Source organism: Blastococcus haudaquaticus, from assembly GCF_900230285.1.
Taxonomy (GTDB): domain Bacteria; phylum Actinomycetota; class Actinomycetes; order Mycobacteriales; family Geodermatophilaceae; genus Blastococcus_B; species Blastococcus_B haudaquaticus.
The window spans coordinates 399,429-514,771 of record NZ_OCNK01000001.1; the positions used below are offsets into that span (position 1 = coordinate 399,429).

General features: G+C 72.7%; 105 protein-coding genes (2 of these 105 cut by a window edge). 44 read left to right on the forward strand and 61 right to left on the reverse strand.

All coding sequences use genetic code 11. The features are described 5' to 3' along the window. The 4 genes from CRP30_RS01910 to CRP30_RS01925 form a co-directional block, all read right to left on the reverse strand. Positions 1-1,136, reverse strand: partial view of an acyltransferase family protein gene (locus tag CRP30_RS01910; protein WP_097182274.1) — the 5' portion only. It extends 55 nt beyond the left edge of the window; only the first 1,136 of its 1,191 coding nucleotides appear in the window; the start codon lies at positions 1,134-1,136; the stop codon falls past the left edge of the window. Positions 1,137-1,318: 182 nt separating this feature from the next. After that, on the reverse strand, positions 1,319-2,473 hold the full coding sequence (locus tag CRP30_RS01915) for an acyl-CoA dehydrogenase family protein (protein ID WP_097182275.1): 1,155 nt from the start codon (positions 2,471-2,473) through the stop codon (positions 1,319-1,321). Continuing rightward, on the reverse strand, positions 2,466-3,014 hold the full coding sequence (purE, locus tag CRP30_RS01920) for a 5-(carboxyamino)imidazole ribonucleotide mutase (protein ID WP_439647015.1): 549 nt from the start codon (positions 3,012-3,014) through the stop codon (positions 2,466-2,468). Before purE ends, CRP30_RS01915 begins: the two co-directional genes overlap by 8 nt. Then, positions 3,011-4,273, reverse strand: coding sequence for a 5-(carboxyamino)imidazole ribonucleotide synthase (locus CRP30_RS01925; RefSeq protein ID WP_097182276.1), 1,263 nt, complete (start codon positions 4,271-4,273; stop codon positions 3,011-3,013). Before CRP30_RS01925 ends, purE begins: the two co-directional genes overlap by 4 nt. Before the next feature lie 80 nt (positions 4,274-4,353). Here CRP30_RS01925 and CRP30_RS01930 point away from each other — a divergent pair, with 80 nt between their 5' ends. Genes CRP30_RS01930 through CRP30_RS01940 form a run of 3 tightly spaced genes read left to right on the forward strand, consistent with a single transcriptional unit; the run spans position 4,354 to position 7,001 of the window. Next, on the forward strand, positions 4,354-4,887 hold the full coding sequence (locus tag CRP30_RS01930; RefSeq protein WP_097182277.1) for a GtrA family protein: 534 nt from the start codon (positions 4,354-4,356) through the stop codon (positions 4,885-4,887). A 16-nt stretch (positions 4,888-4,903) separates the two neighbouring features. Continuing rightward, positions 4,904-5,650: a class I SAM-dependent methyltransferase gene (locus CRP30_RS01935; protein ID WP_097182278.1), complete on the forward strand. Its 747-nt coding sequence runs from the start codon at positions 4,904-4,906 to the stop codon at positions 5,648-5,650. Position 5,651: 1 nt separating this feature from the next. Beyond that, positions 5,652-7,001, forward strand: a complete 1,350-nt coding sequence (locus CRP30_RS01940) for a glycosyltransferase family 2 protein (protein WP_097182279.1) — start codon at positions 5,652-5,654, stop codon at positions 6,999-7,001. Positions 7,002-7,046: 45 nt separating this feature from the next. Here CRP30_RS01940 and CRP30_RS01945 read toward each other — a convergent pair whose 3' ends face one another. From CRP30_RS01945 to CRP30_RS01960, 4 genes are all read right to left on the reverse strand, one after another. Then, complete coding sequence (locus CRP30_RS01945) at positions 7,047-10,007, reverse strand: AAA family ATPase (protein WP_097182280.1); 2,961 nt, start codon at positions 10,005-10,007, stop codon at positions 7,047-7,049. Beyond that, positions 10,004-11,152 carry an exonuclease SbcCD subunit D gene (locus CRP30_RS01950; RefSeq protein WP_097182281.1) on the reverse strand — a complete coding sequence of 383 codons (1,149 nt, stop codon included), beginning with the start codon at positions 11,150-11,152 and terminating at the stop codon, positions 10,004-10,006. Before CRP30_RS01950 ends, CRP30_RS01945 begins: the two co-directional genes overlap by 4 nt. 157 nt (positions 11,153-11,309) lie before the next feature. Further along, positions 11,310-11,861 (reverse strand): PH domain-containing protein, encoded by a 552-nt coding sequence (locus CRP30_RS01955; RefSeq protein WP_097183068.1) that lies wholly within the window; start codon positions 11,859-11,861, stop codon positions 11,310-11,312. 74 nt (positions 11,862-11,935) lie between these two features. Beyond that, entirely contained in the window at positions 11,936-12,778 is an 843-nt protein-coding gene (locus CRP30_RS01960; RefSeq protein WP_097182282.1) for a biotin--[acetyl-CoA-carboxylase] ligase, read from the reverse strand. 71 nt (positions 12,779-12,849) lie between these two features. Between CRP30_RS01960 and CRP30_RS01965 the strand changes: the two genes are divergently transcribed. The 6 genes from CRP30_RS01965 (at position 12,850) to CRP30_RS01990 (ending at position 19,417) form a co-directional block, all read left to right on the forward strand. Then, the gene (locus tag CRP30_RS01965) at positions 12,850-14,478 is read left to right on the forward strand and encodes an acyl-CoA carboxylase subunit beta (RefSeq protein WP_097182283.1); all 1,629 of its coding nucleotides are present in this window, start codon (positions 12,850-12,852) and stop codon (positions 14,476-14,478) included. Then, a complete protein-coding gene (locus CRP30_RS01970; protein WP_097182284.1) occupies positions 14,475-14,693 on the forward strand; it encodes an acyl-CoA carboxylase epsilon subunit in 219 nt (72 codons plus the stop codon). Before CRP30_RS01965 ends, CRP30_RS01970 begins: the two co-directional genes overlap by 4 nt. Beyond that, the gene (locus tag CRP30_RS01975; RefSeq protein WP_097182285.1) at positions 14,690-15,298 is read left to right on the forward strand and encodes a Maf family protein; all 609 of its coding nucleotides are present in this window, start codon (positions 14,690-14,692) and stop codon (positions 15,296-15,298) included. The genes CRP30_RS01970 and CRP30_RS01975 overlap by 4 nt, the downstream gene beginning before the upstream one ends. 85 nt (positions 15,299-15,383) lie before the next feature. After that, on the forward strand, positions 15,384-17,072 hold the full coding sequence (locus CRP30_RS01980; RefSeq protein WP_143278386.1) for a hypothetical protein: 1,689 nt from the start codon (positions 15,384-15,386) through the stop codon (positions 17,070-17,072). Next, the gene (locus CRP30_RS01985) at positions 17,069-17,569 is read left to right on the forward strand and encodes a hypothetical protein (protein WP_097182287.1); all 501 of its coding nucleotides are present in this window, start codon (positions 17,069-17,071) and stop codon (positions 17,567-17,569) included. Before CRP30_RS01980 ends, CRP30_RS01985 begins: the two co-directional genes overlap by 4 nt. Before the next feature lie 90 nt (positions 17,570-17,659). Beyond that, entirely contained in the window at positions 17,660-19,417 is a 1,758-nt protein-coding gene (locus CRP30_RS01990; protein ID WP_200814498.1) for an acetyl/propionyl/methylcrotonyl-CoA carboxylase subunit alpha, read from the forward strand. A 45-nt stretch (positions 19,418-19,462) separates the two neighbouring features. On the opposite strand, the gene CRP30_RS01995 is transcribed toward CRP30_RS01990, so the two are convergent. The 4 genes from CRP30_RS01995 to CRP30_RS02015 all read right to left on the reverse strand — a co-directional run bounded on the left by CRP30_RS01995 (position 19,463) and on the right by CRP30_RS02015 (position 27,093). After that, the gene (locus CRP30_RS01995; protein WP_097182289.1) at positions 19,463-22,390 is read right to left on the reverse strand and encodes a reprolysin-like metallopeptidase; all 2,928 of its coding nucleotides are present in this window, start codon (positions 22,388-22,390) and stop codon (positions 19,463-19,465) included. Between the two features lie 369 nt (positions 22,391-22,759). Beyond that, positions 22,760-23,710, reverse strand: coding sequence for an SGNH/GDSL hydrolase family protein (locus tag CRP30_RS02005; RefSeq protein WP_097182291.1), 951 nt, complete (start codon positions 23,708-23,710; stop codon positions 22,760-22,762). A gap of 169 nt (positions 23,711-23,879) precedes the next feature. Further along, positions 23,880-25,568, reverse strand: coding sequence for a reprolysin-like metallopeptidase (locus tag CRP30_RS02010; RefSeq protein WP_097182292.1), 1,689 nt, complete (start codon positions 25,566-25,568; stop codon positions 23,880-23,882). Between the two features lie 118 nt (positions 25,569-25,686). After that, entirely contained in the window at positions 25,687-27,093 is a 1,407-nt protein-coding gene (locus CRP30_RS02015) for an NAD(P)H-quinone dehydrogenase (RefSeq protein ID WP_097182293.1), read from the reverse strand. A 139-nt stretch (positions 27,094-27,232) separates the two neighbouring features. Between CRP30_RS02015 and CRP30_RS02020 the strand changes: the two genes are divergently transcribed. The 6 genes from CRP30_RS02020 (at position 27,233) to CRP30_RS02045 (ending at position 33,627) form a co-directional block, all read left to right on the forward strand. Continuing rightward, positions 27,233-27,703: a gamma-glutamylcyclotransferase family protein gene (locus tag CRP30_RS02020; RefSeq protein WP_097182294.1), complete on the forward strand. Its 471-nt coding sequence runs from the start codon at positions 27,233-27,235 to the stop codon at positions 27,701-27,703. Positions 27,704-27,765: 62 nt separating this feature from the next. Then, positions 27,766-29,031, forward strand: a complete 1,266-nt coding sequence (locus CRP30_RS02025; RefSeq protein ID WP_200814499.1) for a nucleotide sugar dehydrogenase — start codon at positions 27,766-27,768, stop codon at positions 29,029-29,031. Positions 29,032-29,076: 45 nt separating this feature from the next. Next, the gene (locus tag CRP30_RS02030) at positions 29,077-30,102 is read left to right on the forward strand and encodes an NAD-dependent epimerase/dehydratase family protein (protein ID WP_097182295.1); all 1,026 of its coding nucleotides are present in this window, start codon (positions 29,077-29,079) and stop codon (positions 30,100-30,102) included. Beyond that, positions 30,102-30,803, forward strand: a complete 702-nt coding sequence (locus CRP30_RS02035; RefSeq protein WP_200814500.1) for a class I SAM-dependent methyltransferase — start codon at positions 30,102-30,104, stop codon at positions 30,801-30,803. Before CRP30_RS02030 ends, CRP30_RS02035 begins: the two co-directional genes overlap by 1 nt. Continuing rightward, entirely contained in the window at positions 30,800-31,555 is a 756-nt protein-coding gene (locus tag CRP30_RS02040; protein WP_097182296.1) for a glycosyltransferase family 2 protein, read from the forward strand. Before CRP30_RS02035 ends, CRP30_RS02040 begins: the two co-directional genes overlap by 4 nt. Then, positions 31,552-33,627 carry a hypothetical protein gene (locus tag CRP30_RS02045; protein WP_097182297.1) on the forward strand — a complete coding sequence of 692 codons (2,076 nt, stop codon included), beginning with the start codon at positions 31,552-31,554 and terminating at the stop codon, positions 33,625-33,627. The genes CRP30_RS02040 and CRP30_RS02045 overlap by 4 nt, the downstream gene beginning before the upstream one ends. 52 nt (positions 33,628-33,679) lie before the next feature. On the opposite strand, the gene CRP30_RS02050 is transcribed toward CRP30_RS02045, so the two are convergent. From CRP30_RS02050 to CRP30_RS02095, 10 genes are all read right to left on the reverse strand, one after another. Further along, entirely contained in the window at positions 33,680-34,063 is a 384-nt protein-coding gene (locus tag CRP30_RS02050; protein WP_097182298.1) for a hypothetical protein, read from the reverse strand. Positions 34,064-34,069: 6 nt separating this feature from the next. After that, positions 34,070-34,804 carry a glycosyltransferase family 2 protein gene (locus CRP30_RS02055; RefSeq protein ID WP_159961485.1) on the reverse strand — a complete coding sequence of 245 codons (735 nt, stop codon included), beginning with the start codon at positions 34,802-34,804 and terminating at the stop codon, positions 34,070-34,072. Positions 34,805-34,808: 4 nt separating this feature from the next. Continuing rightward, on the reverse strand, positions 34,809-36,827 hold the full coding sequence (locus tag CRP30_RS02060) for a hypothetical protein (protein WP_097182300.1): 2,019 nt from the start codon (positions 36,825-36,827) through the stop codon (positions 34,809-34,811). Between the two features lie 16 nt (positions 36,828-36,843). Continuing rightward, positions 36,844-37,275: a GtrA family protein gene (locus CRP30_RS02065; protein ID WP_159961486.1), complete on the reverse strand. Its 432-nt coding sequence runs from the start codon at positions 37,273-37,275 to the stop codon at positions 36,844-36,846. Between the two features lie 338 nt (positions 37,276-37,613). Continuing rightward, on the reverse strand, positions 37,614-38,624 hold the full coding sequence (gene meaB, locus CRP30_RS02070) for a methylmalonyl Co-A mutase-associated GTPase MeaB (RefSeq protein WP_097182302.1): 1,011 nt from the start codon (positions 38,622-38,624) through the stop codon (positions 37,614-37,616). Between the two features lie 16 nt (positions 38,625-38,640). Beyond that, positions 38,641-40,848 (reverse strand): methylmalonyl-CoA mutase, encoded by a 2,208-nt coding sequence (gene scpA, locus CRP30_RS02075; RefSeq protein ID WP_097182303.1) that lies wholly within the window; start codon positions 40,846-40,848, stop codon positions 38,641-38,643. Beyond that, positions 40,845-42,815 carry a methylmalonyl-CoA mutase subunit beta gene (locus CRP30_RS02080; RefSeq protein ID WP_097182304.1) on the reverse strand — a complete coding sequence of 657 codons (1,971 nt, stop codon included), beginning with the start codon at positions 42,813-42,815 and terminating at the stop codon, positions 40,845-40,847. The genes scpA and CRP30_RS02080 overlap by 4 nt, the downstream gene beginning before the upstream one ends. Then, positions 42,812-44,098 (reverse strand): amidohydrolase, encoded by a 1,287-nt coding sequence (locus CRP30_RS02085; RefSeq protein ID WP_097182305.1) that lies wholly within the window; start codon positions 44,096-44,098, stop codon positions 42,812-42,814. The genes CRP30_RS02080 and CRP30_RS02085 overlap by 4 nt, the downstream gene beginning before the upstream one ends. Beyond that, on the reverse strand, positions 44,095-45,300 hold the full coding sequence (locus CRP30_RS02090; RefSeq protein ID WP_097182306.1) for a glutamate--cysteine ligase: 1,206 nt from the start codon (positions 45,298-45,300) through the stop codon (positions 44,095-44,097). Before CRP30_RS02090 ends, CRP30_RS02085 begins: the two co-directional genes overlap by 4 nt. A 91-nt stretch (positions 45,301-45,391) precedes the next feature. Further along, positions 45,392-46,891 carry a peptidase M16 family protein gene (locus CRP30_RS02095; protein WP_097182307.1) on the reverse strand — a complete coding sequence of 500 codons (1,500 nt, stop codon included), beginning with the start codon at positions 46,889-46,891 and terminating at the stop codon, positions 45,392-45,394. A gap of 108 nt (positions 46,892-46,999) precedes the next feature. On the opposite strand from CRP30_RS02095, the gene CRP30_RS02100 reads away from it, so the two are divergent. The 3 genes from CRP30_RS02100 to CRP30_RS02110 are packed head-to-tail and all read left to right on the forward strand — an operon-like array spanning position 47,000 to position 50,261. Then, complete coding sequence (locus tag CRP30_RS02100; RefSeq protein WP_097182308.1) at positions 47,000-47,824, forward strand: purine-nucleoside phosphorylase; 825 nt, start codon at positions 47,000-47,002, stop codon at positions 47,822-47,824. Further along, on the forward strand, positions 47,821-48,639 hold the full coding sequence (locus tag CRP30_RS02105; RefSeq protein WP_097182309.1) for an NAD-dependent epimerase/dehydratase family protein: 819 nt from the start codon (positions 47,821-47,823) through the stop codon (positions 48,637-48,639). Before CRP30_RS02100 ends, CRP30_RS02105 begins: the two co-directional genes overlap by 4 nt. Then, positions 48,636-50,261: a phospho-sugar mutase gene (locus CRP30_RS02110; protein ID WP_097182310.1), complete on the forward strand. Its 1,626-nt coding sequence runs from the start codon at positions 48,636-48,638 to the stop codon at positions 50,259-50,261. The genes CRP30_RS02105 and CRP30_RS02110 overlap by 4 nt, the downstream gene beginning before the upstream one ends. 400 nt (positions 50,262-50,661) lie before the next feature. Here CRP30_RS02110 and CRP30_RS02115 read toward each other — a convergent pair whose 3' ends face one another. Next, positions 50,662-50,991 carry a hypothetical protein gene (locus CRP30_RS02115; protein WP_143278387.1) on the reverse strand — a complete coding sequence of 110 codons (330 nt, stop codon included), beginning with the start codon at positions 50,989-50,991 and terminating at the stop codon, positions 50,662-50,664. Between the two features lie 365 nt (positions 50,992-51,356). Between CRP30_RS02115 and CRP30_RS02120 the strand changes: the two genes are divergently transcribed. Further along, complete coding sequence (locus CRP30_RS02120; RefSeq protein WP_097182312.1) at positions 51,357-51,920, forward strand: dihydrofolate reductase family protein; 564 nt, start codon at positions 51,357-51,359, stop codon at positions 51,918-51,920. Positions 51,921-51,926: 6 nt separating this feature from the next. Here the strand turns inward: CRP30_RS02120 and CRP30_RS02125 are convergent, their stop codons facing one another. Further along, positions 51,927-53,204: an ArgE/DapE family deacylase gene (locus tag CRP30_RS02125; RefSeq protein WP_097182313.1), complete on the reverse strand. Its 1,278-nt coding sequence runs from the start codon at positions 53,202-53,204 to the stop codon at positions 51,927-51,929. A 136-nt stretch (positions 53,205-53,340) separates the two neighbouring features. On the opposite strand from CRP30_RS02125, the gene CRP30_RS02130 reads away from it, so the two are divergent. Beyond that, positions 53,341-53,802 (forward strand): Lrp/AsnC family transcriptional regulator, encoded by a 462-nt coding sequence (locus CRP30_RS02130; RefSeq protein ID WP_097182314.1) that lies wholly within the window; start codon positions 53,341-53,343, stop codon positions 53,800-53,802. Positions 53,803-53,806: 4 nt separating this feature from the next. Here the strand turns inward: CRP30_RS02130 and CRP30_RS02135 are convergent, their stop codons facing one another. Both CRP30_RS02135 and upp read right to left on the reverse strand, forming a co-directional pair. Next, entirely contained in the window at positions 53,807-54,697 is an 891-nt protein-coding gene (locus CRP30_RS02135) for a Gfo/Idh/MocA family protein (RefSeq protein WP_097182315.1), read from the reverse strand. A gap of 2 nt (positions 54,698-54,699) precedes the next feature. Continuing rightward, complete coding sequence (gene upp, locus CRP30_RS02140; RefSeq protein ID WP_097182316.1) at positions 54,700-55,323, reverse strand: uracil phosphoribosyltransferase; 624 nt, start codon at positions 55,321-55,323, stop codon at positions 54,700-54,702. Positions 55,324-55,494: 171 nt separating this feature from the next. Between upp and deoC the strand changes: the two genes are divergently transcribed. From deoC to CRP30_RS02175, 7 genes are all read left to right on the forward strand, one after another. Continuing rightward, a complete protein-coding gene (deoC, locus tag CRP30_RS02145) occupies positions 55,495-56,490 on the forward strand; it encodes a deoxyribose-phosphate aldolase (RefSeq protein WP_200814501.1) in 996 nt (331 codons plus the stop codon). A gap of 5 nt (positions 56,491-56,495) precedes the next feature. Further along, on the forward strand, positions 56,496-57,941 hold the full coding sequence (locus tag CRP30_RS02150; protein WP_097182317.1) for an aldehyde dehydrogenase family protein: 1,446 nt from the start codon (positions 56,496-56,498) through the stop codon (positions 57,939-57,941). A 76-nt stretch (positions 57,942-58,017) separates the two neighbouring features. Further along, positions 58,018-58,884, forward strand: a complete 867-nt coding sequence (locus tag CRP30_RS02155) for an aldehyde dehydrogenase family protein (protein ID WP_097182318.1) — start codon at positions 58,018-58,020, stop codon at positions 58,882-58,884. A 59-nt stretch (positions 58,885-58,943) separates the two neighbouring features. Then, positions 58,944-59,612 (forward strand): GNAT family N-acetyltransferase, encoded by a 669-nt coding sequence (locus CRP30_RS02160; RefSeq protein ID WP_097182319.1) that lies wholly within the window; start codon positions 58,944-58,946, stop codon positions 59,610-59,612. Next, on the forward strand, positions 59,518-60,945 hold the full coding sequence (locus tag CRP30_RS02165; protein ID WP_097182320.1) for an APC family permease: 1,428 nt from the start codon (positions 59,518-59,520) through the stop codon (positions 60,943-60,945). The genes CRP30_RS02160 and CRP30_RS02165 overlap by 95 nt, the downstream gene beginning before the upstream one ends. 1 nt (position 60,946) lies before the next feature. Next, positions 60,947-61,426 carry a universal stress protein gene (locus CRP30_RS02170; protein ID WP_097182321.1) on the forward strand — a complete coding sequence of 160 codons (480 nt, stop codon included), beginning with the start codon at positions 60,947-60,949 and terminating at the stop codon, positions 61,424-61,426. A gap of 72 nt (positions 61,427-61,498) precedes the next feature. After that, the gene (locus CRP30_RS02175) at positions 61,499-62,833 is read left to right on the forward strand and encodes a SatS C-terminal domain-containing protein (RefSeq protein ID WP_097182322.1); all 1,335 of its coding nucleotides are present in this window, start codon (positions 61,499-61,501) and stop codon (positions 62,831-62,833) included. Between the two features lie 129 nt (positions 62,834-62,962). Here CRP30_RS02175 and CRP30_RS02180 read toward each other — a convergent pair whose 3' ends face one another. From CRP30_RS02180 to CRP30_RS02225, 10 genes are all read right to left on the reverse strand, one after another. Further along, positions 62,963-64,504, reverse strand: a complete 1,542-nt coding sequence (locus tag CRP30_RS02180; RefSeq protein ID WP_097182323.1) for a DEAD/DEAH box helicase — start codon at positions 64,502-64,504, stop codon at positions 62,963-62,965. Positions 64,505-64,759: 255 nt separating this feature from the next. Further along, a complete protein-coding gene (locus CRP30_RS02185) occupies positions 64,760-65,836 on the reverse strand; it encodes an adenosine deaminase (RefSeq protein WP_097183072.1) in 1,077 nt (358 codons plus the stop codon). Between the two features lie 14 nt (positions 65,837-65,850). Next, positions 65,851-66,678 (reverse strand): ABC transporter permease, encoded by an 828-nt coding sequence (locus CRP30_RS02190; RefSeq protein WP_097182324.1) that lies wholly within the window; start codon positions 66,676-66,678, stop codon positions 65,851-65,853. Beyond that, a complete protein-coding gene (locus CRP30_RS02195; RefSeq protein ID WP_235003118.1) occupies positions 66,675-67,568 on the reverse strand; it encodes an ABC transporter ATP-binding protein in 894 nt (297 codons plus the stop codon). Before CRP30_RS02195 ends, CRP30_RS02190 begins: the two co-directional genes overlap by 4 nt. A gap of 49 nt (positions 67,569-67,617) precedes the next feature. Beyond that, positions 67,618-68,889: a thymidine phosphorylase gene (locus CRP30_RS02200; protein ID WP_097182325.1), complete on the reverse strand. Its 1,272-nt coding sequence runs from the start codon at positions 68,887-68,889 to the stop codon at positions 67,618-67,620. Continuing rightward, positions 68,889-69,305 carry a cytidine deaminase gene (locus CRP30_RS02205; protein WP_097182326.1) on the reverse strand — a complete coding sequence of 139 codons (417 nt, stop codon included), beginning with the start codon at positions 69,303-69,305 and terminating at the stop codon, positions 68,889-68,891. Before CRP30_RS02205 ends, CRP30_RS02200 begins: the two co-directional genes overlap by 1 nt. Further along, a complete protein-coding gene (locus CRP30_RS02210) occupies positions 69,305-70,585 on the reverse strand; it encodes an ABC transporter permease (protein ID WP_097182327.1) in 1,281 nt (426 codons plus the stop codon). Before CRP30_RS02210 ends, CRP30_RS02205 begins: the two co-directional genes overlap by 1 nt. A gap of 2 nt (positions 70,586-70,587) precedes the next feature. Continuing rightward, complete coding sequence (locus CRP30_RS02215; protein WP_097182328.1) at positions 70,588-71,781, reverse strand: ABC transporter permease; 1,194 nt, start codon at positions 71,779-71,781, stop codon at positions 70,588-70,590. Next, positions 71,778-73,418 (reverse strand): ABC transporter ATP-binding protein, encoded by a 1,641-nt coding sequence (locus CRP30_RS02220; protein WP_097182329.1) that lies wholly within the window; start codon positions 73,416-73,418, stop codon positions 71,778-71,780. The genes CRP30_RS02215 and CRP30_RS02220 overlap by 4 nt, the downstream gene beginning before the upstream one ends. Before the next feature lie 263 nt (positions 73,419-73,681). Continuing rightward, positions 73,682-74,725, reverse strand: coding sequence for a BMP family lipoprotein (locus tag CRP30_RS02225; RefSeq protein ID WP_097182330.1), 1,044 nt, complete (start codon positions 74,723-74,725; stop codon positions 73,682-73,684). 265 nt (positions 74,726-74,990) lie between these two features. Here CRP30_RS02225 and CRP30_RS02230 point away from each other — a divergent pair, with 265 nt between their 5' ends. After that, the gene (locus CRP30_RS02230; RefSeq protein ID WP_097182331.1) at positions 74,991-76,292 is read left to right on the forward strand and encodes a D-alanyl-D-alanine carboxypeptidase family protein; all 1,302 of its coding nucleotides are present in this window, start codon (positions 74,991-74,993) and stop codon (positions 76,290-76,292) included. Here CRP30_RS02230 and CRP30_RS02235 read toward each other — a convergent pair. The 4 genes from CRP30_RS02235 to hisC form a co-directional block, all read right to left on the reverse strand. Beyond that, entirely contained in the window at positions 76,213-77,175 is a 963-nt protein-coding gene (locus tag CRP30_RS02235) for a YihY/virulence factor BrkB family protein (protein ID WP_097182332.1), read from the reverse strand. The two genes, CRP30_RS02230 and CRP30_RS02235, sit on opposite strands and share 80 nt — an antisense overlap. A gap of 80 nt (positions 77,176-77,255) precedes the next feature. After that, entirely contained in the window at positions 77,256-77,813 is a 558-nt protein-coding gene (locus tag CRP30_RS02240; protein ID WP_097182333.1) for a 2'-5' RNA ligase family protein, read from the reverse strand. Next, entirely contained in the window at positions 77,810-78,835 is a 1,026-nt protein-coding gene (trpS, locus tag CRP30_RS02245) for a tryptophan--tRNA ligase (protein ID WP_097182334.1), read from the reverse strand. Before trpS ends, CRP30_RS02240 begins: the two co-directional genes overlap by 4 nt. Before the next feature lie 50 nt (positions 78,836-78,885). Continuing rightward, positions 78,886-80,043, reverse strand: coding sequence for a histidinol-phosphate transaminase (gene hisC, locus CRP30_RS02250; protein ID WP_097182335.1), 1,158 nt, complete (start codon positions 80,041-80,043; stop codon positions 78,886-78,888). On the opposite strand from hisC, the gene galE reads away from it, so the two are divergent. Then, positions 80,042-80,995 carry a UDP-glucose 4-epimerase GalE gene (gene galE / locus CRP30_RS02255; RefSeq protein ID WP_097182336.1) on the forward strand — a complete coding sequence of 318 codons (954 nt, stop codon included), beginning with the start codon at positions 80,042-80,044 and terminating at the stop codon, positions 80,993-80,995. The two genes, hisC and galE, sit on opposite strands and share 2 nt — an antisense overlap. Here the strand turns inward: galE and CRP30_RS02260 are convergent. Next, on the reverse strand, positions 80,992-82,311 hold the full coding sequence (locus tag CRP30_RS02260; RefSeq protein WP_097182337.1) for a hemolysin family protein: 1,320 nt from the start codon (positions 82,309-82,311) through the stop codon (positions 80,992-80,994). The genes galE and CRP30_RS02260 overlap by 4 nt on opposite strands. 283 nt (positions 82,312-82,594) lie before the next feature. On the opposite strand from CRP30_RS02260, the gene CRP30_RS22910 reads away from it, so the two are divergent. Next, positions 82,595-83,485, forward strand: a complete 891-nt coding sequence (locus CRP30_RS22910; protein ID WP_235003120.1) for a CAP domain-containing protein — start codon at positions 82,595-82,597, stop codon at positions 83,483-83,485. An 80-nt stretch (positions 83,486-83,565) separates the two neighbouring features. On the opposite strand, the gene CRP30_RS02275 is transcribed toward CRP30_RS22910, so the two are convergent. The 5 genes from CRP30_RS02275 to CRP30_RS02295 all read right to left on the reverse strand — a co-directional run bounded on the left by CRP30_RS02275 (position 83,566) and on the right by CRP30_RS02295 (position 88,128). Next, positions 83,566-84,447 carry an endonuclease domain-containing protein gene (locus CRP30_RS02275; RefSeq protein WP_235003121.1) on the reverse strand — a complete coding sequence of 294 codons (882 nt, stop codon included), beginning with the start codon at positions 84,445-84,447 and terminating at the stop codon, positions 83,566-83,568. A gap of 198 nt (positions 84,448-84,645) precedes the next feature. Continuing rightward, entirely contained in the window at positions 84,646-85,860 is a 1,215-nt protein-coding gene (locus CRP30_RS02280; protein ID WP_097182340.1) for an NADP-dependent isocitrate dehydrogenase, read from the reverse strand. 85 nt (positions 85,861-85,945) lie between these two features. Further along, complete coding sequence (mdh, locus tag CRP30_RS02285) at positions 85,946-86,899, reverse strand: malate dehydrogenase (protein ID WP_097182341.1); 954 nt, start codon at positions 86,897-86,899, stop codon at positions 85,946-85,948. A gap of 51 nt (positions 86,900-86,950) precedes the next feature. Then, positions 86,951-87,256 (reverse strand): DUF3017 domain-containing protein, encoded by a 306-nt coding sequence (locus tag CRP30_RS02290; protein ID WP_097182342.1) that lies wholly within the window; start codon positions 87,254-87,256, stop codon positions 86,951-86,953. 2 nt (positions 87,257-87,258) lie between these two features. Beyond that, the gene (locus tag CRP30_RS02295; RefSeq protein WP_097183074.1) at positions 87,259-88,128 is read right to left on the reverse strand and encodes a bifunctional methylenetetrahydrofolate dehydrogenase/methenyltetrahydrofolate cyclohydrolase; all 870 of its coding nucleotides are present in this window, start codon (positions 88,126-88,128) and stop codon (positions 87,259-87,261) included. 98 nt (positions 88,129-88,226) lie between these two features. Between CRP30_RS02295 and CRP30_RS02300 the strand changes: the two genes are divergently transcribed. Next, positions 88,227-88,769, forward strand: a complete 543-nt coding sequence (locus CRP30_RS02300) for a hypothetical protein (protein ID WP_200814502.1) — start codon at positions 88,227-88,229, stop codon at positions 88,767-88,769. A gap of 131 nt (positions 88,770-88,900) precedes the next feature. On the opposite strand, the gene CRP30_RS02305 is transcribed toward CRP30_RS02300, so the two are convergent. From CRP30_RS02305 to sucC, 7 genes are all read right to left on the reverse strand, one after another. After that, positions 88,901-89,545, reverse strand: a complete 645-nt coding sequence (locus CRP30_RS02305; RefSeq protein WP_097182343.1) for a pentapeptide repeat-containing protein — start codon at positions 89,543-89,545, stop codon at positions 88,901-88,903. After that, a complete protein-coding gene (purH, locus tag CRP30_RS02310) occupies positions 89,545-91,095 on the reverse strand; it encodes a bifunctional phosphoribosylaminoimidazolecarboxamide formyltransferase/IMP cyclohydrolase (RefSeq protein WP_097182344.1) in 1,551 nt (516 codons plus the stop codon). Before purH ends, CRP30_RS02305 begins: the two co-directional genes overlap by 1 nt. Further along, on the reverse strand, positions 91,092-91,718 hold the full coding sequence (gene purN, locus CRP30_RS02315) for a phosphoribosylglycinamide formyltransferase (RefSeq protein WP_097183075.1): 627 nt from the start codon (positions 91,716-91,718) through the stop codon (positions 91,092-91,094). Before purN ends, purH begins: the two co-directional genes overlap by 4 nt. A 43-nt stretch (positions 91,719-91,761) precedes the next feature. Continuing rightward, positions 91,762-92,937: a cell division protein PerM gene (locus CRP30_RS02320; RefSeq protein ID WP_097182345.1), complete on the reverse strand. Its 1,176-nt coding sequence runs from the start codon at positions 92,935-92,937 to the stop codon at positions 91,762-91,764. Positions 92,938-93,021: 84 nt separating this feature from the next. After that, positions 93,022-94,092: a hypothetical protein gene (locus CRP30_RS22640; RefSeq protein ID WP_200814503.1), complete on the reverse strand. Its 1,071-nt coding sequence runs from the start codon at positions 94,090-94,092 to the stop codon at positions 93,022-93,024. 206 nt (positions 94,093-94,298) lie between these two features. Beyond that, complete coding sequence (gene sucD / locus CRP30_RS02330; protein WP_097182346.1) at positions 94,299-95,177, reverse strand: succinate--CoA ligase subunit alpha; 879 nt, start codon at positions 95,175-95,177, stop codon at positions 94,299-94,301. Between the two features lie 26 nt (positions 95,178-95,203). Then, positions 95,204-96,367, reverse strand: a complete 1,164-nt coding sequence (gene sucC / locus CRP30_RS02335) for an ADP-forming succinate--CoA ligase subunit beta (RefSeq protein ID WP_097182347.1) — start codon at positions 96,365-96,367, stop codon at positions 95,204-95,206. Positions 96,368-96,536: 169 nt separating this feature from the next. On the opposite strand from sucC, the gene CRP30_RS02340 reads away from it, so the two are divergent. Further along, complete coding sequence (locus tag CRP30_RS02340; RefSeq protein WP_159961488.1) at positions 96,537-98,420, forward strand: CocE/NonD family hydrolase; 1,884 nt, start codon at positions 96,537-96,539, stop codon at positions 98,418-98,420. A 15-nt stretch (positions 98,421-98,435) separates the two neighbouring features. Here the strand turns inward: CRP30_RS02340 and icmB are convergent, their stop codons facing one another. Both icmB and CRP30_RS02350 read right to left on the reverse strand, forming a co-directional pair. Then, positions 98,436-98,840: a coenzyme B12-dependent isobutyryl CoA mutase small subunit gene (icmB, locus tag CRP30_RS02345; protein ID WP_097182349.1), complete on the reverse strand. Its 405-nt coding sequence runs from the start codon at positions 98,838-98,840 to the stop codon at positions 98,436-98,438. An 85-nt stretch (positions 98,841-98,925) separates the two neighbouring features. After that, the gene (locus tag CRP30_RS02350; protein ID WP_235003122.1) at positions 98,926-99,969 is read right to left on the reverse strand and encodes a hypothetical protein; all 1,044 of its coding nucleotides are present in this window, start codon (positions 99,967-99,969) and stop codon (positions 98,926-98,928) included. 488 nt (positions 99,970-100,457) lie between these two features. Here CRP30_RS02350 and CRP30_RS02355 point away from each other — a divergent pair, with 488 nt between their 5' ends. The 3 genes from CRP30_RS02355 (at position 100,458) to CRP30_RS02365 (ending at position 102,824) form a co-directional block, all read left to right on the forward strand. Then, positions 100,458-101,126, forward strand: a complete 669-nt coding sequence (locus CRP30_RS02355) for an esterase/lipase family protein (protein ID WP_235003123.1) — start codon at positions 100,458-100,460, stop codon at positions 101,124-101,126. Positions 101,127-101,346: 220 nt separating this feature from the next. Beyond that, entirely contained in the window at positions 101,347-102,276 is a 930-nt protein-coding gene (locus CRP30_RS02360) for a M23 family metallopeptidase (protein ID WP_235003124.1), read from the forward strand. A gap of 74 nt (positions 102,277-102,350) precedes the next feature. Next, positions 102,351-102,824, forward strand: a complete 474-nt coding sequence (locus tag CRP30_RS02365; protein WP_097182352.1) for a DUF1203 domain-containing protein — start codon at positions 102,351-102,353, stop codon at positions 102,822-102,824. Here the strand turns inward: CRP30_RS02365 and pcrA are convergent. Beyond that, on the reverse strand, positions 102,814-105,132 hold the full coding sequence (gene pcrA, locus CRP30_RS02370) for a DNA helicase PcrA (RefSeq protein ID WP_235003125.1): 2,319 nt from the start codon (positions 105,130-105,132) through the stop codon (positions 102,814-102,816). The two genes, CRP30_RS02365 and pcrA, sit on opposite strands and share 11 nt — an antisense overlap. Before the next feature lie 270 nt (positions 105,133-105,402). Between pcrA and CRP30_RS02375 the strand changes: the two genes are divergently transcribed. Further along, positions 105,403-105,693, forward strand: coding sequence for a chorismate mutase (locus tag CRP30_RS02375; RefSeq protein WP_097182353.1), 291 nt, complete (start codon positions 105,403-105,405; stop codon positions 105,691-105,693). Positions 105,694-105,724: 31 nt separating this feature from the next. Here the strand turns inward: CRP30_RS02375 and CRP30_RS02380 are convergent, their stop codons facing one another. Next, positions 105,725-106,018, reverse strand: a complete 294-nt coding sequence (locus tag CRP30_RS02380) for a hypothetical protein (RefSeq protein WP_097182354.1) — start codon at positions 106,016-106,018, stop codon at positions 105,725-105,727. Positions 106,019-106,427: 409 nt separating this feature from the next. On the opposite strand from CRP30_RS02380, the gene CRP30_RS02385 reads away from it, so the two are divergent. From CRP30_RS02385 to CRP30_RS02400, 4 genes are read left to right on the forward strand one after another with little or no spacing between them, the layout of a single operon-like run. After that, positions 106,428-106,982 carry a carboxymuconolactone decarboxylase family protein gene (locus tag CRP30_RS02385; protein WP_097182355.1) on the forward strand — a complete coding sequence of 185 codons (555 nt, stop codon included), beginning with the start codon at positions 106,428-106,430 and terminating at the stop codon, positions 106,980-106,982. Beyond that, the gene (locus tag CRP30_RS02390; RefSeq protein ID WP_097182356.1) at positions 106,979-107,896 is read left to right on the forward strand and encodes an RNA polymerase sigma-70 factor; all 918 of its coding nucleotides are present in this window, start codon (positions 106,979-106,981) and stop codon (positions 107,894-107,896) included. Before CRP30_RS02385 ends, CRP30_RS02390 begins: the two co-directional genes overlap by 4 nt. A gap of 9 nt (positions 107,897-107,905) precedes the next feature. Further along, positions 107,906-108,637 carry a PIG-L deacetylase family protein gene (locus CRP30_RS02395; protein WP_097182357.1) on the forward strand — a complete coding sequence of 244 codons (732 nt, stop codon included), beginning with the start codon at positions 107,906-107,908 and terminating at the stop codon, positions 108,635-108,637. Between the two features lie 12 nt (positions 108,638-108,649). After that, positions 108,650-108,949 (forward strand): TfoX/Sxy family protein, encoded by a 300-nt coding sequence (locus CRP30_RS02400; RefSeq protein WP_097182358.1) that lies wholly within the window; start codon positions 108,650-108,652, stop codon positions 108,947-108,949. 18 nt (positions 108,950-108,967) lie between these two features. On the opposite strand, the gene CRP30_RS02405 is transcribed toward CRP30_RS02400, so the two are convergent. After that, complete coding sequence (locus CRP30_RS02405) at positions 108,968-109,627, reverse strand: response regulator (RefSeq protein ID WP_097182359.1); 660 nt, start codon at positions 109,625-109,627, stop codon at positions 108,968-108,970. Further along, entirely contained in the window at positions 109,624-110,829 is a 1,206-nt protein-coding gene (locus CRP30_RS02410) for an ATP-binding protein (RefSeq protein WP_235003126.1), read from the reverse strand. The genes CRP30_RS02405 and CRP30_RS02410 overlap by 4 nt, the downstream gene beginning before the upstream one ends. Positions 110,830-110,963: 134 nt before the next feature. Here CRP30_RS02410 and CRP30_RS02415 point away from each other — a divergent pair, with 134 nt between their 5' ends. The 3 genes from CRP30_RS02415 (at position 110,964) to CRP30_RS02425 (ending at position 113,090) form a co-directional block, all read left to right on the forward strand. Then, positions 110,964-111,911, forward strand: coding sequence for a PspC domain-containing protein (locus tag CRP30_RS02415; RefSeq protein WP_097182360.1), 948 nt, complete (start codon positions 110,964-110,966; stop codon positions 111,909-111,911). After that, entirely contained in the window at positions 111,904-112,209 is a 306-nt protein-coding gene (locus tag CRP30_RS02420) for a hypothetical protein (RefSeq protein WP_097182361.1), read from the forward strand. Before CRP30_RS02415 ends, CRP30_RS02420 begins: the two co-directional genes overlap by 8 nt. A gap of 119 nt (positions 112,210-112,328) precedes the next feature. Further along, on the forward strand, positions 112,329-113,090 hold the full coding sequence (locus tag CRP30_RS02425; RefSeq protein WP_097182362.1) for an META domain-containing protein: 762 nt from the start codon (positions 112,329-112,331) through the stop codon (positions 113,088-113,090). On the opposite strand, the gene CRP30_RS02430 is transcribed toward CRP30_RS02425, so the two are convergent. Beyond that, a complete protein-coding gene (locus tag CRP30_RS02430; protein ID WP_097182363.1) occupies positions 113,072-113,671 on the reverse strand; it encodes a dienelactone hydrolase family protein in 600 nt (199 codons plus the stop codon). The two genes, CRP30_RS02425 and CRP30_RS02430, sit on opposite strands and share 19 nt — an antisense overlap. A gap of 63 nt (positions 113,672-113,734) precedes the next feature. On the opposite strand from CRP30_RS02430, the gene CRP30_RS02435 reads away from it, so the two are divergent. Beyond that, the gene (locus CRP30_RS02435; protein WP_097182364.1) at positions 113,735-114,421 is read left to right on the forward strand and encodes a helix-turn-helix transcriptional regulator; all 687 of its coding nucleotides are present in this window, start codon (positions 113,735-113,737) and stop codon (positions 114,419-114,421) included. Positions 114,422-114,587: 166 nt separating this feature from the next. On the opposite strand, the gene CRP30_RS02440 is transcribed toward CRP30_RS02435, so the two are convergent. Beyond that, on the reverse strand, positions 114,588-115,343 hold the 3' portion of the coding sequence (locus tag CRP30_RS02440; RefSeq protein WP_143278388.1) for a P-loop ATPase, Sll1717 family. It continues 1,662 nt past the right edge of the window; only the last 756 of its 2,418 coding nucleotides appear in the window; its start codon lies off the right edge, out of view; the stop codon is at positions 114,588-114,590.

The window sequence follows — 115,343 nt, forward strand, 5'->3', positions numbered from 1 at the left end:
GCGCCACCGGCGAATGTGGCCGGGACGTCAGCCTGCGGGGCGACCGGCGGCGTGGCCGGCGCCATGGCCGGCGGCACCACCGGGGACCTGCGCCGCCCGGGTCGCGACACGAAGCGGCGGCCCAGCTCGATACCGGGCTGCTCCACCCACCGGTGCACGAGGTCGGCCATGACCGCGGAGCACAGCACCACGGCGACGGCGGAGAGGAGCCGCGGGGTGCCGAAGACGGGCACCAGGGTCGCGAGGGCCCAGCCGGCCACCTGCTGAACCAGGTACAGGGAGTAGGAACGCTCCCCCCACCACCGCATCACGCGCCCGCCGAAGACCCGGGTCAGGGCGGGCAGGGCGACCAACGAGGGCAGGATCAGGCCGACCATGACGCCGTAGCCCATGATCACCAGCGGCTCGCCGCCGGCCGCGCGCACGAGCGACGGGACCGCCAGGTGGTAGACGGCGAAGGCCGCCCAGCACAGGGCCGCGGGCAGCGGGCGGGCCAGCGCGGCGACGCCCGGGAAGGTCCGGCGGTCGTGCATGAGGACGGCGACGAGGCAGCCGACGGCGATGACCAGGTAGTGCACCGCGTAGTGCCCGACGACTCCCCAGAGGGCGGCGCCGACGAGGAAGATCGCGGCCAGGAGGCCGAGGCGGTGGCGGCGCACGGCCGGGATCCAGGGGAGGAAGGCCAGCAGGGGCCAGACCAGGTAGAACCGCTGCTCGATGGCGATGGTCCAGGTGTGGCCGTAGAAGATGTCGCCCAGGTGCAGGTCGCTGTTGAACGTCAGGTACCAGGGCAGCGTCTCGGCCACCTCGCGGGAGGCGAACTCGCCGCGGGCGACGAAGAGGGCCACCAGCAGCGCCAGGACGAACAGGTACGCGGGCCAGATGCGGAAGATGCGCCGGACGTAGAAGTTCCGCAGGCTGATCCGCCCGTTCCGCTCCTCCTCGCGCAGCGCCAGGGTGGTGATGATGAAGCCGGACAGCACGAAGAAGACGTGCACGCCGAGCCAGCCCGACGCCCAGGCGAACGACGGCCCGCCGAAGTGGAACATGACGACGGCGACCGCAGCGATGCCCCGCACCCCGTCGAGGGACGCGAACCGCCGCGCCTCCCGGAACTGGTCGTAGTCGAAGGGCAAGCCCGCACTCCCGCCGTCAGGGTTCACCGCGCGCGGCGACTCTCCGTGGTCGAACCGAACCGGTCCGTCGCGGTCACCCTAACGGCGGGTCGGCGGAAAGGCGTCCGGAGCGGGGCGCACCGACCTCCGGTCACCCTCCTGTCACACGAGCCCCACCGGATGGTCGGAGCCCGTGCCCACGGTCAGCGCAGCAGCGAGCGGGCGATCACCATGCGCTGCACCTGGTTGGTGCCCTCGTAGATCTGGGTGATCTTGGCGTCGCGCATCATCCGCTCGACCGGGAAGTCCTGGGTGTAGCCGGCGCCTCCGAAGAGCTGCACGGCGTCGGTGGTCACCTGCATCGCGACGTCGGAGGCGAAGGCCTTGGCCGAGGCGGACACCCGGGTGACGTCGGGCCGGCCGGCCTCACCGGCGGCGGCAGCGACGTACACGAGGTGCCGCGCCGCCTCGATCTTCATCTCCATGTCGGCGAGCATGAACTGCACGCCCTGGAAGCTGCCGATGCTCGTGCCGAACTGCTTGCGCTCCTTGACGTAGGCCACCGATGCGTCCAGGGCGCCCTGGGCGACGCCGACCGCTTGCGCCCCGATGGTGGGCCGGGTGAAGTCCAGGGTCCGCAGCGCGGTCTTGAAGCCGGTGCCGGGCGCGCCGATGATCCGGTCGGCCGGGATCGTGCAGTCGGTGAAGTACAGCTCGCAGGTGGGCGAGCCCTTGATGCCCATCTTGCGTTCCTTCGGGCCGACGGCGAAGCCCGGGTCGTCGCGGTGGACGGCGAAGGCGGAGATGCCGTTGGCCTTCTTCTCGGGGTCGGTGACCGCCATGACCGTGTACCACTCGGAGATGCCCGAGTTGGTGATCCACGCCTTGGTGCCGTTGAGGACCCAGGAGTCGCCGTCGAGACGGGCACGGGTCGTCATCGCGGCGGCGTCGGAGCCGGCCTCCCGCTCCGACAGGCCGTAGCTGATCATCGCGTCGCCGGCGGCGATCGGCGGCAGGACCAGCTGCTTCACGGCCTCCGAGGCCGACAGGATGATCGGCATCGAGCCCAGCTTGTTCACGGCCGGGATCAGCGAGGCGCTGACGTCGACCCGCGCGACCTCCTCGATCACGATGCAGGTCGCGATCGCGTCGGCACCCTCGCCGCCGTACTGCTCCGGGATGTGGGTGGCGTGGAAGCCGGCGGCCGTCAGTGCCTTCTGCGCCTCGACGGGGAAGCGGGAGTCCGCGTCCACCTCGGCGGCGAACGGCGCGATCTCCCGCTCGGCGATGTCGCGGACGGCCGCCCGGATCGCCTCGTGCTCCTCGGTCAGGGCGTAGAGCCCAGCGTTGTTACCCACCGGTAGATCGTAAGCCCGCGGACGCCTGGTCCGAAGCGAGACGCTCCTGCAAGGTGAGGTCCCGCGCCGCCACCTGGTCGGCCAGGTCCGCCTGGAAGCGCTCGACCGCCGTCCGCAGCGTGTCATCGGACGCCGCGAGCATGCGGACGGCGAGCAGGCCGGCGTTGCGCCCGCCGTCGATGCCCACCGTCGCGACCGGCACCCCGGCCGGCATCTGCACGATCGACAGCAGGCTGTCCATGCCGTCCAGCCGGCCCAGCGCCCGGGGGACGCCGATGACGGGCAGCGGCGTCGCGGCGGCGACCATGCCGGGCAGGTGGGCCGCTCCCCCGGCGCCGGCGATGATCACGCGGATGCCGCGCCCGGCCGCCGTCTCCGCGTAGTCGAGCATCCGGCGCGGGGTCCGGTGGGCCGAGACGACGTGCGCCTCGTACGGCACGCCGAACTCCTCCAGCGCCTGGGCCGCCGGCTCCATGACGGGCCAGTCGGAGTCGCTCCCCATGACGATGCCGACCACGGGGTCCCCACTCGGGCCGGTCACGTCTCTCCCCTGCGCTCGATGACTCGGTGCTCCTGATCGACGGCGTCGTGGTCGAAAGCGTCGTGGTCGAAGGCGAACGCCTCGTCGACGACGCCGTCCGCGAGGTAGCGGGCGGCGGCGACGGCCCGCGACCGGACCTCCGCGACGTCGTCGCCGAGAGCCGTGACATGGCCGAGCTTGCGGCCCCGCCGCTGTCCCTTGCCGTACCAGTGCAGCTTGACGCCGGGCCAGTGCGCCATGAAGTGGTGGATGCGCTCGTCGAGCGGCGGCCCGGACCAGCTCTCCTCGGCTGCGGCCCCGCCCAGCACGTTGGCCATCACGACCACGGGGGCGGTCATGGCCGTCTCGCCCAGGGGGTAGTCGAGGACGGCGCGCAGGTGCTGCTCGAACTGGCTGGTGCGCGCACCCTCGATGGTCCAGTGCCCGGAGTTGTGCGGCCGCATCGCGAGCTCGTTGACCAGCACGCCGTCAGCGGTCTCGAACAGCTCCACGGCGAGCATGCCGACGACACCCAGCCGGTCGGCGATCCGGATGGCCAGCTCCTGCGCCGCCGTGGCCCGGTGCTCGGCGAGGCCGGGGGCCGGGGCCACCACCTCGGCACAGACCCCGTCGCGCTGGACCGTCTCGACGACGGGCCACACCGCCACCTGGCCGAAGGGCGAGCGGGCCACCTGTGCGGAGAGCTCGCGGACCATCGCGACCCGCTCCTCGACCAGGAGGACGCCGTGGCGCTCGAGGAGGTCCGCCGCCTCGTCGGGCCCGCGGACGACGAACACGCCCTTGCCGTCGTACCCGCCCCGCGGGGTCTTGAGGACGACCGGCCAGCCGACCTCGTCGGCGAAGGCGGCCACGTCGTGCACGGTGCGCGCCTCGGCCCAGGCCGGCTGCGGCTCGCCGGCCGCGGCGAGCGCCCGCCGGAGCACCAGCTTGTCCTGTGCGTGGACCAGTGCCGCCGGCCCCGGGGCGACGCGGTGGCCGGCCGCCTCGAGCGCGCGCAGGTGCTCGGTCGGCACGTGCTCGTGGTCGAAGGTGAGCACCGTCGCGCCGTCGGCGAGGCGCTGGAGCGCGGCGAGATCGCGGTGGTCCCCCAGCTGCACGTCCGCGGCGACGAGGGCGGCGGACTCCGCCGGGTCGGTGGCCAGCACCCGCAGCGACTGGCCGAGCGCGATGGCTGCCTGGTGCGTCATCCGCGACAGCTGTCCCCCGCCCACCATCGCCACCACCGGCAGGGCGATCGGCGGGAGCGGCTGGTCGACCATGGCGCACCCAGGTTACGGGGCGGCCCCTCACCGGTCCGCGCCAGCCGGTGTCCGACCGGTGCACCTCGTAGGGTCGTGGTGTGTCCGCCCCCGCCCCACGGCCGCCCCTGCACACCCGAGGGCGCCTCCTCGTCAAGGAGCTCGGCGCCTTCGGGGTGGTCGGCGCCGTCAGCTTCCTGATCGACGTCGGCCTCTTCCACGTGTTCTACGCCAACGCCGGGCTGGGCGCGGTGACCGCGAAGCTGCTGGCGACGGCCGTGGCCATGACGGTCGCGTTCGCGGGCCACCGCTACTGGTCGTTCTCCCATCGCGCCCGCACGGGCCTGCGCGGTGAGTACCTCCGCTTCTCGGTGATCAACGGGGGCACCCTGCTGCTCGGGGTGCTGACGATCGCGGTGGTGCGGCACCCGCTGCAGCAGGAGAGCGCCCTGGTGCTCCAGGCGGCGAACATCGGTTCCATCGTCGTCGGCACGGTCATCCGCTACCTCGGCTACCGGGCGTGGGTCTTCCCGGCCGGGGACGACGTCCCGGCCGTCCCCCGGACGGGCGAACCTGTCAGCGCCGGCGGGGATCCGCCTGGCGTCCGCCCGGCGCCGCCTAGCATGACCAGCTGACGGCGAAGGGATATCCATGACCGGACACGGCCCGACTCCCGACCTCGGACGCCCGCTGGGCGACTCCGCGCTGCAGAGCCGCACGCTCGAGTCCGTCGCCTCCGCGGTGAACTACCACACGTGGCTGACCGATCTGGCCCGCCCGCACCTCGGGGACCACCCCGTCGAGATCGGGAGCGGGCTGGGCGACTACGCGTGCCGGTGGCTCGACGCCGGGCTGCCGGAGATCACCGTGACCGAGGCCGATCCCGACCGACTGGCGGTGCTGCGCTCGCGGTTCGCCGGCCGCGACGACGTGCACGTCCGGGCGATGAACGTGCTGGCCCCGCAGCCGGCCGCGCACTCGGCCCTGGTCGCCGCCAACGTGCTCGAGCACATCCCGGACGACGTCCGGGCCCTGCGCGCCGCGCACGAGGTGCTGCGGCCCGGGGGCTCGGTGGTGTTGATCGTCCCGGCGTTCCAGTTGGCGATGTCGCGGTTCGACAGGGAGGTTGGACACGTGCGCCGGTACACCAGGAAGAGTCTGCGGACGGCCTTGACGGCGGCCGGGCTGGTCGTCGACGAGGTCCGCTACATCGACGTCCCCGGCCTGTTCGCGTGGTTCGTGGGCATGCGCCTGCTGCGGATGCGCCCGGGTGACGGCGCCCTGCTGACGGTGTGGGACCGGATGGTCGTGCCCGCCACCCGCTGGGTGGAGGAGCGGGTCGGCGCTCCCTTCGGCAAGTCCGTGTTCGCGGTGGCCCATGTGCCGGAGGTGGCCTGAGATGACGCTGTCCGATCGACGACCGGAGATCGACCCGCAGGCGGCAGGTGCGTACCGGATCGAGGGCAACCGGGTCGCGGACCCTGAGCAACTCGAGCTGACCGTCGTCCTCCCCTGCCTGAACGAGGCCGAGACCCTCGAGGTCTGCGTCCGGAAGGCCCGCCGCTCGATGCAGCAGCTGGGCATCCGCGGGGAGGTCGTGGTCGCCGACAACGGCTCCACCGACGGGTCGCAGGCGATCGCCGAGGCGGCCGGAGCGCGCGTGGTCGCGGTGCCGCGGCGTGGCTACGGCGCCGCCATCCGAGGCGGGATCGAGGCCGCGCGCGGCCGCTACGTGCTCATGGCCGATGCCGACGACAGCTACGCCCTCGACGACCTCGAGCCCTTCATCCGTGAACTGCGCGCCGGCGCCCAGCTGGTCATGGGCAACCGCTTCCGGGGCGGGATCGCGCCCGGTGCCATGCCCTTCCTGCACCGCTACCTCGGCAACCCGGTGCTCTCCTGGGCCGGCCGGCACTTCTTCCGCGTCCCGATCGGCGACTTCCACTGCGGCATGCGCGCCTTCGACCGCGAGGCCATCCGCGCGCTGGGGATGCAGACCGACGGCATGGAGTTCGCCAGCGAGACGGTCGTCCGCAGTGCGCTCGCCGGGCTGCGGATCACGGAGGTGCCGACCACTCTCCGGCCCGACGGGCGCAGCCGCGCCCCGCACCTCCGGACGTGGGTCGACGGCTGGCGCCACCTGCGCTTCCTCCTGGCGTTCAGCCCGCGCTGGCTCTTCCTGTACCCGGCCGTGACGATGCTGGTCGGCGGCCTGCTGGGGCTCGCCCTGCTCTCGGCGGGGACCGTCGTGGTGGGCGGCGTCGCCTTCGGCATCCACACCATGCTCGCCTGCGCCACGCTGGTCGTCCTCGGCCTCCAGGTCGGTGGCCTTGCTCTGGTTTCCCGGGCCTACGCGTGGCGGCTGGGGCTGCTCCCCCGCAGTCCACGGCTGGAGAAGTGGTTGGAACGGGTCACTCTGGAGCGGGGTCTGGTCCTCGGGTTCGTCTCGGTGCTGCTGGGCATCGCGGCGTTCGTCGTGGCGCTGGCGACGTGGGGCTCGCAGGGGTTCGGGCAGCTGGATCCGGTCCAGACGATGCGGCTGCCCATCATCGGGATGGTCCTGGTGGTCGGCGGCACGCAGATCGCGGTCTCCGCCTTCGCCGTCAGCCTGACCGGCGTCGGGCAGGCTTCGTCGGACGTCGCGCCGCCGGCTCCCGGAAGGACCGTGGTCATGGAGGGCAACACGGTCGCGACGACGGAGGCCTTCGCCGCCGACGACGTCACCGGTCGGGCGACCGCCGCGCGCTGAGCAGCGCCGGCCCCGGCCGGACGGCTCCCTCGGGACGGCTGGGGGTCAGCCCGCGAGCCGCGATCCGTGGCGGCCCGCGATCACCTCGATCCGCGTCGGGATCCGGGTGCGCAGCTCCTCGAGGTGGCTGATGACTCCGACGGTCCGGCCTCCGCGCCGCAGCTCGTCCAGCACCGACATCACCGCGTCGAGCGCCTGCGCGTCGAGCGTGCCGAAGCCCTCGTCGACGAACAGGGTGTCGATCTGGACGCCGCCCGTCTCCGCGGTCACGACGTCGGCCAGGCCGAGCGCCAGCGCCAGGGAGGCCATGAAGCTCTCGCCGCCGGACAGGGTCTTGGTGGCCCGTCGGCAGCCGGTGTACTCGTCGAGCACGTCGAGGCCGAGGCCGCCGCGGGCACCGTGCCGGCCCTGCGCGTCGCTGTGCCGGAACGTGTAGCGCCCGCCGGACATGTCCTGCAGCCGCTCGCTGGCCGCCTCGGCCACCTGTTCCAGCCGGGCCGCCAGGACGAAGGACTGCAGCCGCATGCGAAGGACGTTCGCGCCGCGTCCGTTGACCAGGTCGGCGAGCTCGCTCACCTGGTCGAACGCCGACCGTCGTTCGTCCAGCTCGACCTGCAGCGCCGTCACGTCGCCCGCGAGGGACCGCAGCCCCCCGGCACTGCGACGGGCGCGGTCGAGCTCGGCCGCGGCGTCGTCCCGCAGGCGGGCTGCCTCCGCGCACCGCTCCCCCAGCACGTCCAGGTCCGGGCGCGGTCCCAGGTCGGCGAGGTCGGGGGCGGCCACGGCCGCCTGGGCCACCGAGAGGGCGCGGTCGTGCCCGTCGATGCGGCGGTCGAGAGCGGCCAGCCGGCCGGTGTCGAGCAGGGCCTCCGCGGCGGCCAGCACGTCGGCGAAGCCGGCCTCGACCACCCGTTGCCCGGCCGCCGTCCGCGCCACCTCCTCGGCGGTCCGCGCCCGGAGCTCGTCGGCCTCGGCGGCGACGACCGCCTCGCACCGCTCGGCCTCGGTGGTCAGCCGGGCGATCCGGGAGGGCAGATCGGCGTCGTCGCCCCGAGCGGCGGCCAGCTCGGCCGTCAGCTCGTCGCGCGCCGTAGCAGCGGCGGCGAGCTCGGCCGACCGGGCCTGCACCTCCTCGCGGTCGGCGGCCAGCGCCGCAGCGGCCGCGTCGCGCTCGGACACCAGCGAGGCCAGCCGGGCGCGCGCCGCCGGGAGTCCGGCGGCGGCGGCCTCGGCCTCGCGCACAGTCCCGGTCAGCTCCTCGACCAGTGCCGCCTGCTCGGCGATCGGCCGGTCGCCGGCGCGTGCCCGCAGGGCGGCCAGCTCGCGCTCCTGGCGCTCCACCACGTCGGCCGCCCGGGTTGCGGCGGTCTCGGCGACGTCGACGGCCGCGCGTGCCACCTGCTCGTCGGCCGCCGTGACGACCGGTCCGCCGGGCTCCGCGGGCCGCGGGTGCTCGGTGGCCCCGCAGACGGGGCAGTCGGCTCCGTCGGCCAGGCCGGCCGCCAGCTCCGCGGCCATGCCGTCCAGCCGCTGGGCGCGGAGGGTCACCCAGTGCTCGCGGGCGTCGACCCACGCCTCGCGCTGGCGGGCGGCGGCCCCTCGCGCGTCCACCACCGAGCGCTCCAGCCGCTCCGCGGACCGCGCCGCGGTCAGGGCCGACGTGGCCGCCGTCAGCCGGTCGTGCAGCCCCGGCAGGCGAGCGGCGGCGTCCTGGGCCGCGACGACGGCTGCCTCCTGCTCGCTGATCCGGGCGGGCCGGCCGGCCAGGGCCTCGGCGGCCTGCGCGCAGCGCGCGTGCAGCCGGGTGAGGTCGCCCTCGAGCCGCCGCACGCGCCGGGCGAGACCCGCCGCGCGCTCCACCTCCGGCAGCAGGGAACGCACCGCCGCCGCCTCGTCGCGCAGTTCGCGGGCGAGCAGGCCGTCGGCCTCCCTGCCCCGGGACACCGCGGCCCAGGCGGCACGGGCGGTTTTCAACGACTCGAGTGCCTGCTCGGCCTCGAGTGCACGCCGGCCGGCGGACTCCAGGACGTCGCGCAACGGCTCGGCCCGGCGGCCGGCGTCCCGCTGGGCCCGGAGCGGCGTCAGCGCGGGCTCCTCGGCGGTCAGTCGCTCCAGTTCCGCCCGCGCCCGGTCGCGGCGCACGTGCCGCTCGGCCAGCGCCCGGGCGGCGCTGATCTCGGCGTCGACCGCGGCGGTCCGCGCCTCGGCCTCCTCGGCCGCCCGGACGGCGGACGCCAGGCGGCTCTCCGCGGCGGCGCGCAACTGGGCCACCCAGCGGTCGATGCCGGTGCCGGGGCCCGCCCCGGCGAGCTCGGGCGCCAGCTCCTCGGGCACCTCGTCGTCGGCGACCTGGGCCAGCCGCGCGAGGAGGGCGCCCATCCGGTGCCGCACGGTGTCCAGCCGCTCGCGGGCCGCCGAGCGCTCACCGGCCAGCCAGTCCTCGACCTTCGCGAAGCGGCCGACGTCGAAGAGCGTGCGCAGCAGCCGTCCGCGGTCCTCCGGCTCCGCCCGCAGGAACCGCGCGAAGTCGCCCTGCGGCAGCAGGACGACCTGGCAGAACTGCTCCGCGGACAGCCCCAGCCGGATCCGGAGGTGCTCCGAGCCCTCGTCGATGCGGGTGCTGACCGGAGCCCACTCCCCGCCGGTCCAGCGCTGCACCGTGAGCTTGGCCTGCTCCGTCGTCCAGCCCGTGCCGCGCTTCTTGGGGCGCTGCTGCTCGGGCCGCCGGATGACGCGCAGCCGCTCCCCGGCCAGAGTCACCTCGCAGGAGACCTCCGTGCGGGTCGCCGCATCGGCGTGGTCGCTGCGCAGCCGCTTCTCCTCGCCGCGCGCCCCGGGCACGGTGCCGTACAGCGCGTAGACCACGGCGTCCAGCAGCGTCGTCTTGCCCGCGCCGGTCGGCCCCCAGAGGAGGAACAGACCGTCGCCCGCGGCCTCGTCGAGGTCGACCTCGACCGTCCCGGGGAACGGCCCGAACGCGGTGAGGGAGAGCGTGTGCAGCCTCATCCGTCCGCCTCCGCCCGGGCGGCGGCCACCAGGGCCCGGCCCAGCAGGTCGCGCTCGGCCGGCGTGGCCCGGACCGCTCGGACGTGGCTGACGAACTCCCCCACGACATCGAGGTCGCTGCGCCCCCGCAGGCGCTCCTGGTAGCTGCGGGCATCCACGGCAGCACCGGAACCGGTCCACTCCAGGTGCACGCAGTGCGGGAACCTGGTCTGCAACCGGCGCATCGGGTCGGTGGGACGGACGGGATCGGTCAGCCGCGCGGAGACGAAGTGGCCGACGGCGTCGTCGTGCGCCGGATCCTGCAGCAGCGCGTCCAGCTCACCGGTCAGCATGGTCAGCGGCCGCGGCGTGGGCAGCGGCACCGGGCGGACGTCGGCCAGGCCGGCGGCGTCGAGGTCGACCAGCCACGCCTGCTTCTGCTGCCCTGCCTCGCCGAAGGAGTAGGCGAGCGGCGAGCCGCTGTAGCGGAGTCTCGGGCTGAGGGTCTGCGGCCGGTGCAGGTGGCCCAGGGCCACGTAGTCGACCCCGTCGAAGACGCCGGCGGGGACGAGGTCCACCCCTCCGACGCTGATGTCGCGCTCGCTGTCGCTGGGCTGACCACCGCCGACGAAGGCGTGCGCGAGCACCACCGACCGCGCGCCCGGGCGCAGGAAGAGGTCGGACCGCACCCGATCCATCGCCTCGGCGAGCACCGCCTCGTGGCTGCGGGCCGCCGGCAGACCCAGCTCGAAGCGGGCCACCTCCGGCTCCAGGAAGGGCAGCCCGTAGATCGCCACGTCACCGTGCTCGTCGGCCAGGAGGACCGGCTCGTCCAGCATCGGGATCTCCGACCTGACGTGCAGCCCACCGGCGGCCAGCAGCTCGGAGAAGGCCCCGAGGCGGCGCGCGGAGTCATGGTTGCCCGGCGTCAGCACCACGACGGCACCCGCCCGGCGGAGCCTGGCCACCACACGGCTGAGCACGGCCGTCGCGTCCGCCGACGGGACGGCGCGGTCGTACACGTCACCCGCGACGAGCACCACGTCGACCCGCTCGGCCGCGACCACCTCGGCCAGGGCGCCGAGGACCTGCTCCTGCTCGGCGAGCAGCTCGGTGCCGTGCAGGGAGCGCCCGATGTGCCAGTCGGAGGTGTGCAGCAGGCGCATGCCAGGGACGGTAGGCGGAGCCACCGACAGAAGCGCTGCGGACTCGCCGTGACGGACCGGTCCCGGACCGTCGTCCCGAGGCCGGTGCGCCCCTCGGGACGCACGGGTCACGGGTGCCGAGCCGCCCCGGCCGTCACCGTCACCGTCACCGTCACCGTCACCGGGCGGACGGTCCGCCGTAGTACTCGCCGACGTACCCCGCGCTCTCCTGCGCCCGGCGGTCGGCGTCCTCCTCGATCATGTGGTTGAGCAGTTGCTGGACGCCGTCGCTGTCGGGGATCTGGCGCAGGACGGTGGGGCCACTGTCACCCGCCGACTCGATCGTGAGCGTGCCGGAGTTGATGATGCGGTCCCAGAGCGTCTGCGTGTAAGCCACGTCGGTGATCCGGGAGAGCCCGATGTCCCGGCCCCTGCGCGCGAGGATCCCCTCCCGGAAGAGCAGCCGGTGCGTGGTGACGACGTAGTGCGTCGTCCGCCACCGCAGCAGCGGGACGAGGACGGTGACCAGCAGCAGGACGACGGCGACCGCCAGCACAAGCATCCGGAGCAGGCCCTGCTGGCGCCCGACCGGGATCGCGGCCGTACCGAAGGACGCCGCACCGACGATCAGCAGCAGCCGCAGGACCGGCCAGAAGACGGTCAGCCAGTGCGGATGGAGGTGCCGGACGACCTCTTCGTCCTCGGCGAGCAGCTTGTCGGGATAGGACATGCCGCCAGGATGACCCAGGGCGCACGCGTCGTCGGCCATTCCGGTCGCCCGGGGCCGGGAACGGCTCTCCGCCGTCACACGCGACGCACGTGCCGCACGTCGCCCGCCGCCAGCTCGACCTGCCCCTCGGCCGTGTCGACGACGAGCCGGCCGTCCCAGTCGACCGCCGTCGCGGTCCCCTGGAGGGAGGAGCCGTCCGGGAGGCTGACGGCCACCTCGGTGCCGACCGTCGACGACCACGCGAGGTAGTCCGCCGCCAGCCCGGAGGAGACGGGGTCGCCGAGCGCCGCCGTCCACCTCCGGTAGCGCCGTTCGACCGCCCGCAGGAACGCGAGGAGGACGGGCGCGCGGTCGACGGTCGAACCGGTGACGCCGGACAGCGACGTCCCCGTCCCGGGCAGCTCGTCCGCCGTCGTGGACACGTTCAGCCCGACCCCGACCACCACCGCCGTCGGGCGGGTGGGCGAGCCGGAGCTCTCCGCCAGGATCCCCGCGAGCTTGCGGCCGTCCAGGGCCAGCAGGTCGTTGGGCCACTTCAGCGACGCACGGACCCCGGTCACCTCCCCGACCGCCTCACCCAGTGCGACGCCGGTCAGCAACGGGAGCCAGCCCCTCCGTGCGGCGGGCACGTCGGGCCGCAGCAGGAAGGACACGGTCAGCCCCGCACGCGGCGGGGAGGTCCAGATCCGGTCGAGACGGCCGCGGCCGGCGACCTGGTGCTCGGCGACGAGCACCAGCCCCTCGGGCTCGTCGGCGGAGGCGCGGGCGATGAGGGCCGCGTTCGTGGACCCGATCTCCGGGACCACCTCGAGGGACCGCCACAGGCCGCCGTCCCGCGTGAGGGCAGCGGACAGGGCGGGGCCGTCGAGCGGCGGCCGCTCCAGATCCGACCATCGAGGTGAGGGCGTGTCGGGCACTCCCTTACGCTACGGGCCGTGATCGCGCCCGCGAGGGCGCGTACGAGCGCCAGCGAGGAGACCGAGACCGCGTGAGTGCCGCCGAACTGGAGAGCGCCGGGGAGAACGTGCCCGCCGACATCGACATCCACACGACCGCCGGGAAGCTGGCCGACTTCGAGCGCCGCGTGCAGGAGGCCACCCACGCCGGCTCCGAGCGCGCCGTCGAGAAGCAGCACGCCGCGGGCAAGATGACGGCGCGCGAGCGCATCGAGGCGCTGCTCGACCCGGGCTCGTTCACCGAGTTCGACGAGTTCGCACGCCACCGCTCGACGAACTTCGGCATGGACGCCAAGCGCCCCTTCGGCGACGGCGTCGTCACCGGCTACGGCACGGTCGACGGCCGCCCCGTCGCGATCTTCTCCCAGGACGTCACGGTGTTCGGCGGCAGCCTGGGCGAGGTCTACGGCGAGAAGATCGTGAAGATCCTGGACTTCGCCGTGACGAACGGCTGCCCGGTGGTCGGCATCAACGAGGGCGGCGGTGCCCGGATCCAGGAGGGCGTGGTCTCCCTCGGTCTCTACGGCGAGATCTTCCGGCGCAACGTGCACGCCTCGGGCGTCATCCCGCAGATCTCGCTGGTCATGGGCCCCGCGGCCGGCGGGCACGTCTACTCCCCCGCCCTGACCGACTTCGTGGTGATGGTCGACAAGACCAGCCAGATGTTCATCACCGGTCCCGACGTGGTGAAGACCGTGACCGGCGAGGACGTCACGCTCGAGGAGCTGGGCGGCGCCCGCACGCACAACACGAAGTCCGGCGTCGCGCACTACCTGGCCGAGGACGAGACCGACGCCCTCGACTACGTCAAGGCGCTGCTGTCCTACCTGCCGAGCAACAACCTCGACCCGCTGCCGGCGCTGGAGGTGGCGCCCGTCGACACCGTCCTGCCAGACGCGCTCACCGACTCCGACCTCGAGCTGGACACGTTCATCCCCGACTCGACCAACACGCCCTACGACATGCACACCGTCATCGAGCACGTCGTCGACGACGGCGAGTTCCTCGAGGTGCAGCCGCTGTTCGCGCCCAACATCCTCATCGGGTTCGGCCGCGTCGAGGGTCGCCCGGTGGGCATCGTCGCCAACCAGCCCACCCAGTTCGCCGGCACGCTCGACATCGACGCCAGCGAGAAGGCAGCGCGGTTCGTGCGCACCTGCGACGCCTTCAACATCCCGGTGCTCACCTTCGTCGACGTCCCCGGCTTCCTGCCCGGCACGTCGCAGGAGTGGGAGGGCATCATCCGGCGCGGGGCGAAACTGATCTACGCCTACGCCGAGGCGACCGTCCCCAAGGTCACGGTGATCACCCGCAAGGCCTACGGCGGCGCCTACGACGTCATGGGCTCCAAGCACCTCGGCGCCGACGTCAACCTCGCCTGGCCCAGTGCGCAGATCGCTGTCGTCGGGGCGCAGGGCGCGGTCGGCATCCTCTACCGCAAGGAGCTGGCGGCGGCCGAGGACCCCGACGCCCGCCGCGCCGAGCTCATCGCGGAGTACGAGGACACCCTCGCCAACCCCTACATCGCCGCCGACCGCGGTTACGTCGACGCCGTCATCGCGCCGTCCACGACGCGGGTGCAGGTGACCAAGGCGCTGCGGGTGCTGGCCAACAAGCGGCAGACGCTGCCGCCGAAGAAGCACGGGAACATCCCGCTGTGAGTGACGACCAGCGACCCCTCCTGCGCGTCCTCCGTGGCGAACCCACCGCCGAGGAGCTCGCCGCCCTGGCCGTCGTCGTCGCTGCCCTGTCGCAGCGGCGGGAACGACACCGGCCGACGCCGGTGGGCGCCTGGGCCTCCTACGCCGACGGCCACCGTCGTGCGCTGCAGGTTGGTGCCGGCGGCTGGCGCGCGTCCGGCAGGTTCGCCCAGTGACCAGCGACCGCAGGCTCGTCCTCGCGTCCGCCTCCCCCGCCCGGCTGTCCCTGCTCCGTCAGGCCGGTCTCGCGCCGGAGGTGGTCGTCAGCCACGTCGACGAGTCCACCGTGACGGCCCCGCGCGTCGCCGAGCAGGTGGCCCTGCTCGCCGCGGCGAAGGCGACGGCGGTCGCCAAGCAGGAGAAGGACGCCCTGGTCATCGGCGCGGACTCGCTGCTGGAGTTCCACGGCAGGCCGCTGGGCAAGCCGGCCGACGCCGCCGAGGCCCGCGACCGCTGGCAGCGGATGGCCGGACGCTCCGGCATCCTGCACACCGGGCAGGCCCTCTTCGACGTCCAGGACGGCGTCGTGGTCGGCCGGGACATCGCCGTGGCGTCCACGGTCGTCTACTTCGCGACGCCGACGCCACCGGAGATCGAGGCGTACCTCGCCAGCGGGGAGCCGCTGGCCGTGGCCGGCGCCTTCACCCTCGACGGCCTCGGGGCACCGTTCGTCCGCCGCGTGGAGGGGGATCCGGCCGCGGTCGTCGGCCTGTCGCTGACCGTGCTGCGGACCCAGCTCGCCAAGCGCGGACTCGCGATCACCGACCTCTGGCGCCGCTGACGCCCCCTGCGTCACACCGGCCCCAGTCGCGCGGCCGCACGGTCCGGCGCCGTGTGACAGTGGGGCGACGGGGGTGGGCATGTCCATGCGTTTGATCAGGTCGTTCGTCGCGCTCGCGGCGGGCGTGGCCATGGTTGCGGGCGGCACGGGGGTGGCTCAGGCCGATCCCGGCTTCACGGTCGTGGTCGAGGGCCACGCCGAGGCCGGCGCCCGGGGGACGACGGCCGGCATCGCCCTGCTGGACCGCGCCACCGGCAGCTACGCAGACAACGGCGCCAACGCCCGCCTCCGGTTCGGCTCCGCGTCACTGGTGAAGCTGTTCATCGCCGACAGCATGCTGCGCCGGGCCGCGCACGGCCAGATCGCGTTGAGCCAGGCGGACCGGAACTCCATGGCCGTGATGCTCCGGTCGTCGGACGACCCGATCGCCAGCAGTTTCTGGAGTCGCTTCGGCGGATCCAGCATGGTCAGCGACGTCGTCGGCCGCTACCAGCTCACCGAGACGACGCCTCCCACCAACCCCCGTTACTGGGGGATGACGCAGATCTCCGCGCACGACATCGCCATGTACTACCGCGGGCTGCTGGACGGGACCGGCGGGCTGTCCCCGAGCGACCGCGACTTCATCGTGGCCTGCCTCCGCCAGGCCACCTCACACGGCACCGACGGCGTCTACCAGTGGTTCGGGCTGCACGACGGGCTTCCCCGTGAGTCCGCGGTGGGTGTGAAGCAGGGCTGGATGTCCGGCGTCGACAGCCACATCTACCGGCATTCCGCCGGCATCGTCGGAGCCGACTCCCGGTACGTCGTCGTGGTCCTCGGCCGCGATCCCGCCGGAGCCGGCTCGGCGCACACCGTGGCCGCGGTGAACGGCGTGGTCCAGAAGATGTTCCCCGGCGGCCTCATCCCCCGCGTGCAGGGCGGGATCGGCGACACCTACTACGCGACGGGGGGCCCGCGCGGCGGCCTGGGCCTGCCACGCAGCGAGGAACTCCCGGCGACCGGCGGCGCCTGGCAGTTGTTCGACAAGGGCCGCATCTACTGGTCACCGGCCACGGGAGCGCACTTCGTGTGGGGCTCCATCCTGACCGCCTGGGAAGCCCAGCGGTTCGAGAACGGACGCCTCGGCTACCCGACGACCGACGAGCGGTACGCCGCCGGCGGCGGGGCGTGGACCGCGTTCCAGGGCGGCCGCATCTACTGGTCGCCCGCCACCGGGGCGCAGTGGATCAGGGGCGGGATCCTCGACGTCTGGGCAGGTCAGGGCGCCGAACGCGGCCCGCTCGGCTTTCCCGTGACCGGCGAACTGCCCGCGTCCGGCGGCGCGTGGCACGCCTTCCAGAACGGCCGCATCTACTGGTCGGCGGCCACCGGGGCCCACTGGCTCAACGGGCCCATCCTGGGGGCCTGGCAGGCCCAGCGGATGGAGAACGGCCCGCTCGGTTACCCGACCAGCGACCCGCGGCAGGTGGCCGCGGGTACGCGCGTCGACTTCCAGCACGGCAGCCTCACGCTGAGGCCCGACGGGCGGGTGGTCGAGGAGCGCGCCGTGAGCGCCACCTCGCGCGCGGCGGAGGACACGGCGGCATCCGCGACGACGCCGGCTCCGTCCACTCCGTCCACCGGCGCCCCGTCCACCGCCGCCCCCTCCACCGGGGCCCCCTCCACCGGTGCCCCCTCCACCGGTGCACCGTCCACCGGGGCTCCGTCCACCGGGGCTCCGTCCACCGCGAGGCCGGTGCCGACCGGCACGGACGGCGACGGGACCCCGTGACGCCGCTGCGCTCGACGGCTGCCGCGGCCGCCGTGGCCCTCGGACTACTGGGCATCTCCGGCTGCACGGACTCCGGTGACGACGCGGATGCCGGCCCGGCGTCGGCCACCCTCACCGCACCCGTGACCCCTCCGGCGCCGTCCCTCGCCGGAGAGGAGGAGGCAGGCGCGCTGTCCAGGCTCCCGGAGGGGACGGCGACGGGCACGGCCGTGATCGCCTACTCCGGCCTGGGCGAGCTGCGGGCACCGTTCAGCGGGACCTGCTCGCACGCAGGCGACGCCACCGTGGTCGAGGGCTCCGCCGACACCGCGCGCATCCGCCTCGAGGCGGAACCGGAGGGCGTGCAGCTCACGCTGGACGACGTCGACCTCTCCACGTCGTCGGACCTGGCGACCGGCCGGTACGACGTCTCGGGCGCCCACCTCACGCTTGACGCACCCCTCGCGCACGACGCCCAGACGGTCGGCTCGGTGCAGCTGGAGGTCGACTGCGGCTGACCCGGCCCGATCCGTCCCCCGCACCTGGCGCGGTCGGCCGCCGGCGCACTGGCTAGGCTGCGGCTCGGTCGAGTCGAGGGAGTTGCACCGGTGCAGAAGGTCCTGATCGCCAACCGCGGTGAGATCGCGGTGCGCGTGGCGCGTGCCTGCAAGGACGAGGGTCTGACCAGCGTCGCCGTCTACGCCGACCCCGACCGGGACGCGCTGCACGTGCGGGTGGCCGACGAGGCCTTCGCCCTGGGCGGCACCACGCCCGGCGACTCCTACCTGGTGATCGACAAGATCCTCGACGCCGCGAAGCAGGCCGGCGCGGACGCCATCCACCCCGGCTACGGGTTCCTCTCCGAGAACGCCGACTTCGCCCAGGCCGTCATCGACGCCGGGCTGACCTGGATCGGCCCCTCCCCGGACGCCATCATCGCCCTCGGCGACAAGGTGAAGGCCCGCCACATCGCCACCAAGGCCGGCGCGCCGCTGGTGCCCGGCACCAAGGACCCAGTGGGCGGCGCCGACGAGGTGGTCGCCTTCGCCGAGGAGCACGGCCTCCCGGTCGCGATCAAGGCGGCGTTCGGCGGCGGTGGCCGCGGGCTGAAGGTGGCCCGCACGATCGAGGAGATCCCCGAGCTCTTCGACTCCGCCGTCCGGGAGGCGGTCTCCGCCTTCGGCCGCGGGGAGTGCTTCGTCGAGCGGTTCCTGGACAAGCCCCGGCACGTCGAGGCCCAGGTGCTGGCCGACACCCACGGCAACGTGATCGTCGTCGGCACCCGCGACTGCTCACTGCAGCGGCGCAACCAGAAGCTGGTCGAGGAGGCCCCGGCGCCCTTCCTCACCGACGAGCAGCGGGAGCGCATCCACTCCTCCGCCAAGGCGATCTGCGCGGAGGCCGGCTACCACGGCGCCGGCACCGTCGAGTACCTGGTCGGGGTCGACGGCTCCATCTCCTTCCTCGAGGTCAACACCCGCCTGCAGGTCGAGCACCCGGTCAGCGAGGAGACCTCCGGCCTCGACCTGGTCCGCCAGCAGTTCCGCATCGCCCGCGGCGAGGCCCTCGAGATCACCGAGGACCCCACCCCGCGCGGGCACAGCATCGAGTTCCGGATCAACGCCGAGGACGCCGGCCGCAACTTCATGCCGGCGCCCGGCCCGGTGGACCGCCTGGAGATCCCGCAGGGCCCCGGCGTGCGGTGGGACTCCGGTGTGGAGACCGGCGGTGAGGTGGCCGGCGCCTTCGACTCCATGCTGGCGAAGCTGATCGTCACCGGTGCCACCCGCACGGAGGCACTCCAGCGCGCCCGCCGCGCCCTGGACGAGCTGGTGGTCGAGGGCATGCCGACGGTCATCCCGTTCCACCGGGCGGTCGTCCGCGACGAGGCGTTCACCAGTGAGCCGTTCACGGTGCACACCCGGTGGATCGAGACCGAGTGGGACAACCAGGTGCCGCCCTACGACGCCGCGCCGTCCGAGAAGGACGAGGAGGCGCCCCGCCAGACCGTCGTCGTCGAGGTCGGCGGACGGCGGCTCGAAGTCTCCCTGCCCGCGGGCCTGGCTGCCGGTGGCGCCGCTCCCGGGGCTGCCGCCAAGCCCCGCAAGCGTGGAGGTGGCGGCAGCGGCTCCGGCGCGTCCGGCGACTCTCTCACCGCACCCATGCAGGGGACGATCGTGAAGGTCGCCGTCGAGGACGGCGCGACCGTCGAGGCGGGCGACCTCGTCGTCGTGCTGGAGGCGATGAAGATGGAGCAGCCCATCACCGCGCACAAGGCCGGCACGATCTCCGGCCTGTCTGCGGAGGTGGGCGCCGCCGTCACCAGCGGCGCCGTCCTCTGCACCATCGCGGACGCCGCCGAGTAGCGCCGGGGTGGGCGGGACCACGGTCGCGCCCACCCCGCGCCACGGTCAGGACCGTGTCACCACGCCCGTCGAGGCCGACCGCGTGAGCGTGCCCCCGGTGAAGCGCTGGCTCGACCCTCCGGGGATGGTCCGCTCGTCCTCGCGCGGGTAGCCCAGGCTCCCCTGCTCGGCGTCGGCAGCGGCCCACGCCTCACCGATCGCACCGCGGACAGAGTGCGCCCCGGTTCCCGGAGACCAGTAGACCGATCCTCCGGCGAAGGCCTGCGCGCAGCCCTCGGACGCCAGCCCGCACCGCTGGTCGGCCGTCGGGTAGCCCAGCACGCCCCACTCCGCGCCGGTCGCCGCCCACTTGTCCCGGATCCGGCCGACGACGAAGGCCGCGTCGGTTCCGGAGCTCACGTAACCCATGCCGCGTTCGAAGACCTGGTGGCAACCGGCGTTCCGCCCGCCGCAGACGGTGTCGGACACCGGATAGCCGACGGCCTGTACCCCGCCCGGCGCGGCCCAGTGCGCCGCGATCGGCCCGCGCATCACCCGCCCCCCCTGCGTCGGCGACCACACGATGGACCCGCCGCTGAACGCCTGCGAACAGCCCCCACCGGCGATGCCGCAGCGCTCACCGGCCGTCGGATAGCCCAGCACGCCCCACTCCGCGCCCGTCGCCGCCCACTTCTCCCGGATCCCACCGAAGACGAACGTGGCAGGCGTGCCCGAGCTCACGAAGGCCATGCCGCGCTCGAAGACCTGGTGGCAGCCGGCGTTCCGGCCGCCGCAGACGGTGTCGGACACCGGATAGCCGATGGTCCGTGCGCCGCCCGTGGAGGCCCAGTGCGCCGCGATCGGCCCGCGCATCAGCCGCGCCCCCTGGACCGGCGACCACACGACCGAGCCGCCGCTGAACGCCTGCGAACACCCACCACCCGGCAACCCGCACCGCTCACCGGCCGTGGGGTAGCCCAGCACGCCCCACTCCGCGCCGGTCGCCGCCCACTTCTCCCGGATCCCACCGAAGACGAACGTGGCGGGGGTCCCCGAGCTCACGAAGGCCATGCCGCGCTCGAAGACCTGGTGGCAGCCGGCGTCCCGGCCGCCGCAGACGGTGTCGGACACCGGATAGCCGATCGACTGCACGCCGCCCGTGGCGGCCCAGTGCGCCGCGATCGGCCCACGCATCGCCCGGGCCCCCTGGACCGGCGACCACACGACCGAGCCGCCGCTGAACGCCTGCGAACACCCACCACCCGGCAACCCGCACCGCTCACCGGCCGTCGGGTAGCCCAGCACGCCCCACTCCGCGCCGGTCGCCGCCCACTTCACCCGGAGCCCACCCCGGACCACGGTCGCATCGGTGCCGGCGCTGTCGTACATCCACGCGCGCTGGAAGATCTGGTGGCAGCCGGCGTCCCGGCCACCGCAGATCGTGTCGGTGACGGGGTAGCCGACGGTTCCCCGCTCGGCTCCGGCGGCGGCCCAGGCGGCGTGGATCGGCCCGTGGAGCACGCGCGCCCCGGTCGCCGGGCTGTAGCTGATCGCACCGTGGTCGTAGCTGCGCATGCAGCCGCCGTCCTGCAGCCCGCAGATCTCGCTCGTGGTCGGATAGCCGAGCGGGCCGTCCAACCCTCCGGACCTGTCGTAGGCGGAGGTGATGGCGGTGATCGCCCCGGGGGTGACGCCCCGCGCGATGGTCACCTCCGCAGTGGTCGGACTGACGCTCTCGACGCGCACGGCGAAGTCGCCCCCGGCGACGGTGATCGTGCGGTCCACCGGGAACGAGGCCCGCGTGTCGACCGACCAGTCACCCGACGGCGACGGGCTGCCGTCCAGCAGGATCGACGTGTCGGGCGACCCGGAGCTGCGTCGCAGCTGCACCCCGGCGTCCAGGCCGTACCGGTTCGCGGCGGTCCCGAGCCAGGAATCGCGCCCCGACGCGGAGCGGTACTCCAGCCACCAGACGCTCCCGGATCGATCGGTCAGCCGGACCGCGCGGGTGCCGGTGCGGGTTCCCTGCGCGTTGAGCGTGACCGTCGTCGGCGCGGACACCGGGGCAGCGACCGCCTGGACCGCCGCGCCGGACAGCAGGCCGATGCGCGCGGCCTGCGGAGCATTCAGCGACCCGACCTCGTCCCAGGAGATGCCCATGACGTCGTAGAAGTCGCGGTAGCTGACGGTCTGGCAGGTCCCGGTGTCGACCGCCCGGTCGCACTGCAGCCCCGACGAGTGGCCGAGGCCGAAGTTGTGTCCCAGCTCGTGGGCGATGACCGACGTCGCCGTCCCGCGCACGTACGACCGCCCGCCGGTCGCCGGCGACGAACCCACCTCTGCCAGCCCGTAGTGGCAGCGGGTCTGGCTCGCCGGGAGATTGCTGATGTAGAGGAGCAGGTGCTTGCCCGGGCCGGAGACGAACCCGACGCGGCCGGCGATGTCGTTCCAGAGGAGGGAGGGGGTGCCGCAGCCGACATCGGTGGTGATCCAGTCGTGCTGGGCGGTGACGTCGATGTCGACCGCCCCGTCGCTCTGCTCCAGCCAGAAGTCCCGCACCGGGCCGTCGACCGCGGCCACGACGTCGGCCAGGCCCGTGCCGTCCCGTCCGGTGCCGGCGAGCTCGACCATCACGACGGTGACCTGGTTGGTGACGCCGGCAGGGAGGGTCGGCGTCACCTCGGCCGGCGGGGCCTGGACGACCTCCGCCGCGATCACGTCCCGGGCAGGCATGAGCCCGTCCTCGACGGTGGCCTCGTCGGCGACCTCTCCCCCGAGCACGACCTCGACGGTCGCTCCGGCCGGGAGGGCGTCGGCGGTCTCGCCCTCCTCCGGGAGCTCGTCGGCGAGGTCCTGCGTGAGGGCGTCGACCGGCACCCGGACGGCGTCCCCGTCCGGGGTCTCGATCCAGGTGAGGGGTCCGTGCTCGGCCCGCTCCTCCGCCTCCCGGTGGTCCTCGTGCTCCGGCCAGGCGACGACCAGCTCGCCGACCACGGTCTCGGCGGCACCGGTCGTCGACCCGGAGGATGACGGGCCGGGGTTCGCCGGAGAGGGCGCCGCGTCGGTCGGCGCGTCGCCGGTGGGGACTGCCGGCGAGGGAGCTCCCGTCGAAGGAGCCGCCGTCGAAGGGACCGCTGTCGAAGGCGCCGCTGTCGAAGGCGCCGCGGTCGAAGGAGCCGCCGTCGCGGGACCGGGCGCCTCGGCGAGGGCGTCCGTCGGCGACCCCAGCGCGATCACCGTGGTCGCGCAGAGGGCGGCCCCGAGGAACCGCCAGGACGGGAGGTGACGCGCGACGAGCACAGGAAGACTCCAGGATCGGACGAGGGGGTGCGGCACGGGGGGCCGGGGTGGTGCCCCGTGCGGTCAGACGATGCGGCAGCCGAGATGCGCGAACTGGCCGCGCTGGTCGACCAGGTCCAGGCAGACGGCGTGGCCCCGGTACTCCGCACCGAGCGAGTGGCCGAAAGCCTGTGCGGAGGCGGCATTCGCCCAGATGTCCCCCGTCGGCCTGTCGACCGGGAGGCGGGCGAAGTGCCGCCAGTCCACCCGCACGTTCACCTGCACGCCGTGCGCCGGGGTGGGCGCGTAGGCAGCCCCCCACCCGTTCAGCGCGACCCGCCCCGTCGTCCGGGAGTCCACGTACCAGAACCCGGTGGGCGAGGTCTTGCCAGGCACCGCGGGGGCGGCGTGCTGGATCAGCCGGTTGCGCGCCAGCTCGCAGCCCTCGCGGTAGTAGGCCAGGTGGACCCGGTCGGAGATGGTGACCTCGGGATGAGCCGAGGCGTAGCGCTCCCAGTCCATCAGCTTGAGATTGGGCCAACGGTCGGTGGCCAGGCGCAGCTCCGCGTTGAACAGGTCGACGTTGGCCTGGAACGGCGGGTTGTGGATGGTGAACCACTGCACCGGGCGCCCGCGCGCCTGGGTCATGAACCAGTCGACGTTGTCGCGCCACTCGGCGACGGTCACGAACTTGACGTCGTTGATCCCGAGGGCGATCACCAGCGACCCGGCGTCCCGGAACCACAGCCGCTCCTCCTGCACGGAGGACTCCGTCACGCTGTCCGCCGGCCAGCCGCTGCCGGTGCCGTCGAGCCGGCCGCGCATGTCGCTCGCCGTGGCCCCGCCCCAGCCGATGAAGCCCAGCGAGCGCCAGCCCATGCCGAACTGCTGGCCGCACTGGGCGAGCACGGAGTCGCCGACCGCGAAGATGTACGGGTTGTTTCCCTCCCAGGCGATCTGTGGTGCGTCGCCCGCCTCCGCGCGGTCGGGGCGCACCACCGATCCGGCCATGATCAGCAGGCTGCAGAGCAGCACGACCAGCGTTGCTCGTCGTGTCTGCGCTCGCCGAGGTCGGCGGCTGGTCCTCATCCGTGGTCTCCCCGTTCGTGGAACTCGGCGACCACCATCACCCGCCGTACCGGCGCGCTTCCCGCCGACACGCGGAGCCGCTACTGACGTGACGGATGGGATCACTCACAGACAGTCATGCACGAGTCGGCACGGGCCTCGTGCGCAGGCGCCGGACGCCCAGCAGCGTCCCGGCGAGCAGCGCCAGAGCGCCCAGGAGGACGGCGCCGACGAGGACCACGGGGAACCCGGCACCGGCCGGCGTGCCGGACGCGCGGTCCTCCAGCTCGGCGCGCAGGAGCGCCGGAGCGGCCAGCTCCGCCGTCCCGGGTGCAGGTGCCGGGACGGCCGCGTCCGTCCCGGCCGGCAGCACCGCGACGTCGGAACCGGCCGGGCGCGGAGCTGCCGGCTCCGCGGACGAGGCGGTGCCCAGGGGTGCGGGGGTCACCCGCACGATCGCGCCGGTCGGGGACACTCCCTCGACGACGACGGTGAACGCCCCGCCGGCGACCGGCACCGCCGTACCCACGGGCAGGGCCGCCTGGTGATCGGTGTTCCAGCCGGCGGACGGGCCGGGCGTGGCGTCGACGAGCACGGACGTGTCGGGGAGGTCGCCGCTCTCGCGGAGGAGGACGCCGGAGTCGAGGCGGTAGCGGTTCGCGGAGGTCCCGAGCCAGCTGTCGCGCCCCGCGGCCGGCCGGTACTCCAGCCAGTGGTCGGAGCCCTCGGCGTCGGTCAGGCGGACCGCCCGGGTGCCGCTGCGCCCGGAGATCGGGGACAGCGTGACGGTGACCGGTGCGGCCGGGACGGTCAGCGCCTGCTGAGCGGCCGCGGGCAGCACGCCCAGCCGGGCGGCCTGTGCGGCGTTGAGCGAGCCCAGCTGCGACCAGGAGACGCCCATGACGTCGTAGTAGTCGCGGTAGCCCACGGTGCGGCAGGACGCCGACTCCACGGCGCCGTCGCACTGGCGGGCCGAGGAGTGGCCCAGGCCGAAGTTGTGGCCGAGCTCGTGGGCGACGACGGAGGCGATGGTGTCGCGGACGTACATCCGGCCGCCGCTTCCCGGGCCGGCACCGACCTCGGCCAGCGCGTAGGCGCAGTCGGTGGCCCGGCTGCTGACGTAGAGCAGGAGATGCTTGCCGGGGCCGGGGACGAAGCCCACGCTCGCGGCCGCCTCGTCCCACAGGGCCGTCGGTTCGGAGCAGCCTGCGGCGGTGGTGATCCAGTCCCGCGCGTCGGTGACGCCGACCGCGATGGCGCCGTCGGTCTGCTCGGACCAGAAGTCCGCCACCGGACCGTCGACGAGGTCGACGACCTGCTGGGCGGTGACGCCGTCGCGGGCCGCTCCGGCCGGGGCGACCAGGGCCACGGTGACCTGGTTGGTCCGGCCCGCCTTCTCGGTCAGCAGCGGTGCGACCGGGAGCGCGACCACCTCGGCGTCCGTGACCTCGTGCAGCGGGTCCTCGGTGTCGTCGCCGTCCGCCTGGCCGACCGTGAGCCCGACCGTCGCGCCGGCGGGGACGCCGGCGACGTCCTCGGTACGGATTCGCAGGAACTCGCCGGCCGGGGTCTGGACCCAGCTCGTCAGCTCCTCGTCGGCGTGCCCGTCGGCGTGCCCGTCGCCATGCCCCTCGGCGCCCGGGTCGGCCTCCGACCACGCCTGCAGGAGCCGGCCGACGACCGGGGTGCCGGCCGGTTCCTCGGCCGAGGCGGCCGCGGGGACCATGACGACGGCGAGGACGACGGAGGCGGCGACCGCGGAGCCGGCCACGAGCGAGCGCAGCAGGCCGCGACGACGGGCGGGGGCGAGACGGGCGGCAGACATCCACCCCGACATCGGCGGGGGCGGGCGCCATCGGCACCGAAGTCCGGATATCGAGCGGAAGAGCCGTCACATCCGACTCATCTGCCGCTCGTCCCCCGCCCGGCCCGGACGTCACCGGTCAGGCCAGGTGGTCCGCGCCCATCAGCCGACGGCCGGCCTCGGTGATCGACCCGGAGAGCGACGGGTAGATCGCGAAGGTCTGCGCGAGGTCGGCGACCGTGAGCCCCTTGGTGACGGCGAGCGCGATGGGCAGGACGAGCTCGGACGCACCAGGGGCGACCACGACCCCGCCCATGATCACGCCGGTGGAGCGCCGGGCGAAGAGCTTCACGAACCCGTCGTGCAGGTCGGCCATCTTGGCGCGGGCGTTCGTGGCCAGTGGCAGCCGCACGACCTCGATGTCGTCGTCGTCGGACAGGGACTTCTCCTGGACGCCGACGGTCGCGATCTCCGGGTGGGTGAAGACGTTCCCCGCGACGGTCTTGAGCCGGATCGGCGCTACCGCCTCGCCGAGGGCGTGCCACATGGCGATCCGGCCCTGCATGGCGGCGACGGAGGCGAGCTGGAAGACGCCGGTGACGTCGCCGGCGGCGTAGATGCCCGGGATCGACGTCCGCGAGACCCGGTCGACGACGACGTGCCCGGACTCCGTCACCTCGACGCCGCACTGCTCGAGGTTCAGGCCGGCGGTGTTCGGCACCGTGCCGACGGTCATGAGCGCGTGCGAGCCCTCGACGGTGCGTCCGTCGGTCAGCTCGACCAGGACGCCCTTCTCGGTGCGGCGCACCGAGGCGGCGCGTCCCTTCTCGGCGATCCGCCCGCCGCGGGACTGGAAGACCTTCTCGACCACGGCCGCGGCATCGGAGTCCTCGCCCGGCAGCACCTGGTCGCGGGAGGAGACGAGGGTGACCGGCACGCCCGCCTCCAGGTAGCCGGAGGCGAACTCCGCTCCGGTGACGCCGGAGCCCACGACCACGAGGTGCTCGGGCATCTCCTCGAGGTCGTAGACGTCGCGCCAGTCGAGGATGCGCTCTCCGTCGGGCTCCGCGCCGGGGAGGACGCGCGGGTCCGCCCCGGTGGCGATGAGCACGACGTCGCTCTCCAGCTCCTCGACCACGCCGCCGTCGGCGTCCACGACCTCGACCGTGTGCGCCGCGAGCCCGCGGATCTCGTCGGAGAGCCGGCCCTGTCCGGCGACGATCCGCACACCCTCGGCGGCGAGGCGGGCGTGGATGTCGGCCGACTGGGCCATCGCGAGCCCCTTGACCCGCTGGTTGACCGAGGCGAGGTCCAGGTTCACCGTCGCGAGCTCGGCGCCCTGCAGACCCAGGACGGCGGAGTCGCGGACCGACGTCATGGCTCCGGCGGCCGCGATGAGGGTCTTGGACGGGACGCAGTCGGTGAGCACGCTGGCGCCACCGATGCCGTCGCGCTCGATGACGGTGACCTCGGCACCGAGCTGAGCAGCGACCAGCGCGGCCTCGTAGCCGGCCGGTCCGCCGCCGATGATGACGATGCGGGTCATGAAGTGCCTTCTCCGGGTGCTCGGGCGTTCGTGTCGTGTCCTGTCGTGTGTCCTGTACGGCCATTCTCCCCGGTGCCGCCCCGGTCCGCTGTGACCGGCGTCCTTCGGACTGCCGCCCGCGGTGATTAGGGTCGACCGAATGGGCCTCTACGCCGCCTACGGGTCGAACATGGATCCCGCGCAGATGCTGCGCCGCTGCCCCTCGTCGCCGCACGCGGGCACCGGGTGGATCCAGGGCTGGCGCCTGACCTTCGGCGCCGAGGAGTTCGGCTGGGAGGGCTCGCTGGCCACGCTCGTCCCGGCGGAGCACGACCACGAGGCGCTGCACCCCGGCGTGTTCGTGGCGCTGTACGACCTGACCGAGGCCGACCAGGCGGCCCTGGACGCCTGGGAGGGCGCCGATCTCGGGCTCTACCGGAAGCTGCACCTGCAGGTGCGCACCCTCGCCGGCGACGTGGTGGCCTACGTCTACGTCCTCGACGCCTTCGAGGGCGGCCTGCCCTCCGCCCGGTATCTCGGCGCGATCGCCGATGCGGCGGAGGCGGCCGGCGCCCCGGTGGACTACGTCACAGCCATGCGCTCGCGCGAGTGCCGGTCGACCGGCGCCTGAGCATCTCTTTTCGGTACGCATAAGTCTCGGTAAGGACCCGGCTGAGCGGTTAGCCTCGCGCGGTGACGAAAAGTCCGGGCCGGTCCAGGACTCCGCGCGGTGATCCGGGGGTCACGGCCCCGCCACCAGCTCCACCGGCGTTCACGCACGACGTCGTCGTCATCGGCGGCGCCGGCCACGTCGGCCTCCCCCTGGCCATCGCCCTGGCCGAGGCGGGTGCCTCCGTCGTCGTCTACGACGTCAGCGAGGAGGCGGTGAAACTCCTCGGGCGCGCGGTGCTGCCGTTCGAGGAGCCCGGCGCGGCCGCCGTCCTGGAGCGCGTCGTGGGCGAGGGACGACTCACCGCTACGACGGACCCGGCCGCGGTGGGCTGCGCGGAGAACGTCGTCGTGGTCATCGGCACGCCGGTCGACGAGCACCTCAATCCCGATCCGTACGCCATCCCGCAGGCGCTCGCGGCGGCCGCGGAGCACTTCTGCGACGGGCAGCTGCTCGTCCTCCGCAGCACGGTCTATCCCGGCGTGACGGCCCTGGTGGAGCGGCAGCTCGCCGAACTCGGCCGCGAGATCGACGTCGCCTTCTGCCCCGAGCGCATCGCGGAGGGCCGCGCCATGATCGAGCTGCACGCGCTGCCGCAGATCGTGGGCAGCCGGACCGACCGTGCCCGCGACCGCGCCGCGGCGCTGTTCTCGCGGCTTACCGCCGAACTCGTGTTCGTCACGCCCGAGGAGGCCGAGCTCGCCAAGTTGTTCACCAACACCTGGCGCTACATCAAGTTCGCCACGGCCAACCAGTTCTTCATGATGGCCAACGACCGCGGCCTCGACTTCGAGCGGATCCGTACGGCGATCACGGTGGGCTATCCGCGGGCGTCGGACATGCCCAGCGCGGGCTTCGCGGCCGGGCCCTGCCTCTTCAAGGACACGATGCAGCTGGCCGCTTTCAGCAACAACACCTTCGGGCTCGGTCACGCGGCCATGCTCATCAACGAGGGGCTGCCGCTCTACCTGGTCGACCGCGCCGAACGACACTACGACCTGCAGCACATGACGGTCGGCATCCTGGGGATGGCCTTCAAGGGCGGCAGCGACGACATCCGCGAGAGCCTGAGCTACAAACTGCGTCGCATCCTGCAGTTCAAGGCCCGCGACGTGCTGACGACCGACCCGAGGGTCACCGTCGACGACCGGCTCCTGCCGCTGGAGGAGGTGCTCCGGCGCTGCGACCTGCTCATCGTCGGCGCACCGCACGAGGAGTACCGCGGCCTCAGCACCGACACGCCGGTGATCGACGTGTGGAACGTGGTCGGCGACGGCGTGCGCGTGTGACCCGTACCGGCCGTCCCTCCCTACTCCCGACCAGAACGGTGTCCCATGCAGAAGGTGCTCGTCTCCGGCTCCGCCGGTTTCATCGGTGGCTACGTCGTCGAGGAGCTGCTGCGCCGCGGGTACTCGGTGATCGGGATCGACGACCACTCGAAGTACGGCCCGGTGTCCAAGTCCTACGACGACCATCCCGACTACCGGCTGGTCGTCGGCGACGTCCGTGACGCAGGGCTGATCACCGACCTGCTCATGGACTGCGACCACTTCGTCGCCGGGGCCGCGCTCATCGGCGGCATCTCCTACTTCCACGCCTACGCCTACGACCTGCTCGCCGCCAACGAGCGGATCATGGCCTCCTCCTGCGACGCCGCACTGGCCGCGCACCGCGACGGCCGGCTGCAGAAGGTGACCTACATCAGCTCATCCATGGTCTTCGAGTCGGCCGAGGAGTGGCCGTCGGTCGAGGGCTCCGAGCGGAAGATCCCCCCGCCGCGGTCCTCCTACGGCTTCCAGAAGCTCGCCGTCGAGTACTTCGCCCGGGCCGCCTGGGACCAGTACCGGCTCCCCTACACGATCGTGCGCCCGTTCAACTGCGTCGGCATCGGCGAGGCCCGCGCCCTGGGCGACGTCGAGGTGAGCAGCGGCAACGTGAAGCTGGCGATGAGCCACGTCGTCCCCGACCTCGTGCAGAAGGTGCTGAAAGGGCAGGACCCGCTGCACGTCCTCGGCGACGGCACCCAGGTCCGGCACTACACCTATGGGGGCGACCTCGCGCGGGGCATCGTGACGGCGATGGAGCACCCGGCGGCCCACAACGAGGACTTCAACCTCTCCACCGACCAGGCGACGTCGGTCACCGAGCTCGGCGAGGTCATCTGGCGCAAGGTGAAGGGGCCGGGCGTGCCCCTGAGGCTGGTCTCGGACCCGGCATACGAGCACGACGTGCAGCGCCGCGTTCCGTCGACGGCGAAGGCCGAGAAGGTTCTCGGGTTCAGGGCGACGACCACGCTGGAGGAGATGCTCGACGAGGTCATCCCCTGGATCGAGAAGGCTCTCGCCGAGGGCACGATCTGATGACGGCCGAGAGCCCCGCAGCCGGTGGGACGGGGAACAGAACGTCGGCCGGCGAGCAGATGAAGTGGCTCTACGCCGAGCGCTTCGCCGGCGACGTCGCGTTCCGCTCCGCGATGTGGCGCGAACTGTGCGCCGGGTTCTTCGACCGGTTCGTGGAGCCCGACGACACCGTCCTCGACGTCGCCGCCGGGGCGTGCGAGTTCATCAACGCCGTCCGGGCCGGCACCCGGATCGCCGTCGACATCAACCCTGCGGTCCGCGATGCGGCGGCCGGCGGGGTCACGGCGCTCGTGTCGCCGGCCGACGACCTCGCCGACGTAGCCGACGCCAGCGTCGACGTCGTGTTCGCGAGCAACTTCTTCGAGCACATCGACCGGCCGACCATCCTGGCGGTGATGGCCGAGGCGCACCGGGTGCTCCGGCCAGGCGGGCGTTTCCTCGTGCTGCAGCCCAACATCCGCTTCTGCGCACGCGACTACTGGATGTTCTTCGACCACATCACCCCGATCGACGACCGGGCGCTCGTCGAGGCCTTCGCGCTGTCCGGGTTCGCGGTCACCACCGTGGTGCCGAGGTTCCTGCCCTTCACGACGAAGAGCCGCCTCCCGAAGTCGCCACTGCTGGTGCGCGCCTACCTCGCCTTCCCGCCCGCGTGGCGCCTGTTCGGCAAGCAGTCATTCCTGCTGGCGGAGCGCCGGTGAGCGGTGACCCCCGCGTCTCGATCGTCATCCCGGCCTACCAGGAGGGCGAGCACATCCTCCCCGTCCTGGACCGGCTGCGGGAGTCGGTGACGGTGCCGTGCGAAGTGCTGGTGGTCGTCGATTCCCCGGACGACGCGACTGCGTCGGTCCTGCGCGACAGCGACGACGGGTCGGGGCAGGTGCGCCTGCTGGTCAACGACTACGGCCGCGGGCCGGCCCACGCGATCCGCTACGGCGTGGAGCGGGTGCGGGCGCCGGTCACCGTCGTGACCATGGCCGACGGCTGCGACGACGCGCGCCAGATCGACGACCTGACCCGGCTCGTCGAGCGCGGCGTGGTCATCGCCGCGGCCTCGCGCTACATGTCGGGTGGCCAGCAGGTGGGTGGCCCCTTGGTGAAGGGCATGCTCGCCCGGCTCGCCGGGATCTCCCTGCACCTGTTCGCGCGGGTCGGCACCCGTGACCCGACCAACTCTTTCAAGGCGTACTCCACGCAGTTCCTCCGGGCGGTCGGCATCGACAGCCGGCACGGCTTCGAGATGGCCCTCGAGCTCACCGCCAAGGCCCGTCGGCTGCGGCTGCCCATCGCCGAGCTGCCCACGATCTGGCTCGACCGGCAGAACGGCGTCTCCAACTTCAAGCTCGCGCAGTGGATCCGGCACTACCTGCGCTGGTACCGCTTCGCCTTCGGCGGCCGGCTGACCCTCGACGAGCTCGTCCGCACGTCCCGGGAACACTCGGAGCAACCGTGACCCTCGCGCCGGTGCTCGGTTGCCTGGCCCTCGTCACCTGGAGCAGTTGGCGTTGGGCGGCGGTGGCCAGGCTTCCCCGGCCGGTCGACGTCCTCGTCGCCTGCGGTGTGCTGGTGTACGGCATCCTGGTCGGCACGGTCCTGTTCGTCGGCGGCGTCCTGCACGCGCTGTCCGCCGGCCCGGTCGCGGCCGCTGCCGTCGCGACCGCCGTCCTCGCGGGCGCCACCACCGCCGGCCGGGCGAGCCGCGGCCGGGTCCGCGACGCCCGGCGATCGGTGGGCGCCGCACTCCGCCGGCTCGGCCCGGCCCTGCGCTCACCGCTCGTGTCGATCCTGGCGCTGGGCGCCACTGCAGCGGCCGGCTACCGGGTGGCGATCGCCGTGATGTTCCCGCCGCTGGACTGGGACGGGCTGGCCTACCACCTGCCGATGGCCGACTTCTGGCTCCAGGAGGAGCGGCTCCTTCCCAATCCGTTCAGCTTCTGGGCGCAGGTCCATCCCGGTGCGGCGGAGTCGGTGGTCACCTGGCTGGGCGCCCTCAGCGGATCGGTCCGGGCCGCGGCGGCCGTGCAGGTGGGTGCCGCGGCGCTGGGAGCGCTCGCCGTCGTCGCGCTGTGCCGGGGCGCGGGCTGCAGGCCCCGTTCTGCGCTCGTGGCCGGGCTGCTGTTCGTCACGGCTCCGCTGGTCCTGACGCAGTTGTCGACCGCCGAGGTCGACGTCGCCGCGGCGGCGATCCTGCTGGCCACCTGGCACCTGCTCCTGGTCGCGCTGCGCCGGGTCGAGAGCCTTCACGCCGGCGCCGCCGGATCCGGCGTCGCCCAGGCATCCGAGAGAGCCCTCGCCGGCAATGGTGCCCGTCCGGCCGGGTCGGTCGCGCTCGCGGAACGCCCCGCGGAGACGGTGGTGACCCCGCGCCACCGGGCACTCGCTCCGGGCCGCAGCTCCGTTCTCCCGACGCTGGTCGTCGCGGGCGTCGGCGCCGGGGTCGCGGTCGGCGTCAAGTCCACCAACCTGATCGCCTTCGGCATGCTCGGTCTTGTGCTCGTCGGTACCGTGCTCGGCCGCGCCGTCGCAGCAGGCCGGCCGGGCCGCGGCCTCGGGCAGGCGGCCCTGCAGGCCGCCTGCTTCGGTCTGCCGGCCGCGCTGCTGGGCGCGTGGTGGTACGTGCGCAACGCCACCCTGTGGGGCAACCCCTTCTATCCGGTCGGCATCGCGGGACTTCCCGGCAACCCGGACGTCATGGCGCTGCTCGGAGTCGATCCGCGACAGGTGGGGACCACGAACCCGTGGTGGGCCACGCTCGTCTCCTGGGCCGACGACCTGGCGTGGCGGCCCTATTACTACGGCTCCCCGACCGGCGGCCTCGGCGCCTACTGGGTTCTCGTGCTGGCGCCGGCGATCCCGGTGGCGATCGCGCTCCTCGCGCGCTCGGGCCGGTCCCTGTACGCCTGGGGGCTGCTCGCCCCCGGCGTCCTCCTGCTGCTGGCCTACCCCGGCCACCACCACCCGCGGTACACGCTCTACCTGCTCGGGATCGGGGGCGTGGCCCTCGCCGTCGTGCTCGACCGACTGCCGCGCCTGCCCCGTTCCGCTGTGCTGGCGGTCGTCGTCGCAGCGGCGTTGTTCTCCGCCTCAGCCGCATCCTGGCAGGCGCTCGACATCTCCGGGTCCGACCGCGGACCGACCCCGCGGCAGGTGGCGGCGCTCATGCTGCAGCCTGCCCGCGAGCGCGACGCGGTGGGCCTGCGCGGCGCGTTCACCGACGTCGACCGCGCCGCGGCGGGATCGACCTTTGTGGTCCCGCCCGAGTTCGGCGACTACGGCCAGCCGTGGATCCTGCCGCACTCGATGTGGGGCGACGACCTCGGCCGGCGGGTGGTCGAGTCCGACCAGCCGATCGCCGACGCCGACCAGGCGCTGCGGGCCCTCGACGAGTTCGGCGCGGAGTACCTCGTGGTTGCCAAGGGCAGCCCCCTGGAGGCCGGGCTGACGGCGGACGGTCGGCTGCTGCCGGCGTTCGAGGTGGGCTGGCTGGCGCGCGCGTGGACCGCGAGCTCCGGCACGGGCGGCTGAGCTCGACGCCGCCACCGATCACCCGTCCGACCACCCTGGTCGGGCAGTACTGCTAGACGTTGGCGACGGAGCCGTTGACCTTGAGTTTGCTCTCTTCCATGATCGCGATGCCCTCGTGCATCCGCGACACCTTGCGGCTGAGGTTGTTCAGCTTGTCGTAGAGCTGGACCATGATCAGCATCTGGAAGATCAGCCCGGACAGCAGCAGGATGTCGAACACGCTCAACGGCGGCGACGCGGTCAGGTTCTTCCGCACCAGCAGGTCGTAGAGCGGCTCGACGAAGAGCATGCCGATGCCGACCAGCAGCCAGAAGACGACGAGCACCGTGCACCGGCGCCTCGTCGACCGGCCGGTCTTGTAGCTGGTCACGGCCATGAGAATGGCGAACATGATCAGTGGTGCATTGATGAGCACCAACAGGACGTACTTGTTCACGGGGCGCTACCCAATCAGCCGGAGAGTGATGAGATCGGTGACGAGGTCGAACACTCCCCAGTTGCTCTGACCCTTGCCGAGCGTCTCTTCGGAGTACTTGACCCCGATCGGGACCTCCACCACCGTGAGATTCTTCTGCCGCGCGCGCCACAGGATCTCCGAGCAGAACCCGTACCTGTCGATCGTGAACCTGGAGATGGCGGGCAGCGCGTCGATGGTGACCATCCGGAGACCGCTCTGCGTGTCCTCCGTGGTGATGCCGAACAGCCCCCTGCTGATCAGCGAGAGCCCACGGTTGCCCAGCGTCCGGTGCCGCGGCATGTCGGCCTTGTTGCCCTCGTGCAGTCGGTTGCCGACGAGCATGTCCGCCTTGGTCGCCACCGCCTCGCGCAGCAGGTGGAGGAGGTCGCCGCTGGAGTGCTGACCGTCGGCGTCGATCGTGGCCACGTAGGCGACGCCCAGCCGCTCCGCGTTCTTCAGCACGTAGCTGAACCCGGTGCGGGTGGCCGCTCCGGCACCCGAGTTGATGAAGTGCCGGATGACGATCGCCCCCGCGTCGAGGGCGTTCTGGTAGGTGGCGTCCCGCGAGCAGTCCTCGACCACGATGACCACCGTGCGGAACGTCTGGTCGTCGACGGTCAGCGTCGGGGGCACCGACCGGACGACCTCGGCGATCGCTCGCTCCTCGTTGTACGCCGGGATGATGACGGCGAGGACATCGCGCCGGCGGTCCCCGATCACGCCGCTACTCTCCATCGTTCTCGATCCTCGTCTCATGGGTCACGATCGTGGCGACATCACCGAACTCGTCTCGGATGCGCTGCTCGGAAGCCGGGTCGGTCAGGATGATGTGCTCGCGTCCGAGGTCCTTGGAGACCTGAGCGCAGTCCTTGATCCCCTGGACCATTTCCCGCTGCATGTCCTCGCTGTCGTTGACGCTGCCGAAGCCGAACTTCGAGTACTGCATCACCTGGCAGTACAGGGCCAATCCGTCTTCGCGCCCGCCGTCGTACTGCATCATGTTCGCCCAGCGCGCCGTCTGCATGTGTGCGCCATATGTGTCGTTCAACGGGTTGTAGTGCAGCAGCGTGGTGTTGAATCCGTCGACCCGGCCCGCCTCCCCCAATCGCGCGTAGAGGGCCAGATCTGCGTCGTAGAAGTCCGGCTTGACCTGGTTCGCCTCCGTGCGGAACAGGTTCCGCAAATCCGACAACGGATTCGCACCCACGGCGAAGAGCGCGAAGATGGCGACTGCCGGGGTGATGGCGGCCGCGAAGAAACGCCCCACGGCGCCGAGGTCCATCTGACTCAGCACGACCGCGACGACGCACGACAGGATCACGATGTTGACGGCCTCGAGCAGGAATGCGGTCTTGATGACGTAGTACCGCACCTCCCCCGTCAGGAAGAGCTGCATCACGGCGAGCAGGGCGATGAAGGTCAGGAGAGGCAGCACGAGCGCGATGCTCTTGTCCCGGCTGTCGCGGTCGATGTTCTTGTTGACCGCGAGGCCGAAGACGATCAACGCGCCGAGCAGGAGGCTGAGCGGGCGGAAGGTGGTCAGACCACCCAGGGCGTTGACGCCGTTGTCCGAACCGCCGTACCGGAGTTGCAGGCCGATCGGGATGAACTGGACGACGACGAGCACGGCCACGCCGAGCAGATGACGCTTCGGCATGGCGCGGAGCAGGTCCAGGTACGAGCGCTGACACATCAGCACGAACGGGGTTGCCAGCAGCACCGGGATCAGCAGGGGCCACGACATCGCGGCCCCGAAGGTGAGCACCAGGTACAGCGACAGGGTCGAGAACAGGCGCTCCTTCGACCCGGTCATCAGTGCGGTGAAGGCGAGCAGGATCGTCGCCATCACGTAGTAGTAGTTCAGGAATCCCTGGTGGACGAACGACCACAGCAGGAAGGGCCCCGCCGCGGCGCCGACGGCGAGGCCGACTGCGGAGAGCAGGAGGCCGGGACGCGCGATCGGGTAGCGCTGGGCGACGGCGGCGAAGACCGCCGAGGCGAAATACCCCAGTGCTCCCGCGAGGAGCACGCCGAACACCAGGTACTGCCCGATGTACACGAGGACCGCGCCGCGCCAGCTCATGCTGATCTGCGGCACGAACAAGGCGTCCTGCAGGAATGCGGTGACGATGTGGAAGCTCTTGGGGTAGTAGTTCCCCACCGCATAGACCCAGTGCTGCCCCGACATCATCTGCGCGATGTTGGCGAAGTGATTGGTGGAATCGACCGCTTGACCGCCGCCGATCTGGGCGACCCGGGCGACCGTGTCGTTGCCGATCAGGAAGGGGACGAAAGGCACCAGGAAGATCGCGGCCACGACGGCACCGGGCACATCGTGCCGGCTGGCGAAGCGGGTGACCAGATCCCTGACGTCGTCCGTCGTGCGATCCGTCAGCAGCGCGGCGACGAGATAGATGACCGTGGTGATGGCGGCCGATGCGGCGAAACCCGTCGAGGGGAATGCGAAGAACTGAATGGTCGCGGATGCCTGGAAGACGCCCATCAGGACGAAGACGGAGAGGAACAGCCGCCCGACGAGGCTCCGCATGACGGCGACGGGCGGCAGCAGGACCACCCCCGCGGCCACGCACGTGGCCACCAGCACGAACTTGATGCCCACCACGTACAGCAGCAGCGAGACGATCAGCGACGAACCGATGATCATCTTCAGCTTGTCGATGGGCATTCTCAGCTTGCCCACGGACACCGTCGTCCTGTCCGCGGGTGCCTTCGGCTCGTCCATGGAGGTCGTGCGCTCGTCAAAGTGCAGCACTGCGCTGGCCCTTCAGGAAGATGACTCGGCTGTACAGGAGGTAGTTCCACGCAGTGACGAGCACGATCGACGCCAGCTTGCTGATCCGCGGGTCGATGCCGAACCGGCTCTCGAGGAAGGCGATGAAGTAGTAGGTGAAGATGATGTTGACGACGAGCAGCAGTCCGTACATCGCCAGCTGCCCGACACTGCGTGCGATCGAGTCCCCCCGGCTCTCGAAGACCCACAGCTTGTTCAGGGCGAAGCTCACGACGAGGCCGGCCATGAAGGACGCCACCGTTGCCACGCCCAGGTCGACGCGGAGGATGCCGTAGGCGACGAAGAAGGTGGCGTAGTCGGTCAGCACCGTCAGCAGTCCTGCCGCGAGGAACTTCTGCTGCCGCGGCTTGAGCAGCCGCAGGAGGCGCGGAAGATTCACGTGGGCAGTCCTCGGTGGGGAATCGCCAGGCCGGCGCGGGCGCGCGGCGCCAACTTCTCGGCGTACCGGCGCGAAAGGTCTGATTGCATCGTGGAAGGTTGCGCTCCGACTTCCGGGCCGACTCCGTATGAGCACGGGCCTGACACCGAGCTACGCTCGCCGGCTTCCGCCGCCACTCGCCAGAGCCGATCGTGGACCGGCGATGACGGCCAGCACGTGTAGCCCCCGTGTCACCGACCGTAGCATCGCGGTCGCACTATCAAGCCGAGAGTCCAGGTCTTCCTGACCGCTTCCGCACCATCGGTATCAGCGGCAGCAACCGCCTCACGAGAGGCCCGTCAGTGCGTGGCGGTGCCGTCGTCAGGCCGGTTCAGGAACCTGTCCAGGATCTGCTGCGCGGCCAGCGCCGGGGTGAGCTCGCCCGCCTGCACGGCCTTCTCCAGATCCGGTACGGCCGATCGCACATCCGGGTGAGTCCGCAGCTGGTGCTCCAGGGAGTCGCGGACCAGCTGCCAGGTCCAGCGCACCTGCTGGGTGCGCCGGCGCTCGTCGAACCGCCCCGACGCCGTCATCCGGTCCTGGTGCTCGACCAGCTTCGTCCAGACCTCGTCGAGCCCCTCGCCGGTGAGCCCGGCGCAGGTCAGCACCGGCACGTCCCAGGTCTCGTCATGGCCGCGCAGCATCCGGATCGCGCCGGCCAGCTCACGGGCCGCCTTACGGGCGTCGCCCGCGGCCGGCCCGTCGGCCTTGTTGACCGCGATGACGTCGGCGATCTCGAGGATGCCGCGCTTGATGCCCTGCAGCTGGTCGCCGGTGCGGGCGAGGGTCAGGAACAGGAAGGAGTCCACCATCTCGGCGACGGCGATCTCCGACTGGCCGACGCCCACCGTCTCGACCAGGACGACGTCGTACCCGGCGGCCTCGACGACGACCATCGACTCGCGGGTGGCCTGGGCGACCCCGCCGAGCGTGCCCGACGTCGGCGAGGGCCGGATGAAGGCGTTCTCGTCCACGGCCAGCCGCGCCATGCGGGTCTTGTCCCCGAGGATCGAGCCGCCCGACCGCGCCGACGACGGGTCGACGGCGAGGACTGCCACCTTCGATCCGGCCGCAGTGAGGTCCACGCCGAGCTGGTCGATGAAGGTCGACTTGCCGACGCCGGGCACCCCGCTGATGCCCACCCGGCGCGCTCCCCCGGCGTGCGGCAGCAGCTCGACCAGCAGCTCCTGCGCCCGCTCCCGGTGGTCACCGCGCCGCGACTCGACCAGCGTGATCGCCCGCGCCATCACCCGCCGGTCCCCGGCCAGCACTCCCTCGACGAGCGCGGGGACGTCGATCTCCCGGGCCATTCAGGCGCCCTGCCGCTCAGTGACCAAGGCGCTCGGACAGCGCGCGCAGCAGGTCCTGCGCCGCCTCCGCGATGACCGTGCCCGGCAGGAACACCGCCGCGGCGCCCATCTCCTTCAGCGTCGGGACGTCGTCGGGCGGGATGACGCCGCCGACGACGATCATCACGTCGTCGGCACCGAGGTCGGCCAGCGCCTTCTTCAGCGCGGGCACCAGCGTGAGGTGGCCCGCGGCCAGCGACGAGACGCCGACGACGTGCACGTCGGCCTCGACCGCCTGCCGGGCGACCTCCTCCGGCGTCTGGAACAGCGGGCCGACGTCCACGTCGAAGCCGAGGTCGGCGAACGCGGTGGCGATGACCTTCTGCCCGCGGTCGTGGCCGTCCTGGCCCATCTTGGCGACCAGGATGCGGGGGCGGCGGCCCTCGGCGTCGGCGAATGCCTCGGCCATGCGGCGGGTCTCCTCCATGGGGCCGGACGCTCCTGCCTCCTCGCGGTACACACCGGAGATGGTGCGCACCTGGCCGGCGTGCCGCCCGTAGACCTCCTCCAGCGCGTCGGAGATCTCCCCGACCGTGGCCTTCGCGCGGGCGGCGTCGACGGCCAGCTTGAGCAGGTTCGAGTCCAGCTCGCTCCCCCGCTTCCCGTCGGCCGCCGCGCGGGCGGCGTCGGTGAGCCGGCGCAGGTGTTCCTGCACGGCCTCGCCGTCCCGCGAGGCGCGCAGCTCCTCGAGCTTGGCCTTCTGCTGGGCGAGCACGTCGGCGTTGTCCACGCGCAGCACCTCGATGGCCTCGTCGGCCTCGACGCGGTACTTGTTCACGCCGATGACCGGCTGGCGGCCGGAGTCGATGCGCGCCTGCGTGCGGGCGGCCGCCTCCTCGATGCGCAGCTTCGGGATGCCGTCGTCGATGGCCTGCGCCATGCCGCCGTGCTCGGTGACCTCCTGGATGTGCGCCCACGCGCGGCGGGCCAGGTCGTAGGTCAGCTTCTCCACGTACGCCGACCCGCCCCACGGGTCGATGACCCGCGTCGTGCCCGACTCCTGCTGGAGCAGCAGCTGGGTGTTGCGCGCGATGCGGGCGGAGAAGTCGGTGGGCAGCGCCAGCGCCTCGTCCAGGGCGTTGGTGTGCAGTGACTGGGTGTGCCCCTGGGTGGCGGCCATGGCCTCCAGGCAGGTGCGGACGACGTTGTTGTAGACGTCCTGCGCGGTCAGCGACCAGCCCGAGGTCTGCGAGTGGGTGCGCAGCGAGAGCGACTTTGGGTTCTTCGCCCCCGCCTCCTTCACCAGCTTCGCCCACAGCAGCCGCCCGGCGCGGAGCTTGGCGACCTCCATGAAGAAGTTCATGCCGATGGCCCAGAAGAACGACAGCCGGGGCGCGAACGCGTCGACATCCATCCCGGCGGCCTGGCCGGCCTTCAGGTACTCCACGCCGTCGGCGAGGGTGTACGCGAGCTCCAGGTCGGCCGTCGCCCCGGCTTCCTGGATGTGGTAGCCGGAGATCGAGATGGAGTTGAACTTCGGCATCCGCTGCGAGGTGAACGCGAAGATGTCGCTGATGATCTGCATCGAGGGCTTGGGCGGATAGATGTAGGTGTTCCGCACCATGAACTCTTTGAGGATGTCGTTCTGGATGGTCCCGGTCAGCTGATCGGGGCTCACCCCCTGCTCCTCGGCCGCCACGATGTACAGCGCCAGCACGGGAAGCACGGCACCGTTCATGGTCATCGACACCGACATCCGGTCCAGCGGGATGCCGTCGAAGAGCTGCCGCATGTCCAGGATGGAGTCGATGGCCACGCCCGCCATGCCGACGTCGCCGGGCACCCGCGGGTGGTCGGAGTCGTAGCCGCGGTGGGTGGGGAGGTCGAAGGCGACCGACAGGCCCTTCTGCCCGGCCGCGAGGTTCCGCCGGTAGAACGCGTTGGACTCCGTCGCGGTGGAGAAGCCGGCGTACTGCCGGACGGTCCACGGCTGCGTCGTGTACATCGTGGGGTAGGGCCCGCGGAGGTACGGCGCGACGCCGGGATAGGTGCCGAGGAAGTCCAGGCCGTCCAGGTGCTCGTGCGTGAACAACGGCGGGACGGCGATGCCCTCCGGCGTCTCCCAGGTCGACTCCTCCACACCGCGGCCGGTGGTCTCCTTGAAGGCCTTGGCCCAGTCGTCGGCGGTGGCGCCGGCGCTGGGGCGGCCCAGGTCGACGGACCCGAAGTCGGGAATCCGGCTCATCGCTCCCCCTCCCGGGGGCCGAAGTGGCCACTTCGGCCCAGCAGGTGCTCGTGCGCGGTGCGCAGGACGGACAGGGCGTCACACCCGGCGAAGAGATAGCCGTCGACACCGTCGACGGCGAGGTCCGGCTTGCCGGCCAGCCAGACCTGGGTGGCGCCGGCGGCCCGCAGCTCCTCCGCCAGGCCCGCGGCGGCCTCGGCGTAGTCCTTGTCGGTGCCGCAGATGCAGGCCACCGTCGTCCCCGCCCCGGCCAGCCCCGCGGCGCCGTCCCCGGACGGCGTGGCCAGGCCACCGGCCTGGAACAGGTTGCCCGCGAACGTGGCCCGTGCGGTGTGCTTCGCGACCGGGCCGATGGTGGCGAGGTAGACGGCCGGCCGCTCGCCGCCCTTCGATGACATGGCCGCGTCGGCGGCGTCGCGCAGCGCCTCGAACTCCTGCGCGGCCCGCACCTTCGGCAGCCCACCGGACGGCGCCGACCACGCGTAGGGCTCCCGCGCCGGCAGCTTCTCCGTGAGGTTGGGGAACTCGCTGACGCCGGTGATCGCGTCCGTGCGGGTGGCCAGCCGCTTCGCCCGGGCGTCCCAGGCGGTGGCGATCCGGTCGCGGACCAGGCCGGAGTCCAGCGCGGCGACCAGCCCGCCGGCCCGCTCGATCTCGGTGAACCAGTCCCAGGCCGCCTGCGCGAGGGAGTCGGTCAGCGACTCGACGTACCAGGAGCCGCCGGCCGGGTCGAGGACGCGCGCGAGGTGCCCCTCCTCCACCAGCAGGCGCTGGGTGTTGCGGGCGATCCGCCGGGAGAACGGGTCGGGCAGGCCGAGCGCGGCGTCGAACGGCTGCACGGTCACGACGTCGGCGCCGCCCACGCCGGCGGCGAAGCAGGCCACGGTGGTGCGCAGCATGTTGACCCAGGGATCGCGCTTCGTCGTCATCACCGAGGAGGTGACGGCGTGCTGGCGCTGGGCGCGGGCCTCGGGTGAGGCGCCGCTGACCTCGCCGACGCGGTCCCACAGCCGGCGGGCCGCGCGCAGCGCGGCGATGGTCGTGAACTGGTCGGCGCCGGCGCCGTAGCGGAACTCGAGCTGGCCGAAGGCCTCGTCGATCCCGAGGCCGCCGTCGGTGAGCGCCCGGAGGTAGGCCACCCCGGCGGAGAGCGAGCAGCCGATCTCCTCGACGACCGACGCCCCGGCGTCGTGGAAGACGGTGGCGTCGACGACGACGGAGCGGAGACCCCGGTGGGCCGCGGCACGGCGGGCCACGTCGGCCAGCCCGCTGAGGTCCTGCTGCTCCCCCGTCGCCGCGTGCACGGCGAGAGGGTCCAGACCCAGCGAGCCACCGGGCGCGAGATCGTCGCGGCCCTCGACCAGCGCGAGGAACGCGTCGGCCGCCGGGAGGCCGCCGGTCACCGCCACCGGCGCGAGGTCGAGGTAGACGTCGGCCAGCACGTCGCCGAGCCGGTCGGCCGGGATCGCGCCCTCCCCCACGACGAGCCACAGGGAGGTGACCCCGTTCTCCAGGTCGGCGGCGATCGCCTCCGACGTGGCGGCGACGTCGGGGTGGGCATGCCGCTGCCGGACGTCCCAGGCGCCCGGGGCACCCCCGTCGGCGCCACCGGCTGCGCTGACCTCCGCCGAGCCGGCCGGTCCGCCGCCCGGCCGGGCGCCGCGCACGAAGGGCGGCAGGCCGGGCACGCCGACCGCGGTCGGGAGGTCCGCCGCGTCGTCGGCCGTGTACAGCGGGGCCACCGTCACGCCGGTGGCGACCGTGCGGCCGAGCGCGTCCTCGACCGGGTCGGGGAGGTCCTCGCGGCCGGCCTTGCGCAGGACCCCGGCGACGAGCTCGCGCCACTGCTCGCGCGTCGCGGCGTCGAACTCCGCGGCCAGGGACAGGTCGCTCGGGACCGCGTGCTCGGCCGGGACGGCTGCCTCAGCAGGAGCCGCTGCGTCGGTCTGCTGGTCGGTGGAACTCATCCTCGGTGGGGCTCCTCGTCGACGGGACGGCCTGCAGTGTCTCCGGGGGCGGGACGGCGCGTGCGGGCGGGTGGGGGTGGCCCGGTGGACGACGGCGCCGCGTCGGCCACCAGCGCGTGCAGCGCGGTCCGCGCCAGCAGCCGGACGCCGACGCCGATCGCGCGCTCGTCGACGTCGAACGTGCCCCGGTGCAGGTCGAGCGGTGGCCCGCCGCCGTGGGTGCCCAGCCGCGCCAGCGCGATCGGCATGACGTCGGCGAACCAGCCGAAGTCCTCCCCGCCCATCGACTGGGGCGAGAGCACGAGGTGGTCGCTGCCGACGGTCTCCAGGGCGGCCGTCCGCAGCAGCGCGACCGCGCGAGGGTCGTTCACCACCGGGGGGACGCCGCGGATGTAGTCGACGTCCACCTCGGCGCCGGTGGTGGCGGCGACGCGCTCGACCAGCGAGCGCATCAGCTCCTCGGCGCCCTTCCACGCGTCGCGGTCGAGCACGCGGACCGTTCCCCGCAGCTGCCCGCGCTGCGGGATGGCGTTGGCCGCGACCCCGGCGTTGACCGCGCCCCAGACCAGCGACATCCCCGTCCGAGGGTCGACCTGCCGGGACAGCAGGCCGGGGACGTCGGTGATCAGCCGACCGAGCGCGTCCACGAGGTCGACGGTCAGCTGCGGGCGGGCGGTGTGCCCGCCCGGGCCGGTGAGCGTGACGTCCATGCGGTCGCAGGCGGCGGTGATCGGACCGGTGCGCAGGCCGATCGTGCCGGCGGGGATCGACGGGTCGCAGTGCAGGGCGAACGCGCGGGACGCCCCGTCGAGGACACCGGAGGCGACCACCTCGGTCGCGCCGCCGGGCACGGTCTCCTCGGCCGGCTGGAAGACGCAGCGCACCGTCCCGGGGAGGCCGTCCAGCGACGCGAGGGCGACGGCGACACCGAGCACGACGGTGGTGTGCACGTCGTGCCCGCAGGCGTGGGCGAGCCCCTCGCGCGTGGAGGCGTAGGGCACGTCCTTGAGGTCGGCCAGGGGCAGGGCGTCGATGTCACCCCGCAGCACGACGACCGGACCACCCGAGCCGACGTCGACGGTCAGACCGGTGCCCGTCGGGAGCCGGCGGGGCGTCAGCCCGTGGTGGCGCAGCCGCTGCTCCAGGAAGGAGGTGGTCTCGAACTCCGCGTAGCCGAGCTCGGGATGGGCGTGCAGATGCCGCCGGGTGGACGACAGGGCCGCCTGGTTGGAGGCGACCCACTCGTCGACGGCGGCACCGAGCTTCTCGACGACCGGCGTCATGCCGCGTGTCCCCCCGAGCAGTCCGCCGGACCGGGAACCGGGCCGGTGGGGGTGCCGGCCGGGCCGGAGGCGGGCAGGCCGTCCCGCATCTCGCCCAGCAGACTGTCGACGACCGGCCTGAGGTCGCCCCCGGACTGCAGGGCCACCGCGCGCTGCCGCTGGTAGGAGGCCCCGACCGCGAGGACCCACTCGACGTCGCGGAGCTCGGCCTCGCAGTCGAGCCGCTTCGCCGTCGGCGTGAGGTCCTCCACCAGGTCGAGGATCGCCTGCCGGACGGGCCGGACGGTGCCCTTGTCGTCGACGACGATGTCGGCGTCGAGGCCGTACCGCGCCGCGCGCCACTTGTTCTCCCGGAGCACCCAGCCGGCCGGCGTGGGCAGCGTGTAGCCGCGGTCGAGCTGGGTGTCGAACTGCTCGACCAGGCACTGCGACAGGGCGGCCACCGCGCCGATCTCGTCCAGGGTGGGCAGGCCGTCGCAGATGCGCAGCTCCACCGTGCCGAAACCGGGGTGCGGCCGGACGTCCCACCACACCTCGCGGACGCTCTCGATCGAGTTCGTCGAGATGAGCGTCTCCATGTAGGCCTCGAACTCGTCCCAGCCCGACAGCTGGTACGGCAGCCCGGCGGTCGGCATCTGCTCGAAGACCTTGGTCCGGGACGACGCCAGGCCCGTGTCGCACCCCACCCAGAAGGGAGAGGACGAGGAGAGCGCCAGGAAGTGCGGGATGTACTGGCACAGCGCGTTGACGATCGGGATCGCCTTGTCCGGCGACCGGACGCCGACGTGCACGTGCACGCCGAAGATCTGCAGCCGGCGGGCCAGCCACTGCATGCGCTCCACCAGCTCGAGGTAGCGCTCCTTGGGCGAGATGAGCTGGCTCTGCCAGTCGGTGAACGGGTGCGTGCCGGCGCACATGAGCCCCAGCCCGCGCCGTTCCGCGGCGGCGCTCACCTCGGCGAGCGTGCCGGCCAGGTCGGCCTTGGCCTCCGAGACGGTGCTGCAGATCCCGGTGATGATCTCGATGGTCGACTGCAGCAGCTCGTGCTTGGCCTTCGGGTGCTCCTCGGCCCCCTCGGGCCGGATCTCCTCGAGGATCTCGACGGCCCCCGCCGTCAGCTCACGCGTCTCGCGGTCGACGAGCTGCAGCTCCCACTCCACGCCGAGACTGGCGCGCGACGACGACTCGAAAGGGATCTGCACGTCGGAAGTCTAGGTTCGATCACCGGCCGCCACCCGGTGGCCGGGCACGATCACCCAGGTCGGTGAGCGGTCCCCGGACGGCCTCGCCGGGTCAGTCCACCGGGGCGCGAGGCGCCGGTATCCGGCGCGACTCGGGCGGCGGCGCCAGCCACAGATGCGCCGGGATGCGCTCGCGCACCGCCGCGACCGCCTTGCGCCCGTACATCTCCTCGTGGACGACGATCCCGCACATGTTGCGGCCGACGACCTGGAAGCCCTTGCCGTCGTCCGCCGGGACGACGGCCTCGACCGCCGGCCACGGGATGAAGTGCCCGTCGCCGTCGGCGTCCCCGTGGGCCAGCCCGTCGTCGGTGACGACGATGCGCAGGCGGGCCGACTTGTTGACCAGCCGCGTGAGCGCCGGGGTCCGGAACGTCGTGCCGCGAGGCAGCTCGGGGACGTAGTCGCACATCAGGCGGCGGTGCAGCCCGTGGATGCCCGTGAACCCGGCGGCCTCGGGGACGTACAGCACGGCCGAGCGACGGGCGGCCGCCAGCGCGGCCGCCACCCGGTCCGGGGTCATGGCGCGCCAGTCGGTCAGGACGTCGGCGATCGGGTGGAAGGGGATGCCGGCGATCGCGCAGTACGCGGCGTCGGCCAGCTCGGCCTGGACGACGCCGTCCGCGTCGCCGTCCAGCTCCTCCTCGAAGCCCGCGACGGCGTGCCGGAGCTCCTCCTCCGTCGGGCCGGTGGTGGACAGCGCCTCGTACTGCTCCCACAGGATCCGGGCGACCTCGCTCTCCTGGCCCTCGCGGGCGTCGATGACGACCGCCACCTCGCGCAGCGCCGGGTGCAGGTCCAGCGCCATGGAGTCCGCGTGGTAGCTCAGCCCCCGGGCGTGCCGGGCGATGTCGCGCACCCGCTCCTTGAGGACCTCGATCCCGATGCTCATCGCCGGGTCGTAGGTGCTGCCGGCGCTGAGGAGCAGCCCGACCCCGGGGGCGAAGTACTGCGTCCAGACCGGCGCGGACTGCGGTCGCGGCGGCGGCAGGAACCGCTGCGGGCGGGGACCCGACGGCAGGGACAGCGAGAGCCCCGCCTCCGGGAGCTCGCCGTGCCACCAGAGGGCGGCGTTCTCGCGCACGAACCAGCGGCGGGCGTGCGCCCGCACGACCTCCTCGGTCAGGTAGGCAGCACCCGGCCCGCCGGTGGCGACCAGCCCCGGCCCGGCCAGCCGGTACCGCGCCGCCCACAGCGAGCCGTAGGTGGAGTTCCCGGTGGAGCAGTCCTCGGCCTGCAGGACGCCGATCTCGGAGTCCAGGCGCTCGGTGGGGAGGTCGCTGATCGCCCGGCAGACCCCGTCGACGAACGCGGCCACGGCCTCCGGGCGGCCGGTCGCGTAGAAGGCGGTGACGTCGACGTCGGTGACCGCGTTGCACTTGAGGTGGGACTTGGGCAGGGCGCCCATCACGAGGTGTTCCACGAGGTGGGTCACCTCCGCCGTCGCGAATGTCTCGTCGCGGTGGCCGACGCCGAAGACGAGGGCCGCTGTGACGCGGTCGGGACCGGCCTCGGTGAGGACCGGGACGCCGTCGAGCTCGATGCGCTGCACCCGGACATGGTCGGTGGCGCCGGTTGCGGAACCGGGTAACACGCCGGGTCGGTGACGACTGAGACGGGGGTGACCATCGGTGCGGCGTCCCTGCGTTAGCGTCCGAGCGTGACCCAGCCCCCCGGAACCCGGCCTCCCGGAACCGACACCGCAGCACAGGCCGCCTCGGCCGCCGAGGCGCTCACCGCGGCCCTCGGTGGCCCGCACGACGTCGCCGTGGTGATGGGCTCCGGCTGGGCGCCGGCCGCCGACGCCTTCGGTCCGCCCACCGCATCGGTCGCCATCGGCGACCTGCCCGGCTTCGCCGCCCCGACGGCCGTCGGTCACGGCGGCGAGGTCCGGTCGGTCCGGGTCGGTGACCGGGGTGTGCTCCTCTTCCTCGGGCGCACCCACCTGTACGAGGGGCGCGGCGTGGACCCGGTCGTGCACGGCGTGCGGACGGCGGCCGCGGCGGGCGTGCGGACCCTGATCCTCACCAACGCCGCCGGCGGCCTGGCGACCGATCACCGCGTCGGCCAGGCGGTGGTCATCAGCGACCACCTCAACCTGACGGCGCGCTCACCGCTGGTCGGCGCGAACTTCGTCGACCTGACCGATCTGTACTCGAGGCGGCTGCGGGCGCTGGCCAAGGAGCTCGACCCCTCCCTGGTGGAGGGCGTCTACGCGGCGCTGCCCGGTCCGCACTACGAGACGCCGGCCGAGATCCGCATGCTGCGCACGCTCGGCGCCGACCTCGTCGGCATGTCCACGGCGCTGGAGGCCATCGCCGCCCACGCCGAGGGCCTGGAGGTCCTCGGCCTCTCGCTGGTCACCAACGCCGCGGCGGGCGTCACCGGGGAGAAGCTGGACGGCGACGAGGTGATCGCGGCGGGCAAGGCGGCAGCGGGACGGCTGGGGCAGTTCCTCGTCGAGCTGATCGGGCGCCTCCCGTGAGCGGCCTCGTCCTGGTCACCGGGGCGGCCGGACGCATCGGCACCTGGCTGCGCGGCGGCCTGCCGGAGCGCGGCTGGGCGGTGCGCTCGCTGGACGTCGTCCCGGTCCCCGACGTGCGCCCCGGCGAGGAGCAGGTCGTCGCCGACGTCACCGACCTGGTGGCGATGGTCGACGCCACCGAGGGGGCATCCGCGGTGGTGCACATGGCCGGCATCTCCGGGGAGTCCACCTGGCCGGCGATCCGCCACGCCAACATCGAGGGCACCTTCTGCGCGCTCGAGGCCGCCCGGCTCACTGGCGTCCCCCGCGTGGTGCTCGCCAGCAGCAACCACGCCACCGGCTACACGCCGCGTCCCGACGGCGGACTGCTCCGCGAGGTGGACGCCCCGCCGAGGCCGGACACCTACTACGGCGTCTCGAAGGTCACGATGGAGGCGCTCGGCTCGCTCTACGTCGACCGCTACGGCCTGGACGTCGTCTGCCTGCGGATCGGCAGCGCGTTCCCCGAGCCGACCACGACCCGGCAGCTGTCCACCTGGCTCTCCCCCGACGACACCGTCTCGCTGGTCGACGCCGCGCTCACGACGCCGTCCCCCGGTTTCTCGGTCGTCTGGGGCGTCTCGGCCAACACCCGCAACTGGTGGGACCTCTCGGCCGCCCGCGCGCTGGGGTACGAGCCGCAGGACGACGCGGAGGTCTACGCCGAGGCGCTGATCGAGGTGCACGGTGAGCCGGACCTCGGCGACCAGGTGCACGGCCGCGTCGGCGGCGAGTACACGACCGCGGAGTTCGACGCGGAGCACTTCTCCGCATGACCGACGACCTGATCGCCACCGCCCGGGCGTGGGCGGACGCCGATCCGCATGCCGGTGACCGCGCCGAGATCGAGGCGCTGCTGGCGTCGGGCGACACCGCCGAGCTGGGGCGCCGGTTCGCCGGGCCGCTCACCTTCGGGACGGCGGGGCTGCGCGGACCGCTGCGCGCGGGACCGGCCGGGATGAACGCCGCCGTCGTCACCCGGGCCGCCGCGGGGCTGGCCCGGCACCTGGCCGACGCCGGGCATGCGGGCGGTGGCGTGGTGATCGGCTACGACGCCCGCCGCCGGTCCGACGAGTTCGCGCACATCTCCGCCGCGGTGCTGGCCGGGGCCGGCTTCGCGGTGCAGGTGCTGCCGAAGGCGCTGCCCACGCCGGTGCTGTCGTTCGCCGTCCGGCACCTGGGCTGCGCCGCCGGGATCATGGTGACCGCCAGCCACAACCCGCCCGACGACAACGGCTACAAGGTCTACCTGGGCGACGGCGCGCAGCTGGTGCCGCCGGCGGACCGGTCGATCGAGGCCGCGATCGCGGCCGTCGGCCCGGCGCGCGAGGTGCCGCTCTCCGACGACTGGCTGACCCTCGGGGACGACGTCCAGGTGGACTACGTGGCCGCGGTCGTCGACGCGCTGGAGCCGGCCCGCGTGCCCCCCCGTGGAGATCTGGTCGTGGCGTACACCGCGATGCACGGGGTGGGCGCGGAGACGACGCGCGTGGTGTTCGCCGCCGCGGGATTGACTCCGCCGCAGAGCGTTCCGGAGCAGGACTCCCCCGATCCGGCCTTCCCGACCGTCGCCTTCCCGAACCCGGAGGAGCCCGGCGCGACCGACCTGCTGAAGGCGCTGGCCGAGCGGATCGGCGCCGACGTCGCGATCGCGGAGGACCCGGACGCCGACCGCTGCGCCGTGGTGTGCGGCGGCCGGCAGCTGACCGGTGACGAGGTAGGCGCGCTGCTCGCCGACTGGCTGCTGCGCCGGGGCGTCCGGGGGACGTACGCGTCGTCCCTGGTGAGCGGCTCGCTCATGCACGTCATCGCGCAGGCAGCCGGGCAGCCGTCGGCGGAGACCCCGACCGGCTTCAAGTGGATCATCCGGGCCGGATCGGATCAGGTGCCGCTGGTCTACGGCTACGAGGAGGCGCTGGGGTACGCGGTGACGCCGACGGTGGCGCGGGACAAGGACGGCATCTCCGCAGCGCTCGCCGTGGCGCTGCTGGCGGCGAAGCTGAAGGCAGAGGGTCGGACGCTGCTGGACCGGCTGGACGAGCTGGCGCAGGAGCACGGGTTGTTCGTGACCGGGCAGCTGTCGGTGCGGGTCGAGGACCTGTCGCTGATCTCCGACGCGATGGCGCGGCTGCGGGCCCGGCCGCCGGCCACCCTGCTGGGCCGCCCGGTGCAGTACGCGGACCTGGCGCTGCAGGACCCGCCGGTCGACGCCGTCCGGCTGCTCGGCGACGGCGTCCGGGTCATCGTCCGGCCCAGCGGCACCGAGCCCAAGCTCAAGGCCTACCTCGAGACGGTGGTCCCGGTGCACGAGGACGCCGGCCTGATCGCCGCCCGTGGCCGCGGCGAGGACGAGCTCGACCAGCTGCGCACGGAGATGTCTGCGGCCCTCGTCCTGTAGGCAGTGCCCCTGCGCCGGCTTGCCAGCCAGTTCACGCTGGCGTGTGTGTCCACGTGTCCACAGCTTCCTTGATCCGTTGGCTCGCCTGGATCGCGGACTGGGTAACCCGCCACGGTCGATCGTGTCCATCTCGCTGTGCAAGCGGCTCCCACGGCTCCCGGAACCCATCCAGGCCGATCAAGCAGGCATACATTCCCCATACCTGGACGCCGTCGCCTTCACTGAGCTGCACCGCCACATCGAGTTCAGCTAGGGACGACTCGGCGGAGCGATCAGAGAGCAATAGATTGACCAGCTGGTGGCTCTGTTCGAGGACCGCATTGAGGGGGCCACCGGCCGACTCATAATCATGCGTCACAGCACTTCAGCTGCGCCTCGCCAGATAGTGACCATCTAGGGCTCATACGGAACGAAAAGCGGAGTATTCACTAAGGCGACCTCGACCAATGCGGCGCACGGCGTCCACGCCCTTCCATTCTACTAGCGAGCTTATCGCCGACATCATCAACGCTTGTCCTTCTCTCGTCTCAATGGTCACCTCGAAGACGAACTCCCCCTCGGCACCTGCGTCCACCATGACGTATCTATCCTGGAGGTCAATGCGAAAGCGACACGTCTGCGAGCCACCATCGACGGCGATGTAGTCACTGACCTGCTCTACGATGCACTCGTATCCTGCAAGCAGCTTGAATACCATCTCCCTCAGCTCCATATGGAGATCCATCTTCACCTCCTGAACCTGATTGATCCGAACTTGATACTGGTTCGCGCTAGTTCGAGTCTGCGATGGGATCCCTTGAGGCCGATGCGAAAATTGTAGAAGTTTCCCACACCGACCCGCGCATACCGCACCCCCGCACTCAGCTCCGCGTGCGCGAAGTGGCGGCAACAGACCAGGGACGGCGTCACTGGACCGTCAACGCGCGACCGAACGTGGACGTGTCGTATCGCCTCCCTCATGAGCAACCGACGCCACAAGTTGGCTCGTGAGAGCGTTCCGCTCCGAGCCGCCGCGCGCGGTAAAGCCGGTACCGATGAGCTTGTCGCCCGCCGACGGTCTTCTCTGCCGAAGTCCTGGAACCGAAGGGAAGCTCGATGCGCAACGTGGTCGTACACATGGGGTTGTCCCTCGACGGGTTCTTCGAGGGGCCGGACCGGGACATCAGCTGGCACAAGGTCGACGAGGAGCTGCACCAGCACTTCAACGAGGAGCTCGCGACGAGGAGCGCCTTCCTCGAGGGGCGCGTGACCTACGAGCTCATGGAGGAGTACTGGCCCGGGGCCGATCAGGACCCGGACAACCCGGCGGTCATGCAGGAGTTCGCCGGCATCTGGCGGACGGTCCCGAAGATCGTGTTCTCCCGGACGCTGCAGGAGGTCGGCCCCAACGCCACGCTCCGGGCGGAGGTGGATCCCGACGAGATCCGCGCCCTGAAGCAGCAGCCCGGCGGTGACATGACGGTCGGCGGCGTCGACCTGGTCGAGACCTTCCGCCGTCTCGACCTGGTCGACGAGTACCGCCTCTACGTGATGCCCGTGGTGATCGGCCGGGGGCGCCGGTTGTTCGAGTCGGCGGACACCCCGACGGACCTCGACCTGCTGGAGGAGCGCCGGTTCGGCAACGGCGTCGTCATGCTCCGCTACGCCGTCCGGCGGTAGTCCGGCTCAGCCGTCGTGGGTGCCGCACGTCCGGAGCGCGGTGAGGACCAGCGCCTCGACGACGCGGACGACCTCGTCCACCTCGACCGCCTCCTCGGGGCCGTGCGCCAGCCGGACGTCGCCCGGCCCGTAGTGCAGCGTCGGGATCCCGGCGTCCGCGTAGAGCCGGAGGTCGCTGCCGTACGGAGCGCCCCGCTCGCGCGGCGCGGGGCCGCCGGTGACGTCGGCGTGCGCCGCGGCGACGACGCCCGCCAGCGGATGCCCGTCCGGGAGGCTGCCGCCGGCGAACTGCCCCCCTGACCAGGTGACGACGGGCGGGTGGTCGCGCAGGTAGGGGTCGGCCTGGGCCACCACGCCCACCCAGTGCTCCAGTTCGGCGCGCGCGACTGCCGGGTCCTCCTCGATCCGCAGGCCCAGTCGGCCTTCCGCGACCAGCCGGTCGGGCACGCTGCTGGACCAGTCCCCCGCCTGCACCCGGCCGATGACCAGCGGGTACGGGGTCGGGTACTCGCGCATCAGCGGCTCGACGATGCGGTTGCGCTCGGCCTGCAGCGACTGCAGGCCCATGTGCAGTCGGACGTAGGAGTCGATGGCGCTCGACCCGGCGTAGGGCGTGGCCGCGTGGGTGGCCGCGCCCGGGACCTCGAGGGTGAACGTGAGCGCGCCGGCGGCGCCGGTGATCAGCGTTCCGCTGGTCGGCTCGGTGATGACGCAGGCGTCGCCGGTGTGACCGCGCCGCAGGGTGCCGAACGCGCCGAGTCCGCCGTCCTCCTCGCCGATCACCAGGTGCAGGGCAAGCCCGCCCCGCAGGCGGACGCCCGAGTCGCGGATCGCGCGCACGGCGGCGAGGTTGGCGACCACGCCGGCCTTCATGTCGCACGCGCCGCGGCCGTGGATCCGGCCGCCGACCAGCGTCGGCTCGAACGGGGCCGTCCGCCAATGCGCGAGGTCGCCCGGCGGGACGACGTCGACGTGCCCCTGCAGCACCAGCGCCGGGACGGCCGACTCGCCCGTCTGCGTGCCCACCAGTCCCCAGGCCTCCGACCGGGGGGCCTCGCTGCCGGGGAAACCGTCGGCCGCCGAGAGCGCCGCGACGTCCATCGACCACAGGTCGACGTCCAGGCCCAGGGCGTGCACGTCCTTGGCCAGGAGGTGCTGCACGTCGCTCTCGGCGTCGGTCCCGCTGATGCTCGGGACGGCGAGCAGGTCGACCAGCGAGGCCACGACCGCGTTCCGGTCGATCGCGGCGAGGGCACGCTCCTCGGCGCGGGTCAGGTCGGCCATTCGGGACGCTCTCCTCGGCTCGTGCGGCGGCGACAGCGAGAAACGTAGAGCCGAGGTGGGTGTGAAGGACATTGCGAATCGCAGCGCAATCACGCTGATTTGTTGCGTTCACAGCGCCGAAACGCAAGGATCAGGCATGCCCGATCTCGACGACCTGAACCACCGGATCCTCCGGGTGCTGCTGCGCGACGGTCGGAGCACCTACGCCGAGATCGGCAACGAGGTGGGTCTGTCGGTCTCGGCGGCCAAGCGCCGCGTCGACCGTCTGGTCCGCGACGGGGCGATCCGGGGGTTCACCGCCGTCGTCGAGCCGCAGGCCATGGGCTGGGACATCGAGGCGGTCGTGCAGCTCTACACGAACGGGACGGTGCCGTTCGAGACGATGCGCCGGGACCTCGAGCACGTCACGGAGATCGTGGAGGCCTTCACCGTCGCCGGCGCCGCGGACGCGATGGTCCGTGTCGTGGCCGGGGACGTACCGCACCTGGAGCGGGTGATCAGCCGGTTGCGCGGGCTGTCGTACGTGCAGCAGACCGACACCACGATGCTGCTGTCGGTCCTGGTGCGACGGCCGAACGTGCCGCAGACGGCCCCCTGACCCGTCAGGGGGCGACGGACTCCCGGCATCCGGTGTCGAGCGCCCGTGCCGCGGTCTCCAGGACGGCGACGACGTCCCGCCCGAACGCGATGTCGCACGCGTGCGCGCCGCCGGTCAGCGCGGCCTGCATCAGCTCGTCCACCGCGACCGCGAAGGCCTCCGGTGCCACGCCGTCCTCCGGCAGGAGCACCAGCCGCCCGGCGTCGCCGTGGACGAAGAACTCGTTGCCGACCGACATGGGCGCCACGGTGTGCGACACCGTGACGGTCGATGCCACGCCCGACTCGTGGGTGAGCACCAGGTGCACCGTGTCGGCGAGCCCGGCGCCCGCCTGCACGGCGGTCACCGGCCCGAGGGCGGGAACGAGCAGCGAGAGGGCGTGCGGGCCGATGTCCCAGAGGGCGCCGCGTTCCTGGCGCCAGGGCGAGGAGTCGAACGGCGAGCCGGCGAGGGAGGACAGCCACGACCCGTGCCCGCCGGCGAGCGTCGACCGGGCGGCCTGCTCGAGCCACGTCGCCGTCGACGGACGGAAGCGGAAGGTGAAGAAGACGACGGAGGCGACGCCCGCCTCGCGGACCGTGGCGACCAGTCGGTCGGCACCGGCCACGTCGAGCGCGATCGGCTTCTCCAGCAGCAGGTGCTTGCCGGCGGCCGCGGCGCGCTCGGCCAGCGGCGCCTGGACGTCCGGCGGCAGCGCGATGGAGACGGCGTCCACCTGCGCCAGCAGGTCGTCGACGTCCGCGAAGCCCGGGACGTCGAACTCGGCGCCGACGGCCTTGGCCTTGGCGACGTCCCGGCCCCAGACCCCGGCCAGCTCCGCGGAGGGGTGCCCCGCCAGCGTGGCGGCGTGCACCTCCTTCGCCCAGAAGCCGGTGCCGAGGACGCCGAAGCGCATGGTCAGACCGCGCCGAACTGGCGGTCGCCGGCGTCCCCGAGCCCCGGGACGATGTAGGCCTTGTCGTTGAGCCCCTCGTCGACGCTGGCGGTGAAGACCCGCAGCGGCAGCCCGCTCTCCTCCAGCCGGCGGATGCCCTCCGGCGCTGCCAGCGCGCACAGGACGGTGATCGAGGTGGTCCCGCGGGCGGTGAGCAGGCCGCAGCAGTGCACGAGCGAACCACCGGTGGCGAGCATCGGGTCGAGCACGAACACCTCGCGGTCGACCAGCGTCTCCGGGAGGGAGGCCATGTACGCCTCGGGCTGGAAGGTCTCCTCGTTGCGGGCCAGGCCGACGAAGCCCATCTGCGACTCGGGCAGCATCCCGTGCGCGGTGTCGGCCATCCCGAGACCGGCCCGCAGCACGGGCACGATCAGCGGCGGCGACGCCAGCCGGTAGCCGGTCGTCGCGGTGACCGGGGTCTGGATCCGCTCCTCGGCGATGGCGAGATCGCGGGTCGCCTCGTAGACCAGCATCTGCGTGAGCTCGCGCAGCGCGGCGCGGAACATGGCGTTGTCCGTCCGCTCGTCGCGCATCCGGGACAGACGGGCACGGGCCAACGGGTGGTCGACGACGGTGAGCTGCACGCGGCACACCGTATCGGCAGGTGGGTCGAGCGAAGCACTGTCCCTGAGACGGACGGTTCGAGGCCGCGAATGGCCGGCTGAGGGCCACCGCTCCGGGTCGATCTGGACCAGGTTCCCCCATCCCGGGTGAGCGGGCGCCGAGGGCCGGCACCCGCAGGGGACAATGGGCGCATGACCCACGTGCTCGATCCCGACGCGCTGCCCGATGACGCGCGCGCGTTGATGGCACCCCTGCCGCCGTACGACGACGTCACCCGGTCCGACTCCGCGTTCCGCACCTTCCTGCACGGCCTCCCCGGGGTGGACCAGGTCGGCGCCGAGGCCAGGGTCGCCCAGCTCGGCACCCGCTCGATCAAGACGACGGCGAAGGCGTGGGCCATCGACACCGCGATCTCGATGGTCGACCTGACCACCCTCGAGGGCGCCGACACCCCCGGCAAGGTCCGCTCGCTGGCCGCCAAGGCCCGCCGTCCCGACCCGGGCGACCCCGCGTGCCCGCACGTCGCGGCCGTCTGCGTCTACGGCGACCTCGCCGGCGTCGCCCGCGAGGCACTGGGCGACAGCGGCATCCACGTCGCCGCCGTCGCCACCGCGTTCCCCAGCGGCCGCGCCAGCCGCGCGGTGAAGATCGCCGACGTGCAGGACGCGGTCGCGAACGGTGCCGACGAGATCGACATGGTCATCGACCGGGGCGCGTTCCTGTCGGGCCGTTACCTCGACGTCTTCGAGGAGATCGTGGCGGTCAAGGAGGCCTGCGGACCCGCGCACCTCAAGGTCATCCTCGAGACCGGCGAGCTGGTCACCCTGGACAACGTCCGCCGCGCCTCCTGGATCGCCATGCTGGCCGGCGGCGACTTCATCAAGACCTCCACCGGCAAGGTCTCCCCCGCAGCGACCCTGCCGGTCTCCCTCGTGATGCTCGAGGCCGTCCGGGACTTCCGCGCCGCGACCGGCCGCCAGATCGGCTTCAAGCCGGCCGGTGGCATCCGGACGACGAAGGACGCCGTCAAGCACCTCGTGCTCATCAACGAGACCGTGGGCGCCGACTGGCTGGACCCCGACTGGTTCCGCTTCGGCGCCTCCAGCCTGCTCAACGACCTGCTGCTGCAGCGTCAGAAGCTGCGCACCGGCCACTACTCCGGTCCCGACTACGTCACGGTGGACTGACCTACATGAGCGTCTTCGAGTACGCCCCCGCCCCCGAGTCACGCTCGATCGTCGACATCCAGCCGTCCTACGGCCTGTTCATCGACGGCGAGTTCGTCGACGGCACCGGGGAGGCGTTCAAGAGCGTCAACCCGGCCACCGAGGAGGTCCTCACCGAGGTCTCCGCCGGCAGCGAGGCCGACGTCGACCGGGCCGTGACCGCCGCCCGCCGCGCCTTCACCCGCGTCTGGGGTCCGATGCGCCCGGCCGACCGCGGCAAGTACCTCTTCCGCATCGCGCGCCTGCTGCAGGAGCGCGCCCGGGAGTTCGCCGTCCTGGAGTCGCTGGACAACGGCAAGCCGATCCGCGAGTCCCGCGACGTCGACGTGCCGCTGGCCGCCGCGCACTTCTTCTACTACGCCGGCTGGGCCGACAAGCTCGACCACGCCGGCCTCGGCACCAGCCCGCGCCCGCTCGGTGTCGCCGGCCAGGTCATCCCCTGGAACTTCCCGCTGCTGATGCTGGCGTGGAAGGTCGCCCCGGCGCTCGCCGCCGGCAACACCGTCGTCCTCAAGCCGGCGGAGACGACGCCGCTGAGCGCGCTGCTGTTCGCCGAGGTGTGCCAGCAGGCCGACCTGCCGCCGGGCGTGGTCAACATCGTGACCGGCGCGGGCGAGACCGGCCGGGCCGTCGTCGAGCACCGCGACGTCGACAAGGTGGCCTTCACCGGCTCCACCGAGGTGGGCAAGTCGATCGCCCGCGCGGTCGCCGGCACCCACAAGTCGCTCACCCTGGAGCTCGGCGGCAAGGCGGCGAACATCGTCTTCGACGACGCCCCGATCGACCAGGCGGTCGAGGGCATCGTGCAGGGCATCTTCTTCAACCAGGGCCACGTCTGCTGCGCCGGCTCCCGGCTGCTCGTGCAGGAGTCGATCCACGACGAGGTCATCGCCTCGCTGCAGCGGCGGATCGGCACCCTGCGCGTCGGCGACCCGCTGGACAAGAACACCGACATCGGCGCGATCAACTCCGCCGAGCAGCTGGCCCGGATCAAGGAGCTGTCCGACTACGGCGAGACCGAGGGCGCGACGCGGTGGCAGCCGGCGTGCGACCTGCCCGACCGCGGCTACTGGTTCCCGCCGACGATCTTCACCGACGTCTCCCCCGCCCACCGGATCGCCCGCGAGGAGGTGTTCGGCCCGGTGCTGTCCGTGCTGACCTTCCGCACCCCCGACGAGGCCGTCGCGAAGGCGAACAACTCCACCTACGGGCTCTCGGCGGGCATCTGGTCGGAGAAGGGCTCGCGCATCCTGAAGGTCGCGAACCAGCTGCGGGCCGGCGTCGTCTGGGCCAACACGTTCAACAAGTTCGACCCGACGTCGCCGTTCGGCGGCTACAAGCAGTCCGGCTACGGCCGCGAGGGCGGACGGCACGGTCTGACCGCCTATCTCAAGGGAGCGGACAGGCCGTGAGGATCGCAGCGAGCGCCAACGAGCGAGGACCGGAGAGGCCGCGGAAGCGACCCATGGAAAGAGGAGCGACGCACTCGTGAACGACCGGCTCGCCGTCCGCAAGACCTACAAGCTCTACGTGAACGGGGCCTTCCCGCGGTCGGAGTCCGGCCGGACCTACGAGGTCACCGACGTCAAGGGGCACTTCCTGGCGAACGCCGCGTGGGCCTCCCGCAAGGACGCCCGCGACGCCGTCGTCGCCGCCCGCGGCGCCTTCGCGAAGTGGTCGGGCGCCACCGCCTACAACCGCGGCCAGGTGCTCTACCGCGTCGCCGAGGTGATGGAGGGCCGGCACGTCCAGTTCTGCGCGGAGGTCGCGGCCGTCGAGGGCTTGAGCGCCTCCAAGGCCCGCGCCGCCGTCGACGCCGCCATCGACAGGTGGGTCTGGTACGCCGGGTGGACCGACAAGCTGGCCGCAGTCCTGGGCGGGGCGAACCCCGTGGCCGGGCCGTACTTCGACTTCTCGATTCCCGAGCCGACCGGCGTGGTCGCCGTCCTCGCGCCGCAGCAGTCGTCCCTGCTGGGTCTGGTCAGCGTCCTGGCGCCGGTCCTCGCGGGCGGCAACACGGCCGTCGTCGTGACCTCGAAGGAGCGCCCGATCCCCGCCGTCACGCTGGCGGAGGTCCTCGCGACCAGCGACGTCCCGGGCGGAGTGGTGAACGTCCTCACCGGGGACGCCGAGGAGCTCGGCACCTGGCTGGCCGAGCACGCCGACGTCGACGGCATCGACCTCACCGGCGCACCCGCCGGCCGGGCCATGGAGTTCGAGCGCGAGGCGGCCGGCACGGTCAAGCGCGTCGTCCGTCCACCGGCGACGGAGCCGGACTGGACCGCCGACCCCGGGCTGTCCCGGATGACCCCGTTCCTGGAGACCAAGACGGTGTGGCACCCGATCGGGGTCTGAGCTCCCGGGCGGGACGCGGCACGGTTGGCTGAGACGGGCGCGGTCGGGATGATCGCCGGATGCCGGAGATCACCGTCCGCGCCATGACCGACGCCGAGTTCACCGCGTGGCAGCACGCCCTCGCCCGCGCCTACGCCGACGAGCAGGTGCGAAGCGGCAACTGGGCGCCCGGCGAGGCGCTCCGGCGGGCACGGGAGGGCAATGCCGCGCTGTTGCCGCAGGGCCTGGGCACCCCCGGCATGCTGCTCCTCACCGCGACGCGGCCGGACGGGGAGCCCGTCGGTCGCATCTGGCTCAGCCTCGAGCACCCGCGCGGAACGGCGGACTGCGCCTTCCTCTACGACATCGAGGTCGAGGAGCCGCACCGGGGCCAGGGGTACGGACGGGCCCTGCTGACCGCCGCCGAGGAGGCGGCTCGGTCCCGCGGACGCTCGGCCCTGGAGCTGAACGTGTTCGGCGACAACGCGACCGCCATCGCCCTCTACGAGAGCGCCGGCTTCGTCGTCGTGCAGCAGCAGATGCGCACAGCCCTCACCCGAGACCGCACCACGGCCCGGCCTCCGCCGAGCAGCGGGCCGCCGACAGGAGCAAGATCGGCCGTCAACAGCTCCCGCTCGCCGAAACGAGGGACCCGTGGCCCATACCGACACCCCCACGGTCGACGACGAGGACAGCGGCCTCCGGCGATCCATCACCGGGAAGCAGCTGTTCTTCTACACGCTCGGTGACGTCCTGGGCTCCGGGATCTACGTCCTGATCGGCCTGGTCGCAGCGGCCGTCGGCGGGGCCTTCTGGATCGCCTTCGCCATCGGCGTCACCATCGCCGCCATCACCGGAGCGGCCTACGCCGAGCTGGTGACGAAGTACCCCCAGGCCGCCGGCGCCGCGCTGTACATCAACAAGGCCTTCGGCAGCACGGCGCTCACCTTCATGACCACCGTGTCGTTCCTGGCCGCGAGCTTCGCGGCGACGGGCTCGCTGGCCACCGGCTTCTCCTCCTACTTCGCGACGGTCTGGGACGGCCCGCCGGCGTTGCTGGTGTCACTCGTCTTCCTCCTGGCCCTGGTCGTCGTCAACTTCATCGGCATCACCGAGTCGGTGGTGATGAACATGCTGATGACGTTCGTCGAGGTCGCCGGCCTGCTCATCGTGATGGGCATCGGCATCTGGTACATCGCCCAGGGCGACGCGGACTTCGGCGTCCTCACCGACATCAGCGTCTCGGGCAACCCGGCGCTCGCGGTCCTCGCCGGTATCGCCTTCTCCTTCTTCGCGATGACCGGCTTCGAGAACACCGCCAACGTCGCGGAGGAGACGATCGACCCGCACCGCGCCTTCCCGCGGTCGCTGGTCGGCGGGATGGTCGTCGCCGGCATCGTCTACGTGCTGGTCTCCGTCGCCGCGGCCCTCACCGTGCCGGTCGACCAGCTGGCCGGCTCCGACGCAGCCCTGCTCGAGGTCGTGAAGCAGGGCATCCTCCCCTTCTCCACCGACTTCATGACCACCCTGTTCTCGATCATCGCGCTGATCGCGATCACCAACACCACGCTGGTCACGGTCGTCACGCAGCCGCGGATCCTCTACGGAATGGCCAAGGAGGACGTCGTCCCGGGCGTCTTCGCCAAGATCCACGCCACCCGCCGCAGCCCGTGGGTCGGTCTCCTCTTCAGCGGAGTGGTCGTCGCCGCCCTGCTGCTCGTCGGCCACTTCTTCCAGACCGGTGGGGGCATCGACCTGGTCAACCGGCTGGCCCTGGTGACCGTCGTGCTGCTCCTGGCCATCTACGCCCTGGTGATCGTCGCCTGCCTGAAGCTGCGCGGGCGGGACGAGGACGAACGCACCTTCCGCGCGAACACGCCCCTGCTGATCGTCGGGCTGGTCGGCAACCTGGCCATCCTCGGGTTCTCCATCTACGACGACCCGAGCTCGCTGATCTGGTGCGCCGGCCTCCTCGCCGTCGGCGTGGTCCTGTTCCTGGTCGAGTACGCCGTCGGTTCGCGCAACCGCCCCCAGGGCTCCCGGCGGGGAGATCCGAAGACCGCCGACCGGAAGGAAGTCTGAGATGCACGTCATCGTCGCCACGGACGGGTCGCCGCAGTCGCTGGCCGCGGCCCGTCACCTGAAGTCGTTCGCGGACCCCCAGAAGATCACCACGATCTCGGTCGTGGCGGTGATCCGGCCACTGGCCTCGGTCGCCTTCGCCGACGAGATCTCCGAGGCCGAGCCGCCCGGCCCCGGCGAGGGGGCGGGCAGTTTCCGGGACGCGGCGCAGGGAGCCGTCGACGCGGTGGCGGCCGTCTTCGACGACTGGGGGCCGAGCATCGACAAGCAGATCCGCAGCGGGTCGCCCGCCGCGGAGATCATCAAGCTCGCGAACCAGCACGACGCCGGGCTGGTCGTGGTGGCGGCCGGCGGGCGCGGGATCAGCGACGCGATCCTCGTCGGCAGCACCGCCCAGCGGGTCCAGCACTACGCGCCGTGCCCCGTCCTCGTCGTCCGCCCCGCACCCCGGACGAGGAAGGGCGCCCAGCCGAAGGTCTGACCCGCCGGCGACGATCGTCGGCGCCCCGGCGCTTGCGGAGAAGGCGGGCCGCGCATCTGGCAGGGTGTCCCCGTGGCCAGGCCCAGCATCGTCCCGATCGCACTCACCCTCGACGACCGAACCGGCTACACGCTCTGGGCTCCGCCGTGGGAGGAGGACGGCGAGGAGTGGCAGGCGTTCCTCGGCACCACCGAGGACGACACGGCGAAGGTCCACCTCTTCCCCACCCCCGCGGCCCTCGCGGCGTTCTGCCGCACCAGCACCGACCACGACCTCGCCGACCACCCGGTCTGGCCCGTCGTGGTCGGTCTGGACGCCGAGGACCTGACGCCCGACGACGACCACCGCTTCGACCTCGACGGCGTCTACGACATCGCCGCCGAGAACCCCGACCGGTGGGCCGTCGAGGAGCTCGCCGCCACGGTCGACATCGTCAGCCGGCTCGCCGAGTGCCTGGACACCGGTGCCGGCGACGACGAGGACGAGGACGACGACGAGACGCAGTTCGAGGCCGTCGCCGAACTCGCCGCCAAGCCCGAGATCGGCTCCCTGGGGCTGGGCGTGGACGCATTCGTCGGCCGCTCCGGCGAGGACGCCTGGGTCGGCGTCGGCGGCGTCCTCGACGACCTGTGGGAGGACGTCGTCGAGGAGCTGAACGAGCACTTCGACTGGACCGGTGCCGGCTCCTCGACCCTCGAGGACTACCCGGCGGCCTCCGAGGTCGAGGACGTCGACCCGGAGGACGTCCCTGACGACGTGGTCCTGGTCGACGACGACGAGCCCGCGGTCGCGGCGCCGGTGCGCACCATCGCGCGAGGCGGCGGCATCAGCGCCACGCCCGCGGAGGTGGCGAAGGCCGGGGCCTTCTGGGAGTCCGTCGGCATCCTCCCCGTCGAGATCGTCGTCCCCGAGGGCGCCGGGGTGACCTTGCGCTGCTACGTGGAGGACGTCGCCCGGTTCCTGGGCCGCGACGGCGAGGTCTTCGTCTTCGACACCCCCGCGGAGCTGGCCCGCTTCTGCAAGGGCAGCGAGAGCCACGACCTCGTCGAGATCGCCTCCTGGGCGGAGGTCGCCGACACCGACGTGCCACCGCTGCCGGCCGACCAGGACCGCTACGACCTCACCGGGCTGTCGGAGGTGCTGGCGGAGGTGGCGGACGGCGCCGCGGGGCTGGTGGACCACCAGGCGTTCGCCCAGCCGGTCGAAGGCGTCCGTGACCTCGCCGAGTACGCCGGCCTGACCCGCGTCGACGAGCTGCTCTCCCCCACCGCGGCCCTGGGCACGGCCGTGGCCCGGGGCGAGGCCGATCCGCACGCCGTCCTGCGCGCCGAGGACGCCGCCACCCTGCGCCCGGAGTGGGACGAGGTCGTCACCCAGGTCAGCGGAGCCCTCGTCTTCCGCGACTAGGCGACGAGATCTGCACATTCGCCCTCGTCAGCGGCCTGATGGGGGCGAGTGTGCAGATCTCGCCCGAGGAACGACAGAGCGGCCGGCCCCGGGAGATCCCGGGACCGGCCGCTCTGGTCTATCTGACTCTTAGCTGCCGTAGCGCGACGGCCGGCTCGGCCGGCCGCCACCGGAGCGCGGGCCCCGGTCGCCGTACGAGCTGCCCGAGGAACGCTCGCCGTACGAGGACCCCGAGGAGCGCTCGCCGGCCGGACGCGGCTTGTCGCCGAACGAGCGGCGCGGGCCGCCACGGGAACCGCCGGTGGGACGGTCCCCGTCACGACGCGGACGCCCGCCGGGGCCGCCACCGCCGCGGCGCATGTCGCGCTGGGTGCGCTCCTTCGGCTCCACCGCGACGCCCTTGGCGACGAGGTCGAGGATCGCCTGGTCGCCCGGACGGATCCGGTCGATCGCCGGGTCGACCTTGGCCGTGCGGAAGCGTCGCTTGGACTGGCCCACCTGGTCGGGCAGGAGCAGCGAGACGACGACACCGGCGGCACCGGCGCGGGCGGTGCGGCCCGAACGGTGCAGGTAGGTCTTGGCGTCCGTCGGCGGGTCGTAGTGCAGGACCAGCGAGACGTCGTCCACGTGGATGCCGCGAGCCGCGACGTCCGTGGCCACCAGGACCGGTGAGCGTGCGTCGGTGAACTCCTCCAGGGCGCGCTTGCGCGCGGCCTGGGGCAGACCACCGTGGATGGCCTCGGCCTTGATGCCGGCGGCCTGCAGGTTCTCCGCGAGCCGGTCGACGCCGAGCTGGGTACGGGCGAAGACGATCGTCCGGCCGGGGCGGCCGGCGAGCTCGGTGGCGACAGCCAGCTTGTCGCGGAACGCGAGGCTGAAGGCCAGGTGCTCGGCGGGCGGGGCGTCGTCCCCGGCCCGCTTGACCTCGTGCCGGGCCGGGTCCTTGAGGTAGCGGCGGACCAGGGAGTCGACCTCGCCGTCCAGCGTCGCCGAGAACAGCAGGCGCTGGGCGTTGCGGTCGGTCTGGTCGAGCAGCTCCTTGACGACCGGGAGGAAGCCCAGGTCGGCCATGAAGTCGGCCTCGTCGAGGACGGTGATGACGACCTCGGCGAGGGTGGCCTCACCCTGGCTGATCAGGTCCTGCAGCCGGCCGGGGGTGGCGATGATGACGTCGACGCCACGGCGGAGCTGCTGGATCTGGCGGTACATCGGCGCGCCGCCGTAGACGGTGGCGAGCTGGACGCCGGTCGCCTGCCCGAGCGGGGCCAGGTTGTCGTGCACCTGCTGGGCGAGCTCGCGGGTCGGCACGAGGACCAGCCCGCGGGGGGCGCGCCGGCCGTTCTTCACCTCGGCGCCGATGCGGGCGAGCAGCGGCAGGCCGAAGGCGAGGGTCTTGCCCGAGCCCGTGGCGGCCTTGCCGAGCACGTCGCGGCCGGCCAGGGCGTCGGGCAGCGCCGACGTCTGGATGGCGAACGGACGGTGGATGCCCCGGCGCTCGAGCGCCGTGACGAGCGGCTGGGGCAGGCCCAGCTCGTGGAACGTCGGGCCGGTCGGGGCCTCGACGGCGTTCTCGGTGGTGATGTCCTCGGTCGTGCTGACTTCGGCGGTGATGTCTTCGGGGGTGGTGACGACCTCGTTCGACTCGAACGAGACAGGGTGGATCACAGTCATGCGGGGTGGGGCTCCGATACAGCTCGGAGCGCGTCCCGTGGAAAAGGAAGGCGCCTCAGGTACCGGCGTCCTTCACTGGCGATCGTCTGCGCCCAGGGATGGAACGCGGGATCTGCACGGATGCGCTCATGCCCGGACAAACCGCCCGGGAGGATGACCGGCCTGTGTGCCGGTATGCCTAGGTTAGCAGCGAGGACCGCCGGACCATTCCCCGGAACAGGGTGGGGGCCGTCACCCTGCGTCAACCCTGCGGCATCAGCCCTGCAGCGCGGTGTACCCGGGACGGACGACCTCGTCGAGCAGGCGGGCGCGCTCGTCACCATCGATGAAGGCGGCCGCGAGAGCACGTTCGGTGACCGTCCGGACGTCGTCCCAGGACCAGCCGAACGTGGTCGCGACGTCGGTGACCTCGCTGCTGACCGAGACGCCGCTCATCAGCCGGTTGTCGGTGTTGAGGGTGACCGCGAAGCCCAGCCGGTGCAACCGGTCCACGGGGTGCTCGGCCAGGGAGGGGTAGGCGCCGGTCTGCACGTTGGACGACGGCGCGATCTCGAGGACCACCTGCTCGTCCAGCACGCGCTGCGCCAGCGGGCCGAGCGGGCCGTCGACCGGCACCTCGTCGGCGATGCGCACCCCGTGGCCCAGCCGCTCGGCGTGGGCGCCGTCGAGCGCGGCCCGGATGCTGTCGATGCCGGCGGCCTCCCCCGCGTGGATGGTGCGGTGCGCGCGGGCGCCGTCCAGCACGCCGATGGCCGACAGGATGCGGTCCGGCGGGAAGCCGATCTCCGGACCCGCCAGGTCGAAGCCGACGACGCCCCGGCCGCGGTGGCGGACGACCAGGCCGGCGACCTCGTCCCAGCGATCGGCCTGGCGCATGGCGCAGAGCAGGGCGCCCACCCGGATCGGCGTGCCCGCCTCGGTGGCCTCGCGGCTGCCGACGGCGAAGCCGTCCACCATCGCCTCGACCACCTCGTCGATTGCCAGCCCCCCGGCGGTGGAGAGCTCGGGGGCGAACCGCACCTCCGCGTACACCACGCCGTCGGCGGCGAGGTCGAGCGCGCACTCCCGGGCCACCCGGTGGATCGCGTCAGGGTGCTGCATGACGCCGACGGTGTGCGCGAACGTCTCCAGGTACTGCACCAGCGAGCCGGAGTCGGCGGCCTGCCGGAACCAGGCCCCCAGGCTGTCGGCGTCCGACGCGGGCAGTTCCCGGTACCCGTGCTCCTCGGCGAGCTCCAGCACCGTCTGCGGCCGCAGGCCGCCGTCGAGGTGGTCGTGCAGCAGGACCTTCGGGGCTCGGACGACGTTTCCGATGTTCAGCGGTGCAGGCACCAGGGGAACGTAGCTCAGCTCGACCCGCGGTCCTGCCACCGGAAGGTGGCCACGCAGAGCAGCAGCCCGACGACGCACCACGCGGCCAGGACCAGCGCCGTCCGGCCCAGCTCCCAGGTGCCGGCCGGCTCGGAGGCGGCCATGACGTCGGGGAGGAACACCGCGCGCAGCCCCTGCGCCATCCACTTCAGCGGGAAGAGGGCCGCCACGGTCTGCATCCACGTCGGGATCTCGCTGAACTGGAAGAACACCCCGGAGATGAACTGCAGCAGGAGCGCGAAGGGCGTCACCGTCGCCGAGGCCGAGCGACCGTTCTTCGCCAGGCTGGACAGGGCGATGCCCAGCAGGGTGCACCCCGCCGCGCCGAGCCCGGCCACCCAGGCGAAGGTCAGCCAGTCGGCACCCGAGGGCAGGTCGATGTCGTAGAAGACGACGCCGATCAGCAGCAGGATCGCGATGATCGCCAGGGTGACGGCGAGAACCTGCACCACCTTGCCGACGAAGTAGGCGCTCCTGGGCATCGGCGTCCCGGCGAGGCTCTTCAGCGTCCCGTCGGAGCGTTCCGTGGCGATGCTGATCGCCATGTTCTGCAGGCTGGCGCCCAGGATGCCGGCCGCGATGATGCCCGCCATGAAGTACTGCGTGAACGTGACGCCGTTGCCCAGGTCGAAGTCGAGCACCGCCCCGAAGACGACCAGCAGCAGGACCGGCAGCATCAGGGTGAAGACCACCGACTCCCGCTGCCGGAAGAACTCCTTGAGCTCCACGGACGCGCGGGACCGGTAGACGCTCGGCAGGGAGGGCAGCGGCCGGGCCGTCGCCACGGGCTTCGTCGCGGTCATCGGGCCTCACCGATCATCTGCAGGTAGACGTCCTCGAGGGTGGGGCGGGCCACCGCCAGGTCGGGCACCTCGCCCGGGAAGCGCGCGGAGAGCTCGCGCAGCAGTGCGGTCGGCGTCGCCGTCGCCTCGGTGCGCCGGGCGCCGTCCTCGGTCCAGCTCACGACGGCGGGGGCGGTCTCGCGCCCGCCCAGCAGGGACGGCACCGCGACCTCGACCAGCCGGCCGCGGGTGATCACGCCGACGCGGTCGGCCAGCGCCTCCGCCTCGTCCAGGTAGTGGGTGGTCAGCAGCATCGTGGTGCCGAGTTCGCGCAGCGACCGGATGAGCGACCAGAACTGGCGGCGCGCCTCGGGGTCGAAGCCGGTCGTGGGCTCGTCCAGGAAGAGCAGCGTCGGACGGCCGACGATGCCGAGGGCGACGTCGAGCCGGCGGCGCTGTCCGCCGGACAGCGACTTCCCGCGGACGCCGGCCTTCTCGGTGAGGCCGACCAGCTCGAGGACCTCGTCGGGATCACGCGGATCGGCGTAGTAGGACGCCTGGGCGGTGAGCATCTCGCGGGTGGTCAGCTGGCTGTCCCCGGCGCCGGACTGCAGCACGATCCCCAGCTGCGCCTTCCAGGAGCGCGCGCCGTCGGCGGGGTCCTCCCCCAGCACCCGCACCTCGCCCGCGTCGCGGGACCGGTAGCCCTCGCAGATCTCGACGGTCGTCGTCTTCCCGGCGCCGTTCGGTCCGAGCAACGCGAAGATCTCGCCCCGGCGGATGTCGAGGTCCAGACCGTCGACGGCGACGAAGTCGCCGTACCGCTTGACCAGGCCACGGATGGAGATCGCGGCCTCGAGGTCGACCTGCCGGTCGTGCACGGCGGTCGCCGACGCGGGAGTGCTGCTCACGGGGAGACAGTGTCCCCCTGTGACCTGGGAGGGTGTCCGCCTCCCCCGCTCACGCGGTGATCCGGTCCAGGACGAGGGGCAGCGGCTCCTCGCCGGTGTCGATGCCGATCGCGCCCTCCAGCGCCTCCAGCGCCCGCGGGATGCGGGACGCGTCGTCGGTCTGCAGCTCCAGCAGCGGCTGCCCGGCGGTCACCTGCTCCCCCACGCCCGCGGTCCACAGGACGCCGGCCGCGGCCGAGACCGGGTCCTCCTTGCGGGCCCGGCCGGCACCGAGCCGCCAGGCCGCGACACCGAGGGAGAACGCGTCCAGCCGGGTCAGTGTGCCGGTCGCCGGAGCGGTGACCACGTGGGTCTCGGCCGGGGCCGGCAGCGGCGCGTCCGGGTCCCCGCCCTGGGCGGCGATCATGCGGCGCCAGACGTCCATCGCCCGCCCGTCGGCGAGCGCGTCCGCCGGGTCGACGTCCTCGCGGCCGGCGCCGGCCAGCATCTCCCGGGCCAGCGCGAGGGTCAGCTCGACGACGTCGGCGGGACCGCCGCCGGCGAGCACCTCGACCGATTCGGCCACCTCGACGGCGTTGCCCGCGGCGCGGCCCAGCGGCCGATCCATCGCCGTCACCAGCGCGACGGTCCGCACCCCGGCCGCCTCGCCGAGACCGACCATCGTGCGGGCCAGCTCGCGGGAGGCCTCGGGGTCCTTCATGAACGCACCCGAGCCGGTCTTCACGTCGAGCACCAGCGCGTCGGCGCCCTCGGCGATCTTCTTGCTCATGATGGAGCTGGCGATGAGCGGGATCGACTCGACGGTGCCGGTGACATCGCGCAGCGCGTACAGCTTCTTGTCGGCCGGGGCGAGGTCGTTCCCCGCCGCGCAGATCACCGCGCCCACCTCGCGCAGCTGGCGCAGGTAGGCCTCCTCGTGCACGTCGGCCCGCCAGCCCGGGATCGCCTCGAGCTTGTCGAGGGTGCCGCCGGTGTGGCCGAGGCCCCGACCGGACAGCTGCGGCACGGCCACCCCGCAGGCGGCGACCAGCGGCGCCAGCGGCAGGGTGATCTTGTCGCCCACCCCGCCGGTGGAGTGCTTGTCGGCGGTGGGCCGGCCCAGCGAGGAGAGGTCCTTGCGTTCCCCGGAGTCGATCATCGCCTGGGTCCAGACGGCGAGCTCCGCGCCGGACATGCCGCGGAAGAACACCGCCATGAGCAGCGCGGACATCTGCTCGTCGGGCACGGCGCCGCGCGTATAGGCGTCGATGACCCAGCGGATCTGCTCGGACGTGAGCTCACCGCCGTCGCGCTTGGTACGGAGGACGTCGATCGCGTCCATCAGCCCTGCCCCCGCTCCGCCGCGGCAACCAGGTCGTCCGGCCCGAAGGCGTCGGGCAGCACCTCGCGCATCGGCACGATGCCGAGCGACACCGTCTCGATGAGCATGTCGGCACCGCCGTGCTCCCAGAGCAGCTGCCGGCAACGACCGCAGGGCATGAGCGGCTGCCCGTCCCCGCCGACGCACGCGACGGCGACCAGGCGACCGCCGCCCGTGCGGGCGAGGTCGCTCACCATGCCGCACTCGGCGCACAGGCCCAGTCCGTACGAGGCGTTCTCCACGTTGCAGCCGGTGACCACGCGGCCGTCGTCCACGAGGCCGGCGACGCCCACGGGGAACTTCGAGTACGGCGCGTACGCGCGCGTCATCGCCTCGCGGGCGGCCGCCCGCAGGGCCTCCCAGTCCGGCTCGGGCACTAGTGCTCTCCTCGTCGGTAGACCAGGCCGTCGGCCTGGGGCATGCGCAATCGCTGGGAGGCGAGCGACAGGACGAGCAGCGTCGTCAGGTGCGGGGTGAAGGAGACGATCCCCGGCGGCAGCTCGTCGATCATGATGAAGCCGGTGAGCGCCGCAGCGGCGAACGCGCCGGCCAGGATCGCCTGCACCAGACGCCGGCGCACGGCCTGCCAGATCGCGACGCCGGCCAGCAGCACCGCGACCAGCAGCAGCAGGGCGACGACGGCGGTCCGGCTGCGCAGCTGCAGGGCGTCGGAGAACCCGAAGAGGCCCGCACCCGCGGCGAGGCCACCCGGCCGCCAGTTGCCGAAGATCAGCGCGGCGAGCCCGATGAAGCCGCGGCCGTTGGTCTGGTTCTCGCGGTAGATGCCCGCGATGAAGACCAGGAAGACCCCGCCCATGCCGGCGAGCCCGCCCGAGATGATCACGGCGATGTACTTCATCCGGTACACGGGGACGCCCAGGGAGTCGGCCGCTGCCGGGTTCTCGCCACAGGAGCGGAGCCGCAGCCCGAACGCCGTCCGCCAGAGCAGCAGGTACGACGCCGGGATCAGCAGGACGGCCAGGATCGTCAGCACCCCGACACCGCTGGAGACGCCGCGCAGCACGCCGGCGAGATCGCTGACGAGGAACCAGTGCTTCCCCTCGAGATCGCCGAGCAGGTCCGGTCCGGAGGAGAGCACCGGCAGCGACAGCGCCGGCGGATCGCTGGACAGGGCCGGGGACTGCGTGACGCCGCCGCCGGCCTCGTTGTCGGTGTAGAAGAGCTCGGAGAGGAACCGCGCGATGCCGGCGGCGAGGATGTTGATCGCCACGCCGGACACCACGTGGTCGACGCCGAAGGTCACCGTGGCGACCGCGTGCAGCAGGCCGCCCAGCGCGCCGAACAGGACCCCGCCGATCAGCGCGGCTCCCCAGCCCCACTGGTAGCCGGCGAAACCGGCGCCCCAGGTGCCCAGGATCATCATGCCCTCGAGGCCGATGTTGACCACGCCCGCGCGCTCGGAGAAGAGCCCGCCGAGGGCGGCCAGCCCGATCGGGACGGCGAGCAGCAGGGCGGCCGACATCGTCGACGACGAGGTCAGGGCCTCCTCGCCGCTGATGGCGCGGACCACGGAGAACAGCACCAGCGCGGCCATGGCCAGCCAGAGCGCCCGCCGGACCGGCCCGCCACCGGTGAGCAGATCGGTGATCGGACCGCGGCTCGGCCGGGTCCCGGGTGAGGTGACTACGGTGCTCATGCCTAGGCCCCCTGCAGCTCGCTGAGATTGCCGGCCGGCCCGGCTGGGCCGCCAGGGGTGCTGTCCGGGCCGGTGCCGCCGTCGCCGGCCACGGCCGCGGGGGCCTGCCCGCTGCCGCGCTCGGCGTTCCGGCGGGCGACCCGCCGGGCGATCTCGTTGGCGACGACCACCGCGAGCACGATGGTGCCCTGGATGATCGTGACCACCGACGCCGGGAAGTCCGCGATCTGCAGCGGCACCAGCGAGCGGTCGAGGAAGCCGAAGAGCAGGGCGGCGAAGGCGATGCCGAGCGGCCGGTTGCGTCCCAGCAGCGCGACGGCGATGCCGAGGAAGCCGAGCCCCGCGGTGAAGTCGGTCGTGTACGAGTGCGTCGACCCGAGCAGGTCCGGCAGACCGATGAGGCCGGCGACCGCGCCGGACAGCAGCATCGTCTTGATGACCATGCCGCGGGCGTCGACACCGCTCGCGCTGGCCGCCGAGGGCGACAGGCCGCTCACCTTGAGGTCGTAGCCGAAGCGCGTCCGGTTGAGCAGCACGGCCAGGACCACGCCGACGACGATCGCGATGGGCAGGAAGCCGTACAGCTGCCGCGGCGGGTTCGCCAGGCCGATCGCGCCGAAGATAGCGTTGAGGCCGCCCAACTGCCCGGACTCGGGGATCTCCGCCGTGCTGATGATGGACGCGCCCTCCTCGCTGCCCCGGAACGGTCCGGTGAGCAGGTAGGACGCGAGGCCCAGGGCGATGAAGTTCAGCATGATCGAGCTGATGACCTCGCTCACGCCGCGGGTCACCTTGAGCACCGCGACGATGCCCGCCCAGAGTGCCGCGACAACGACGGCCACCACGACGACCAGCAGGATGTGCAGCGGGCCGGGCAGCGCGACCGCGGCACCGACCGCGGCCGCGACGATGGTCGCGAGCCGGTACTGGCCCTCGACGCCGATGTTGAACAGCCCCATGCGGAACGCGACGGCGACCGCCAGTCCGGCGAGGAAGAGCGGGATGGCCCGGTTGACGATCACGACGATGGCGGTGACCTGCTGCGCCGGCGTCTCGCCGAAGTCGAGCATCACCTCGAACACCCGCAGCGGGTTCACCTGCAGCGCGGCCATGACCAGCGAGGAGATGACCAGCGCGACGACGACGGCGAGGACCGGCGCGAAGAGCGACATCCCGATCCGGCGGACGACGGTCATGCGGCACCCGCCGCGGTCCGCGCCCCGGTCATGTAGCCGCCCAGCTCCTCCGGGGTGACCTTGGCCGGGTCCACCGTGGCAACCAGCCGGCCACGCAGCATCACCTGGAGCGTGTCCGACAGGCCGATCAGTTCATCGAGGTCGGCCGAGATCAGCAGGATCCCCATCCCTTCGGCGCGGGCGTCCTTGAGCAGCTCCCAGATGGCCGACTGCGCCCCGATGTCCACGCCGCGGGTCGGGTGCGCCGCGATCAGCAACCGGGGGTTGGAGCTCATCTCGCGCCCCACGATCAGCTTCTGCTGGTTCCCGCCGGACAGCGCGACCGCGAGGGTGTCCGGTCCGGGAGCCCGCACGTCGTACTGCTGCATGATGCGCTCGGTGTCGGCGCGGGCCGCCTTGCGGTCGATGAACGCGCCCTTCGCCGCCGGCGGCAGCGTCTGGTGGCCGAGGATGCGGTTCTCCCAGAGCGGCGCGTCGAGCAGGATGCCCTGCCGGTGCCGGTCCTCCGGGATGAAGCCCAGGCCGGCCTCGCGCCGCGCCCGCGTCGTCCAGCCGGTGATGTCCTCCAGGCCGGCCGCCCCGCCGTCGCCCGTCGTGCCGCCGTCGAGGTGCACCTCGCCGGCGGCCAGGGGGCGCAGACCCATGATCGCGTCGACGAGCTCGGCCTGGCCGTTGCCCTCCACGCCGGCGATGCCGACGACCTCGCCCGCCCGGACGGTCAGGTCCACGTCCTCGATGAGCGCGCGGCCCTCCACGGTGCGCAGGGTGAGGTTGCGCAGCACCAGGACCGGCTCGTCGCGCACCGTCGACGTCCGGGTCTCCGGGGAGGGGAGCTCGGAGCCGACCATCATCTCGGCCAGTTGCCGCACGGTCGTCGTCCGGGGGTCCGCCGTCCCGACCGTCGTGCCGCGGCGGATGACCGTGATCCCGTTGGCCACCCGGCGCACCTCGTCGAGCTTGTGCGAGATGAAGATGACCGTCAGGCCCTCGCGGGTGAGCTCGGCGAGGTTGCCGAACAGCTCGTCGACCTCGTGCGGGACGAGCACGGCCGTCGGCTCGTCGAGGATCAGGGTCGTGGCACCGCGGTAGAGGACCTTGGCGATCTCGACCCGCTGGCGGGCACCGACACCCAGGTTCTCGACCAGCTCGTCGGGGTCGAGACCGAGCGAGTACCGGTCGGAGATCTCCCGGATGCGGCGACGCGCCTCGGCCCGGTCCAGCCGGACGCCCTTCGTCGGCTCGCTGCCGAGGACGATGTTCTCGAGAACGGTGAAGTTGTCGGCCAGCATGAAGTGCTGGTGCACCATGCCGATGCCCGCGGCGATCGCGTCGGCGGGGCTCTTGAAGTGGACCTCGCGGCCGTCGAGCAGGATCTGGCCCTCGTCGGGACGGTGCATCCCGTAGAGCGTCTTCATGAGCGTGGACTTGCCGGCACCGTTCTCACCGACGATGGCGTGCACCTCGCCGCGGCGGACCCGGAGCTCGATGTCGCGGTTGGCGACGACTCCCGGGAAGCGCTTGGTGATGCCGCGGAGCTCCACGGCATACCCCTCGGCGGCCTGCCCCCCGCCGGAGGGCCCCCCGCCGGCCGCTGCGGCCGGCCGCGGACCGTCCCCGGTCCCTGCTGTTGCGGCCATGGTGGGCCTCTCCTCGTGTGCTGCCACGGGTACGCGGCGTCGGGAACCCGGATCCGGTACGACCTCGTGGGGCGCACGTGGAAGGGGCTGGCGGCATGATGTCGCACGCCGTTCCGGCTGCGGGCGACCGGGGTTCCGGTGCGCGGCACCGCCTCCGATCGCGACGGCGGGCCCGGGCTCCGCACGCGGGGTGCGGTGCGCCCGGACCCGCCGTCGGGACCGACCTGGACGCGGGCCCGCCGGAGCGGGCCCGTGTCCTGGGATCACGGGGTCGTGGGGACCTCGATCTCGCCGTCGATGATCTGCTGGCGGTACTCGTCGATGTCAGCCTCGATGTCGTCGATGAACCCACCGGTGGTGGCCAGGCCCACACCCTCGGTCTCGAGATTGCTGACGACGTCCGAACCGCCCTCGACGTTGCCCTCGACGAAGCTGTCGATGAACGCCTGGACGGCGTTGTCGACGCGCTTGAGCATCGAGGTCATGATCACGGCCTGGAGGGCCGGGTCGTCGACGGTGTTGTACTGGTCGGAGTCGACGCCGATCGCGCGACCGTTCGACGCGGCGGCAGCCTGGAAGACGCCCAGGCCGGAGCCACCCGCGGCGTGGTAGACGATGTCGGCACCACCGTCGAACATCCCCTGCGCGACGATCTGGCCCTTGGCCGGGTCGTTGAAGCCGGAGAAGTCACCGGCCGGGGAGATGTACTGCGAGGTGACGGTGACGGTCGGGTCGACGGCCTCGACACCGGCCTCGAAGCCCGCCTGGAACTTCTCGATCAGCGGCGTCTCCACACCGCCGACGAAGCCGACGCTCTTGGTCTCGCTCTTCAGCGCGGCGGCCACACCGGCGAGGAAGGAGCCCTGCTCCTCGGCGAAGAGCAGGCCCACGAGGTTGTCGGCGCCGATCTCCTCGACCGAGGAGTCGACGATCGCGAAGGTGGTGTCGGGGTACTGCTCCACGACGTCGCCGATCACGTCGCCGTAGGCGAACCCGACGGCGATGATGGGGTTGTAGCCCTCGTCGGCGAGCTGCGTCAGCAGCTCGACGCGGTTGGAGGCGTCGGCGTTGGGGCTGAGGTCGCGGACGTCGCCGCCGTGCTCCTCGATCGCTGCCTCGACACCGGCGATGGCCGAGTCGTTGAAGGAACGGTCGCCCCGCCCGCCGGTGTCGTAGGCGACGCCGACCTTGAGGTCCTCGCTGCCGCCGCCGGCGCTCCCGGTGGCGGCGTCGCCGCCGTCCTCGTCGCTGGCACAGGCCGCGAGGGCCAGGCTGCCGGCCAGCAGCAGTGCTGCAGCCTTCGTCATCCGCGCTCGGCGCAAGACGATCTCCTCTCTGGGGGGACGCGCGGGTGGAGCGAGCGCGTCCCGTCGGGGTTCAGGTATCCCGACGACACCGGCCTGCCGTAGAGGCCGACCCGGTCGCCGAGGACTGACGAACGCTAACTGCGCCCCGCGCGCAGGCCACCGGCTGCGGGCGGACTGAGATGCGATCGTTGCGAAGCGGCTGCCGGTCGTGGGCTGGGTCACTCGGTCGTGCCCGTGATCGTCCGACGGCATAGCGTGCGGGCCCATGAGGCGACGCCTGCGGGGGACGCGGTGGCCGGTGGCCACGCTGGTCGCGCTGGCGGTCGCCCTGCCGGCCGCCGCACCGGCGGCGGCCGACGACGCCCGTCCCACCGTCGATCCGAGCGCTCCGACGCCGACCGCCCCGTACGCCGGCCCGCCTCCGCAGGGCTCGGCGCCCGACGGCCGGACGGTCGGCGGCGAGGGCCTGGACACCCGCGGGACCGTCGTGGCGGAGGGCGCGCCGGCGCTGCCGCAGGGCCTGGCCGCCAACGGCTGGCTGGTCGCCGACGCCGGCACCGGGGACGTCCTGGCCGCGCGCGACCCGCACGGGCGCTACTACCCCGCCAGCACCCTCAAGACCCTCACGCTGCTCACCCTCGCGCCGCTGCTGGACCCGGCGACCGTGGTCGAGGGGACGGCCGAGGACGAGAACATCGAGGGCAGCCGCGTCGGGCTCGTGCAGGGCGGGCGCTATCCCGTGTCGCTGCTGTTCCAGGCGCTGATGCTGCAGTCGGGGAACGACGCGGCCAACGCCCTGGCCCGGGTTGCGGGCGGTGTCGAGGTCACGGTGGCGGCGATGAACGAGACCGCCGAGGACATCGGCGCCTACGACACGGTCGCCGGGACGCCGTCCGGGCTCGACGTCGCCGGCCAGTCGTCCTCGCCCTACGACCTGGCCCTGATCTTCCGGCGGCTGCTCACCGACCCGGCCGCCGCGGCGGTGCTCACCACGCCCACCGCGGACATCCCCGCGGTCGAGGGCCGGTCCGGCGGCTACCAGATCCAGAACCAGAACCCGCTGGCCGGCACGCCGGGCAACCTCGGCGGCAAGACCGGCTTCACCGACGCCGCCCGCCACACCTTCGTCACCGCGGCCGAACGGAACGGGCGACGCCTGGTCGTGAGCGTCATGGACACCGAGAACGTGCCGCTCCGCGCGGCCGACCAGGCGGCCCTGCTGCTCGACTGGGGCTTCACCGTCCCGGCCGGCGCCGAGGAGGTCGGCACCCTGGTCGCCTCCGGCGACCTCCCGCCGCTGCCCTCCCCCACCGCCACGGCGCCACCCACCCGGCAGGCGGAGCTCGCGCCGCGGGCCGACCAGCCGCCCGCCGACGAGACGTCGCCGCCATGGCTGCCGCTCGCCCTCGGCACGCTCGCCGTCGGCACGCTCGCAGTCGGCACGACGGCGCTCCTGGTCCGGCGCCGGGCGCGCCGGCCGGCGGCGCTCAGCCCGTCGCCGGACGGCTCTCCCACGGAGGACTCACGGCCTCGATCCGCCGGAGGGTCGACGTCCAGGCGGCCGTGAAGAAGGCGAACCGGGCCACCAGGTTGATCCAGACCAGCAGGCCCACCGCCCCGCCGAAGGCCGACGCCGTCACGCTGTCGGAGATGAGCGACAGGTAGAAGCCACCGAGCAGCTTGAGCAGCTCGACACCTGCCGCCCCGAACAGCGCCCCGGGGAGCAGCAGCCGCAGCGGGTGGTTCACCGACGGCACGACGCGCAGCAGCCAGAGGAAGACGGCGGTGTCGACGGCGACCGCCAGCGCGATGCCGAGGACCTGGGTCAGGACGCCGAACCCGAACTCGTCGGAGAGCCCGAGAAGGTCCAGCACCCACGACGTCGCCTGGGTGACCCCGCCGGTGAGGCCGAGGCTGGTCAACCCGACCGCACCCAGCACCAGGAGCGAGATGATGTCCTGCAGGTTGTCCTTGAGGAACTCCGGCGGATCGACGTGTCCCTTCCAGATCCGCTCCATCCCGACCCGCAGCTTGTCCATCGCGCGCAGCCCCGCGTAGAGCGAACCGGCCAGGGCGATCAGGCCGATGAAGCCGGCGCCGTCGATCGCGCCTTTCAGCTGGCGGACGAGCTGCCGCCCCACGGTTCCCGGGAAGGCGTCGCGGATGGCGGCGAACAGCTCCGCCTGCAACAGCTCGTTCCCCGCGAGGAACAGCCCGATGACCGAGGCGATCAGCAGGAGCACCGGGAACAGGCCGAGGAACACGAAGTACGTGACTCCGGCGGCCATCAGGTCGCCCTGGGTTCGCTGGTACCGGCCCCCGGCGCGCGCCAGGTGGTCGAACCAGCGGTGGCGGCGCCGCTGGGCGGCGATGCCGTCCTCGACCCGGGCGTAGGCGCGGTTCCACCACGGCTCGCGGCCGGCGGGAGAGGACTCGTCGGCGGAACTCACCGCCCGAGTCTGTCGAAGGACCCCGTCCCTCTCACCCCTCGCTCGCTCGGGGCGAGCCTCCGGACGGGGCCGAGAAGGGCTCACCCGGTGAGCGGGTACTCGCGGGCGACCGCCCAGGCACCGTCGGGGGTCTGCTCGAACTCCGTGAAGGCGGTGACCCGGAACTCGGCGGACAGCTCGGCGAGCCCGCTGTAGGCCAGCTCGAGCATGTCCTCCGGGACGTCGTGGGCCACGGTCACGTGCGGGTGGTACGGGAACGCCAGTGCGCGCGCGAGCGGTCCACGGCGGACGTCGTTGGAGAGCAGTTCGCAGTTGCCGATCCCGCGGGCGACGGCGATGAACACGACGTCGGAGACCGGCTTGAACGTGCCCGTGCCCGACAGGTGCATGTCGAACGGCGGATGGCAGCGGGCCACCTCGGCCAGGTGCGCGCTGATCGCCGTCCGGTCGGCGACGGCGACCTCGGTCGGCGGGAGCAGCGTGACGTGCGGGGGGACCAGGTTCGCCTGCGGGTCCCCCACCTTGGACCGCCAGTCGACCAGCAGCTGCGCCCACGGCTCGGGGATCGGGACGACGACGCCGAGGACGGCGTTCTCCGGCGGGGCAGGCAGCCGCGTCACGAAGGTGTCGTCGTTCATCGCCGGGCTCCGGCCGCCGGCGGGAGGAACCCGGAGCGCTCGTACACGGTGGCGACGGTGGCGGACGCGACCTCGCGAGCGCGCTCGGCACCACTGGCCAGGACGCGCTCCAGCTCGGCCCGGTCGTCCAGGAGCTCCTGGGTCCGGGCACGCACCGGGGTGAGGAAGTCGGTGACGACCTCGGCCAGTTCCTTCTTGAGGTCCCCGTAGCCGCGACCGGCGAAGTGCTGCTCCAGGTCGGCGACGCTCCGGCCGGACAGCGCGCTGTGGATCGTCAGCAGGTTGGTGACGCCGGGCTTGTTCTCCGCGTCGGCGACGACCTCGCGGCCGGTGTCGGTGACCGCCGAGCGGATCTTCTTCGCCGTCACGTTCGGCTCGTCGAGCAGGAAGACGCACCCGGCCGGCGGGAGGCTCTTGCTCATCTTCTTGTCCGGCGACTGCAGGTCGAGGATCTTGGCCGCGCCCTGCGGGATCTTCGCCTCGGGCAGGGTGAAGGTCTGCCCGAACCGGCCGTTGAACCGGGTGGCGAGGTCGCGGGTCAGCTCCAGGTGCTGGCGCTGGTCCTCGCCCACCGGCACCTGGTCGGCCTGGTAGACGAGGATGTCGGCGGCCTGCAGGACCGGGTAGGTGAACAGCCCGACGGTGGCACCGCCGGTGCCCTCGCGCTGGCTCTTGTCCTTGAACTGCGTCATCCGGCTGGCCTCGCCGAACCCGGTGAGGCACTCCAGGACCCACGACAGCTGCAGGTGCTCCGGCACGTGGCTCTGCACGAACAGGCTGCTGCGGCCCGGGTCGACGCCGAGGGCGAGCAGCTGCGCCGCGGAGGTCAGGGTGTTGCGGCGGAGCTCGGCCGGGTCCTGCGGCAGCGTGATCGCGTGCAGGTCGACGACGCAGTAGAAGGCCTCGGTCGAGTCCTGCAGGGCGACCCACTGACGCAGCGCACCGAGATAGTTGCCGAGGTGGAACGAGCCCGCCGTCGGCTGGATGCCTGAGAGCACACGGGGAAGAGGCACGTCGGCCATCAAACCAGCCGTGCGGGCCCGGCGTTCCGGCCTCCCCCGTTCCGCCGACGTCATGGGACCCGGGCGTCGTCCCTGACCTGGTCGAGGGCGGCGAGGAGGACGTCGTTCTCCTCGGGGCTGCCGACGGTGACGCGCACACCCTCCCCGGCGAACGGCCGGGTGATGACGGCGCGCGCCTCCAGTGCCGCGGCGAGGCCCGCCGCGTCGTCGCCGAGGGGCAGCCAGACGAAGTTGGCCTGGCTGTCGGCGACGTCGAACCCCCGGTCGCGCAGGGCTGCGGTGAGCCGCTCTCGCTCGGCGGTGACGGCCGCGCAGCGAGCCCGCACCTCGTCCTCGCTGCCGAGCGCCGCGACCGCCGCCGCCTGGGCGAGCATCGAGACGCTGAACGGGACGTGCGTCTTGCGCACCGCCTCGGCCACGGCCGGGTCCTCGGCGATCAGGTAGCCGACGCGCAGCCCCGCCAGTCCCCACGCCTTCGAGAACGTCCGCAGGACCGCGACGTTCGGCCGTCCGCGCATGAGCTCGAGCCCGTCGGGGACATCGGGGTCGGTGACGAACTCGCGGTAGGCCTCGTCGAGGACCACGAGGGTCTGCGCGGGGACGGCGTCGAGGAAACGTTCCAGCTCCGCGCGCCGGACCGCCGTCCCCGTGGGGTTGTTCGGATTGCAGACGAAGGCGAGGCGGGTGGTCTCGTCGATCGCGGCGAGCAGCCCGTCGAGATCGTGGGTGTCGGGCACGCCGCCCGGACGCCCGGGCACCAGCGGCACGCGGACGGCACGGGCCCCTGCCACCGAGGCCAGCAGCGGATACATCTCGAACGAGCGCCAGGCGAAGGCGATGCTGCTGCCCGGGTCGTTGTAGGCCTGGGCCAGCTCCTGGCACAGCGTCACCGCCCCGCAGCCGGTGGCCACCTGTCCCGGGTCGACGCCGTAGCGCTCGGCCAGCGCGGCGGTCAGGACGACGGCGCCGTTGTCGGGGTACCGGTTGGTCTCCGCGACCGCGGCGGCGATCGCCTGGACGACGGCGGGCAGCGGCGGGAACGCGACCTCGTTGCTGGCCAGTTTCACGGCCCGGTCCACGCCGATCTCGCGGGCCAGGTCGGCAGGGTTGCGACCGGGCTTGTACGCCGGAAGTTCCCGCACGACGGGACGGGCCTCGACCACTACGCCACCACCTCTTCCCGGCGGCCCTCCTAGGCTGACCGCCATGCGCGTACTCGTCGCCGGTGGAGCCGGCTACATCGGCAGCGTAGTGACGGCGGCCCTGCTGACCGCACGCCACGAGGTGACGGTGCTCGACGACCTCTCCACGGGCCATGCCGACGCGGTGCCCGCCGGCGCCACCCTCGCCGCCGTGTCGCTGCACGAGTCGGCCCCGGTGCTCGCCGAGGTCCGGCCGGAGGCGGTGCTGCACTTCGCGGCGAAGTCCCTCGTCGGGGCCTCGCAGCAGCGCCCGCACGAGTATTGGGAGACCAACGTCGGGGGCTCGCTGGCGCTGCTGGAGGCCATGAAGGCCGCCGACTGCCGCCGCATCGTCTTCTCCTCCACCGCGGCCACGTACGGCGAGCCGGAGTCGGTGCCGATCCGGGAGGACGCCCCGACCCGGCCGACCAACACCTACGGCGCCTCGAAGCTGGCCGTGGACCACATGCTGACGTCGTACGCGGTGGCGCACGGCTTCGCGGCGGTCAGCCTGCGCTACTTCAACGTCGCCGGCGCCGCCTACGGGCTGGGCGAGCGGCACGCGACCGAGACGCACCTCATCCCGATCGCGCTGGAGGTGGCGGCCGGGAAGCGCGAGGCGCTGACCGTCTACGGGGAGGACTACCCGACGCCGGACGGCACCTGCATCCGCGACTACGTGCACGTCGAGGACCTCGCCGACGCCCACCTGCTGGCGCTCCCCGCGCCCGCCGAGGGCGAGCACCGGATCTACAACCTCGGCAACGGCACCGGTTTCTCCGTGCAGGAGGTCGTCGACGCGGTGCGCCAGGTCACCGGCCACCCGGTCCCGGTCGTCGTCGGCGAACGCCGGGCCGGGGACCCGGCACAGCTGGTGGCGTCGAGCGACCGCATCCGGGCCGACCTGGGATGGGCGCCGCGGCACACCGATCTGGCCGGGATCGTCCGTGACGCGTGGACGGTCTCGCAGGCGCGCTAGCTGCCCGTGGCTGCGCCGTCGTCCTCCTCCGTGGGCTCGGGCGGCGGGCTGACCAGCAGGCGGCTGATCCGCCGTCCGTCGAGCTCGACGACCGACAGCGTGCGGCCCTCGACCTCCACGACGTCGCCGACCTCCGGCAGCCGGCCCAGCTCGGCCAGGACGTATCCGGCGACGGTCTCGTAGGGCCCGTCGGGCAGCGCCAGCCCGGTGGCCTCGGTGAAGTCGTCCAGGTTCAGCAGGCCGTCCACCTCCCGGGGTCCGCCGGGCGCCTGCTTGGCCTGCTCGACCTCCTCGTCGTACTCGTCGTAGATCTCCCCGATGACCTCCTCGATGAGGTCCTCGAGCGTGACGATCCCGTCGGTGCCGCCGTACTCGTCGACGACGATGGCGAGGTGGTGGTTCTCCCGCCGCATCTCGCTCAGGGCCATGAGCACGCCGGCGGTGCCGGGCAGCCGCTTCACCTCACGGGCGAGGTCGCCCACGGTCGCCGCACGGCCGGCCGGGTGGTTGGGCAGGAACAGGTCGCGGACGTGCACGAACCCCACGACGTCGTCCTGGTCGCGGCCGGCCACGGGGAAGCGTGACCAGTTGGAGTCGGCCACCAGCTTGGCCGCCCGGCTGGCCGTCGTGGACGCCTCCAGGAAGGCGACCTCGGTGCGCGGCGTCATCACCTCGCGCACCTCGCGCTCACCCGCGCGGAACACCTCGTCGATGAGCCGCCGCTCGTCGCTGCTGAGCGACTCGTGCGCGGCCACGAGATCGCGCAGCTCCTCCTGGCTGATGGCCTCCCCGCTCTGCCGCGGGTCGCCGCCGAAGAGCCGGACCAGCACGTTCGTGGACTTCGAGAGCAGCCAGATGACCGGGCGCGAGAGCTTCGCCAGCGCGTTCAGCGGAGCCGCGACGATGAGCGAGAAGCCCTCGGCCCGCTGCAGCGCCAGTCGCTTCGGGGTCAGCTCGCCGACGACGAGCGACAGGTAGCTGATGGCGATGGTGACCAGCACCAGCGCGAGGGTGCCGGACAGCCCCTCGGAGACGCCCTGCGTCCGCAGCCAGCCGGCGAAGGGCTCGGAGAGCGTGCTCGCGCCGAACGCCGCGGAGAAGAACCCCGCGAAGGTGACGCCCACCTGGACCGCCGCCAGGAACTGGTTCGGGTCGCTGAGGAGCTTCTGGACCGCCTGACCCCGGCGGCCGGTCTCGGCCATGGCGCGGACCTGGGACTCGCGCAGGGAGACGAGCGCGATCTCGGCACCGGAGAACACCCCGCCGATCAGCACGAAGACGACGACCATGACGATGCTGAGCCAGACGTCGCTCACCGGCGGCGTACTCCTCGGGACGGGGGTGGGTGGAGCGCGGGCGCCCCCATGGTGCCTGGTCGACTCCGCCGCAGGTGCTGGTCGTCCCCGATGCGGGTGTCGGTCGGCCCACTGCAGGTGCTCGTCGGCCCCTGGCGCCGGCGCCCGCCGAGGATCGCCGCAGGTCGCACGAGGGTGCCGGGCGCGGGGCCGTGACCTTTCTCTCCGGCACTCACGGTGACCTTGCGCGCACCGTTAGTCTCGGCACGGTAACGAATCGTGATCACCTTCGTGAGGTCCCACCGTGCAGCACAACGCCCCGGGTTCGCCGGTCTTCCGTCGGCCCGCCGACCGCTCGAGCCGGAGCGGAGCATCGACGCGCCGGACCGGCGTCCACCGCAGCGCGCGGCTGGCGCTCAGCACCCTCCTGAGCGCGGTGGCCACCGCCTTGGTGCTGGCCGCCCCCGTGGTGGCCGGCAACGCGCCGTACTCCCCCGTCGTCCTCGGCCAGGACGGTCTGCCGTCCTCCGGCTCCTTCGCGGGCCTGACGTCGACGGCGACCTACTCCTCCGCCACCGGGGAGACCTCCGCCGCTCCGAGGGCGACCGGGACGCCGTCGGCCGGTACCGCGAGCGGCGAGCCGCCGGCCGGCACGCCCGCGGTGCCCGAGCCGGTCGCACCTGCACCGGCGCCGAGCGAGCCCGCCCCGGCCCCCGCACCCGCCCCTGCTCCGGCTCCGGCTCCGGCTCCGGCTCCGGTTGAGGAGGCCGAGCCCGAGGCGGCTGCCGCACCGGCCCCGGCGGCTGCGCCCGCGGCACCGGTGACCGGCGGACCCGAGGACCAGGTCCTGGGGTTGGTCAACCGGGAGCGCGCGGCGGCGGGCTGCGGTCCCGTCTCCGCGGACGGCGGTCTCGCCTCGGTCGCCCGGGCGCACAGCGAGGACATGCGTGACCGCGGCTTCTTCGCCCACGTGAACCTGGACGGGCTGGACCCCTTCGACCGCGCCGACCGTGCGGGCGTGCCGGCTCGTGCGGAGAACATCGCCCGCGGCCAGCAGGACGCCGCAGAGGTCATGGACTCCTGGATGAACAGCGCCGGGCACCGGGCCAACATCCTCGACTGCAGCCTGACCCGGCTCGGCGTGGGCATCGCCCAGGGTGGCGGCGGCCCCTGGTGGACCCAGCTCTTCGGCTGACCCACCCTCGGCGGCGCCGATGATCACGACTGGTCGACGGGGCCCTCGTTCGTGGGGAAGCCCCGGCCGACCAGTGCTGATCACCGGGCCATGGCGAGGACGAGCGCCGCAATGAGTCGCTCGGGACGGTGCATGTCGGCTGCCGTCACGAAGAAGACCGTCCAGCCGGCTGCCGTCAGGCGGTTCAAACGGCGTCGGTCCCGACCGAGCTGGCCGGTCTCGCCGTGCCAGGCACCGTCGTACTCGATCGCGAGCTTCAGCTCCGGATACGCGAAGTCCACCCGTGCGATGAAGCCGTCCTCACCGAACACCCGGTACTGAGCCCTCGGAGCCGGCAACCCGGCGCGCAGCATCAGGAGCCGCAGCCGCGTCTCCTGGGGCGATGCGGCGAGCCCGTCGGCGAGCGCGATGACGTCCCGCGCACGGCGGCTCCCGCGACTGCGGGGCAGTTCCGCTACGAAGTCGCGGACGTCATCCAGTCGGACGATCCCGGATGCCACGAGCTGGTCCAGGAGGACGACGCCGTCGTCGAGCGGACTCCGGCGGATCAGATCGGCAGCGGTCCGGGGCCGGGTGGTGCGCGGCAGCCGACGCGGCTCGTGCACCACGTCGCCGTCAAGGGTGCTCGTGCGCACGGCTACGCCGGGGCCCGGCTGCCATCGGACGCCGGGTGGTACCAGGACCTCCACGGGGTCACCCGAGGTGACCAGCTCACGGCCGCCCCAGAGGGCGACTGCGGTCAGTCCACCGAACGCTGCTTCCGGCGGGGCGACCAGGCTGACGCCGCGGGCGAGCAGGAGGTGGTCGACCGGCAGCGTGACGTCGGCGTAGACGTCCCGACGCAGACGGCGCCACGCGGAGCTGCGCAGCTGGTCGGGGGTGAGCAGGCCGGCACGCACCGCCCTGGTCCCCCGGAACACCTGCCCGCACAACGGCTCCGGGCGGAGAGGGGGCGAGGGCACCCGGGAACGGTGCCCGACGACCGCCACCTCCCGCTGACGTCGTCCACAAGCGTGATCACCGCTGACGCAGCGGGGTCTCCTCGTCCGTGAGGCCCCACCAGACCAGTGGTGATCTCGGCGACCGGCGTCCGACGCCGCACGCGCGACGGCCCCCTCTCCCGCGTGGGAGAGGGGGCCGTCGTCGGACGACGTCCTACGTCAGGCCATGGCCTTCTGGAGGTTGGTGTCGATGGCCGCCAGGAAGTCCTGGGTGTTCAGGAACGGCTGGTCCTTGGAGATCAGCAGCGCGAGGTCCTTGGTCATCTGACCGCCCTCGACGGTCTCGATGCACACCCGCTCGAGCGTCTCGGCGAACCGGGTGACCTCGGGGGTGTTGTCCAGCTTGCCGCGGTGGGCGAGGCCCCGGGTCCAGGCGAAGATCGACGCGATCGGGTTGGTCGACGTCTCCTTGCCCTGCTGGTGCTGGCGGAAGTGCCGCGTCACGGTGCCGTGCGCGGCCTCGGCCTCGACCGTGCGGCCGTCGGGGGTCGCGAGCACCGACGTCATGAGACCGAGCGAGCCGAAGCCCTGCGCGACGGTGTCGGACTGCACGTCGCCGTCGTAGTTCTTGCACGCCCAGACGTAGCCGCCCTCCCACTTGAGGGACGCGGCGACCATGTCGTCGATCAGGCGGTGCTCGTAGGTGATCCCGGCGGCGTCGAATTTCTCCTTGAACTCCGCCTGGAAGACCTCCTCGAAGATGTCCTTGAACCGGCCGTCGTAGGCCTTGAGGATCGTGTTCTTCGTGGACAGGTAGACCGGGTAACCGCGGTCGAGGCCGTAGTTGAGCGAGGCCTTGGCGAAGTCGCGGATCGACTCGTCGAGGTTGTACATCGACAGCGAGACGCCGGCACCCGGGGCCTGGAACACCTCGTGCTCGATCGGCTGCGAGCCGTCGTCCGGGGTGAAGGTGACGGTGAGCTTCCCGGCCGAGGGGAACGTGAAGTCGGTGGCGCGGTACTGGTCACCGAAGGCGTGACGGCCCACGATGATCGGCTTGGTCCAGCCGGGGACCAGGCGCGGGACGTTCTGCATGATGATCGGCTCGCGGAAGATGACGCCGCCGAGGATGTTGCGGATCGTCCCGTTCGGGGACCGCCACATCTTCTTCAGGCCGAACTCCTCGACCCGTGCCTCGTCCGGCGTGATGGTCGCGCACTTGACGCCGACGCCGTGCTTCTTGATGGCGTTGGCGGAGTCGATGGTGATCTGATCGTCGGTCGCGTCGCGCGACTCGATGCCCAGGTCGTAGTACTCCAGGTTCACGTCGAGGTACGGGAGGATCAGCTGGTCCTTGATGAACTGCCAGATGATCCGGGTCATCTCGTCGCCGTCGAGCTCGACGACGGTGCCCTCGACCTTGATCTTGCTCACTTCAGTGTTCTCCTCGTGCTCGTTTGGCCCGGCTGCAGGGTCCCGCCGCGAGCGTGCGAGCGGTGGGGAGCAGTGGGGTCCCTTTTCAGAGGTCGGCTACGTCAGCCTGCTTGGCGCGGACGGCCTCGGCGGCTTCCCGCAGCCCGGCGAGCTCGCTCTCGGACAGGTCGCCCTCGACGACCTTCCGGACACCCTCACGCCCGATCTCGGCCTCGACGCCCAGGTAGACGCCGTTGATGCCGTACTCGCCGTCGACCCAGGCGCACACCGGCATGACGGCACCGGAGTCCTCGATCACGGCCCGCGCCATGCGGGCGGCCGCGGCGGACGGCGCGTAGTAGGCGGACCCCGTCTTCAGCAGCGCCACGACCTCGGCGCCGCCGTTGCGGGTGCGGTCGACGAGGTGCTCGATGCGGTCGGCCGCCAGGACGTCCGACAGCGGCTTGCCGTCGACGGTGCAGCGGGAGGGCACCGGCACCATGGTGTCGCCGTGCGACCCGAGGGTCAGCGTCTTCACCGACGACACCGGGACGCCGAGCTCCTCGGCCACGTTGTTGCTGAAGCGCGCGGTGTCGAGCATGCCGGCCTGCCCCATGACCCGGTTCTTCGGGAACCGGGTGGCCAGCTGGGCCAGCGCCGTCATCTCGTCCAGCGGGTTGGAGACCACGATGATGACGGCGTCCGGGGAGGCAGCGGCGACGTTCTCCGCGACCTGCCGCACGATCTTCGCGTTGGTCTCGATGAGGTCCATCCGGCTCATGCCGGGCTTGCGCGGGAGGCCCGCGGTGATGACGACGACGTCCGAGTTCTCGGTGCCCTCGTAGGAACCCCCGCCGACGCCGACGACCTTCGTCTCGAAGCCCTCGATGGGACGCGACTGGTTCATGTCCAGTGCGATGCCTTCGGGCTTGCCCTCGACGATGTCGGTGAGCACGACGGTCTCGAAGATGTCGTACTCGGCGAGCCGGAGTGCAGTGGTCGAGCCGTAGAAACCGGCACCGACGACGGTGACCTTGCCCTTCCGCGACTTCTCTGCCATGGCCAGGAACCTATCGCTGAGTCGGCCGCAGCGCCCGCGCGGGTCGAAAGCTCACGGTTGCGGCAGCGGGATCATCAGGACCAGGACGGTGAGCGCGATGCCCGCGCCCGCCAGGAGCACCACGTCGACGAGCCGGCTCCGGACGGCGAGGAACCCCACCCGCCGGACCGGCAGCAGCAGCCGGAGCACCGCCGAGGCGACGAGGACCAGCCCGATCATCACCAGGCCCTGGCGCCAGTGGCCGATGGTCACGACCAGCAGGCCGACCGCCACCGTCACGAGCACCACCAGCAGCGGGAGCTGGCGGATCAGGCCGGCCAGGAAGGGCCGGCGGACGTAGAGGGGTGGGCGCGTCATGCTCAGGCCGTGAGCGCCTCGAGCGCCGCGGCCTGCTCGGCGGCGAGGACGACGTTCTGCAGCAGCATCGCCCGGGTCATGGGACCGACGCCCCCGGGGTTCGGGGCGACGTGCCCGGCCACGTCCACCACGTCCAGGGCGACGTCGCCGGCGATCTTCCCGTCGACCCGGCTCACCCCGACGTCGAGGACGGCGGCGCCCGGCTTGACCATGTCGGCGGTGATCAGACCCGGGACGCCGGCCGCGGCGACGACGACGTCGGCGGAGCGCACGTGGGCGGCGAGGTCGCGGGTGCCGGTGTGGCACAGCGTCACGGTGGCGTTCTCCGTGCGGCGGGTGAGCAGCAGCCCCAGCGGGCGGCCCACGGTGATCCCGCGGCCGATGACGACGACCTCCGCCCCCGCGACCGGCACGTCGTACCGGCGCAGCAGCTCGACGATGCCGACGGGCGTGCACGGCAGCGGGCCGGGGACGTTGAGGACCAGCCGTCCCAGGTTGACCGGGTGCAGGCCGTCGGCGTCCTTGGCCGGGTCCATCGCCTCGAGGACCGTGCTCTCCTCGATCCCCTTCGGCAGCGGCAGCTGGACGATGTAGCCGGTGCACCCCGGGTCGGCGTTCAGCTCCTCCACCACGGCCAGGACGTCGGCCTCGGTGGCGGTCGCCGGCAGCTCGCGCTGGATGCTGGCGATGCCGACCTGCGCACAGTCGGAGTGCTTGGCGTTGACGTACCAGCGGCTGCCCGGGTCGTCGCCCACCAGCAGGGTGCCCAGACCGGGGCGGTGACCGGCCGCGGTGAGCGCGGCCACCCGCTCCGTGAGCTCGCCGCGGATCGCCGCCGCCGTCGCCTTGCCGTCCAGGATCGTCGCGGGCACGTCGGACAGTCTGCCCGAAGCCCCCACGGAGGACTGCGCCGTCCTACGCTCCGGGCAGCCGGCGCCCACCGCGCCCACCGACCGCAGGAGGTTCGCAGATGACCGACGGACCGGGCACTCCCCCGACCGGCGCCACCGCCTACCCGCCGCAGGACACGGGCGGGTACACGGGCGGGAACACGACGCCGGACTACTCCGATCGGCCGGTCGCCCGCCGGGGCCCCGAGAGCCTCGGCGGTCTGCTGCTCATCCTGGCCGGGATCGTGGCCGCCGTCAGCCTCCTCCTGGACTGGCTGGCGGACGAGGACGACTCCGGGTGGGCGCTGGTTCGGGAGGGCTTCGACGACCTCGGCAGCATCTTCGACAACGGGATGTGGCAGCCGCTCGCCGTGGTCCTCGGCGGCGGCGTGCTGTTCGTGCTGGGCATCCTGATGTGGCTGCCGATGCGCAGCCACCGCTTCCTCGGCCTTCTCGCGCTGCTGGTCAGCGGCGCGGTGACGGCCGGCGTCCTGGTGCCGCTGATCGACGCCGACTGGGACCTGGGCGTCTTCGGCCCCGGGTTCTACTGCGCGATCGCCGTCGCCGTCCTCGGCCTGCTCGGCAGCCTCAAGGCGCTGCTCACCGGCAAGAAGTACCGATGACACCGTCGTCCTCCGGACGACACCGCCACGACACCGCCGCCAGGTGCCGTCCCCCTGCTTCGCTGAGCCGCTGAGTCACGCCTGCGCGGACCCTCCGGGCCCGCTCGGCGTGACCGTGCCGAAGCGGGACTTCAGTCAGCGACCGAGGCGCCGTGGGCGCGGGCGAACAGCACCGCCTGGGTCAGGTCGATCCGCACCCCGGTCAGCTCGAACGACCGCCAGTTCACCTCGTCCATGGACGCGCCGCGCAGGTCGGCCCCGCGCAGCTTGGTGCCCTGGAGCCGGACCCGGTCCAGGTCGGCGCCGCTGAGATCGGTGCCGCGCAGATCGGCGTCGGTGAAGTCCGTCTCCCGGAACCGCTGCCGGGAGAGGTCCAGCGAGGAGAGGTCGGCGCCGCGCAGTGCGGCGTAGCTCCAGTCGCACTCGGTCGCGGTCATCGGCCGCAGCTGCGCGGCCGGGAACTGCGAGCCGGTGAGCTTGCAGCCGTCCCAGGTGACGTCGATCAGCTTGGCCCGGTCGAACCGGCAGGAGAGGAAGGCCGAGCCCAGGTGCCGGGACCCGCCCATGCGCACCCCGGTGAGGACGCACTGGTCGAACACGCAGCGCCGGGTGACCAGCTCCTCCAGCCCGGCGTCGTCGAAGCGGCAGCGGGTGAAGGTGACGCCGTCAAGCTCCGCGCCCCACCAGTCGACGCGGGCGAAGTCCTCCCCCTCGACCTCGGCGCCCGCCTCGGGCGGCCCGACGTGCGGGCGCGAGCTGAAGCTCGTCCGCCCCATCAGTGGGCGAAGTGGCGGGTGCCGGTCAGGTACAGCGGGATGCCGGCCGCGGCGGCCGCCGCGACGACCTCCTCGTCGCGCACCGAGCCGCCCGGCTGCACGACCGCGCGCACCCCGCCGTCGAGCAGGACCTGCAGACCGTCGGCGAACGGGAAGAAGGCGTCGGACGCCGCCACCGATCCGATGGACCGCTCCCCCGCCCGGGAGACGGCGAGACGGGCGGCGTCGACGCGGTTGACCTGCCCCATGCCGACGCCGACGGTGGCCCGGTCGTGGGCGAGCAGGATCGCGTTGCTCTTCACCGCGCGCACCGAGCGCCAGGCGAACACGAGGTCGTCCAGGCCGGCGGCGTCCAGCGGCTCCCCCGTCGCGAGGGTCCAGGTGGTCGGGTCGTCCCCGGGGGCGTCGAGGCGGTCCTTGACCTGCAGCAGCAGCCCGCCGCCGATCGGCCGCATCTCCGCGCCCGGCCCCGGCAGGTGCGGGAGCCGCAGCAGCCGGATGTTCTTCTTCGCGGTCAGCACGCGCACGGCGTCGTCGGTGAAGGACGGCGCGACGACGACCTCGGTGAACACCTCGGCCACCTGCTCGGCCATGGTCAGGTCGATCTCCCGGTTCGCCGCGATCACGCCACCGAAGGCGGAGACGGGGTCGCAGGCATGGGCCTTGCGGTGCGCCGACGCGATGTCGGTGCCGACCGCGATGCCGCAGGGGTTGGCGTGCTTGATGATCGCGACGCAGGGGTCGTCGTGGTCGTGCGCGGCCCGCCAGGCGGCGTCGGTGTCGATGTAGTTGTTGTAGGACATCGCCTTGCCGTGCAGCTGATCGGCGTGCGCCAGGCCGGGCTGCCAGCTGCGGTAGAGCGCGGCGCCCTGGTGCGGGTTCTCGCCGTAGCGCAGGACGTCGGCGCGTTCCCAGCTGGCCCCGATCCAGGACGGGAAGCCGCTCTCGTCGTCCGGTGCGAGGACGGTGCCCATCCAGGAGGCGACGGCGATGTCGTAGGAGGCCGTGTGCCGGAACGCGCCGGCAGCGAGCGACTGCCGCTCGGCCAGCGTGAAGCCACCGGCGGAGACCGCCGCGAGGACGTCGCCGTAGCGGGCGGGGTCGACGACGACGGCCACCGACGGGTGGTTCTTCGCCGCCGCCCGGACCATCGCGGGGCCGCCGATGTCGATCTGCTCCACGCACTCGTCGGGGCTGGCGCCCGAGGCGACCGTCTCGGTGAACGGGTAGAGGTTCACCACGACCAGGTCGAAGGCGGCGATGCCCAGCTCGTCGAGCTGGGCGACGTGATCGGCCTTGCGCCGGTCGGCCAGGATCCCGGCGTGGACGGCGGGGTGCAGCGTCTTCACCCGGCCGTCGAGGCACTCCGGGAAGCCGGTGACCTGCTCGACGGGGGTCACGGGAATGCCGGCGTCGGCGATGCGCCGGGCGGTGGCGCCGGTGCTCACCAGCTCCACCCCCGCGGCGGCGAGCCCGGCGGCCAGTTCCTCCACGCCCGTCTTGTCGTAGACGCCCAGCAGGGCGCGGCGGATGGGGGTGCGGTCGCTCATCGGTCGCTCTTCCTCGTTCGTTGCTCTGACGTCCGTCCGGCGGTGACCAGTGCGGCCACCGTGTCCACCAGGAGCTCGCGCTCCGCTTCCTTGATCCGCTCGTGCAGCTCCGCCTCGTCGTCGTCCGGGTGGACGGCGACCTCGCGCTGGGCGAGCACCGGGCCGGTGTCCAGACCGGCGTCGACGAGGTGCACCGTCGCGCCCGTGACGGCGACGCCCGCGGCGAGGGCGTCCCGCACGGCATGCGCGCCGGGGAAGGCCGGGAGGAGCGCCGGGTGGGTGTTGATCAGCCGCCCGCCGAACGCGTCCAGGACCGCCGGGCCGACGAGCTTCATGAAGCCGGCGGACACCACGAGGTCAGGCGCGTGCCCGGCGAGCTCCGCGGCGAGGGCCCGGTCCCAGGCCGGCCGGTCGGCGTGCTCGCCGAGCCCGCAGGTGAAGGTGGGGATGCCCCGCCGTCGGGCGTGCTCCAGCCCGTGGGCTGCCCGGTCGCTGCCGACGACCACCACCTCGGCCGGGAAGGCCGGGTCGTCGGTCGCCTCGAGCAGCGCCGCGCACAGCGATCCGGTGCCCGACAGCAGCACGGCGACGCGGGCCCGCGGGGCGGGCGCGGGTCCGGGCACGCGCACGACCCTATAAGGACCCGCCGCGCTCGAGGGGCCCGCGTCAGCCCAGTGCCCGCCAGCGGCTGACGGCCGCCGCGACGGCGGCGGCGATCCCGCTCTGCGCCGCGATGGCGATGGCCGTGGCGATCGGGGGCGCCCCCACCTCCGCCAGCGCGCCGTCGCCGAGGGAGCCGCCGGCCACCCAGACCAGCAGACCACCGGCGAGGCCCAGCAGCACCCCGGTGAGGATGCCGTTCAGCCCGGCGACGACCGAGCCGCCGTCGTGGTCGCGCATCCACCGGCCCACCGTCGTCCCCGCGACCAGCCCGGCGAGCACCGGGATGAGCTGGGAGACGAAGGCGACGAGCGGCACCGCCTGGGTGTCGGGCAGCGCGGCCAGCAGCGGCAGAGCCGGGACCGCGTCGAGGGTCACGCCGTGCACGGACACCGACGTCCCGGACCCGACGTGGAAACCGGGCCCCGCCGCGAGACCCAGCACCGCGGCGGCGGCGTTCGGCATCAGCAGGACCGCGAGGCCCGCGAGCCCGACCGCTCCGGCGCCGGCGCCACCCAGCGAGCGCGACAGGGCGGCGTAGCCGGAGGCGTCCGAGACGAGTGCGACCGCCACCACGAGGGTGCAGAGCGCCACGGCCGTGAGCAGCCCGGCGTACACGCCCCGCGCGACCGCCGGAGCCGTCCCGCGGTCCAGCACCTCGGCTACCAGGCCGGACTCCCGCGCGAGCCCCCATCCGGTGGCGGTCACCGCCACCACGGTGGCGCCGACGACGGTCCGGAGCAGGCCGACCCGCGCCTCGGGGGCGTCGGACGCCAGGGCCAGGCCGACCGTCAGGAGCAGGTGGACACCGGTGACGGCGGCCACCGTCCGCGCGAGGTCCGCCCCGCCGATCGGGGCGCGGAGCCGGGCGATTCCCCGACCGGCCTGCGCGAACCCCCAGGCGAGGCCCAGGGTCAGCAGGAGCGGGGCCAGGACCAACGGTCCGGACGGGAGCCGCAGCTCACCGCCCTGCGCCAGCAGCCACAGCCGCGCGGCCAGGACGGCGGAGGCGCCGACGGACCGGCCGCCGTCCGGGTCCAGCGTCTCGACGACGACGAGCGCCAGGCCGAGGCCGATCAGAGCGGCCGCGCTGACCGCCAGGGAGGCCGCCGCAGCGAGCCCGAGCAGGGACAGCCGACCCGTTCGACTCCCCTGGGGCAGACGGGAGAGCACGGCGACCACGTCCCCACTGTCCCAAGCCGAGGCGACCGGCGCGGTCGCACGCGCCGGGGCCTCCTCCGATATCCCGCGGCTCCGGCGCCCGCGTCAGGCGCCGGGCCGCTCGCCGGAACCGGGAGTGCCCGTGCCCTCACCCGATGCGGTCGAGCCACCTGACGGGGACGGCGGGGTGGAGCCGCCGTGCGGCGGAGGCTGTGGCGATGGCTGCTGCGGAGGCGGCGGCGGCGAGTACTGCTGCTGGGGCGGCTGCGCGTACGGCTGCCCCGGCTGCCCGTGACCCTGCCCGTAGGGCTGCTGCTGGCCGGGCTGCCGAGCGGGCTGGTGGCCCGGCTGGTGACCGGACTGGCCGAAGTCCGGAGCCGGCTGGTTAGCCCACTGCGCGGCGTTGGTCACCCCTGCGGGCAGCTTGGACCGGTTCCGGATCTCGGGGACCACGGAGAGCCCGGCGACCGCGAGGATGGCGGTCGCGGTCAGGAATCCGAGCAGCGGAGCGACCGAGAAGCCGCTCTCCATGCTGTCGAGCCACGCGAACAGCGTCAGGAGCCAGCCCAGCGCGGCGATCCCGACGGTGATCCACGAGCGTGGGAAGCCCAGTTTCAGTTCGACGAAGGCCGGGAGCACCGCCCACGCCGTGGCCAGCAGGAAGAGCACGAAGGCTGCCGTGACGCCGTCGAGGTCCCAGCCGCGCAGGGTGAAGCCGAAGAACTCGTCACCGAAGGTCACCCAGGTGAAGAAGGCGAGGACGAAGAAGACCACCGTCGCGCCGGCGATGACGTAGTCGGCGATCGTGAGCCGCTTCAGGTCGAAGCTGAAGCTCGGGCCGGCGGTCCCGGCTGGGCGACCGTAGGGCGGGTAGCCCTGCGACGGCCCGTACCCGGGCGGAGGGCCGTACCCGGGCGGCGGCCCGTAGCCCGCCGGTGGCCCGTAGCCGGGCGGAGCCTGCTGGCCGTACCCGGGAGGGGGCTGCTGGCCGTACCCGGGCGGGGGCTGCTGCCCGTACCCGGGCGGCGGGCCGTAGTTCGGTGGCGGCGCCTGGCCGTGGCCGGGCGGAGGGGCCTGCGGAGGCTGGCCGAACCCGGGCGGAGGGGCCTGCGGGGGCTGGTGCCCGTGCTCCGGCTGGCCGCCGCTGGGCGGCTGGGGAGGCTGGCTGGCGGTCATCGCAGGGCTCCTCGCAGAGCGTCGGGGTGCGAGGCGCATCGTGTCCGCCCGACGAGGGGCGGGCAACGAGGCTCGCGTGTCGTCGTCCGAACGTGATCTTCGCAGGCGCCCGGAGACACCGCTGCCCGGTGTCCCCCGTGGGGGAACACCGGGCAGCAGGGTGACGTGCTGGAACGGCCGCCCTTCAGGGGCCCTCCGGTCCTCTTTCAGGCGCTGACGATCTCCCGCATGAGGCGAGCCGTCTCCGACGGCGTCTTGCCCACGCGCACACCGGCGGCCTCGAGGGCCTCCTGCTTGGCCTGGGCGGTGCCGGCCGAGCCCGAGACGATGGCGCCGGCGTGGCCCATCGTCTTTCCCTCGGGCGCGGTGAAGCCGGCGACGTAGCCGACGACCGGCTTGGTGACGTTGGCCTTGACGAAGTCGGCGGCCCGCTCCTCGGCGTCGCCACCGATCTCACCGATCATGACGATGGCCTCGGTCTCCGGGTCGTCCTGGAAGGCCTGGAGGGCGTCGATGTGCGTCGTGCCGATGACCGGGTCGCCACCGATGCCGATCGCGGTGGAGAAACCGATGTCCCGGAGCTCGTACATCATCTGGTAGGTCAGGGTTCCCGACTTCGAGACCAGCCCGATCTTGCCCTGCTTGGTGATGTTGGCCGGGATGATGCCGGCGTTCGAGCGCCCGGGGCTGATCAGGCCCGGGCAGTTCGGCCCGATGATCCGGGTGGAGCTGCCCTGGGCGTGGGCCCAGAAGGAGGTCGAGTCGTGCACCGGGATGCCCTCGGTGATGACGACGGCGAGCCCGATCTGGGCGTCGACGGCCTCGATGACGGCGGCCTTGGCGAACGGCGGCGGCACGAAGATGACGCTGACGTCGGCGCCGGTCTCCTTCATCGCCTCGGCGACCCCGCCGAAGACCGGGACGCTCGTGCCGTCGAAGTCGACGCTGGTGCCGGCCTTGCGCGGGTTGACGCCACCGACGATCGCGGTGCCGGAGGCGAGCATGCGCTGGGTGTGCTTGCTGCCCTCGGAGCCGGTCATGCCCTGGACGATGACCTTGCTGTTCTCGTTGAGGAAGATCGACATCTCTACAGGTCCTGTTCGCTAGGGCTTCAGGCGGCGGCGAGTTCGGCGGCCCGGCGCGCGGCGCCGTCCATCGTGTCGACCACGGTCACCAGGGGGTGGTTGGCCTCGGCGAGGATCCGCCGGCCCTCCTCGACGTTGTTGCCGTCGAGCCGGACGACCAGCGGCTTGGTCGCCTCGTCGCCCAGGATCCCGAGCGCGGAGACGATGCCGTTGGCGACGGCGTCGCAGGCGGTGATCCCGCCGAAGACGTTGACGAAGACGCTCTTCACGGCCGGGTCGGAGAGGATGATCTCCAGGCCGTTGGCCATGACCTCGGCCGAGGCGCCACCGCCGATGTCGAGGAAGTTCGCCGGCTTCACGCCGCCGAACTCCTCCCCGGCGTAGGCGACGACGTCCAGGGTGCTCATGACCAGGCCGGCACCGTTGCCGATGATCCCGACCTCGCCCTCGAGCTTGACGTAGTTGAGGTTCTTCTCCTTGGCCCGCGCCTCGAGCGGGTCGGCGGCGGCGGCGTCCTCGAGCGCGGCGTGCTCCGACTGCCGGAACTCGGCGTTCTCGTCCAGGGTCACCTTGGCGTCCAGCGCCAGCACGGTGCCGTCGGGCGCCTTGGCCAGCGGGTTGATCTCGACCAGGGTGGCGTCCTCCTGGGTGAAGACCTCCCACAGCTGGATCGCGATGGCGATCACCTGGTCGCGTACCTCGGCGGGGAAGTTGCCCGCGTCGACGATCTCGGCCGCCTTGGCCTCGTCCACGCCCTTCGATGCGTCGATCGGGATGCGGGCCAGCGCCTCGGGCCGCTCGACGGCGAGCTGCTCGATGTCCATGCCGCCCTCCTTCGAGGCCATGGCCAGGAAGGTGCGGTTGGACCGGTCGAGCAGGTAGGAGAAGTAGTACTCCTCGGCGATGTCGCTGGCCTGGGCCACCATCACCTTGTGGGTGATGTGCCCCTTGATGTCCAGCCCGAGGATGTCCTGGGCGCGCGCCTTCGCGTCCTCGGGGTTGTCGGCGAGCTTCACGCCGCCGGCCTTGCCGCGGCCGCCGACCTTCACCTGCGCCTTGACGACGACGGTCTGGCCGATCTCGCGCGCGATCGCCTCCGCCTCGTCCGGCGTCTCGGCGACGCCACCGGGGAGCACGGGCACGCCGTGCGAGGCCAACAGGTCACGGGCCTGGTACTCGAAGAGATCCACGAACAGGCACCGTAGCCCGCCCGTAACCCGCCCGCCCCCTCGGGCGTTGTAGCGAGCGGGAAGGCGTGGGGGGCATCACACGATGCGTCACCCGATCGCAGCAGATCCGGCTCCGGCGGGACGCCGGCCCGCCGCGCCGCCCCGATCACCCACCGCCGAGGAGCCGTCCGTGCGTCGAGCCACCACCGTCCTGGTCACCGCGATGCTGACCACCGGAGGCATGGCCGCGCTGGCTCCCCCGGCGGCCGCCTCCGAGATCGTCCCGCGCGACCTCACCATCACCGTGACCGGCCTCGGGCCGGAGAAGCGGACCTGCCGGATCGACGCCGACCTCTACGTCCCCGCGGGAGTGACCAGCCAGCGGCCGGCACCCGCGCTCCTCGCCACGAACGGTTTCGGCGGCACCAAGGACGACCAGGCAGCTCTCGCGCAGGGCTTCGGCGAGCACGGCTACGTGACGCTCTCCTACACCGGCCTCGGCTTCGTCGACGGCGACAACTGCCCCATCACCCTCGACGACCGCGAGCACGACGGCGCCGCGGCGGCCCAGCTCGTCCGCTTCCTGGGCGGCGACCCGTCGATCTCGGCCGTGGACGACGTGACCGAGGAGCCGGTCCGGATCGACCAGGTCGTCCGCGAGGACGGCCGGTCGGGTGTGCGCCACGACCCGCAGGTCGGCATGACCGGCGGCTCCTACGGCGGACAGGTCCAGTTCGCGACGGCCGGGTTCGAGAAGGCCGCCAGAGCCGGCCGGCTCGACGCGATCGTCCCGCTGATCACCTGGAACGACCTCTCCTACTCCCTCGCCCCGGAGAACAGCCGCCTCCCGCAGGGCACGGCGCGCAGCGGTTCGGTGAGCTCGTCGGGCACCGGCGTCTTCAAGTACCAGTGGGCGGCGCTGTTCACCTCCGTGGGCGTGCTGAACGGCGCACAGGATCTCCAGGCACTGCTGGCGGATCCCGCCCGGTTCACCGCCTACTTCCAGCAGGCGGCGAACGCGGAGAACTGCGCGAACTTCGAGCCCGAGGTCTGCCGGGCGCTGGGCGAGGTCGCTGCGGTCGGCTACCCGAGCCCGGCGTCCATCGAGTACCTGCGCTCGAACTCCGTGGCCAGCTACATGCGCGACGTCCGCGTGCCCACGCTGATCGGGCAGGGCCAGGCCGACACCCTCTTCAACCTGCAGGAGTCGGTGGCGACGTACACGGCCCTCGAGCGCCAGGGGACACCGGTCTCCCTGATGTGGCAGTCGTGGGGGCACAGCAGCTCGACACCCAAGCCCGGCGAGCTCGACATGCGACACCCCGCGCAGTCGCTGCAGGGACGCGCCGCGCTGGCCTGGTTCGACCACTACGTCCGCGACCGCGGTCCCCGGCCGCCGCAGGGCTTCGCCTACTACCGCGACTGGGTCTACGAGGCGACCGGCGGCGACATCACCAAGGCGTACGCGACGGCGCGCTCCTACCCGGTGGGCACCGAGCGGACCTACCACCTGTCCGGCTCCAGCGTCGCGGGCGCCGACGGCTCGCTGGTCGGCTCGCGGACGCAGGTGGTGCCGAGCGTGAGCGCCTACAGCGGCGCGGCTCCCATCGGGCCGAACTACACCGAGACCTCGGCCCTCGACCAGACCGGTCCGGTGACCGACCCCCCCGGGACGGCGATCCGCTTCGCCACGCCGGCGCTGACCCGCGCCGTCGACGTCGTCGGCTCCCCACGGCTCACGGTGCAGCTGGACGCGCCGAGCGTCAGGGCGACCCAGGCGGGCGGACCGGCGGGCCAGCTGGTCGTCTACGCGAAGGTCTACGACATCGCGCCCGACGGGAAGACGGTCGAGCTGCCGAACCGGCTCATCTCGCCGGTCCGCGTCACCGACGTCACCCGGCCGATCACCGTCGAGCTGCCGGCGATCGTGCACCGGTTCGCGCCCGGCCACCGGCTCGCCGTCGTCCTCGCCGGTGGCGATCTCGCCTACCGCGGCTCCACCGTCCCGCAGCCGGTGACCCTGACGACGGGTCCGGGGCGGAACCAGCAGCTCACGGTCCCCGTCGTCGGCTGACGCAGGCGGGAGCGGCTAGGGCGCGGGGGCGCCCACGTGTTCCTGCACCCAGTCGACGATCTCGGTGGTGGTCGCCCCCGGCGTGAAGACGCGCCCGACACCCAGCTTCTGGAGCTCGGGGATGTCCTCGTCCGGGATGATCCCGCCGCCGAACACGACGACGTCGTCGATGCCGCGCTCGTCGAGCAGTTCCCTGAGCCGGGCGAACAGCGTCATGTGCGCGCCGGACAGCACGGAGAGCCCGACCGCATCGGCGTCCTCCTGGACGACCGTCTCCACGATCTGCTCCGGCGTCTGGTGCAGGCCGGTGTAGACGACCTCCATGCCGGCGTCCCGCAGAGCCCGCGCGACGATCTTGGCGCCGCGGTCGTGACCGTCGAGGCCCGGCTTGGCGATGACCACCCGGATGCGTTCGTCCACGCCGGCAGCCTAGAAGAAGGACCCCACTGCCCCCCACCACTCGCGAGCTCGCGGCGGGCCCCTGCAGAGGGGCCGCTCCAGTACGTCACCGAGCGCGGCGGAGTCGCCAGGCGAGTGCGGTGAGCACCGCGTAGCCCAGCCCGGTGAGCACCAGTCCGGCGCCGGGGAGGGTCCAGTCGAGCTCGTCGGAGGACACGGCGTCCCGTAGACCGGCCAGGGCGGCGCCGACGACGGCCACCGTGACGGCCAGCAGGCCACCGACGGCGGCCAGCCGCGGGCGGAGCGACGGCGCGATGACCGAGCAGAGGACGACGGCACCGGCGAGCAGCAGTCCGCCCATCAGCGCCAGTCCGGGACGCTCCAGCAGCGCCTGCGGGCCCTCCTGGGTCACCACGGTCTCCAGCCCCGTGGCGGGGTCGGTGACGAGCTGGTCGGGCACGTCGGCCGCGGGCAACGACAGGCACAGCACGGTCGTGACGCCCAGCAGGACGGCAGCTCCGGCCAGGCCCGACCGGAGCGGATCGAGCGCCCCGCCGTCGTCCATGACCGTCCGCCCCCACGAGGCGATGGCGACGACCCCGGCGAGGACCGTCAGGCCGAGCGCGAGGACGCCGAGGACCCACCCGGGGCCGGCCTCCACGCCGCTGGTGAGCACCCGCTCGCCGGCGAGCACCTCCACCCCTGGCCGGTTCGTGGAGCTGCTCCCGCGGTAGATCTCGATGAGCAGCTGGCCCAGCCCGAGCGCACCGGCCACGCCGGCGTACGCGAGCCCGAACTTCGGCACCGCCTTGCGGAGCAGGACCACACCGACGGCCAGGTGCACGGCCGGCACGAGCAGGGCGACGAGCGCACCGCCTGGCCCCTGCGCCGAGGAGAGCTCGCGACCGCCGACCACGAGGTAGGTCGGGAACACCGCCGCAGCTCCGGCGAGGGCGGCGAGCAGCAGCAGGATGCCGGCGACACGGACGCCCGCGGGCACCGTGCCGACCACCAGGCCGTCCCCCGCGGGAGGGGGCGCGACCGGCTGCGGGCGACGGCGCGAGGAGGCCGAGGTCCCGGCCGCGGCAGAGCGGCGAGCGGCGGACGTCGCCCGCCGGCCCGTCGCTCCGGTGCGGGTCTCGCGGGACACGGTTCCCCCTTGCTCGCCGGGTCCGGCGGCTCGTCGGTGGCCCAGGACGTGGGTCCCAGTCTGCGGCCGTAGTCGTCGGTCGCGGCGCTGCGGCTGGCGTCGGTCCGGTCACGAACGGGACTCGATCGGCCGATGGTTGGGTAGGTGCGTGTGACGACCGTCACAACAGCGCATTACCGTGATGCCAACGGACACACAACCGTCGACCAGCGAGGCCGAACCCGCGCCACTGCCGGTGAACGATCGGGAGAGGTACGGCCATGCAGTCTGGGAGTGCTCGGGACCGGACCCCAGCGTCGCACACGGCGCACGAGGTCGACGGCGGACCATGGGACGGGCTACGTGCCCTGTGTCGCCCCGCGACACTGACCGGCGGGCTCAGCGAGCTGGCGTGGGTCGGCGCCCACGTCCTCATGTACCCGCTGGGCACCCGTACGCCGGCGCTGCGCCCGGACCCGCGCCACCGGCCCGGCCACCAACCCGCGGCCGTGCGCGCACTGTTCGCGGCGGACCCCCTGGCCGCCCGCATCCCGGTGGTCCTGGTCCACGGCCTGATCGACAACGCCTCGATCTTCTCCGTGATGCAGCGCAACCTGCGCCGTCGCGGCTTCGCGCACGTCTGCGCGTGGAACTACAGCCCGCTCCTCACCGACGTCGCGCGCGGGGCGACCGACCTCGGCGCGCACATCGAGCGCATCTGCCAGCAGACCGGCCACGACCGCGTGCACGTCGTCGGCCACAGCCTGGGCGGCCTGATCGCGAGGTACCTCGTCCAGCGCCAGGGCGGCGACCGCCGGGTGGAGTCCCTCGTGACCCTCGGGACGCCGCACGAGGGGTCCGTGCTCGCGCACGTGGGGCCGACCCCGCTCATCCGGCAGCTGCGCCCCGGGTCACCGGTGCTCCGAGAGCTGGCCGAGCCGGCACCGGCGGTCCGGACGCCCATCACCGCCGTCTACAGCGACCTCGACCAGATGGTGCTGCCCACCAGGTCGGGGCGCTGCGACCACCCCGACCTGGCGGCGCGCAACGTCCTGGTCCGCGGGATCGGCCACATGAGCCTGCCCCGTCATCGTCTCGTCGTCGACGAGGTCGCGACCACGCTCGCCGGTCGCCGCCGGACCCCGGACGCGTCGGCCGACCGGGCGGCCGTCGCCTGACGGCGGCCCAGCATCGCGGGCCTGGCATCACAGAACGCACACATCGCGACACGTGCTGTTCGGTGCTTTGCCGGGCCCTGACGGATCGTTACGGTTCGGTCACGGCTTCGGTACACCTACCGGAGGACACCGCACCCCGGTCGTCCTGAGCCGCCACCGCTCCCCCGGTGGACCGCCCCGGGCGGATCGGCGGGGAAGCGCTCGTCCAGGAAGGTGCGCCTTGGCTCGCAGCAGTGCACCGCAGGTCCTCGAGGGACCTGGGTCCGAGCGCGACACGGCCTCCCTCGGCGCTCCCATCACCGCCACCTCCATCCCGGTGCCCCGCTCCGCCGCGACGGCCGCCGCCCTGGCCGCGGCCACGGCCAAGGCCGACGCGCGGCTCAAGGCGGACACGAAGCTCGACGCGAGCACGATGCCCGACGCGGACGCGAGCAGCGACACCGGTGACGCCCCGCCGGCTGCAGACCCCGCGCCGTCCCTCGAGCCCCGCCCGGGCGGCCGCCGGCTGCCCCAGCCGCCCGGTCGACGGGTCCACCTCTGGTTCGCCGCGGTCGTCATCGGCGCGCTGGTCGCCGCGGTCCCCGGCCTGTTCACCACGTCCGAGGAGCTGACGGGAACGGCGTCGGACTACGGGCTCGGCGTCGCCGCGGACCTCGCGATCGGCGGGCTCGACGACGCCGGCGTCCGCCGGAGCATCACCGAGGCCGAGGCGCAGGCCCGGCTGGGCGAGCTGGCGGCGTCCCGCGCCGCTCGCGCACCCAAGACCTTCCTGCCGACCCAGGGCCGGCTCACCACCTGCTACTGCATGCGCTGGGGCCAGATGCACTACGGGCTGGACCTCGCCGCCCCGCTCGGCACCCCGATCTACTCCGCAGCCGACGGCGTCGTGCTCAGGGCCGGACGGGTCTCCGGCTTCGGGAACGCCGTCTACATCCAGGACGCGGACGGCAACGTCCACATCTACGGCCACATGCGCTACTACGACGTCGCTGCCGGCGACATCGTGCACGCCGGCGACCAGATCGCGAAGGTCGGCAACGAGGGCTACTCGACCGGCCCCCACCTGCACTACGAGATCCACCGCGGCGACATGGACGGCCGCCCCCTCGACCCGCAGGACTGGCTCGCCGAGCGCGGCGTGCACATCTGATTCCCGGCCGGCCCTCACGACGCAGCGGCCGAAAGCCGCCAGCACGGGGCTGCTCAGCCGTCCAGGCTGGGTCCATGACTCACACCGACACCCAGGACTTCGCGCTGCGGTTCGAGCCGCTGCCCGCGTCGCTCGCTGCCCACGCCACGCGCACCTTCGTCGACGAGGACGGCGGGTTACCCCTTCGGTGCTGCCTACGGGACAGCCGGCCCGGCGAGCGCGTCGCGCTCGCGGGGGTCACGCCGGACGGCCCGCAAGGCGCGTACCGCGAGACCGGTCCGGTGTTCCTGCACGCGGCCGGGTGCTCGGGTCCCGCGCACCAGGGCTACCCCGAGGACTTCCGCCGCAGGACACAGGTCTTCCGCGCCTACAACCACGCCGGCGTCATCGTCGGCGGGGCGGTCGCCCCGCCCGGATCCGGTCAGGAGGAGGTGGCCGGCCGTCTCCTGGCGGATACCGATGTCGCCTTCCTGCAGACACGGAACGTCGTCTTCGGCTGCTACATGCTCACGATCCGGCGTGAGCCGCAGGAGACCCCTACAGCTTGACGAGCGGGGCGTACCGGAGGACGAGCCGCTTGGTGCCGCCGGAGCCGAAGTCGACGGTGGCCTGGGCCTTGTCGCCGATGCCGGTGACCTCCACGACGGTGCCGAGCCCGAAGGCGTCGTGGCTGACCCGGTCGCCCACGTCGACCGAGATGATCGCCCGGTTGCCCGCGCCACCGCGCAGGCCACCCGAGGAGAGGCCGGTCGCGGCCACCCGGGACTGCGCCGAGGAGTAGCTGTTCGACGACGCGGGAGCCGGCTCCAGGCGGGCCCAGTGCACGGTGTCGGCCGGCAGCTCGTCGAGGAACCGCGACGGCGGGTTGTAGGAGGGCTGCCCCCAGCTGGTGCGCACCTGCGCCCGGGAGAGGAACAGCCGCTTCTGGGCGCGGGTGATGCCCACGTACGCCAGCCGCCGCTCCTCCTCGAGCTCCCGGGGGTCGCCCAGGGCGCGCAGGTGCGGGAAGACGCCGTCCTCCAGCGCGGTCAGGAAGACCACGGGGAACTCCAGGCCCTTGGCGGTGTGCAGCGTCATCATCGTGACCACGCCGGCGTCGTCACCGGTGACCGGGATCTGGTCGGCGTCGGCCACCAGGGAGACCTGCTCCAGGAAGTCGGTGACCGTGCCGTTCGGGGTGGCCGCCTCGAACTCCGCGGCGACCGAGATGAGCTCGTTGAGGTTGTCGACCCGCCCCTCGTCCTGCGGATCCGTGCTGGCCTGCAGCTCGGCGAGGTAGCCGGTGCGGTCGAGGATGCTCTCCAGCAGTGCCGCCGGGCCGGAACCGGTCTCGACGAGCTGCTCGAACTCCTCGAGCAGCGCGACGAACTCCTGGATCGACTTGAGCGAACGGGTGGCGAGCTCGCCGACCTCCGAGCACCGGCGCAGCGCCGAGGCGAACGGGATCCGCTCGCGGTCGGCGAAGTTCTCGATGCACGCCTCGGCCCGCTCGCCGATGCCGCGCTTCGGGGTGTTGATGACCCGGCGCAGGCTCACGATGTCGGTCGGGTTCGCGACGACCTTCAGGTAGGCCAGCGCGTCGCGGACCTCCTTTCGCTCGTAGAAGCGCACGCCGCCGACGACCTTGTAGGGCATGCCGACCCGGATGAAGACCTCTTCGAACACCCGCGAGGCGTTGTTGGTGCGGTAGAAGACCGCGATGTCCTTCGGCTGCGCCACACCCTCGTCGACCAGGGCGTCGATCTGCTCGGCGACCCAGGCCGCCTCGTCGTGCTCGTTGTCGGCGACGTAGCCCTCGATCAGCTCGCCGTCGCCGGAGTCGGTCCACAGGTTCTTCGGACGGCGACCGGTGTTCTTGGCGATGACCGTGTTGGCGGCCTTGAGGATCCGCTGGGTGGAGCGGTAGTTCTGCTCCAGCAGGATGGTGGTGGCCTGCGGGTAGTCGCGCTCGAACTCGTCGATGTTGCGGATCGTCGCGCCGCGGAAGGCGTAGATCGACTGGTCGGCGTCACCGACGACGCACAGCTCGGCCATCGGCACCGGACCGGTCCCGTCGCCGACCAGCTCGCGCACCAGCATGTACTGCGCGTGGTTGGTGTCCTGGTACTCGTCGACCAGCACGTGGCGGAACCGGCGCCGGTAGTGCTCGGCGACATCGGGGAACGCCTGCAGCAGGTGGACGGTGTTCATGATCAGGTCGTCGAAGTCCATGGAGTGCGCCTGGCGCAGCCGCTGCTGGTAGAGCTTGTAGACCTCGGCCAGCACCTTCTCCGGCGCCGTCCCCGGGACGTAGCTCTCCTCGTCGACGAGCTCGTTCTTCAGGTTCGACACCTGGGCGGCCAGGCTGCGGCCGGGGTAGCGCTTCGCGTCGAGGTCGAGGTCGCGGGCGACCATCGTCATCAGCCGGACGGAGTCGCCCTGGTCGTAGATCGTGAAGGAGGACTTCAGCCCGAGCTTGCCGGCCTCGGCGCGCAGGATGCGGACGCACATCGAGTGGAACGTCGACACCCACATGGCGCGGGCTCGCGGCCCGACGAGGTGCGCCACGCGCTCCTTCATCTCGCCGGCGGCCTTGTTGGTGAAGGTGATCGCGAGGATCTCGCCGGGCTGGGTGTGCCGGGCGCCGAGCAGGTAGGCGATGCGGTGCGCGAGCACCCGGGTCTTGCCCGAACCGGCACCGGCGACGATGAGCAGCGGCCCGCCCTCGTGGACGACGGCCTGACGCTGCGGACCGTTGAGGCCGGCGAGCATCCGCTCGAGCTCGCGGCCCACCGAGCCCTTGGCGGTGCGCTGGAGGGCCTCGGTTCCGGGCAGGGACTGCTGCGGCCCGGTCAGGGCTTCCTGGACGCTGCTCATGTCCACATCACTGTAAGCCGGACGGGGGACACTCCCCCGTCCCCGTCCACGACTGCCCCACCCGTCCCACGGCAGTCCGTGGCCATCCCCTGCGGCCTGTGGCAGACTCCCACCCGTGCTCGCCACGGTCAGCTTTTTCTACGGTCACCGGGATCCGGTGTCCGTCACCGCTGGCTGAGCAACCGCCGCAACAGACGCCCCGGGCCCGAAGAGCCCCGGGGCGTTTCTTCGTTTCCGGGGCCGGATGGGCCCCGACCGAAGGACATCCTCATGAGCACCAGCCCCTCCCCCGCCGCCCCCGCCGCCGTCACCGGCACCGAGGTGGAGCGGATCGCCGAGCTGCGGACCGCCATCGACGCGTGCGACGCCGAGATCATCGAGGTCGTCCAGCGCCGGCTGGCCGTCTCGAAGGAGATCGGCGCGCTGCGCTCGGCCAGCGGCGGCACCCGGCTCAACCTCTCCCGGGAGAAGCAGGTGCTCGACCGGTTCCGCGAGGCGCTCGGGCCGGACGGCGCCGCGCTGGGGATGCTGCTGCTGCGTCAGGGTCGCGGCCGGCTGTAGGGGCGACCGCCGCGCCTCAGGGGATGGCGCCTCAGGGGACCGCGCGCCAGACCAGGGAGTCCTCGTCGCCCAGCGCGGAGACCTCCAGCAGCTGACCCGGGCAGTGGGCCAGCACCTCCGCAGCGAGGGCGTGCGCCAGCTCCAGCCCCGCCTCGAGACCGTCGGCGGCCGCCTCCGTCGACACCCGGAGCAGCCCGCGCCCCTCCTCCCGCCAGACGCGCAGGTCGCCGTCGTCCGGCCGGAGCTCCGCGCCGAGGGCGCCGACGGCGGCGTCGTCGAGCGGACCGTCCGGCCGCAGCGCGAGGAAGAGGGTGAAGGAATCCACGTCGGCAGTCTGCCCGCCCCGTCGCGCTGTATCCGGGGACCCGTCCGCCGCCTCCTCCCGGCAACAGCCTCCCGGAGGGACGTGCCCATGCCCGAACAGATGCCGGTACCGCCGTTCCGGTTCCGGCTGCCCGCCGACGTCGCCGCCCGCATCCGGGCCACCGCCCCGCAGCGCCTCTGCTGACCCCCTCGTCCGGACCGTCCGGCCCGCCCTGACCCCGCGGACCACCCGGACGGGACGGAGGCCGGTGCGCGGTGCGCGCCGGTCGCCGGGACCGGCCGGGTCGCAAGGGGGAGGACCCGGCCGGTCCCGAGCCACCCGTTCCGCCCCGCCGTGTCACGTCCCGCGTGTCACGAACAGGACCCCTCCGCCGTCTCCATGGGCACCACCCCGTGGAGAGGACACCGACATGGCCCGCATCTCCCTCGACCCGCCCCGCACCCGCCTCTACCGGCTGGCCGAGTGGTACGCCCGCCGCACCTACGGCGTCATGCCCGACCCGCTCGCCGCCATGGGGCACAACCCGCGCGTCCTCCTCACCGACGCCGGCTTCGAGACCTCCCTCGCGCGCTGGAACCGGCTGGACCCGACGCTCAAGGCCCTCGCCGTCATGGCCTCGGCCGTGGACATCGGCTGTTCCTGGTGCGTGGACTTCGGCTACTGGATCAGCACCCTGGAGGGCGTGGACCCGGCCAAGCTCCGCGCCGTCCCCACCTGGCGGGACGGCGACGTCTTCACCGACGCCGAGCGCCGGGTCATGGGCTACGCCGAGGCGGTCACGGCCACGCCCCCCGCCGTCACCGACGCGATGGTCGCGGAACTGCGGCGGCACCTGGACGACGCGCAGCTGGTCGAACTGACCATGATGATCTCCGTGGAGAACGTCCGGTCGCGGTTCAACAGCGCGCTCGGGCTGACGAGCCAGGGGTTCCGGGACCGCTGCGAGATCCCGGCGTCGGCATGACGTCGGCCCTCGCGCCGTTCGACCGGCACCGGCGGCTGCTGTTCACGGTGGCGTACCAGATGCTCGGCAGCGTCGCCGACGCCGAGGACGTCGTCCAGGACACCTGGTTGCGCTGGTCGGCCGCCGCCCGGGACGACGTGCTCGACGAGCGCGCCTACCTCGTGCAGATCGCCACGCGCCTGGCCCTCGACCGCCTCGGCTCGGCCCGCGCGCGGCGGGAGACCTACGTCGGCCCCTGGCTGCCCGAGCCGCTCATGACCGGCGGGGCCGCGGTGGGGGGCGCACCGCCGGCCCCCGACCCCGACCACGCCGCCGAGCTGGGCGAGCAGGTGTCGCTCGCGCTGCTCGTCGTCCTCGAGACGCTGTCGCCGGCCGAGCGGGCGGTGTTCGTGCTGCGCGAGGTCTTCGGCATGTCGGCCCGTGAGGTCGCCGACGTCCTGGGCCGGACCGAGGCTGCGGTCCGGCAGATGGGGCACCGGGCCCGCGAGCACGTCGAGGCCCGCCGTCCCCGCTTCGACACCGACCGCCGGGCACAGCGGGAGGCGACCGAGCGCTTCCTCGCCGCCGCTGCCGGTGGCGACGTGGAGGCGCTGCTGGCCGTCCTCGCACCCGACGTCGTCCTGGTCACCGACGGTGGTGGGAAGGCCAAGGCCGCGCGGCGGCCCATCTCCGGCGCCGACAAGGTGGCGCGGTTCCTCGCCGCCGTCTCCTCCGAGGGGCTGGAGATCCCCGGCCTGCGGGTCGAGCTCGCCGACGTGAACGGTGCCCCGGCGATCGTCGGCTGCCAGGGCACCGAGCCCTTCCTGTCCATGTCCGTCGAGCTCGCCGAGGACGGCCGGATCGCGCAGGTGCTGCTGGTCCGCAACCCCGACAAGCTGCGGGGCATCGCACGTCCTCCGGAGCGGCCCTTCTAGGCTCCGGCGGTGACCCAGCCCCCGCGCGTTCCGGCCGCCTCCGTCGAGCGCGTGCTCTGCGTCCTCGCCCACCCCGACGACGTCGACTTCGGCAGCGCCGGCACCGTCGCGACGTGGACGGCGGCCGGCACGGAGGTCGTCTACTGCATCGTCACCGACGGCGACGCCGGCGGATTCGACGAGACGCCGCGGGACCAGATGGGTCCGCTGCGCCAGGCGGAGCAGCGGGCCGCTGCGGCCGCCGTGGGCGTGAGCGACGTCCGGTTCCTCGGCTACCCCGACGGGCGGCTGGAGCTCACGCTCGACCTGCGCCGCGACATCAGCCGGGTCATCCGGCAGGTGCGGCCGCAGCGCGTGCTCACCACCTCGCCGGAGCGGTTCTGGGACCGGATCGGCGCGAGCCACCCCGACCACATGACGGTCGGCGAGTCGACGCTGCGGGCGGTCTACCCCGATGCCCGCAACCCGTTCGCCTTCCCGGAACTCCTGGCCGACGAGGGTCTCGACGCCTGGACGGTGTCCGAGGTCTGGCTGGGCGCGAGCCCGCGGGCCGACCACGCCGTCGACGTCACCGACGTGCTCGACCGGAAGCTGGCGGCCCTGCACTGCCACGTGACCCAGGTCAGCCACAACCCGGACGTCGACCGGTTCGTCACCGGGTGGATGCGGCAGACCGCGAGCCGGTTCGGCCTCCCCGAGGGACGGCTCGCCGAGGCCTTCCACGTCGTCAGTACCGCGTGATCTGCTGCGGGCATGACGGAGTCGTGGGAGGACCTGGTCGAGCGGACGCGGGGCGGGACCGTCACCCCCGGGAGCATGTTCGGCTGTCAGGGCCTGCGGACGGGGAGGAAGTTCTTCGCGATCTGGTGGCACGAGCAGCTCGTCGTGAAGCTGCCCGCCGACCGGCTGCAGGACCTCGTCGCCGGCGGGAACGCGGAACCCTTCGAGCCGATGGAGGGTCGCCGGATGAACGGCTGGGCCGTCCTGCGCGGGACGGAGGACTGGGATCCCCTCGTCGCCGAGGCCCGCGCCTGGACCGAATCCCAGCAGTAGCCGAGTCCCAGCAGTAGCTCAGAGCAGGCGGTTGGTCGCCGCCCAGCGGGTGAGCTCGTTGCGGTTGGACAGCTGCAGCTTGCGCAGCACGTTCGAGGCGTGGGACTCGACCGTCTTCACCGAGATGAACAACCGCGACCCGATCTCCCGGTAGGTGTAGCCCCGGGCCAGCAGCTGCATCACCTCGCGCTCCCGGGCGCTGAGCAGGTCGAGGCCGGGGTCGGTCGCCTCCTCCTCCGGCTCCGGTGCCGCCGGGCCGCCGGCGGCGAACGCGTCCAGCACGAAGCCGGCCAGTCGCGGGCTGAAGACGACGTCGCCCTCGGCCACCCGCCGGACGGCGTCCAGCAGGTCGCCCCCCGAGATCGTCTTGGTGACGTAGCCCCGCGCGCCGGCCCGGATGACGGCGATGACGTCCTCGGCCGCGTCGGACACCGACAGCGCCAGCCACTTCACGTCGGGCAGCTCCGCGCGGAGCGTCTCCAGGACGGTGCGCCCGCCGCCTCCCGGCATGTGCACGTCGAGCAGGACGACGTCCGGTCGGGTGGCGCGGATGCCGTCGACCGCGGAGGCGACGTCCGCGCCTTCGCCGACGAAGGTGACGTCTCTGCCGAGCTCGGCGCGCACACCGGCGCGGACCATGGCGTGGTCGTCGACCACGAACACACGGGGGGCGGTCATGGGGTTGCTCCTCTCGGGAGCACGAGCTCCACCTCTGTTCCCTCGCCGGGCGAGGACCGGACCACGGCCGTGCCACCCAGCCGCCCGAGCCGGCCGTTCACCGAGTCGCGCAGTCCCCGGCGGTCGTCGGGCACCTCCGACGGATCGAACCCCTTCCCGCGGTCGCGGACGTACACCGACACCCGCTCGGGCGTGACCTCGGTGTACAGGTCGGCAGCCGTGGCACCGGAGTGCTTGGCGGCGTTCACCAGCGCCTCGCGGGTGGCCGCACCGAGGCCCGCCAGCGCCTCGTCCACCGGGGCGTCACCGACGACCACCGGGTCGACGAGGAGCTCGTGGTCGGCCTCGACGTCGGAGACCATCTGCGCCACCAGGCCGGCCCAGGTGCTGCCCTCGCGGACCACCTTCGGGTCGTACAGCCAGGCGCGCAGCTCCCGCTCCTGGCTGCGGGCCAGCCGGCTCACGGCCTGCTGGTCCTCGGCGTTGCGCTGGATCAGCGCGAGCGTCTGCAACACCGAGTCGTGCAGGTGGGCGGCGACGGCGGCCCGCTCCTCGGAACGGACCCGCGCCGTGCGCTCCTCGTCCCGCGAGGCGAGCAGCCGGCGCCAGATCGGCGCGGTCGCCAGGATCACGCCGGTGAGGATGACCAGCGTCGCGGCGAAGCCGTTGCGGGCGTTGGCCAGCTGACCGGTCGTGGCCAGCAGCAGGATCAGACCACCCGCAGCCAGGGCCGCTCCCCCGGCGAGCGCCCAGCGGACACCGGGCAGGTTGAGCGTGCGGTCGGTGTCGAGCTGGCGCCAGATCACCGCCATGCCGACGGCGACGAAGATGAGCGGGAGCACGAGGTCGCCGCTGCTGAAGCGGGCCACCTGGCCGAGCACGGCCGCCGCGGCGATCCCGAGGAGCACCAGGGTGACCAGCTGACGCTTGCTCTTCGGCATCTCCAGCCGGAAGGCCGCCGGCGTCGGGTCCTCACCAGGGGCGGCCACGGGCATGGTCAGCCAGAGCAGGCCGTACATCACGACGCCGATGCCGAAGGTCGCCAGGACGACGAAGGCGACGCGCACGACGAGCGGGTCCTGGCGCAGGTGGGTGGCGGTGCCGGCGGCGACTCCGGCCAGCATCCGACCGGACCGCGGGCGCGCCAGCGGCGGCCGGGCAGCCGTCGGCTCCGGTGGCGCTCCGGTCGCAGTGGTGGTCACGTACTGGATCGTCGCACCGCGAGGCATGCCCGCGACACGGGTGATCACCCTGGAAGAGCGGTGCCGGCCGATCCAGGGTCGGATGGGGGCGTTCCCTGATGGATTCAGGAGCCCGCGGTGGGCAGGCTGCTGCCATGACTTCCGCACCCCCTCCCGCCGCACCCCCTCCCCTGCCCCCGCCGATGGAACCGCCGTCCTGGCCGCCACCCTCGCCCCAGCCTCCGGCGGTCCGCCCGCAGCTGCGCCGCAGCCGCACCGACAAGGTCCTCGGTGGCGTGAACGGCGGCCTGGCCGAGTACACCGGCATCGACGCGCTCCTCTGGCGGGTGGGCTTCGTGGCCCTGACCCTGGCCGCGGGCACCGGCGTCCTCGTCTACCTGCTGCTCTGGGTCCTCATGCCGGCCGGGCCGCACGGCGCCCCGGGTGCTCCCGGCGCCGCAGTGGCCACGACGGCGCAGAAGCCGGCCCTCCCCCGGTCGCCGGTTCCGCGCATCACCGTCGCCGCCCTGCTGATCGTGGCCGGGCTGATGGCGGCCATCGCGAACCTCAGCGACTGGGACATCGGCCCGCGCGGGGTCCTCGGCAGCCTGCTGGTGGTCGTCGGCCTCGGCCTCGTGGCCGCGGCGTTCAGCAACGGGCGCACCGCACGGGGCGGCCTCGTCGCCGTCGGCGTCGTGCTCTCGCTGGCGCTGGTCGCCGTCTCCACGGTGGGCAGCGCGGACGGCGGCGTGGGTGACCGGACCTACCGGCCGGCCACCGTGTCCGAGCTCCGCGACGTCTACAACGGTGGCGTCGGCGACGTGACCGTCGACCTGAGCCGGCTGGACAAGGGCATCTCCGGACGGGGACTGGACGTGGAGGTCGATCACGGTGTCGGCGACCTCGAGATCATCCTGCCCCGCTCGGCGGACGTGCAGCTGGAGGGCAACCACGGCCTCGGTGACATGGACGTCTTCGACAGCGGGTCCGAGACCGACGGCTTCTTCCCCGGCCAGGGCCGGTCCTGGTCGGACGACGGTCGGGCCGAGTTCGTGATCACCGTCAACGCAGGAGTGGGAGACGTGGAGGTGTCCCGTGGCTGACTACAGCGAGTTCCCGACCACGCCGACGGCCTGGCAGGAGGCGCAGCTGCGGGACTGGCAGACCGTGACCCCCCTGTCCACCGAGGACGCGCCGGAGCCGGAGCGGCGGCGGTCGGTCGACCTGGGTGCGCTGATCCCGGGCGTGCTGTTCATCGCCCTGGCGGTCGTGGCGATGGCCGGCGTCGACCTGCCGTTCGGCTTCTGGGAGGACGGCGGCTTCGTCTGGATCCTGCTCATCGGCGGCGGGATCGCGCTGCTGGTGTCGGAGCTGAAGAAGTCCCGGCGGCGCCGGACCTGACCGGCGGAGCGGACGTCACGAGGGCCCGGGGAGCGAACGCTCCCCGGGCCCTCCGTCGTGCACGGGGCCCTCGGTCCGCGCGCAGGGAACCCGGCGGCACCGTCGGGCGTGCAGAGGACGTGCAGCGCACCGCACTCTTCCTCGCCGCCGCCCTGGCGCTCGCCGCCTGCGGTGGGGGGAGCGGCACCGCCGCCCCCGGCGTCGTCGGGGAGTGGGAGTTCGCCGGTGGGACGGCGGACGGCGCGGACCTCCCCCGGCCGGCCGGTGCCCGCGCGACGCTCGACCTCACGGGCGAGGAGGCTCGCGGCACCGCCTTCTGCAACCACTGGTTCTCGTCCTACCGGCTCGACGGCTCGTCGTTCGTCCTGGACGGGATCGGCAGTACGGAGATGGGCTGCGAGCCCGACGTGATGACGGCGGAGAGCGCCTTCCTCGCCGCCCTCGGGGACGTGGACAGCGCCGCGGTGGACGGCGGGGACCTGCTGCTCACCGGGAACGGCGTGGAGCTGCGCTTCACCCCCGTCGCGCCGGTCCCCGACAGCCCGCTCGAAGGCACCCGCTGGGTGTTGGAGACCGTGGTCGAGGGCCAGACCGCGTCCTCGACCGTCGGTGACCCCGCCGTCCTGCTGCTCGGCGCCGACCGCCGTGCGGAGGCCTCGACCGGTTGCCGGACGATCACCGGCACCTGGCTCGTCGAGGACGGGTCCCTGGTCATCGACGACCTGCTCGGCGACGGGGCGACGTGCCCGCCCGACCTGGCCCCCCAGGATGCCGCCGTGCAGGCCGTCCTGCAGAGCGGCCCGACACTGCAGATCGAGGAGGTCCGGCTGACCCTCACCGCCGACGACGGCCGGGAACTCGTCTACCGGGCAGAGAGCTGACCGTCGACGGCTGCGCAGAACGTCAGTGCCCGCCCCCACAGCAACTCGGTCGCCGACGCATCGAACTCGTCCGGGAGGCTCGGGTCGGTGAACAGGTGGCCACTTCCCGGGTAGTCGAAGACCTCGACCGACGCGCCTGACGCCCGCACGTCCGCCAGGAAGGCGTCGTTCCACTCCTGGTGGCGCAGCGGGTCCGTCTCAGCGGCGTGCAGCTGCACCGGGACCCCGGACGGCCAGGCGGTCGCGCCCAGCATCGCCACAGGGAGGGCGCCGGAGAACATGAGCGCGCCCGAGCACCGCCCCTGGACGGCCACGTACTCGGCCATGCCCGCACCGTTCGAGAAGCCGGCGGCCACGAAGCCGTCGGGAAGATCCGCGACCCCGTCGAGAGCTGCCGCCATGAGGGCCGGAAACCCGATGGAGTCCACGTGGGCGCCGGCCTCGGCGTAGTCGTCGAAGACGCGCCCGTCGTACTGGTCGACCACCCGGACCTGGTGGCCCGCGGCGCGCAACCTGTCGGCGGCGTCGAGGACCCCGCGGCGGACTCCGAGCACGGAATGGAAGAGAGCGATCGTCGTCATGGACGGACCATCGCGTGGCCTCGGTGACACCGTCCTGTCACCGTCTCATGCCACGATCCGGACGTGAACCGCACGGACCGGATGCATGCCGTCTCCGAGGAGCTCCGCCGCGCGGGCAGCCGCGGGCGCACTGCCCAGCGACTCGCCGAGTGGCTGGAGGTCTCACCGCGGACGATCAAGCGGGACGTCTCCGCACTCCAGCAGGCCGGCGTTCCGATCTGGGCGACCGGTGGACCGGGCGGCGGTTACGTCCTCGACGCCGTTGCGACGCTCCCGCCGGTGAACCTGACCCCGGCCCAGGCGGTGGCGGTCGCCGTGGCCCTGGCCGGAGCCCCGGACGCCCCGTTCGCCGTGGACGGCCGTGCGGCACTCGAGAAGATCCTGGACGTGCTGGGCCCCGGCGCTCGGGGCGACGCCGAACGGCTCGGTTCCCGCGTGTGGGTGCGGGAGCCGCGGCACCGGCGGTCCCCTGCGGCCGCCGTCGTCGAGGAGGCGCTGCTGCGCCGCCGCGTCCTGGCCATCCGTTACCGCGGAGGATCCGGCGAGGTGACGCGGCGTCGGGTGGAACCGGTCTTCCTCGCCCGGCCCGGGACCCACTGGCAGCTGGCCGCCTGGTGCCGCGAGCGTCAGGCGCCGCGCTGGTTCCGCTGGGACCGGATCGAGGCCGCGGACCTCACCACCGAGACCGCGCCGGACCACGACCCGGCCATCTTCGGCACGCCGCCCGAGGACGCGCGTGCCGTCAGGTGACGTCATGGAGCGGCCTCTCGCGGAGGATCGCGCCAGTCTCCGAGGCTTGGAAGGCGACAGAAGTCCGGTGCCCACGGAAGGGTACCGGGCGGCTCGCCCTTGCGAAGAAAGGGTGACATAGGCATACCTGTGCAAGCAGTTTGAACCATGCCAAGGTTTTCGCGAACTAAGAGCCAGGCACTTCGCTCACTAGAGGCAACTTCTCCCCGACCGCTTCAGCGGCCAAGTCGTCGTCCGCAATCTCCAGGAATGGCCGGAACGCTGGGTGGATGCGATAGCGCGCCGGGCTGCCTCGCTCCGCGCTAAGGCGTCGAGCCAATGCCCTATGCTTCTTTTCCGACGTCTCATCACTAAAATACTCGTAAATGTCGTCTCCGACTTCCAACCCGAGGAACGAAGAGCGAAGGAGCGTGCCGGTTAGCTTCTCGAGGTCCGAGGCTTCGTCCCTACGCAACACGGCGGCGAGTTGATCGGACGACAGCGTCGCCGTTCCGCCAGCGAAGTCGAACAACAGGTCGGCAAGCCCTGCCTCGGGGTCACTCTCTACCACCAACGCTTCGAATGCGAACTGCGAGTATGCCCGCTCACCCCCCACAACGTCGGCCTCCTCCACCCGGGAGTGGCGACTATTGGTCGCCTCGAGGAGTGCGGCATTACACAGATAGACAAGGTCTCGAGGGCGAGGAAGAACCCGCCAGAGCATGTACTCGCGCGCCGCCATTCCCCGAACCGTTGGACTAAAAAGGCGTTTCCACAGCAAAGGTCCGTCTGCGTCTGTGACCGCTGCGTAGCGATCCTCAATCACACGTGACAGGAGTTGCCGGTCAGGCCATCGGATTTGCAGCACATCCATCTTGTCGGGTTCGCGCGCGTGCCGCAAAACCATACTGAAGATGTCCGCTCGCAGGAACACGGTGAGAGT

Coding starts and splice junctions, on each gene's coding strand:
- CRP30_RS02015 (WP_097182293.1), bottom strand. CDS start 27,093: ATGACCCGCATCGTCATCATCGGCGGCGGACCGGCCGGCTACGAGGCC.
- CRP30_RS02035 (WP_200814500.1), top strand. CDS start 30,102: ATGACGGCCGAGAGCCCCGCAGCCGGTGGGACGGGGAACAGAACGTCG.
- CRP30_RS02160 (WP_097182319.1), top strand. CDS start 58,944: ATGCCGGAGATCACCGTCCGCGCCATGACCGACGCCGAGTTCACCGCG.
- CRP30_RS02400 (WP_097182358.1), top strand. CDS start 108,650: ATGACGGAGTCGTGGGAGGACCTGGTCGAGCGGACGCGGGGCGGGACC.
- CRP30_RS02110 (WP_097182310.1), top strand. CDS start 48,636: ATGACCGACGACCTGATCGCCACCGCCCGGGCGTGGGCGGACGCCGAT.
- CRP30_RS01980 (WP_143278386.1), top strand. CDS start 15,384: ATGCGTTTGATCAGGTCGTTCGTCGCGCTCGCGGCGGGCGTGGCCATG.
- CRP30_RS02020 (WP_097182294.1), top strand. CDS start 27,233: ATGGGCCTCTACGCCGCCTACGGGTCGAACATGGATCCCGCGCAGATG.
- CRP30_RS02085 (WP_097182305.1), bottom strand. CDS start 44,098: ATGACGCCGGTCGTCGAGAAGCTCGGTGCCGCCGTCGACGAGTGGGTC.
- CRP30_RS22640 (WP_200814503.1), bottom strand. CDS start 94,092: ATGACCGCCAGCCAGCCTCCCCAGCCGCCCAGCGGCGGCCAGCCGGAG.
- deoC (WP_200814501.1), top strand. CDS start 55,495: ATGACCCACGTGCTCGATCCCGACGCGCTGCCCGATGACGCGCGCGCG.
- CRP30_RS02415 (WP_097182360.1), top strand. CDS start 110,964: ATGACTTCCGCACCCCCTCCCGCCGCACCCCCTCCCCTGCCCCCGCCG.
- CRP30_RS02300 (WP_200814502.1), top strand. CDS start 88,227: ATGACCGACGGACCGGGCACTCCCCCGACCGGCGCCACCGCCTACCCG.
- CRP30_RS02190 (WP_097182324.1), bottom strand. CDS start 66,678: ATGACCGCGACGAAGCCCGTGGCGACGGCCCGGCCGCTGCCCTCCCTG.
- CRP30_RS01945 (WP_097182280.1), bottom strand. CDS start 10,007: ATGAGGCTGCACACGCTCTCCCTCACCGCGTTCGGGCCGTTCCCCGGG.
- CRP30_RS01940 (WP_097182279.1), top strand. CDS start 5,652: ATGACGCTGTCCGATCGACGACCGGAGATCGACCCGCAGGCGGCAGGT.
- pcrA (WP_235003125.1), bottom strand. CDS start 105,132: ATGAGCAGCGTCCAGGAAGCCCTGACCGGGCCGCAGCAGTCCCTGCCC.
- CRP30_RS02030 (WP_097182295.1), top strand. CDS start 29,077: ATGCAGAAGGTGCTCGTCTCCGGCTCCGCCGGTTTCATCGGTGGCTAC.
- CRP30_RS02130 (WP_097182314.1), top strand. CDS start 53,341: ATGCCCGATCTCGACGACCTGAACCACCGGATCCTCCGGGTGCTGCTG.
- CRP30_RS02080 (WP_097182304.1), bottom strand. CDS start 42,815: ATGAGTTCCACCGACCAGCAGACCGACGCAGCGGCTCCTGCTGAGGCA.
- CRP30_RS02290 (WP_097182342.1), bottom strand. CDS start 87,256: ATGACGCGCCCACCCCTCTACGTCCGCCGGCCCTTCCTGGCCGGCCTG.
- CRP30_RS02210 (WP_097182327.1), bottom strand. CDS start 70,585: ATGAGCACCGTAGTCACCTCACCCGGGACCCGGCCGAGCCGCGGTCCG.
- CRP30_RS02120 (WP_097182312.1), top strand. CDS start 51,357: ATGCGCAACGTGGTCGTACACATGGGGTTGTCCCTCGACGGGTTCTTC.
- galE (WP_097182336.1), top strand. CDS start 80,042: ATGCGCGTACTCGTCGCCGGTGGAGCCGGCTACATCGGCAGCGTAGTG.
- CRP30_RS01935 (WP_097182278.1), top strand. CDS start 4,904: ATGACCGGACACGGCCCGACTCCCGACCTCGGACGCCCGCTGGGCGAC.
- CRP30_RS02170 (WP_097182321.1), top strand. CDS start 60,947: ATGCACGTCATCGTCGCCACGGACGGGTCGCCGCAGTCGCTGGCCGCG.
- CRP30_RS02225 (WP_097182330.1), bottom strand. CDS start 74,725: ATGACGAAGGCTGCAGCACTGCTGCTGGCCGGCAGCCTGGCCCTCGCG.
- CRP30_RS02430 (WP_097182363.1), bottom strand. CDS start 113,671: ATGACGACGATCGCTCTCTTCCATTCCGTGCTCGGAGTCCGCCGCGGG.
- CRP30_RS02405 (WP_097182359.1), bottom strand. CDS start 109,627: ATGACCGCCCCCCGTGTGTTCGTGGTCGACGACCACGCCATGGTCCGC.
- CRP30_RS01925 (WP_097182276.1), bottom strand. CDS start 4,273: ATGGTCGACCAGCCGCTCCCGCCGATCGCCCTGCCGGTGGTGGCGATG.
- CRP30_RS02390 (WP_097182356.1), top strand. CDS start 106,979: ATGACGTCGGCCCTCGCGCCGTTCGACCGGCACCGGCGGCTGCTGTTC.
- CRP30_RS02010 (WP_097182292.1), bottom strand. CDS start 25,568: ATGTCTGCCGCCCGTCTCGCCCCCGCCCGTCGTCGCGGCCTGCTGCGC.
- CRP30_RS02375 (WP_097182353.1), top strand. CDS start 105,403: ATGAGCACCAGCCCCTCCCCCGCCGCCCCCGCCGCCGTCACCGGCACC.
- CRP30_RS01950 (WP_097182281.1), bottom strand. CDS start 11,152: ATGCGCCTGCTGCACACCTCCGACTGGCACATCGGGCGCTCCCTGCAC.
- purH (WP_097182344.1), bottom strand. CDS start 91,095: ATGAGCGACCGCACCCCCATCCGCCGCGCCCTGCTGGGCGTCTACGAC.
- meaB (WP_097182302.1), bottom strand. CDS start 38,624: ATGGCCCGGGAGATCGACGTCCCCGCGCTCGTCGAGGGAGTGCTGGCC.
- CRP30_RS02365 (WP_097182352.1), top strand. CDS start 102,351: ATGACTCACACCGACACCCAGGACTTCGCGCTGCGGTTCGAGCCGCTG.
- trpS (WP_097182334.1), bottom strand. CDS start 78,835: ATGGCCGACGTGCCTCTTCCCCGTGTGCTCTCAGGCATCCAGCCGACG.
- CRP30_RS01955 (WP_097183068.1), bottom strand. CDS start 11,861: ATGTCCTATCCCGACAAGCTGCTCGCCGAGGACGAAGAGGTCGTCCGG.
- sucD (WP_097182346.1), bottom strand. CDS start 95,177: ATGTCGATCTTCCTCAACGAGAACAGCAAGGTCATCGTCCAGGGCATG.
- CRP30_RS02230 (WP_097182331.1), top strand. CDS start 74,991: ATGAGGCGACGCCTGCGGGGGACGCGGTGGCCGGTGGCCACGCTGGTC.
- mdh (WP_097182341.1), bottom strand. CDS start 86,899: ATGGCAGAGAAGTCGCGGAAGGGCAAGGTCACCGTCGTCGGTGCCGGT.
- CRP30_RS02385 (WP_097182355.1), top strand. CDS start 106,428: ATGGCCCGCATCTCCCTCGACCCGCCCCGCACCCGCCTCTACCGGCTG.
- CRP30_RS02150 (WP_097182317.1), top strand. CDS start 56,496: ATGAGCGTCTTCGAGTACGCCCCCGCCCCCGAGTCACGCTCGATCGTC.
- CRP30_RS02305 (WP_097182343.1), bottom strand. CDS start 89,545: ATGGGGCGGACGAGCTTCAGCTCGCGCCCGCACGTCGGGCCGCCCGAG.
- CRP30_RS02060 (WP_097182300.1), bottom strand. CDS start 36,827: ATGGACGAGCCGAAGGCACCCGCGGACAGGACGACGGTGTCCGTGGGC.
- CRP30_RS02215 (WP_097182328.1), bottom strand. CDS start 71,781: ATGACCGTCGTCCGCCGGATCGGGATGTCGCTCTTCGCGCCGGTCCTC.
- CRP30_RS02200 (WP_097182325.1), bottom strand. CDS start 68,889: ATGGACGCGATCGACGTCCTCCGTACCAAGCGCGACGGCGGTGAGCTC.
- CRP30_RS02240 (WP_097182333.1), bottom strand. CDS start 77,813: ATGAACGACGACACCTTCGTGACGCGGCTGCCTGCCCCGCCGGAGAAC.
- CRP30_RS02135 (WP_097182315.1), bottom strand. CDS start 54,697: ATGCGCTTCGGCGTCCTCGGCACCGGCTTCTGGGCGAAGGAGGTGCAC.
- CRP30_RS02180 (WP_097182323.1), bottom strand. CDS start 64,504: ATGACTGTGATCCACCCTGTCTCGTTCGAGTCGAACGAGGTCGTCACC.
- hisC (WP_097182335.1), bottom strand. CDS start 80,043: ATGGCGGTCAGCCTAGGAGGGCCGCCGGGAAGAGGTGGTGGCGTAGTG.
- scpA (WP_097182303.1), bottom strand. CDS start 40,848: ATGAGCCGGATTCCCGACTTCGGGTCCGTCGACCTGGGCCGCCCCAGC.
- CRP30_RS02125 (WP_097182313.1), bottom strand. CDS start 53,204: ATGGCCGACCTGACCCGCGCCGAGGAGCGTGCCCTCGCCGCGATCGAC.
- CRP30_RS02220 (WP_097182329.1), bottom strand. CDS start 73,418: ATGGCCGCAACAGCAGGGACCGGGGACGGTCCGCGGCCGGCCGCAGCG.